Genomic DNA, 110,794 nt, shown 5'->3' with positions numbered 1-110,794 from the left:
AGGTCGCGATCCGCAACATCCGCCGCAAGGCGAAGGACGACCTGGACGCGCTCAAGGGCGAGGTCGGCGACGACGAGGTGGCCCGCGGCGAGAAGGAGCTCGAGGCGATCACGCGCACGAACGTCGACGCCGTCGACGAGGCCCTCAAGCGCAAGGAAGCCGAGCTCCTCGAGGTCTAGATGAGCGAGGGGAGCAGCCCCGGCGCGCCACGCACGCCGGCGTCGGGCAGACGGGGGAAGTCCGCGACGCGCGCTGAGCTGCGCGCGCAGGTGCAGGCGACCCGTGCCGACTTCGAGCGGCAGGTGCTCGCGCGCAAGGCGCAGCTGGACGCCACGAACGAGCGCATCGAGGCACGGACGGGCCGCAACCTGATCCTGGCCATCCTGATCGGCCTGGTGGCCGGCGCGCTCCTGGTGCTGAGCCTGATCTTCATCAAGGAGCTGTTCCTCGTCTTCGGCGCGGGAATGATCGGCTTCGCCGCCTTCGAGCTGACCCAGGCGTTCCGGCAGGCGGGGCGCCGGGTGCCGCGCGTTCCCACGCTGATCGCGGCGCTCGCGATCGTCCCCGCGACGTTCTGGTTCCACGCGGGCGGTCAGCTGGTCGCCCTGGCGGCCGGCATCCTCCTGGTCGTCGTCTGGCGGCTCGTGGAGGAGGCGGCGCTGCCGGCACGGCGCGCCGGGGGAGTGTCGCTCGCGCGCGACCTGGCGTGGGGCGTCCTCGTGCAGATGTACGTGACGCTGCTCGGCTCGTTCGCCATCCTGCTGCTGGCCGAGAACGGCGGCGAGTGGTGGGTGCTCGGGTTCCTCATCGTCGTGGTGGCGGTCGACACCGGCGCCTATGCGAGCGGGCTGTCCTGGGGACGGCACCCGATGGCTCCGACCATCAGCCCCAAGAAGACCTGGGAGGGCTTCGCCGGCGCCGCCGTGGCGGCGATCGTCGCAGGCGTCCTGATCTCGCTGTTCATGATCGGGCAGCCGTGGTGGTTCGGCGTCGTGTTCGGCGTCGTCGCCCTGCTGACCGCGACCGCGGGCGACCTGGTGGAGTCGCTGATCAAGCGCGACCTGGGCATCAAGGACATGAGCTCCTGGCTGCCGGGGCACGGCGGCTTCCTGGACCGGCTGGACTCGATCCTGCCCTCCGCGGCGGCCACCTACGTGCTGTTCCTCATCTTCTCCTGACACAATGGCCTGGTGAGCACCTTTCCCCGGAGCCCCAAGTCGAAGCCAGGTTACGACGTGGAGCAGGTCGACGAGTTCCTCGTGACCGCCCGTCGCGCGTACGACTCCGACCCGTCCACCCCCGGAACGCTGTCCGCCTCCGACATCCGCCACACGGCCTTCTCGATGACGAAGGGCGGTTACTCGACCTCGCATGTGGATGCGGCCCTGGAGCGCCTGGAGGACGCCTTCGCCGCCCGCGAGCGCGACGCCGCGCGCGGCGTCGGACGCGACTCGGCCTGGCTCGAGGACGCGCGCACGACGGCGCAGGCGATCCTCGACCGGCTGGAACGGCCCATCGGCCACCGCTTCCAGCGCGTCAGCGTCCTGACCCTGGGCTACAACCGCCAGGATGTCGACCGGTTCGCCGGAAGGCTCGTGAAGTACTTCCAGGACGGCCGGCCGATGAGTGTCGACGAAGTCCGCACGGTGACTTTCCGTGAGCAGCGAGGGGGGTACCGTGAGGCCCAGGTGGACCTCCTCCTGGACAGCGTCACGGACGTGATGCTGGCGGTCCGCTGACCCTGGCCGTTGCCTGACAACGGGTGTCCCGCCTTGGAAACTGGTGAAATCTTGGTTATGGTTCTGTGATCGTGGGTAGACAAGATGCAGCAGAGCTCGTTCCGCTGACCCCTGCCAACCCGGTCGGAGTCGCATTCCGTCGTTCGCGACGGCCGCATGTGCGGTCGCGAGCAGTCATCTGGGGGTTCGCCTTCACGGCGGCCGTCGGCTTCGCCTTGGTGAACGTCGTCGACCCGTACTCGGGCTCCGCGGCCACGCCGGCGTACGCCGAATCGCTGCAGAACATCCAGCAGACCTCCCGCTACGGCGCCGTCCCCGTGCAGAGCCTGACCGCTCCGGACGCGTCCGAGACCGCCGTCACGCGCGACGCGGTCGGCGTCAAGCTCAAGCCGACGCCCACGCCGACCCCGACGCCCACGCCGACCAAGTCGTCGTCGTCGTCCTCGGGCGGCGCGAGCGCCCCGTCGGCCCCGATCCCGGACCCGGGCACCGCCAAGGCGATCGCCTACCAGATGGTGCACGCCCGCGGCTGGGGCGACGACCAGTACAGCTGCCTGGTTTCGCTGTGGAACAAGGAGTCCGGCTGGCGCGTGAACGCGTCCAACCCGAGCGGCGCCTACGGCATCCCGCAGGCCCTCCCCGGCAGCAAGATGGGCCCGGGCTGGCAGACCGACGCGTCGGTGCAGATCTCGTGGGGCCTCGGCTACATCGCGGGCCGCTACACCAACCCGTGCGGCGCCTGGGCGCAGTCGCAGGCGCAGGGCTGGTACTGAGCCCGGGAGTCCCCGTACGCGCCGTGCGCGCGCCGAGCGCGGGTCCGCGGCCTGCATAGACTGGAGCGGTGCCCCGCAGCAATCGTCCCCGCCGCCGTCCCGGCGAGCAGCGCGACGAGGAGCAGGACGGCTTCGACCGCCTCCTCGCCGGCTGGCGCCGCGTCGAGGTCCGCAGGGGCGTCGAATGGAACGTCCAGCCGGTGTCGGCCGTGCAGGCGCAGAAGAGCTACGTGTGTCCCGGCTGCGGCCGTGAGATCGGGCCGGGCGTCGCCCACCTGGTCGCGTGGCGTGCGGACGGCGTGATGGGCGACGCGGCCGACCTGGCCGCGCGCAGGCACTGGCACACCTCTTGCTGGAGGATCGCGTGAGTGAAGGAGGCGGTCCGGTGACCGACGGTGGAGTGACGGACAGCGCAGTGACCCCAGGACCGGTCGAGATCCGCGGCGGCATCGAGCTGCCCGCGCGGCGCGAGGACATCGAGCTGCGCACGCGCGACGGTCTCACCCTCGTCGGCGAGCTTGCCTCCCCGCTCGACCGCGAGCCGGTCGCCACCCTGGTCACGCTGCACCCGCTGCCGACCGGCGGCGGGTTCATGGACTCGCACATCCTGCGCAAGGCCGCCGGCCGGCTGCCCGCGCTGGCGGACATCGCCGTGCTCCGGTTCAACACCCGCGGGACCGCGTCGCCGCGCGGGCGGAGCGAGGGCGAGTTCGGCCACGGCGTCGACGAGCGGTACGACGTGGAGGCGGCGATGGCGTTCGTCGCCGAGCGCGGCCTCCCGCACCCGTGGCTGCTGGGCTGGTCGTTCGGCACCGAGCTGGCGCTGATGTACGGCAGGGAGTGCCCGGTCGACGGCATCATCCTGCTGTCGCCGCCCCTGCACCGGGCCAAGCCGGAGCACCTGGCCGCCTGGGCGGGGGACCACCGGCCGATCGTCGCGCTCATCCCCGAGCACGACGATTACCTGCAGCCGGCCGAGGCGGCCGAGCGGTTCCGCCCGCTGCCGCAGATCGAACTGGTGGACGTCGAGGGCGGCAAGCACCTGTGGGTGGGGGAGAACCAGACCCGCCGGGTGCTGGACGAGATCGTCGAGCGCCTGAACCCCGCCGCGGCGCCGCTGCCGACGCAGTGGCCGCCCGCCTGAGCCGTCGACGTCGGCCGGGCAGTCAGGGTCGGCCGGGCACTCAGAGGCGGCCGGCCGCGCTCAGAGCTCGTTCTGCCGCGGGATGACGACCTGCTTGATGATGAGCAGGATCGCCGCGGCGAACGGGATGGCGACCAGCGCGCCGAGGATCCCGAGCAGCGTGCCGCCGGCGAGGGCCGCCACCACGACCAGCGCGCCCGGCACCGACACCGCGCGGTTCATGATGCGCGGGCTCAGCACGTAGGCCTCCACCTGCATGTAGACGATGTAGTAGATCGCGGCGGCGATCGCCGTCGGCGGCCCCGAGAAGAAGCAGACCGCGACGATGATGACCGAGCCGGTGATCGTGCCCACCAGCGGGATCAGCGAGAAGAAGAACGCGATCGACGCGAGCAGGATGGGGAACTTCGCGCCGATGATCGTCAGGAAGATCGCGGAGAGCACGCCGTTGACGAGCGCCAGCGACACCTGGCCGCCGACGTACTTGCCGACCGAGTCGGTGATCTGGTCGCCCAGGTCGGCGAAGCGGGAGCGCTTGGAGGCCGGCACCAGCTGGTAGGCCGCCCGCTTGATGCTCGGCAGCGACGCGGTGAAGTAGATCGTCAGGATCACGACGATGATCACGCCGAAGGCGCCCTGCACGATGCCGATGCCCGTCTGCAGGACCTTGGAGGTGATGTCCGGCAGGTTCTTCTGCAGCCACTGGGTGACCGCGTCGATGTTCTGCTGGTTGACGATCGTCGGGAACTGGTGCTGGAGGCTGAGGAACCACTTCTCGGCGCCGCCGTTGTTCACCCAGTTGATCGAGTTCTGGACCAGCTGCGTGGCCTGGCCGACCGCGACGGGCACGATGGCCCAGATCAGGCCGACGAAGGCGCCGATGATGACGACGAGCGTGACCACCAGGGCCGCCCAGCGCGGGAACTTGCGGCGCTCCAGGAAGGAGATGAGCGGCTCGATGCCGAGCGCGAGGAACAGCGCGGCGCCGATGTAGGTGATGATCGTGGCGAGGCTGACGATGGAGGTCAGGATCAGAACGCCGAGACCGACGCCGAGGGTGCCGATCAAGCCGACTCGGAACGCGTTCTGGATCTTCACTCAGTCCCCCTCCGGCGGTCCGCCCGTCGGGGCGGAGCTCAGTCGTCCGCTGAGACCGTATCGGCCTGCTGGAGCATTCCCCGCAGGTTCTCGAAGTATCCGGCCACAGCTTCGCGCTCAATCCTAATCTGGGACAGGCGGTCTTCCGCGTCGGCGACCAGGCGTTGCGTGCGCTCCTCGGCCTCCTCGACCAGGGCGTCCGCCCGCTCCTGCGCCTCGCGGACGATGTCGGCGGCGACCTTCTCGGCCTCCTTGCGCGCGGACTTGACCGTCTCGCGCGCCTCGGTGTCGAAGGTCTCGGCCTCGGTCCGCGCCTGCGCGGTGCGCTTGACGGCGTCCGCGAGCTGGAGGTTGGCCTCGTCCAGGTACTTCTGGGTCTGGGCCACGGCTTCCTGGTGGCGGGCCAGGTACTCCTTCTCCGCCTCGTCGCGGCGGGCGCGGAGCTCCACGTCGAGGTCGATGCGCGCCTGCTCGACTTCGCGGGTGCGCTTGTCGAGCTCCTCCAGGGTGGAGGTGCGCAGGGCGACCAGCTCGGCGTCCAGGGCGGCGCGCGCGGTCGCGGCCTCCTGGTCGAAGGCGGCCTGCCGCTCGGCGAGCTCGGCCTCGAGCGCCGCGGTGGCCTCCGCCGACTCGCGGGCGATCTCCGCGCGGGCCTTCGCGGTCTCGGCGTCGAGAGCGACCCGGGCGCGCTCCGTCTCCTCGGCCAGCGTCACCCGCGTCTGATCCGCCTCGCGCTGGAGCTCGAGGCGCTGCTGCTCGCGGTCGTTCTTGAGCTCCTGCGCCGTGCGGGCGCGCTGGTCCGCGAGGTCCGCCGTGGTGCGCTTCACATCGGCGGCGAGCGTGCTGCGGGTCTGCTCGGTCTCGTCCGCGAGCCGCGAGCGGGTCTCTTCGGCCTCGGCGGCGAGGGCGGACTTGGTCTGCTCGACCTCGGCGGCGAGCGCCGATTTCGTGGTGGTGACCTCGGTCTCCAGGGCGGACGTGGTCTGCTCGACCTCGGCGGCGAGCGCCGATTTCGTGGTGGTGACCTCGGTCTCCAGGGCGGACGTGGTCTGCTCCACCTCCGCGGCCAGCGCCGTCTTGGTCTGCTCGACCTCGGCGGCCAGGGCCGCCCTGGTGGTGACGACCTGGGTCTCCAGGGCGGAGATGGTCTGCTCCTTCTCCGCGGCGAGCTGCGCGGCGGTCCTGTCGACGTCGGCGGCGAGCTGGGCGCGCGTGCTGGTGACCTCGGCGGCGAGGGCGCTGCGCTCGCTCGCGAGCTCCTCGGTGAGGGCGGTGCGGGCCTCGCCGACCTCGGCGGCCAGCTCGGCGCGGAGCTCGGCGGCCTCGGCCTCCAGCTCGCGGCGCTGCCGCTCGGCGTCGGCAGCAAGGCCGGCGCGGGTGGTCTCGACCTCCGTGGCGAGGGCGGCCTGCGTCGTCGCGACCTCGTCCGCGAGCGCGGCCCGGGTGGTCTCGACCTCCTCGGCGAGGTCGGCCTTGGTGGTGTCGACCTCCTCGGCCAGGGCCGCCTTCGTGGAGTCGACCTCCTCGGCCAGCTCGGCGCGCGCGGTCTCGACCTCGGCGGCCAGCGCGGCCCGGGTGGTCTCGACCTCCTTGGCGAGGGCGGACTTGGTGGTCTCGACCTCCTTGGCGAGGGCGGACTTCGTGGAGTCGACCTCCTTGGCGAGGGCGGACTTCGTGGAGTCGACCTCCTTCGCCAGGGCGGACTTCGTGCTGGAGACCTCCTTCGCCAACTGGGCGCGGGTCGTGTCGACCTCGGTCGCCAGCTCGGCACGCGCGGTCTCCACCTCCGCTGCGAGGTCGGCGCGCGTGTTCGCGACCTCGGCGGCGAGCTCGGCCGCCGTCCGCTCGCGCAGGGCGGCGACGCGGGCGCGCGTGGTCTCGACCTCAGCGGCGAGCTCGTTCGCCGTGCGCTCGCGGTCGGCGGCGAGCTGGGCGGCGGTCGACGTGCGGTCGGCCTCGAGGGCGCTCCGGGTCTCCGTGGTCTCGCGCTCGAGGGTGGTGCGGGTCTGCAGGACCTCGTCCGCCAGCTCCTTCTTGGTCCGCTCGACCTCCTCGGCCAGCGCGGAGCGCGTGGTGGTGACGTCGGTCTCCAGCGCCGAGCGCGTGGTGGTGACCTCGGTCTCCAGCGCGGCCTTCGTGCTGGTGACCTCGTCGGCGAGTGCGGCCTTCGTCCTGGCGACCTCGTCGGCGAGCTCTGTCTTGGTCCGGGCGACCTCGTCCGCCAGCGCGGAGGTGGTCGAGGTGACCTCGTCCGCGAGCCTGGCCTTGGTCTGCTCGACCTCGGCGGCGAGGGCGCTTCTGGTCTGCTCGACCTCCGCGGCGAGGGAGGTCGTCGTCTGCTCGACGTCGGCGGCGAGCGCCTGCCGTGCCGTGGTGACTTCGTGGTCGAGGTCGGCGCGGGTCTGCGCGGCCAGGGCGGCGAGCGTCGCGCGCTGCTGCTCGACCTCGTCGGCGAGCTCGGCGCGCGCCTGCGCCAGCTCGGCGGCGAGGGCGTTGCGCGCCTCGGTCTCCTCGGCTGCCAGCCGGTTGGCGGTCTCGGCGACGCGCTTGTCGAGCTCCAGCCGGGTCTGCGCGGCCTCGCGCTCGAACGCGGCGCGGTCGTCGGCGAGCGCGTTCTCGAGCTCCGCGCGGCGCGCGGCGATGGTCCGGTCGAGCTCGGCGGCCTCGGTGCGGGCGGCCTCGGCCTCGCGCAGGGCGACGGCCTTGAGCTCCGCGGCCTCCCTGTCGGCCTCCGCGCGGACCGCCGACGCCTCGCGCTTGCTTGTCGCGCGCAGCTCCGCGGCCTCCGTCGCGACGGCGCCGCGGATGGCGGCGGCCTCGCGCATGGCGTCGGTGAGCAGGGTCTCCTTGTCGGCGCGGGTGCGGGCGAGCAGCTCGCTGGACTCGATCTGGGCGTCCTCGAGCGCGGTCGTCGCGCGCGCCTGGGCGTCGGCGAGGGTGCGCTCGGCCTGCTGCGCGGCCGTCCTCTTGATCTTCTCGACCTCGGCCGCGACCCCGGAGCGCAGCTTCTCCGCGTCGATGTCGGCCTGCGCGATGAGCCGGGTGGACTGCTCCTCCGCGACGCGGAGGGTGTTCTCGAGCTTGGTGCCGAGGCCGGAGTAGGTGGGGCTGCCGACCTCCTCGATCTCCGCGTTCAGCTCGTCGATGCGCAGCTGGAGGCGCTTGAGTTCCTTGGCCTGGTCCGCCGACTGGGTGTTGGACTTGATCAGCTCCCGGCGGAGCTCCTGGATGGCCTGGTCGACCTCGTCCTTGTCGTACCCGCGAAAGACCTGGGTGAAGTTGGAATCGTCGGTGGCCACCGTGTTACTCCTGGGGGATCGAGTGAGCGAGCAGCGCGCGCGCCGCATCGATCTTACATTTCGAGGGCCGTACCCGCATGGGGGACTGCGTGACCGTGCAGACAACGGTTAGATGCCTCTCAGGGTGCTCCATTATCGTTGTGTGACTGTGCCCGCCCCCCGTCCGGCACTGAGGAGTCTGTTTGCGTTTCGTACTGGCCATCGTCGCGTTCGTGGTCGCTGCCGTCATGATCGTCGCCGGCATCGCCCAGCGCACGATCTTCGCACCCCCGTCCCAGGTCACCGCCTCGGCGACCGTCCCCGGCGGCACCCACTACGTCGTGATCGACAGCGCGGTGCTGAACGCCCATCCCGGGCAGCAGACGCTGTCGGTCTCGGGATCGAAGGACGCCAAGACGCAGATGGTCGCCTACGGTCGCACGGCCGACGTGAAGGCGTGGCTCGACGACCAGCAGTACGTCACCGTCGGCTACCGCGCGGCCACCGGCGATGTGTCGGTGAAGACCGTGACGCCGAAGGCCGCCGACTCCGGCAGCGGCTCCGGCTCGACTGCGACGCCCGCTCCGACCGCGACGCCCGCGACTTCCGCGCCATCCGGCTCGGCGCCGGCGGCGACCGCCGGGCCCAACCCGGCCGGCTCCGACCTCTGGCTCGAGGAGTTCGACGGCCAGGACGCGCAGGTCACCAAGATGAACGTCCCGTCCGGCGTGAGCGTCATCGTCTCCGGCGACGGGACCACCCCCGCCCCCAACAAGATCCTCTTGACCTGGCCGGTCGACACCAGCACGCCGTGGGCGTTCCCGCTCATCATCGGCGGTCTCGTGCTCCTGGTGATCGGCATCGCGCTCTACCTGTGGGGGCTCTACACCCACCGCAAGTCGCGCGGGCCACGGCGCAAGAGCGGACCCAAGATGCCGAAGCTCCCCAAAGCCCCCAAGTACAAGCCCACCGCGTCGCTCGAGGCGACCCCGCGCGGCCGCCGCTCGACCAGGCGGACCCGGGTGATGGCCCCCGCGATCCTGGCCGGCGTGCTCGCCCTGACCGGGACCGGCGCCGGCGCGGCCTTCGCCGACACGTCGACCCCGACCCCGACGCCCACCGCGACCGGCGCCTCCAACACCGGCAACTCGCCGGCGCCCGCGGTGACGGTCCCGCAGCTGGAGCGCATCGTCAAGCGCATCTCGGTGGCGGCGGCCAACGCCGACGCGAAGAACGACGGCGACCTCGCCAAGCTCCGCTTCACCGGCCCCGCGCTGCAGCTGCGCGACGCCAACTACGCCATCCGGGTCAAGAAGGCCGACCAGCCCCCGCTCCCCGCCATCCCGGCCGGACCGCTCGAGCTGTCCCTCCCGCAGGCGACCGACAGCTGGCCGCGCACCGTGACCGCCGTCGTCAAGATGCCGAACGACGCCAACGGCAAGGCGCAGGCCCCGCTCGCGCTGGCCCTGGTGCAGAAGACTCCGCGCGACAACTACCTGGTGGAGTACGCGATCGCCCTCGAGCCGAACGTGAAGGTGCCGAACCTTGCGCCGGCGAGCATCGGCGCCGCGGCGGTCCCGCCCGACTCGAAGCTGCTCAAGGTCCAGCCGGACCAGGTGGCCGCCGCCTACGGCGACATCCTGCTGAACGGTGACAAGAGCAAGTGGTACCCGAGCTTCGACCTCACCGACGACAAGCTCGTCGCGCAGGTCGGCGCCTCGTGGAAGCAGCAGGAGCAGGCGCGCCTGGCGCAGCAGTTCGGCAACACCTCGTCGCTGACCTTCTCCAGCCGGGTCGGCGCCGGCCCCGTCCTCTCGATGGCGACCAACGACTCCGGCGCCATCGTCTGGGTGAACCCGGAGGAGGTGCAGCTCCACAAGGTCACCGAGGCGGGAGCCCAGGTGATCGCGGGCGCCACGACAGCGGCGCTGAGCGGCGTCGCGCAGTCGAACACGGGCCTGGAGTCGGTCTACGGCTACCAGCTCGCGTTCTACGTGCCGCCGGCCGGGTCGAACGAGAAGGTGCGCCTGCTCGGATTCGCCCAGGGTCTCGTCTCCGCCCGCGAAGTGCAGTAGGCCGCGCTCCGCGCCGGGCCGGGCAGTAGGCTGGAACCCATGAGTCAGCTTCCGCCGAACCCGACCAATCTCCGCGGCGCCGTGGACCTGAGCGGCCTCGTCAACCGGCCCCAGCCGGGTCAGGGCGAGCCGGCCGGTGCGGCCCAGGGCGAGCCGATCGAGCTGCCCAGCCTGTTCTTCCAGGGCACGGACGCCAACTTCAACGACTTCATCGACCTGTCGATGCGGATCCCCGTCGTGGTCGCGCTGACCGCCTCCTGGGCCGACCCCGACCGGCAGCTGGCCACAGTGCTCGACCGGGTGACCACCGACCTCGGCGGGCGGATCGTGCTCGTGCAGGTCGACGTCGACGCGAACCCGCAGCTCGTGCAGGCATTCCAGGCGCAGTCGGCGCCCGCGGTGGCGGGCATCGTCGCGGGCCGGCCCGTGCAGTTGTTCTCCGGCGCCCTTCCCGAGGAGCAGGTGCGCGACGTGTTCGCCCAGCTGCTGGAGCTCGCCGCGCAGAACGGCGTCACCGGATCGGCGCTCGTCGACGCCGCCGCTGGGGAGACCCCGGCGGGCGAGGGCGATGAGCCCGCGCCGGAGCCGCCGCTGCCTCCGCTGCATGCGGAGGCCTACGACGCGATCGACCGCGGCGACTATCCCGGCGCCATCACCGCCTACAAGACCGCGATCGCGCAGGACCCGCGCGACCAGATGGCGATCGCCGGCCTCGCGCAGGTCAGCCTGCTGGCCCGGCTGGCCGGCCGCACGCTGGACGAGATCCGCAACGCCGCGGCGTCGGCGCCCGGCGACCTCGACGCGCAGCTCGCGGTGGCCGACCTGGATCTGTCCGGCGGGCACGTGGACGACGCCTTCGACCGCCTGCTCTCGCTGTTCCCGACGCTGGACGCGGAGGGCAAGGAAGCCGTGCGCGCGCGCATCCTCGAGTACTTCGAGATCGTCGGCGTGGACGACCCCCGCGTCGTCAAGGCCAGGGCTAGGCTGGCGTCGCTGCTCTACTGACGCGGGTTCCCGGCCGTTCTCCGGAAGCGTCGGACCGGAGCGGCTGACACCCCCACTCCGCCCGGAAGGCTCACGCATGTCCCGTGTGCTCGTCGTCGGTGGGACCGGTCTCGCCGGTCGCGCCGTCACCGCTGAGGCCGTCTCGCGCGGCCACCAGGTCGTGGTCGCCGCGCGGCGCATCCCCGACGACGACGCCCCCGGCTACATCGAGGGCGCCGCCTACGTCACGGCCGACCTCGTGACCGGCGCCGGCCTGGAGGAGGCCGTCGACGGCGTCGACGTGCTCATCGACGCGAGCAACGCCGACGGCAGGCGTGCCTCGCACGTCTTCGCGCACGGCTCCCGCAACCTGCTGCACACCGCCGCCCGCTACGGCGTCGGCCGGGCGGTGCTGCTGTCCATCGCGGGCATCGACGGGTCGCGCTACCCGTACTACCGGTCGAAGCTGCTGCAGGAGGCCACCTATCTGGACTCGCCGCTGGAGGTCAGGGTCGTCCGCGCGACGCAGTTCCACGACTTCGTGACCTCCGTGTTCGAGCGCGGCCGCCGGGTCGGGATGCTGACGGCCCCGTCCGGCACCCGCTTCCAGCCGATCGACGTGACCGACGTCGCCCGCGTGCTGCTCGACGCGGCCGAGGGCGCGGGCGAGCCGGGCTCGATCCGTACGATCGGCGGTCCCCGGGTGGAGAGCGCCCGCTCGCTCGCCCGGCAGTGGAAGGACGCCAGCGGCACCCGCCGGCCGATCTTCTCGGTGCGGCTGACCGGCCCGCTCGGCTCGACGTGGCGAGCCGGCCATCACCTCGCTCCGGAGCACGCCGTCGACGGCACCGGCTACGCGGCGTGGCTCCGCGCGCTCTGACGCATTGCCGGCCGCTCGGTCAGCGTCGCGGCCGGAGGTACAGCGCCCCGAGCGGCGGCAGCGTCAGCACGGCGGAGGCCGGCCGGCCCATCCAGGGCTCGTCGAGCGCCTGCACCGCGCCGAAGTTGCCGACGCCCGAGCCGCCGAAGGTCTCGGCGTCGGTGTTGAGCAGTTCCTCCCACTCACCGGCGAACGGCAGCCCCACCCGGTAGCCGCTGTGCGGGTTGCCGGAGAAGTTGAGCAGCACAGCGAGGGGCGAGCCGTCGCGGTCCTTGCGCAGGAAGGCGAGCACGTTGCCCGCCGCGTCCGAGCCGTCCAGCCACTCGAAGCCGGCCGGGTCGTTGTCGAGCGCCCAGAGCTGCGGGTTGTCGCGGTATACCGCGTTCAGCTGGGCGACCAGGTTCCAGAGGCCGCGGTGGCTCGGCTGGTCGAGGATCCACCAGTCCAGGCCGCGCTCCTCGCTCCACTCCGAGTACTGCCCGAACTCCTGGCCCATGAACAGCAGCTGCTTGCCCGGGTGCGCCCACATGAAGGACAGGAACGCGCGCACGTTCGCCAGCTGCTGCCAGTGGTCGCCCGGCATCTTGCCGATCAGCGAGCCCTTGCCGTGGACGACCTCGTCGTGACTGATCGGCAGCAGGAAGTTCTCGCTCCAGGCGTAGACGAAGGAGAACGTGATCTCGCTGTGGTGGTAGCTGCGCCACATCGGGTTCTCCTGGATGTACTGGAGCGCGTCGTGCATCCAGCCCATGTTCCACTTGAGCCCGAAGCCGAGGCCGCCCGACGAGGTCGGCGCGGTGACGCCGGCGTAGCTTGTGGACTCCTCGGCGATCATCACCGTGCCGGGGTTGCGCTTGTAGGAGGTCGCGGTGACCTCCTGCAGGAAGCCGATCGCCTCCAGGTTCTCGCGGCCGCCGTGGATGTTCGGCTCCCACTCGCCCTCGTTGCGCGAGTAGTCGAGGTAGAGCATCGACGCCACCGCGTCGACCCGGAGGCCGTCGACGTGGAACTCCTCCAGCCAGTACAGGGCGTTGGCGACCAGGAAGTTGCGCACCTGCGAGTTGCCGTAGTCGAAGATGTAGGTGCCCCAGTCCTTGTGCTCGCCGCGGCGCGGGTCGGAGTGCTCGTAGAGCGCCTGGCCGTCGAAGCGGGCGAGCGCCCAGTCGTCCTTGGGGAAGTGGCCGGGCACCCAGTCGAGGATGACGCCGATCCCGGCCTGGTGCAGCCGGTCGATCAGGTACTTGAGGTCGTCCGGCGAGCCGAACCGGCTGGTCGGGGCGTAGTAGCCCGTCACCTGGTAGCCCCAGGAGCCGCCGAACGGGTGCTCGGCGAGCGGCAGGAACTCGACGTGGGTGTAGCCGAGCGCGCCGAGGTAGTCGATGAGCGGGTCGGCGGCCTCGCGGTAGCCGAGGCCGGGCCGCCAGCTGCCGAAGTGGAGCTCGTAGACGCTCATCGGGCCGGCGTGCGGGTCGGTGGCGGCGCGGCGGGTCATCCACTCGCCGTCCTCCCACTGGTGCCGGCTGACGGTGACGACGGAGGCGGTGTTCGGCGGCGTCTCGGCGGCCTGCGCCATCGGGTCGATCTTGCGGACCCATTCGCCGTTCGCGCCCAGCAGGTCGAACTTGTAGATGGCCCCCTGCCCAAGGCCGGGGACGAAGAGCTCCCACACGCCGGAGGCGCCCATGTTGCGCATCGCGTGCAGGGTGCCGTCCCAGCCGTTGAAGTCGCCGACGACGCGGACCGCGCGGGCGTGCGGCGCCCAGACCGTGAACGAGGTGCCGACGACGCCGCCCAGGTCGCGGACGTGCGCACCGAGCGCGGTCCAGAGCTGCTCGTGCCTGCCCTCCCGGATCAGGTGGAGGTCGAGCTCGCCGATGGTCGGCAGGAACCGGTACGGGTCGTCGGTGGTCCAGGTGCTGCCGCCGGTGTAGCGCGCCTCCAGCTCGTAGGCGCCGGGGCCGACGATGTCGACGCCCTGCCAGATGCCGTGGCCGAGGTGCGCGAGCTCGATGTGCGCGCCGGTCGGGAGGATGGCGAACACCGCCTCGGCGAGCGGCCGCAGGGCGCGGATGACCGTGATCGGGTCCTCCACCCCCGCTGCGGCGACCTGGTGCTGCCCGAGCACGGAGTGCGGGTCGTGGTAGCTGCCGGTGGCGACGGCGCGCAGGATGGCGTCGTCGAGTGCGGGCAGGTCGACGGCGGCGGCGCCCTCGGGGATCGGGGTCATCGTGCGGCCTCCAGCGGTTTGACGGTCAGGATGTGCACCGGCTCGGTGAACGCGTCGAGGCGGACGTACGCGTCGGCGCCCCAGGTCCAGCGCTGGCCGGTGACCAGGTCGCGGACCTCGAACTGCGCGCCTGGCTCGATGCCGAGCGCCGTCACGTCGAGGTGGACCATCGTCTCGCGCACCGAGTGCGGGTCGACGTTGGCGACGACGAGCACCGCGTCCGGCTTCCCGCTGCGGGTGAATTCGCCGCCGAGGTACTTGGAGTACACCAGCACCGCCTCGTCCTCGCTGCGGTGCACCCGCAGGTTGCGCAGCTGGCGCAGGGCGGGGTGCTCGGCGCGGGCGCGGTTGAGCATGGTCAGGTAGGGCGCGAGCGAGCGGCCGAGCGCCGCGGCCCTGGCGTAGTCGCGCGGCCGGTACTCGTACTTCTCGTTGTCGATGTACTCCTCCGCGCCGGGGCGGGCGACGTTCTCGTACAGCTCGTAGCCGGAGTAGACGCCCCAGGTCGGCGCGCCGGTCGCGGCGATCGCGGCGCGGATCTTGAAGGCCGCCGGGCCGCCGAATTGCAGGTACTCGGTGAGGATGTCCGGGGTGTTCACGAACAGGTTCGGCCGCAGGAAGTCGGCCGTCTCCGTCGCGAGCCCGGTCAGGAACTCCTCCAGCTCCTCCTTGGTGTTGCGCCAGGTGAAGTACGTGTACGACTGCTGGAACCCGGCCTTCGCGAGGGTGTGCAGCAGCGCGGGCCGGGTGAACGCCTCGGCGAGGAAGACCACGTCGGGGTCGGTCTCGTTGACCGTGTGGATCAGCCACTCCCAGAAGTGCAGCGGCTTGGTGTGCGGGTTGTCGACGCGGAAGATCCGCACGCCGAGCGACATCCAGTACCGGACGATCCGCAGCACCTCGGCGCGGAGGCCGTCGTAGTCGTTGTCGAAGTTGATCGGAAAGATGTCCTGATACTTCTTCGGCGGGTTCTCCGCGTAGGCGATCGTCCCGTCGGGAAGGGTGGTGAACCACTCCGGGTGCGTCGTGACCCAGGGGTGGTCGGGGGAGGCCTGTAGGGCGAGGTCAAGGGCGATCTCCAGCCCGGCCTGCTTGGCCTTGCCGAGGAAGAAGACGAAGTCCTTCTCGGTGCCGAGGTCGGGGTGGATCGCGTCGTGGCCGCCCTCCGGGCCGCCGATCGCCCACGGCGAGCCGGGGTCGTTCGGGCCGGCCTCCAGCGTGTTGTTCGGGCCCTTGCGGAAGGTGCGGCCGATCGGATGGATGGGCGGCAGGTAGACCACGTCGAAGCCCATCGCCGCCACCTCGGGCAGCCGCTTCGCCGCGGTGCGGAAGGTGCCGGACTGCCAGGAGCCGTCCGGCAGGCGCTTGGCGCCCTCCGAGCGGGGGAAGAACTCGTACCAGCTGCCGACCGCGGCGCGGGTGCGCTCCACCAGGATCGCGCGGGTGGCGGACAGGGACGGGAGCGCGACGATCGGCCGCTCGGTCAGGATGCGGCGGATCCGGTCGTCGACCGCGGCCTGGAAGCGCTCGTCCACGCCGCGGTCCGTGTCCGCGACGACGCGGGCGGCCTCGGAGAGGTGGCGGCGCTCGGCGGTGCTGCGGCGCTTGTCGGCGGCGGCCTTCTCCAGGAGCTCGCGGCCGATGGTCAGCATGAGCTCGACGTCGATCCCCGCGGGGACCTTGACCTCCGCGTTGTGCCGCCAGGTCGCGTACTCGTCGGCGTAGGCCTGCACGCGGTAGCGCCAGAGGCCCTCCTCCTGGAGCTGCACCTCGACGCCCCAGCGGTCGGTGCCCGGCGCGAGCGGCCGCATGTGGTGCTCGGTCTGCACGCCGGACGGGTCGAGCAGGATCAGGTCGACGCCGATCCGGTCGTGGCCTTCGCGGAAGGCCGTCGCCCGGAACGGGACGACCTCTCCGCTGAACGCCGACGCGGCCCAGTGGCCCTCGTCGACCTGGGGGGAGAGGCCGAGGATCGGGATGCGCGGAAGCAGCGGATCGTACTCGACGGGTGCCGGCGCTTCCGGCGCTTGCTGCGCCTCGGTCGCCGGGGGCGCCTCCGGTGCTGCGGCGGCTGATGATTTGGTCGCTGCGCTCTTTCCCACATGCCGACCGTACACTCATTCGCTCGCAGTCGACGGGTGGACTTTCGGCGACCCAGCGTGAGATATAAGGGAAGAGTGTGGGATGAAAGATACGCCATAGTCGCGGCGGAGTGTGCATGAAGGTCTCTTCGAGCCTGGGTGCCGCGCACGACGCAGTCTCGGGATTCACCAAGCTCCAGGGTGCCCCTGCTGGGCAGCACGTGGTCATCGACTCGAGCAACGTCTCCGGCATGTTGAACGGCGCGAGGGCCGCGAACGAAACGCTCAAGAACGTCACGGAGTTGATTTCCGGGGTGAAAAACGAGGCCACCAAGGTCACGGCGCTCGCCGCGGAGATCGAAGCTCGCGATGACCGGGACGCAGCCAGCTGGGGCGGGATGTCATGAACGGCCTCGGCGAGCGCCAGCGCGAGTACGGACAGCGTGACGATGAGGGCTACGCAGCATGGGGCTGATCTATGACTCGCGTGACTCGGACAGGTTGAAGGCGGGGCTGTCGGCGAACCTCACTGCTGCTCTGTCCATGCTCGATGACTCTCACAGTGCGAGCCGTGGTCTGCTGGCAGCGCTGGCGACGGGCGAATTGTCCGGGCAGGGCTACTCCGCGGTCGATGCGCTGTTCGCACAGGTCATCACGCCCGCCCTCTCCGACACCAGAACCGAGGTCGAGTCGATCCAGCGCGATCTCGACACGTACACGTGGGCGGACGCGAAGGTCAGCCGTTACGGCGTGCTGAAAGAGGACGAGCTGAACGCGCAGCTCGCGGCGACCCGGAGCCAGCGTGACGCGACCGAGCGCATCATCGACCTGAACACCGCTGTCGCCAGCGCGGTGTCCACGGTGCCGATGTTCGGCGAAGCGCTGCGTGCGCTGAACTCTCAGCTCGAGTTGGTGCTTGCCCACCTGGAGAAGCAGCTCCGCGAGCTGGAGGACATGCTGCGGGCGTTGAAGGAGTTCGACGCGGCAACCCGAGGGCTTTTCCGCAAGGGCCCGCCCGTCCGCACGGTCGCGTCGACCGTCGCCGCCTCCGCCGCGAAGCCGGATCCACTGAGAACGTGGACCGCCTCCGAGCTGATGAACCTCCTCGCTCTGCTCAGCCCGGCCGAGGTGCAACGGATTCTGACCAGCAACCCGGAGCTGGCTCAGCAGTTCTGGAACACCCCGCCACCGGCAGAAGCGGTGGCGACGTGGTGGAGGAGCCTCAGCCCCGAACAGCGGGAGCAATGGTCTCAGTCAGCCCCCTCGATCATCGGGAATCTGCCCGGTCTGGACGCGGACACCCGCATTCACGCGAACATGATCCAGTTCCAGCGGGATCTGTACGACCCGAGTATCGACCCGAATTCTCCTCGCGGAATCGTCATTCAGGACATCCTCACGGCGCTCAACGTGGGTGGGATCTCCGGTCCCGGGCTAAATTACGAAAGGCTGGCGAAGGAGCAGCTGCCGCCGCGCGGGTTGCTGGCGTACAACTCGACGCACGCGCCGCCCTTGGCAGCGGTCGCGATCGGGGACACCAGCGCGGAGAAGTCGGGCAAGGTGACGTGGATGGTGCCCGGGATGGACAGCGGGCTGGGCAAGAAGACCGACACTCTCTCCGGGTGGACCAACGCCGCGGTCAACGTCTGGAAAACGCAGGAGTATTTCGAGCGTGATGTACCGCACATGACGGTGGCGTGGATCGGGTACGCGCCCCCGACTCAGGACCCTACGGTGCTGCACGGAGATCATGCTCGGGCGGGCGCGGTCCGGTTGACCGCGGAGTTGGACGGGCAGTGGGCGGCGTCGGCGATCCTGGGCGGAAACCCGAGCCCGTTCACTGCGGTGGTCGGCCACTCGTATGGGACCACCGTCGTCACCAACGCGGTGAGCGCCGGCGGCGGTCTGTCGCACAACGCGCAGTCGGTGGTGCTGCTGGCTTCTGCCGGGGTTGAGAAGGACATCCCGACCGCGGATTCATTGCGAGTAGATGGCGGTGCCGGGCAGGTGTACGCGTCGCAGTCCTCGCAGGACCAGATCGCTGACTGGGGGCGCGCCGGGTCCGGGCGGGGTGATCCGCGGGATGAGTCGTTCGGTGCGAATGTGTTCTCGTCCGAAGGCGATCCCGCCAATCGGTTGAAGCCGACCGATGGGCATGACGTTCTCGGTTACGGATCCGACCGTGGTGGGTACTTCTCCCAGCATGCGACCGCGGGACAGGGATACCTCAACATGCACACGGAAGCCATCAACAACACCGCTGCCGCCGCGTTGGGGCTGGACAGCGAAATTAATGGTGGCACCCATGTGGGAAAAGACTGATGGCATCCATTCGTCGAACCATTGCGGCGACGGCCGTAACAATGCTGGCGCTCGTTGTGACCGGATGCGCCCCTTATGGAGGAACAATGAACGATTTCGGTGGCGCTATCGTCCCACCTGCCGAGTTCTCGACCAAGACCGACGTCCAGACGTTGGATGAGGCTTTGGCCCATGCGGACGATCTGGTTCGACTCCTGGGCGGCGAGTGGCTCAACGCTGGTGTGCCGCCCGGCGTGTTCGATCCCACCGACCGGTCGGGATGGTCCTCTGGGCCGTGTGGGGCGCACAACACCAACCAGTACGCCATCTTTCTTCAGCAGGTTGCCCCGGTTGCGGACCCGACGGCGAAGATCGAGCAGGTTCGGGAGCATTGGAAGCGTCTCGGTTACCAGGTCCGTCAGATCGGGCCGGCCGAAACCAGCAAAACGATGTTCACCGAAATCGTCGTTGACCTACCGTTCGGTGCTGGCCTGAGTTTCAACGCCAGCACCACGGGGATGGGCATCACAACGGAGGGCGAATGCGTCATCAAGCAGTAGCACCGGGTCGTGAAACGCTGAGAGATGGAATGGGCAAGCCAGATGACACGATGTCGCCGCACCGTCGCTGTGATCGTCGCGACCATGCTGGCGTTCGCCCTAGCCGGGTGCGCGCCGGTTGGTCGAACCAACGATTTCGGTGGCGCTGTCGTCCCACCTGCCGAGTTCTCGACCAAGACCGACATCCAGACGTTGGATGAGGCCTTGGCTCATGCGGACGACCTGGTTCGACTCCTGGGCGGCGAGTGGCTCGACGCTGGTGTGCCGCCCGGCGTGTTCGATCCCACCGACCGGTCGGGATGGTCCTCTGGGCCGTGTGGGGCGCACAACACCAACCAGTACGCCATCTTTCTTCAGCAGGTTGCCCCGGTTGCGGACCCGACGGCGAAGATCGAGCAGGTTCGGGAGCATTGGAAGGGACTCGGTTATCGGGTCCGTCAGATCGGGCCGGCCGAAACCAGCAAAACGATGTTCACCGAAATCGTCGTTGACCTGCCCTTCGGTGCTGGCCTGAGTTTCAACGCCAGCACCACGGGGATGGGCATCACAACGGAAGGCGAATGCGTCATCAAGCAGTAGCGCACGATTTCGCGGTCGTCGCGAACGCTCGATCCCAAGGTGTCGACCGCGCTTAACCTCCCACCGCTAAGGTGGGCCGAGTGAAGGCCATCCGTAGATTCACCGTCCGCGCCGTCCTCCCCGACACCCTCTCCGCTCTGGAGGAGATCGCCGGCAACCTCCGCTGGTCCTGGCACGAGCCGACCAAGGAGCTGTTCGCCCGCATCTCGCCGGAGCTCTGGAACGAGGTCGAACACGATCCGATCGCCCTGCTGGGCTCCGTCGATCCGGCCAGGCTCGCCGAGCTCGCCGCCGACCAGGGCTACGTCGACTGGGCGAACCACGTGCGCGAGGAGCTGCGCGCGTACCTCCGCGAACCGCGCTGGTACCAGTCGCTCGACGGCTCGGCGCCCAAGTCGATCGCCTACTTCTCGCCCGAGTTCGGCATCGCCTCCACACTGCCGCAGTACTCCGGCGGCCTCGGCATCCTGGCCGGCGACCACCTCAAGGCCGCGAGCGACCTGGGCGCCCCGCTCGTCGCGGTCGGCCTGTTCTACCGCTCCGGCTACTTCTCCCAGGCGATCACGCCGGACGGCTGGCAGCTGGAGAGCTACCCGGCGCTGGATCCCGACGGGCTCCCGCTGAGCGTCCTGCGCGATCCCGACGGCGCGCCGGTGCAGATCACGCTCGCGCTGCCGTCCGGCGTGCTGCGCGCCCGGGTCTGGCAGGCCGCGGTCGGCCGGGTCACCCTCCTGCTGCTGGACACCGACATCCCGGAGAACGACGACAGCCTGCGCTCGGTGACCGATCGGCTCTACGGCGGCGGCGGCGAGCACCGCCTGCTGCAGGAGCTCCTGCTCGGCATCGGCGGCGTGCGCGCCGTGAAGGCCTGGGCGGCGCTCACCGGGGCGCCGGCGGCGGAGGTGTTCCACACCAACGAGGGCCACGCCGGCTTCCTCGGGCTGGAGCGGATCTCGGACCTGATCGGCGAGGGGCTCACGTTCGACGAGGCCCTGCAGGTGGTGCGCGCCGGGACGGTGTTCACCACCCACACGCCCGTCCCGGCCGGCATCGACCGCTTCGACCGGCCGCTGGTCGAGCGCTACTTCTCGACCGCGCTGCTCCCGGGCGTCGAGCCGGCGGAGGTGCTCGCGCTCGGCGCCGAGGACTACCCCGGCGGCTCCGACGCGGTCTTCAACATGGCGGTCATGGGCCTCCGGCTCGGCCAGCACGCGAACGGCGTCTCGCGCCTGCACGGCGAGGTCAGCCGCCAGATGTTCGGCGGCCTGTTCCCCGGGTTCGACAGCCCGGAGGTGCCGATCGACTCGGTGACCAACGGCGTCCACGCGCAGACCTGGACCGACCCGATGCTGCGCGCGCTGGCGGTGGAGCGGCTCGGCACCGACGACACCACGCACGCCGACTGGGGCAACGCCGAGGCGGTGAGCGACCTCGACCTGTGGAGCGTGCGCACCCGGATGCGCGAGCAGCTCGTGAAGGACGCCAGGCACCGCGTCGCGGCGGCCTGGGAGGCGCAGAACCCGGGCGGGATCGCGCCGGTGTGGATCAGCGACCTCCTGGACCCGAACGTCCTCACGATCGGCTTCGCCCGGCGCGTGCCGACCTACAAGCGACTCACCCTGATGCTGCACGACCCGGAGCGGCTGAAGAACATCCTGCTGCACCCGGAGCGTCCCGTGCAGTTCGTGATCGCGGGCAAGTCGCACCCGGCCGACGACGAGGGCAAGCGCCTCATCCAGAAGCTGGTGCAGTTCGCGTCCGAGCCGGAGATCCGCTCGCGGATGGTGTTCCTGCCGGACTACGACATCGGCATGGCCCAGCTGCTCTACCCCGGCACTGACGTCTGGCTGAACAACCCGCTGCGGCCGCTGGAGGCGTGCGGCACGTCGGGGATGAAGGCGGCGCTGAACGGCGCGCTCAACCTGTCCATCCTCGACGGCTGGTGGAACGAGTTCTACGACGGCGAGAACGGCTGGGCCATCCCGTCCGCTGACGCCGCGGGCGACGGCGCCGAGCGCGACGCGCTGGAGGCCGAGGCGATGTACGACCTGATCGAGCACCAGATCGCGCCGCGGTTCTACGACCGCGACCGCGACGGCGTCCCGCAGACCTGGGTCGGGCAGATCCGGCACACCCTGGCGACGCTGTCCTCTCCGCTGAGCGCCGAGCGCATGGTGCGCGAGTACGTGGAGCGGCTTTACATGCCCGCGGCCGCGAACGAGAAGCGGCTGAGCGCCGACGACTACCTCGCCGCGCGCGAGCTGGCGGCCTGGAAGGCGCGGGTGCGTTCCGCGTGGCCCGGCGTGAACGTAGCGCACGTGGACGCCGGCGGCCTCGACGCGGTGCCGCAGGTCGGCGACCACCTGCGGGTGCGCGCGCTGGTCCACCTGAACGGCCTGCGACCGGAGGACGTGGAGGTGCAGCTGATCTACGGCCGCGCGCTCGACGGCGAGGACCTGAGCGGCGTGCACTACGAGCGTCTGGAGCTGGACCGGGCCGTGCCCGGCGCGGACCCGTCGGTCGCGCAGGAGTTCTCCGGCGGCGTCACCCTGACCTGGGCGGGCTCCTTCGGGTACACCGTCCGCGTCGTGCCGGTCAACGACCTGCTGCTCGGCGCGGCCGAGCTGGGGCTGGTCGCCGCGGCCTGAGCGACGGCCTTGCGGGACGTTTTCGCCTATTTGGCGATCGCCGCGTAGCTCGCGCCGGTCGCGGCCAGGAGGTCGCCCGGCGCGAGCTCGAGGTCGAGGCCGCGGCGGCCTCCGGAGACGAACACGGTGTCGTAGAGCTGTGCGGTCTCGTCCACGACGGTGACGTGGCGCGTCTTCTGCCCGATGGGGGAGATGCCGCCCACGACGTACCCGGTGCGCCGCTCGGCGACGGCCGGATCGGCCATGACCGCACGCTTCGCCCCGACGGCGGACGCGAGCGCCTTGAGGTCGAGCATCCCGGTCACCGGCACGACGCCGACCACGAGCCCGAGCTCGGTGTCGGCCAGCAGGGTCTTGAAGACCCGGTCCGGCTCCACACCGAGGGCGTCGGCGGCCTCCAAGCCGTAGGACGGCGCGGCGGGATCGTGGTCGTAGGCGTGCACGGAGAACGGGAGGGCCGCGGAGGCGAGCGCCGCCGTCGCCGGCGTGCCCGCGGAGGCGGGGCGCTTGGCCATCAGGCGCCGACCTGGGTGTCCGGCGCGGCGCTCGCCGTGGAGTCTGCCTCAGTGCCCGTTTCGGTTCCTGCTTCGGTGCCGGCCTCAGCCGTCGCCCCAGCGGGCACGTCGACGCGCGGGCCGTTCGCGCGGTAGAGCTGCATGGAGGTGCCGCCGACCAGCCGCGTGCTGCCCGGCGCGAGCTCGACGCCGTCCTCCAGGATGGGCACCTCGGTCGCGCTGTCCCAGAGCAGCTGGTACGACTCCACGCCCGGCGCGACCGGCAGGGAGACCTCCACGTCGTCCTCCACGCCGTGCACGATCAGCAGCACGCGGTTGAACTCCTCCTTGTCGGGCGTGGAGGCCGCCAGGTACTGCAGCGTCCGGTTCTCCGGCGAGTTCCAGTCCTCGTCGTCCATCAGCGCGCCGGTGGCGTCGTACCAGTCCATGTGGCTGGCGTTCGGCGTGGTCTGGCCGTAGACGGCGTACTTGCTCGGCCGCAGCGCCGGGTTCTCCCGCCGCAGTTCCAGGAGGCGGCGTGTGGTGTCGAGCATCTCGCGCTGCTCCCTGGTGCGCAGCCAGCTCATCCAGGTGAGCTCGCTGTCCTGGCAGTAGGCGTTGTTGTTGCCGCGCTGGCTGCGCCCGAACTCGTCGCCGGCCGTGATCATCGGCACGCCCGCGGAGAGCAGCAGCGTGCCCATCAGGTTGCGCATCGCCTTGTGCCGGTCGAGCAGCACCCGCTCGTCCAGGGTGGGGCCCTCGGTGCCGTGGTTGAACGAGCGGTTGTTGTCGGTGCCGTCCCGGTTGTCCTCGCCGTTGCCGAGGTTGTGCTTGACGTTGTAGGCGGTCAGGTCGGCCATCGTGAAGCCGTCGTGCGCGGTGATGAAGTTGATGGAGGCCAGCGGGCCGCGCTCGGGCGAGAACGTGTTGGACGAGCCGGCGAGCCGGGTGGCGAAGCCGCCGATGCCGATGGGGGCCTGGCCGTTGCGCCGGGCCTCGGCGATGTCGGCGAGCCAGAAGTTGCGGACGCGGTCGCGGTAGCGGTCGTTCCACTCCGACCAGCCGTCCCTGCCGTCCACGCCGCCGGGGAAGTTCCCGGTCTGCCAGCCGCCGATCCCGACGTCCCACGGCTCGGCGATCAGCTTGACGTCGGCGAGCGCCGGATCGTCCAGCATCGCGTTGATCAGCGGGTGCTCCCGGCTGTAGGACGCGTCCTCCCCGCGGCCGAGCGTCACGGCGAGGTCGAACCGGAAGCCGTCGATCTGCACTTCCGTGGCCCAATAGCGTAGCGAGTCCAGCACCAGGCGCTGCGGGGCGGGGTGCCCGAAATTCACCGTGTTGCCGACGCCGGTGACGTCGATGTAGACGCCGTTCGCGTCCTGCCGGTAGTAGGTGGCGTTGTCGATGCCGCGGAAGCTGGTGCGCGGGCCGCCGATGCCCTCCTCGGCGGTGTGGTTGTAGACTACATCGAGAATCACCTCGATGCCGGCCTCGTGGAGCAGCTTGACCATGCCCTTGAACTCCCGCAGCACCGCCTCCGGACCCGCGGCCTGCGCCGCGCGGGTGGCGTACGGGGCGTGCGGGCTGAAGAAGTTCAGGCTGTTGTAGCCCCAGTAGTTGGTCAGCCCCTCGCGGATGAGGCGCTGCTCGGAGGTGAACGCGTGCACCGGCAGCAGCTCGACGGCGGTGACGCCGAGGTGCTTCAGGTATCCGATCGTGGACTCGTGGGCGAGCCCGGCGTAGGTGCCGCGGAGGTCCTCCGGGACGTCCGGGTTCTGGTGGCTGATCCCCTTCACGTGCGCCTCATAGATGACCGTGTGGTCCAGCGGAGTGCCGGGCTTGCGCGAGGCCCCCCAGTCGAAGCCGTCCGAGACCACCGTGGACCGCCACTCCTCGGGGCCGACCCGGGTGAGACCCTTCGCGTACGGGTCCATCAGCAGCGTCTCCGGGTTGAACATGTTCTGCGGCCCGGCCGGCCCCGACACCAGGATCGCGTAGAGGCTGCCGACCTGCAGGCTGCGCGAGCGACCCAGCCAGACCCCGTTGGCGTCGCGGCGCATCGGCACGGTCTTGACCCGCCAGTCCGGGTCCTTCGGATCGAAGAGGCAGAACTCCATCGCGTCGGCGTTCTCGGAGAACACCCGGAGCTCGCCTCCGTGCGGACCGATGCGTACACCCAGGTTGCGCAGAGGATCGACGGACGTCATGCGATCTAGAGTAGTGACCACACCGCGCCGCACCCTGAGGAGGCCTCGGTGCCCGTCTACCTCGACCACGCCGCCACCACCCCCATGCGCCCGGAGGCGATCGCCGCCTTCACCGACGCCCTGGGGCTCGTCGGCAACCCGTCGAGCATCCACAGCCAGGGCCAGCAGGCGAAGCGGATGCTGGAGGAGGCGCGCGAGGCGGTCGCGTCCACCCTGGGCTGCGACCCGATCGAGGTGGTCTTCACCTCCGGCGGCACCGAGGCGATCAACCTCGCGGTGAAGGGCATGTACTGGGCCAGGGGAGGCGCAGCCCGCCCCCGCATCCTGGTGCCGGGCGGCGAGCACCACGCGACCATCGACGCGGTGGAGTGGCTGGAGCGGGCGGAGGGCGCACAGCCGGAGTGGCTGCCGCTCGACGGCGAGGGCCGGCTGCTCCCCACGGTGGTCGGCGACGCCCTGGCCTCGCCCGCGGAGGTCGCGCTGCTCACGTTCCTGGCGGTCAACAACGAAGTGGGGACGATCCAGCCGGTCGCCCCACTCGCGGGCCTCGCCCGCGACGCCGGAGTCCCCGTCCACGTCGACGCCGTCGCCGCCTACGGTCACCTGCCGCTCTCGTTCAACGCGCTGGGCGTGGACGCGCTCAGCGTCTCGGCCCACAAGATCGGGGGACCGGTCGGGATCGGCGCGCTCGTGCTCGGGCGGCGCTCGGCGGTGGTGCCCCTGATCCACGGCGGCGGCCAGCAGCGGCAGGTCCGCAGCGGCACCCAGGACGTCCCGGCGGCCGTCGCGTTCGCGGCGGCGGCGCTCGCCGCGGAGGCGGAGCGGGAGGTGGAGTCGCGACGGCTGGCCGGGCTGCGCGACCGGCTGATCCGCGGAGTGCGCGAGGCCGTGCCGGAGGCGGTGCTGAGCGGGCCGTCGCCGGATGGCGGCGAGCGGGTGGCGTCGAACGTCCACTTCGTGTTCCCCGGGGCGCAGGGCGACTCGCTGCTGTTCCTGCTCGACCTCGCTGGGCTCTCGGTCTCCACCGGCGCCGCCTGCACTGCGGGCATCCCGGAGCCGTCGCACGTCCTGCTCGCGATGGGGCGGACCGAGCAGGAGGCCCGCAGCGCCCTGCGCTTCACTCTGGGCCGCACCTCGACCGAGGCGGACGTGGACGCGCTGCTCGCGGCGCTGCCCGGCGCGTACGCCCAGGCGGCGCGGGCGGGACTGGCCGAGCGGGCGCCCGGCAGCCGCTCAGGCGGCACGGCGTAGAATCGCCCGGTGCGAGTTCTGGCAGCGATGAGCGGTGGCGTCGATTCCGCCGTGGCCGCGGCGCGCGCCGTGGAGGCCGGGCACGACGTCGTCGGTGTCCACCTGGCGCTCAGCCGGATGCCGGGCACGCTGCGCACCGGCAGCCGCGGCTGCTGCACCATCGAGGACTCGATGGACGCCCAGCGCGCCGCGAACATCATCGGCATCCCGTACTACGTCTGGGACTTCTCCGAGCGGTTCAAGCTCGACGTCGTGGACGACTTCATCGCCGAGTACTCGGCCGGCCGCACGCCCAACCCGTGCATGCGCTGCAACGAGCGGATCAAGTTCGCCGCGCTGCTGGAGAAGGCGCTCGACCTCGGCTTTGACGCCGTCTGCACCGGGCACTACGCCAGCATCGTCACCGACGCCGACGGCAACCGCGAGCTGCACCGCGCGAGCGCCTGGGCCAAGGACCAGTCCTACGTGCTGGGCGTGCTCACCGCCGACCAGCTCGCGCACTCCATGTTCCCGCTCGGCGCCACGCCCTCCAAGGCGGAGGTGCGCGCGGAGGCGGCCGCCCGCAAGCTGAGCGTGGCGAACAAGCCGGACTCGCACGACATCTGCTTCATCCCCGACGGCGACACCCGCGGCTGGCTGGCCGAGCATGTCGGCGCGGCGGAGGGTGACATCCTCGACCGCGAGGGCAACCGGCTCGGGTCGCACGAGGGCGCGCACGCCTACACGGTCGGCCAGCGCAAGGGTCTCAACATCGGCTACCCGTCGCCGGACGGCCGCCCGCGCTTCGTGCTGGAGGTCCGCCCGAAGGACAACACGGTGGTGGTCGGCCCGAAGGAGGCGCTCGACATCGCCGAGATCGCCGGCGCCCGCTTCACCTGGGCAGGCCAGGCTCCCGCATCCCCGGAGACCCCCTTCGCGTGCGAGGTGCAGATCCGCGCCCACGCCGACCCGGTTCCCGCCGTGGCCCAGGTGCGCGACGGCGAGCTCGTCATCCGCCCCGACGAGCCCCTGAACGGCGTCGCCCCCGGCCAGACCGCCGTCGTCTACGTCGGCACGCGCGTCCTCGGCCAGACCACCATCGACCGCACCGTCTCCGCCGTCCCCGTCTGACCGTCGGCAACGGAGGAGATCCGTTCCCGCGCCCGGCGTGTCGACAGCTACCGGAGGACATCCGGCCGGATGCGGGCCCGATCTCCTCCGTTGGCCGCCCGCGGGGCGCGTCGCTAACGGAGGAGATGCGCGCGGATCGGCGGCCGATGCCCTCCGGTGACCGACTTTCCCCGGCGTGTCGCGGCGGTACTCCTCCGTTGCCGTCACGGCGTCGGTGGGGGTGAATATGCTTGCTGGGTGGCGATCGAGACGACGAGCGACAGCGAGCAGGACGCGCAGGCACGCGCGGAGGCCCAGAACCTGACCACGCGCATCCTCGAGCTGCGTGACGCGTACTACGAGCGCGACACCGTGCTCGTCAGCGACGAGGAGTACGACCGCATGCTGCGGCGCCTCGAGGAGCTGGAGCGCCTCCACCCGGAACTGCAGAGCCAGGACAGCCCCACCCAGACCGTCGGCGGCCGTGCCCAGACCACCCTGTTCGCGCCGGTGCAGCACGCGGAGCGCATGCTGAGCCTCGACAACGTCTTCTCGCTGGAGGAGTTCGAGGCCTGGGCCGCGCGCGTCGAACGCGACGCCGGCCGCCGGGTCGACTACCTCTGCGAGCTCAAGATCGACGGCCTCGCGATCAACCTCCGCTACGAGAACGGCGTGCTCGTCAGCGCGGCCACCCGCGGCGACGGCGTGGTGGGGGAGGACGTCACCGAGAACATCCGCCAGATCCCCGCCATCCCGCAGCGGCTGGCCGGCGACGGCCCGTTCCCTCCGCTGGTGGAGGTGCGCGGCGAGGTGTTCTTCCCGGTCGCCCAGTTCGACGAGCTCAACGCCCACCAGCAGGAGGCCGGCGAGCGCGTCTTCGCGAACGCCCGCAACGCGGCCAGCGGCTCGCTGCGGCAGAAGGCCGAGGGCAAGAACCCGGCCCAGCTCGCCCTGATGCGCGACCGGCTGCGCCGCCTGCATATGCTGGTGCACGGCATCGGCGCCTGGGCGAACCCGCCGGTGGACGCCCAGTCGAAGGTCTACGAGCTGCTGCAGGCGTGGGGCCTGCCGACCTCCACCCACTACCGCGTGCTCGGCACGATCGCCGAGGTGGACGACTTCATCCGCTACTTCGGCGAGCACCGCGGCAGCGTCGAGCACGAGATCGACGGCATCGTCATCAAGGTGGACGAGCTGGCCCTGCACGACGAGCTGGGCGCGACCTCCCGCGCGCCGCGCTGGGCGATCGCGTACAAGTACCCGCCGGAGCAGGTCAACACCAAGCTGCTGGACATCGTCGTCAGCGTCGGCCGCACCGGCCGCGCCACGCCGTTCGCGGTGATGGAGAAGGTGCGCGTCGCCGGCTCGGAGGTGCGCCAGGCAACCCTGCACAACCAGGAGGTCGTGAAGGCCAAGGGCGTGCTGATCGGCGACACGGTCGTCCTGCGCAAGGCGGGCGACGTCATCCCTGAGGTGCTCGGCCCGGTCGTGGAGCTGCGCGACGGCACCGAGCGCGCGTTCGTCATGCCGGAGAACTGCCCCGAGTGCGGCACGAAGCTCGCACCCGCCAAGGAGGGCGACATCGACCTGCGCTGCCCGAACGCCGAGTTCTGCCCGGCGCAGGTGCGCGGCCGGGTGGAGCACATCGGCTCGCGCGGCGGCCTCGACATCGAGGCGCTCGGGGAGGTCGCTGCCGCCGCTCTCACTCAGCCGCGCTTCCCGGAGACGCCGCCGCTGCCGACCGAGGCCGGCCTGTTCGGGCTCACCGTGCGCGAGCTGTTCCCGATCGAGGTCGTCGTCCGCGATTCCGAGACCGGCCTGCCCAAGCTCACCGAGTCCGGGGCCGAGAAGGTGGACACACCGTTCCGCCGTCGTCGCCAGAAGAAGGACGGACCGTTCCGCCCCGACGCCGAGGAGTTCGACGGCGACGAGCTCTACGTCCCATCGAAGAATGCGCTGGAGCTGGTCGCCAACCTGGCCGCGGCGCGCACCAAGCCGCTCTGGCGCATCCTCGTCTCCCTGAACATCCGGCACGTCGGCCCGGTGGCGGCCCGCGCGCTGGCGGACCACTTCGGGTCGCTGGACGCGATCCGCGCCGCGTCGCGCGAGGAGCTCGCCGCGGTGGACGGCGTCGGCGGCATCATCGCCGACGCGGTGCTCGCCTGGTTCGAGGTCGACTGGCACCGCGAGATCATCGAGCGCTGGGCCGCGGACGGCGTGCAGTTCGCGACGCCCGGCCACGCCGGACCGGGGGCGCAGTCCGACGCCGGCGGCGTCCTCGCCGGGCTGACGGTGGTGGCGACCGGCTCGCTCGAGGGCTTCACCCGCGAGGGAGCGCAGGAGGCGATCATCGCCGCCGGCGGCAAGGCGGCGTCCAGCGTGTCCAAGAAGACGGACTTCGTCGCCGCGGGACCGGGCGCAGGGTCTAAGCTCGCCAAGGCGGAAGAACTGGGGGTCCGCGTCATCGACGCCGCGCAGTTCGCGATCCTTGTCGAAAAGGGCCCCTCGGCGCTGGAGGACTAGTCGGCCACTTTGTGGACAGACCACAAGTTATCCCCCTGAATCGGGGGTAGAACGTCCATCCGTCCACCCCCCGATTGCGGCTAGAGTCGTGGTGTGCGCTCGCCCGGTGCACGCAAGGGCTTAGCTCGCTCGCTCTCGGAGGGACCCGGACGGAGTGCTGGTCGGCTTTGCAGCAGCTTCACTCGTCACCTCGGTCGTCACAGGACTGACCGGGGCCTTCGTCATGCCCGCCGACAGCGCCGCCGCCACGGTCCAGGCGGCCCCCATCGTGTCGGTCGCACCGGCCGCGATCGGCGACGCGCCGGCCAGCTCAGGTCCTGCGGGAGCTGCCGTTCCCGCCCAGGCCGCCGCCGCCGTCTTCGGCTCGATCCGCACCGTCGACCCGGCGGCGCTGCCCGGCTATCTCGGCACGCACTCCACCGAGCTCGACCGCCTGCTGACCAGCCCGCCCGCCGCCGCCGACATCAGCCGGCTCTGGAAGCAGCTCGACCCCGCGCGCCAGGCCGCGCTGGTGAAGTCGGCCCCCCACGTGATCGGCAACCTGGAGGGCGTGCCGTACGACGTCCGCGGCAAGGCCAACGTGCTCGACCTCGACCGCACCATCGCCTCGGCCACGAGCACCCTGCACGGCGAGCGCGGCAAGACCGAGCGCATTGCGCTGAAGCGCCAGCTCACGACGCTGGGCAACGTCCGGACCGCGCTGAAGAAGAAGGACGGCGTCCAGCGCACGCTCGTCAGCCTGGACACCTCGGCGGACGCGCGGGCCGCGATCGTCGTCGGCGACCTCCGCACCGCCCGCTACGTGAGCGTCCTCGTCCCCGGGATGTACATGTCGGTGGGGGAGCAGGTGGAGGCCTGGGCCGGCGTCGCCCAGAACCTGTACACCGAGCAGACCGGCTTCCTGAAGCGTTTCCTCGGGTCCCGGTCGCACGGCGGCGCCCCGGGCGTCGCCGTCGTCGCGTGGATGGGGTACCAGACTCCGGTGCTCACCAACATCGGCGGCCTCGACCTCGCCCGCCAGGGCGCCGACAGCCTGGAGCGCACGCTGATCGGCCTGAAGTCGCTGCGCCAGGCGAACCCGCCGTACCTGAGCGTCCTCGCCCACTCCTACGGCTCGACCGCCGCCCTGCTCGCGCTGGAGAAGGGCACCGTCACGGTCGACGCGCTCGCCCTGATGGGCTCGCCCGGCTCGGACGCCCAGTCGGTCCACCAGCTCGGCGTCCGCGACGGCAACGTCTTCGTCGGCGAGGCGTCCATGGACCCGATCGTGAACAGCGCGTTCTTCGGCAGCGACCCCGGCTCGCCGGCGTACGGCGCGAAGCGGATGGGCGTCGGCGGGGCGACCGATCCGATCACGCACGCGAGCCTGTCCGGATCGAGCGGCCACAACGAGTACTTCACCGCCGGCACCGAGTGCATGCGCAACCTCGCGCTCATCGGGATCGACCAGGGCGGCAAGGTCCTCGGCTAGGGCTCGGGGCGGTCCTGCGCTGCAGCGTCCGGCGGCGGGCGCGCGCTGCCGCCGTCACCCTAGAATTGAGTCAGCCCACTGAAGAGAACAGCACGGAGACGCATGTCCGAAATCAGCGCAGAACAGGTCGCGCACCTGGCGAGTCTCGCCAGGATCGACGTCAGCCCGGAGGAGATTCAGAGCCTCACCAGCGAGCTCGGCCAGATCGTCGAGGCGGTCGCCAAGGTGCAGGAGGTCGCCGGTCCCGACGTCCCCGCGACCAGCCACCCGCTCCCGCTCACCAACGTGTTCCGGCCCGACGAGGTGCGCCCGTCGCTGACCGTCGAGCAGGCGCTGTCCGGCGCCCCCGAGCGCGAGGGCGACCGGTTCAAGGTCGCCACCATCCTGGACGAGGAGTAAGCATGACGGACCTGACCCGGCTCTCCGCCGCCGCCCTCGCCGACCTGCTCGCCGCGCGCGAGGTCTCCTCGGTGGAGGCCACCCGCGCCCACCTCGACCGCATCGAGTCGGTCGACGCCGATGTGCACGCCTTCCTGCACGTGGCGGGCGAGAACGCCGTGCGCACCGCCGCCGAGATCGACGGCCGCCGGGCCGCGGGCGACCCGCTCGGCCCGCTCGCCGGCGTCCCCGTCGCGATCAAGGACGTGCTCGCCACCCACGACATGCCGTCGACCTCCGGGTCGCGCATCCTCGAGGGCTGGATCCCGCCGTACGACGCCACGGTCGTCCGCAAGCTGCGCGAGGCCGACCTGGTGCCGCTCGGCAAGACCAACATGGACGAGTTCGCGATGGGCTCCTCCACCGAGCACTCGGCGTACGGCCCCACCCGCAACCCGTGGGACCTGGAGCGCATCCCCGGCGGCTCCGGCGGCGGTTCGGCCGCGGCCGTCGCGGCCTTCGAGGCGCCCTTCGCGCTCGGCTCCGACACCGGAGGCTCGATCCGCCAGCCTGCCGCCGTCACCGGCTCGGTGGGCGTCAAGCCGACCTACGGCGGCGTCAGCCGCTACGGCGCCATCGCGTTGGCGAGCTCGCTGGACCAGGTCGGCCCGGTCTCGCGTAGCGTGCTCGACGCGGGCCTGCTGCATGACGTCATCGCCGGGCACGACCCGTTCGACTCCACCTCGCTGACCGACACCTGGCCGTCGATGGCGGAGGCCGCGCGTGCGGGCTTGCGCGACGGCGCTCTGAAGGGCGTGCGCGTCGGCGTCGTCCGCGAGCTGAACGGCGAAGGCTTCCAGGCCGGCGTCAAGCAGCGCTTCGTCGAAGCCCTGGCCCTGCTGGAGGGCGCGGGCGCCGAGATCGTCGAGGTCGAGGCCCCGAGCTTCGAGTACGCGGTCGCCGCCTACTACCTGATCCTCCCCGCCGAGGCCTCCAGCAACCTGGCCCGCTTCGACTCGGTGCGCTTCGGCCTCCGGGTGAACCCCGAGGACGGCCCCGTCACCGTCGAGCGCGTGATGGCCGCGACCCGCGACGCCGGTTTCGGCCCCGAGGTCAAGCGCCGCATCATCCTCGGCACCTACGCGCTGAGCGCCGGCTACTACGACGCCTACTACGGCTCGGCCCAGAAGGTCCGCACCCTCATCCAGCGCGACTTCTCGGCCGCGTTCGAGAAGGTGGATGTGCTGGTCAGCCCCAGCGCGCCGACCACGGCGTTCAAGTTCGGCGAGAAGCTGGCCGACCCGATGGCGATGTACCTCAACGACATCACGACCATCCCGGCGAACCTCGCGGGCGTGCCCGGCATGGGCCTCCCGATCGGCCTCGCGCCGGAGGACGGCCTCCCCGTCGGCATCCAGCTGATGACGCCGGCCCGCGCCGACGCCCGGCTGTACACGATCGGCGCCGCCCTGGAGCGGCTCCTGGAGGAGCAGTGGGGCGGCAGCCTGCTGAGCCAGGCGCCCGATCTGAGCGCCACCGAGATGTTCGCGAGCGAGGAGGGAGCGGTCTGATGGCCAAGGCTGACCTGATGGATTACGACAAGGCCCTCGAGCTGTTCGAGCCGGTGCTCGGCTTCGAGGTGCACGTCGAGTTGAACACCGCCACCAAGATGTTCTGCGGCTGCGCGAACGAGTTCGGCTCCGGCGCGAACACGAACACCTGCCCGACCTGCCTCGGCCTCCCCGGCGGCCTCCCGCAGGTCAACGAGAAGGCGATCGAGTCGAGCATCCGCCTGGGCCTCGCGCTCGGCTGCGACATCGCCGAGTCGAGCCGGTTCGCGCGGAAGAACTATTTCTACCCGGACCTGGCGAAGGACTTCCAGACCTCGCAGTACGACGAGCCGATCGCGCACGACGGCGTCGTGACGATCGAGCTGGAGAACGGCCGCGAACTGCGCATCGAGATCGAGCGCGCGCACATGGAGGAGGACGCCGGCAAGCTGACGCACGTCGGCGGCGCCACCGGCCGCATCCAGGGCGCCGACTACTCGCTGGTCGACTTCAACCGCGGCGGTGTGCCCCTGGTCGAGATCGTCACCAAGATGATCGAGGGCGCGGAGGCCGACGCTCCGGAGGTCGGCCGCACCTACGTGCGCGCCATCCGCGACCTGGTGAAGGCGCTCGGCGTCTCCAACGCGCGCATGGAGGAGGGCAACGTCCGCTGCGACGCGAACGTCTCGCTCCGCCGTCGCGGCTCGTCCGAGCTCGGCACCCGCACCGAGACCAAGAACGTGAACTCGCTGCGCTCGATCGAGCGCGCGGTCCGCTACGAGATCCAGCGCCAGGCGGCGATCCTCGACGCCGGCGGCACGATCACGCAGGAGACCCGGCACTGGCACGAGGACACCGGCACCACCTCCGCCGGCCGCCCGAAGTCGGACGCCGACGACTACCGGTACTTCCCGGAGCCCGACCTCGTCCCCGTCGCGCCGAGCCGCGAGTGGGTCGAGGAGCTGCGCGGCACCCTCCCGGAGGCGCCCGCCGCCCGCCGTAAGCGCCTGACCGCCGAGTGGGGCTTCACCGCGTTGGAGTTCCAGGACGTCGACAACGCCGAGCTGCTGGACGAGCTGGAGGCGACCATCGCCGCAGGCGCGACTCCGGCCGCCGCCCGCAAGTGGTGGACCGGCGAGATCGCGCGTCTCGCGAACGCACAGGGCGTCCCGGCCAGCACGCTGGTCAGTCCGCAGCACGTCGCCGAGCTGGCCGGCCTGGTGGACGCCGGCACCCTCACCGACCGCCTGGCCCGCCAGGTGCTGGAGGGCGTCATCGCCGGCGAGGGCGCGCCGCAGGAGGTCGTGGACGCCCGCGGGCTCGCGGTCGTCTCCGACGACGGCGCGCTGATCGCGGCGATCGACGAGGCGCTGGCGGCGCAGCCGGACGTGCTGGAGAAGATCCGCGACGGCAAGGTCCAGGCCGCGGGCGCGGTCATCGGCGCCGTCATGAAGGCGATGAAGGGCCAGGCGGACGCCGCACGCGTGCGCGAGCTGGTGCTGGAGCGCGCCTCCCAGTGAGCGGCGCCGAGCGCACGACGTCGATCGAAAGGGTCACGGACGCGAGCGCCGCAGCCACGGCTGCGGCGCTCGCGCCCGTCCTGATCGACACCGTCGAGTCGGGTGCGAGCGTCGGCTGGATCGAGCCGCCCACGCCCGACGAGGCGCTGCGCTGGTGGGGCGCGTTCTTCGCCGACCCGGACACCGAGACGTGGGTCGCCCGCGACGGCGACCGCGCCCTCGGCACGATCACCCTCGTGCGCGCGGCCAAGCGCAACGGCCCGCACCGCGCCGAGGTGGTCAAGCTCATGGTGCACCGGGACGCCAGAGGCCGCGGCATCGCGCCCGCGCTGATGGCCGCGCTGGAGGAGCACGCCGCCGCGAACGGGATCACCCTGCTCGTCCTCGACACCGAGACCGGCAGCCTCGCCGAGTCGCTGTACACCCGCTGGGGCTGGCAGACCGTCGGCGGCATCCCGGACTACGCCGTGCGCCCCTCCGGCGCCCTCGGCGGCACCACCATCATGTACAAGCGCCTCGCCGCCGCGCGCGATTCGTGACGAATGTCGCGAATCCCAGCGCCAGAACGCATATTCGTCACGAATCGCGGAATCGCGATTCGTCACGAATGTGGCGTATCGCGCCGCCGGAGTCGACATTCGGCACGAATCGTCAAGCGCGCTAGCGTAGGCGCATGGGCGTCTTCACTCTCGGCGGGCTGACCACGGCCCCGGCCTCCTCCCGCACCGACCTGCTGGCCCCGGCCACCCTCGCGACGCTGACGGAGCTCGGCTGGCTCGACGAGGTCGGCGTCGTGGAGATCGACCCCGACGTGTCCGACACCGCCGCCACGCAGGAGCAGTTCGGCCTGGAGGCCGACACCCTCGCCAACTGCGTCGTCGTCGGCGGCAAGCGCGAGGGCGTCGAGCGCATCGCCGCCTGCGTCGTGCTCGCCACCACCCGCGCCGACGTCAACAACACCGTCAAGCGGCTGCTCGACGTCCGCAAGGCGTCGTTCCTGCCGATGGAGCGCGCCGTCGAACTGACCGGGATGGAGTACGGCGGCATCACGCCCATCGGGCTCCCCGCGGAGTGGCCGCTGCTGGTCGACTCCCGCGTCGTGGCCGACGGCGTCGTCGTCATCATCGGGTCCGGAGTGCGCCGGTCCAAGATCCTGCTGCCCGGCCGCCTGCTGGGCGACCTCCCGTCCGCGCAGGTGATCGACGGGCTGGGCCAGGAGCTGCCGCCGCGATGACCGGAGCCGGCGTCGACCGCCTTTTCGGACCGGTGCGCTCGCACCTGATCGAGACGCTGTCCGGGCGCTCCGACCGCGTCCCGAGCTGGGTGCTGCGGCTGGAGGACGGCGACGACGAGGGCTTCTTCCCGGCCGGCGGGGCGGCGTGGACGGTGCACGGTGGGATGCCGACGCTCGTCGCCGGCGTCCGCGCCCTGCTGCTCCAGGCCCTGCACCCCGGCGCCCTCGCGGGCGTGCGCGACCACTCGCGCTACCGCGAGGACCCGCTCGGCCGGCTGGCGGGCACCATCCAGTGGATCCACACGGTCACCTTCGGCAGCCGCGGGCAGGCGATCGCCGGCTCCGACCTGGTCAAGACGCTGCACGAGCGGGTGCGCGGCAGCTACGTCGACGGGCACGGCGTCACCCGGCCCTACACGGCGAACGACCCGGACCTCGCGGAGTGGGTACACCTGGCCTTCACCGACGCGTTCCTCACCGCGCACGAGCGCTGGGGGTCGCCCATCCCGGGCGGCGCGGACGGCTACGTCGGCGAGTGGGCGACCGCGGCGGAGCTGATGGGCGTCGGCGACCCGCCGCGCACGGCCGCGGAGCTGCGCGCCCGCATCGACGCGGTCACCGACGCGGGGGAATTGCGCGGCGGTCCGGAGGTGGAGGAGATCGTGCGCTTCATCCGGCGCGCCCCGCTGCGGAGCACGCTGCGGCCGTCGTACCGCGTGCTGTTCCGCGCGGCGGTCTCCACGCTGGAGCCGCGGCACCGCGCCCTGCTTGGACTGCCGGTGCGGGATCGGCTGCCGGTCGCCCGGGCGACCGCCCTGGTGCTCGGCGGCGCGCAGGTCCTGCTGGGGCCGCAGACGCAGGCGGAGCTCGCCGCCAGACGGCGGCTGGCGCGGCTCGCGGGGAACCCGGCGGCCTGACCGAACCCGCCTCGCCGGCGCGCCGTCTGAGAGAACGTGCAGTCACGCAACGCGTTCCGGGAGCTACGCTGTGGCCGGTGGCCCGCTCACCGGTGAGCGGACCCGAGTCACCGGAGGTTGCCATGACATCCACGAACTCATCCGCGACGGACGAAGCAGGCAGGAAGGGCCTCAAGAGCGGCGCGCTCGGGCTCGTGTCCGGCGTGGTCGTCGGCGTCGCGTCCACCGCGCCGGCCTACAGCCTCGCCGCCAGCCTCGGCTTCATCGTGGTCGGCGGGACGCTCGCCGCCGGCGTCAAAGCGCCCGGCATCGTGTTGCTCGCCTTCATCCCGATGTACTTCATCGCCGTCGCCTACCAGGAGCTGAACAAGGCCGAGCCGGACTGCGGCACGACCTTCACCTGGGCGGCGCGCGCGTTCGGCCCGATCACCGGGTGGATGGGCGGCTGGGGCATCATCATCGCCGACGTGATCGTGATGTCCAACCTGGCGCAGATCGCCGGCCAGTACTCCTACACGTTCGTCGGCGGCTTCGGGTTACCCGGTGTTGCGGCCCTCGCCAACAACAACGTCGCCGTGACCATCGCCGGCCTGGTCTGGATCGCCCTGATGACGTGGATCTGCTACCGCGGCATCGAGGTGTCCGCGCGGCTGCAGTACTTCCTGCTCGGCTTCGAGGTCGTCATCCTGATCTTCTTCGCCGTGTTCGCGCTGGTGAAGGTGTACACCGGCAACGCCGAGCCGTACTCGCTGATCCCGCAGTGGTCCTGGTTCAACCCGTTCACCCTCGATTTCGGACAGACCATCGCGCCGGCGCTGCTGACCGCGATCTTCATCTACTGGGGCTGGGACACCGCGGTCTCCATCAACGAGGAGACCAAGAACCCGGACAAGACCCCGGGCCGCGCCGCGATCATCAGCACGCTGCTGCTGCTCGGCACCTACGCGATCGTGACCGTCGCGACGGTCGCGTTCGCGGGCGTCGGCACGAAGGGCATCGGGCTGGCGAACCCGGCGAACTCCGGCGACGTCTTCTCGGCGATCGGGCCGACGCTGTTCGGCAGCGGGCCGATCGGGGCGATCCTGATGACGCTGCTCGGCTTCTCGATCCTGACCTCCGCGTCGGCGTCCACCCAGACCACCATCCTGCCGACCGCGCGCACGACGCTGTCGATGGCGGTCTACAAGGCGATCCCGGAGAAGTTCGCCCGCATCCACCCGAGGTTCCTGACGCCGACCTGGTCGACGATCGGCATGGGCCTGGTCTCGGCGGCCTTCTACCTGATCTTCACGGCGATCAACGTCACCCTCCTCACTGCGCTGATCGGCTCGATCGGCCTGATGATCGCGTTCTACTACGGGCTGACCGGGTTCGCGTGCGTCTGGTACTACCACCGGACGCTGTTCACGAGCTTCCGGCACGCGATCATGCGCGGGCTGTTCCCGCTGCTCGGCGGGCTGATGCTGCTGGCGGTGTTCATCTACGGCGTGATCCAGTTCGCGAGGGTGGACTGGCTGCAAGACGCCAACGGCAAGAACGTGACCATCTTCGGGATCGGCGCCGAGGCGGTCGTGGGCGTCGGCGGCATCCTGATCGGCGTCGTGCTGATGATCGTCTGGCGGATCATCCGGCCCGACTACTTCAAGGGCCGCACGCTGCCGCGGCAGAGCGACGACATCATCCTGGAGCCGGTCCTCGTCGGCGACGAGCTGCCGTTCGGGACGGCGGCGGCCCGCATCCCGGCGACGGTCATCGCGCCCGACTTCTCCAACCTGCCGGAGGGGCAGACGGCGATCAACGCGGAGACGCTCGAAGAGGTCGACGAGCCGTCGGACCTCCCGCCGGCCGACCCTGATCTCCCGCGGAAGGGGAGCGAGTGAACGACCGCAGCCGAACCGTCCACTGGCAGGACCCGGCGCCGGGCGTCGCCGCCATGCCGACGATGAGCGGCCTGGAGTACCTGCAGAAGATGATCGCGGGCGAGCTGCCGGCGCCGCCCATCGCGAACCTGATGGGCATGACGCTGACGGAGGCCGAGCTCGGCAGGGCGGTGTTCGTCTGCGAGCCCGACGAGTCGCACTACAACCCGATCGGGACGGTCCACGGCGGCCTGGTCTGCACGCTCCTCGACTCGGCGATCGGCTGCGCCGTGCATTCGACGCTCGCGCAGGGGCAGGGCTACACGTCCATCGAGATCAAGGTCAACTACCTGCGGCCGGTGTTCGCGAGCAGCGGCGCGCTCACCGCCAGCGCCACGGTGACCAAGCCGGGCAACCGGGTGGCGTTCGCGGACGGGGTGGTCACCGACGGGAGCGGGAAGACGGTCGCCACGGCGACGGGGTCGCTGCTCGTGTTTCCCATCGGCTGAATCGGCCCATCGGCTGACGCGCGTCAGGCGCCCGCAGCCTCCCGCTGCGCCACGAGCTGGTCGCGGACCTTGCGGCGGATGACCTTGCCGACGATGCTGCGCGGCAGCTCGTCCACCTGCACCACGTGCTTCGGCACCTTGTACGCCGTCAGGCAGTCCCGCCCGTAGGCGCGGATGGCCTCCTCGTCGAACGACGCGCCCGGCTCCATCACGACGGCGGCGACCACGTCCTCGCCGCCGCGGCGGTGCGGGAGGCCGACCACGGCGACGTCGGCGACCCCCTCGAAGCTGCGCAGCGCGTCCTCCACCTCGGTCGGGGAGACGTTGAAGCCGCCGGTGACGATGAGCTCCTTGATGCGGTCCACGATGCGGACGAAGCCGTCCTCGTCCATCGTGACGATGTCGCCGGTGCGGAACCAGCCGTCGGGGGTGAGCACCTTGGCCGACTCGTCGGCGTTGCGCCAGTAGCCCGAGAACACCTGCGGACCGCGGGCGAGCAGCTCGCCCTCCTCGCCGAACGGCCGGTCGGCCGTCGGGTCGTCCGGGTCGGCGACGCGCAGCTCGGTGCCCGGCAGCGCGAGGCCGACCGTGCCGGGCTTGCGGGTCGCGCCGACCGGGTTCGCCATCAGCACGGGGGCGCACTCGGAGAGGCCGTAGCCCTCCACCAGGTAGCCGCCGGTCTTGGACTCCCAGAGGTCGACGATGCTCTGCGGGAGGCTCATCGCGCCGGAGATCGCGATGTCGATGCCGGAGAGCGAGACCCGGCGCTTCTCCGCCGCCTGCACGAGACGCTCGTAGATCGGCGGGACGGCGGGCAGGAAGGTCGCCGGGCGCTTCTTCACGACGTCCAGCACCAGGTCGGGGTCGAACTTGGGGAACAGGACCAGCCGCGACCCCATGCTCATCGCGAAGGTCAGGCAGAGCGTGAGCCCGTAGGCGTGGAACAGCGGCAGCACCGCGTAGACGACCGAGCTGCCGCGCTCGATCGTCGGCACCCACGCCCGCGCCTGCGCCGCGTTGACGGCGAGGTTGAGGTGGCTGAGCATGACGCCCTTCGGACGCCCCGTCGTGCCGCTGGTGTACTGGATGAGCGCGAGGTCGTCGCGCTCCGGGCGTGGGACGGAGGCCTTCAGCCGGCGCGACGAGACGAGCGTCTCCCACGGGACGGTGCCGGACGCTTTGGCGGTGAGCTGCTCGCGGGCCTTGCGGGCGGCGGGGATCGGCAGGCGGAGGGCGAAGCGCTTGCTCGCGGGCATCCCGCGGGTGATGTCCACGGAGATGACCGTGGCGACGCCGAGGTCGGCGGGCAGCTCCTGCACCATCGGCGCGACCTTGTCCCAGACGATCGCCACGGTCGCGCCGTGGTCCTCGAACTGGTGGCGCAGCTCGCGCGGAGTGTAGAGCGGGTTGTGCTCGACGACGACGGCGCCGAGCCGGAGCGCCGCATAGAACGCCACCACGTGCTGCGGGCAGTTCGGCAGCACGAGCGCGACCCGGTCGCCCTTGCGGACGCCGCGCTTGCGCAGGCCCTCGGCGGCGCGCGCGATCTGGTCGCCGAGCTCCGCGTAGGTCGTCGTCGCGCCGAAGAACTCCAGCGCGACGTGCTTCCCGTAGGTCGCGACCGAGTCGTCGATCAGGTGGGCGAGGGAACCCTCCGGCAGCTCGATGTCGGCGGGGACGTCCGGCGCATAGGCGGAGACCCAGGGGCGATCGCTGTAACCAGTCACGGGACGAGCCTATTGGGCCGCCGTCAGCGCGTGCACGGCCTCCTCGATCGGGACGTCGCCGGAGATGACCTCCCAGGTGCGGCCGATCGTGGCGGGCTCGGTCAGGCAGACGGCGATCAGCCGCGCGACGTCCTCGCGCGGGATGGTGCCGCGCGGCACGCTCTCGCCGAGCTGGATCGCGCCGGTGCCCTCGTCGAAGGTCAGGCCGCCCGGACGGAGGATGGTCCAGTCGAGTCCCGAGGCGCGGAGCGCCTCGTCGGCCTCCCGCTTGGCCTCGACGTACGCGCGCCACTGCGGGTCGGCGTCCTCGGCCACCGGGGCGTCGACGCCCCAGGCGCTCACCTGGACGAAGCGCCGGATGCCCGCGGAGGCCGCCGCCTCGGCGGACTTCACGGAGCCCGCATAGTCGACGGTGCGCTTGCGTGCGACCCCGGAGCCCGCCCCGGCGCCCGCGGTGAAGACGACGGCGTCGCAGCCGACGATGGCCTTGGCGATGGCGCCGGAGTCGGCCTGCTCGATGTCGAGCACGTGCCCCTCTCCGCCCAGGCGGTAGACGTCCTCGGCGTGCTCGTCGCTGCGGACGATGCCGACGAACTCGTCCCCCCGGTCGTAGAGCACCCGCATGAGCTGCTGGGCGACTTTTCCGTGGGCACCGACGATCGCGATTCGACTCATGCCCCCATCTTGCTCCTGTTCGGGCCCGCTCCGCTCACGGCGAACGTGCGAGCGGCCCGGCGGGAGGATGCGTTACCGTCGTCCACATGGCCGGTCTGCTGGAGTTCGTGGCGCGTCTCTTCGCGCCCGGCACCGGCCTGTCGGTGCTCTGGCACACGGTGTCGCCCTCCGCCACCTGGTCCGGGGGCGCGTCCGGACTCGTCGCCCTCGCCGGTCTCGCCGGAGCGATCGGGCTCGTCGCGGTCGCCGCCGCGGCGGTCGTGCGCTCGGTCGCCGCGCTCGCGGCCTCCCTGCGGGCCCGCGCCGTCTGGTCGAGCCCGCTGCAGCCCGCCGCCGGCTGGCTCCTGCAGAGCCAGTCCGACCCGGACGCCGACGGCCGTCCGCGCCCGAGAGCTCCGGGCATTTCCCTGCCGGCCGCGTAGCCGGGCGTTTCCATCGCCCCCTGCGCGGCCAGACGACGTCTTCGTTCGTTTCCGACAGCAGGGACACCACCCATGGACTTCTTCTCGTGGCCGCCGATCGCGGCCGTCCTCGACGCGGCCTACGGCCTCGTCACCGCCCTCTCCGCCGCCGCAGAGCCCGTCGCGGGCGCGGCCGCCGGCATCGTGGCGATCGTCGTCTTGACGATGATCGTCCGCGCCCTCCTCCTCCCCGTCGGCGTCAGCCAGGTGCGCGCCGAGTACACCCGCCGCCGGCTCGCCCCGGCCCTCGCCGAACTGCAGCGGAGGCACGGGAAGGACCGCGAGCTCCTCACTCGCAAGACGATGGAGCTCTACCAGGCCGAGCGCACCTCCCCGTTCGCCGGGATGCTGCCGCTGCTGGCGCAGCTCCCCGTGATCTCGCTGGTATACGCGCTGTTCACGCACGCGACGATCGCCGGGCACGCCAACGCGCTGCTGGGGGAGCACGTGCTCGGCGCGCCGCTCGGCACCAGCTTCGTCGGCCTGGCCGGCGCCGCCCCGGTGTGGCCGGCCTTCCTGGTCTACGCGGGCGTCCTTGTGCTCATCGCGGCGGTGACCACCGTGTCGCGGCGCGTGCTGGCGTTGCCCCAGCCGGACGGCAGCCCAGCGCCCACCGGCGTGATCCGGGCGCTGTCGTTCCTGCCGTACGTCACCGTGGTCTTCGCCGCGTTCGTGCCGCTGGCCGCCGCCGTGTACATTCTGACCACGACGGCCTGGACCGTCGTCGAGCGCGCGACCCTGCGCCGCCTGCTCGACCCGAACCGGGGGAGGACCGAGCCATCGACATCGCACTGAAGCCCGTCCCGACGCTGACCACCGAGCGGCTGACGCTCGTCCCGCTCGGCCCCGGGCATTTCGAGGGCACCTGGGCATCCCTGCACGAGCCAGAGGTGATGCGCCTGACCGGGACGCACGCGACGTTCACCGAGGATCAGATCCGGGAGTGGCTGGCCGGGCTCGCGGCGCTGGACGGGCGGGCCGACTGGGCCATCCTGCGCACGGCCGACGGCGTCCACCTCGGCGAGGCCGTCCTCAACGACCTGGACGCGGACAACCGCTCGGTGGGCTTCCGGATCATGCTCGGTTCGCCGCAGTGGTTCGGCAGCGGGTACGGCACTGAGGCCACCCGGGCGGTGCTGGAGCACGCCTTCGGCACGGCCGGCCTGCACCGCGTCGAACTGGAGGTGTTCGCCTTCAACCCGCGCGCGCAGCGCGCCTACGAGAAGGCCGGGTTCGTCGTCGAAGGCCGCAGGCGCGAGGCGCTGCACTGGGACGGCGAGTGGGTGGACGCGATCGTGATGGGATGCTTGAGTCATGTGGAAGCGTGATCGTCCCCGTTCCCGGCCGCTGCGCGACCCGCGCGAGGCGATGCCGGGCCTCGGCGTCGGCGTGCAGGTGTACGTGGTGGAGCAGGAGCCGCCGTCGTCCGACGACTGGCCGGGCGAGCCGACCGGCGTCATCATCGCGTCCGGCGACCGCAGCCTGCGCCACGTGTCCCTGCCGAACGACGGCTTCACGACCTGGGTGGTGGCGTTCAGCGAGCCCCAGCTGCGCCGCGACGGGAGCGGGCCGTACGAGACCGCGGTCATCCCGTCCGCGCTCCTGGTGGCGGCCGAGCCGGCGGAGGCCTGAGCGGTGCTCGGGGTCGGCCTGATCCGCGGCATCAACGTGGGAGGCAACGCGCGCGTCGCGAAGGCCGACCTCGCCGCCGCGTTCGAGGCGGCCGGCTTCGAGGACGTGGTCACACTGCTGCAGAGCGGCAACGTCGTGTTCCGGTCGTCCGGCGCGCCGACCGCTGAACAGGCGCAAGCGGTCGCGGCCGCGCTGGCGCAGTCGTCCGCGGTCGACGCCGGCGTGGTCCTGCTCGCGGAGGAGCGCTTCCGCCGGATCGCCGCGGACAACCCGCTGCTCGACGTCTCGGACGACGACTCCCGGCTGGTCGTGACCTTCCTCGACCACGACCTGCCCGACGGCGTCCGCGCGCCGGACGACGCGGAGCTCGCCCCCGAGGTCGTCCGCCTGGGCGACCGCGCCGTCTACCAGTGGAGCCCCCTCGGCGTCTCGAAATCGGTGCTTCCCGCCGCGTTCTGGCGCAGCCTCGGCCCGGTCGCCACCGGCCGCAACCAGCGCACCGTCGCCCGCATCCTCGCCGAGCTCGACCGGCGCGGCTGAACCGCGTCCGCGGCCGCCGGGGCTGGGCCGAGAACGCACTCCTGCGTGTCACCCCCTGCTCTTACAATGACGGCATGTTCGTCGAGGGCACACTTCGATGGCAGGTCACCGAGGACTGTCCCTGGGACCTGCTCATCGCGCTCGCCCTCCGCGACCTGGCCGGCCTCGACAACGCGCTGGAGCCTGCGCTGCCGCGGGTCGCTCCCGCCGTGGCGCCCGTGCTGCGGGGCGCGCCGCAGCGGGGCGGGGGAGCCGCGACGCTCGCCGCCCGCGAGGTGCTGCAGACCCAGTGGCGCGCGCTCTTCGACCGGGCGGCCGACCGGGAGCGCCGTCCGATCGGCGGCCCGCTGCTGCAGCCTCCGCACTTCGCCGCGCTGGACCGCGCGCTGGAGCTGCAGGATGTCGTGCTCGCGCTGCACGACACGGCCGCCGAGTGGGCGCGCGAGCGCCGCGCGGAGTACGCCAGGGCGAGCATCGAGCACCACGCGGCGCGCGCCGCCGACATCGTGGACGTCGTCCACGAGCGGGAGCACGATCTGCGACGCCAGGCCGGCTACTTCCGGCTGGACATCGACGTGCTCCCGCTCGCGGAGCGCGGCGCCTGGATCGTCGGGCCGCACACGGTGGTGGTCAGCAGCTCGCTGCGCGACGACTCGGGAGCGTTCCGCGAGTGGTTCCGCCCGCTGGTCGCCGCGCTGGTCTGACGCGGCGGCTAGGCCACGCGGCTCGCGGGCGAGACGGTCTCCGCCGGGTCGGTCACCGCGACATCGCCGACGGCCTCGTCGATCCGGGCCAGGACATCGCCGCTCAGCCGCACGCCGGCCGCCGCCGCGTTGGAGGCCACCTGCTCCGGGCGCGAGGCGCCCACGATCGCGCCGGACACGTTCGGGTTCTGCAACACCCACGCGACCGCGAGCTGCGCCATGGTGAGGCCGAGCTCGTCGGCGATCGGCTTGAGGCGCTGCACGGAGCTGAGCACGTCGTCGCGCAGGAAGTCCTTGATCGCGTTCGCGCCGCCCTTCTCGTCGGCGGCACGGCTGCCCTCCGGCAGCGGCGCGCCGGGCAGGTACTTGCCGGTGAGCACGCCCTGCGCGACCGGCGACCAGACGATCTGCGAGATCCCGAGCTCCGCGGAGGCCGGGACGACCTGCTTCTCGATCACGCGCCACAGCATCGAGTACTGCGGCTGGTTCGAGATCAGCTGGAAGCCGAGCTGCTTCGCGAGCGCGTGGCCGGCGCGCAGCTGGTCGCCCGTCCACTCGCTGACGCCGATGTAGAGCGCCTTGCCCTGGCGGACGACGTCGGCGAACGCCTGCATCGTCTCCTCGAGCGGCGTCTCGTAGTCGAACCGGTGGGCCTGGTAGAGGTCGACGTAGTCGGTGCCGAGCCGGGTCAGCGAGCCCTCGATGGACTCGAGGATGTGCTTGCGCGAGAGCCCGGTGTCGTTGTGGCCCTTCGGGCCGGTCGGCCAGTAGACCTTGGTGAAGATCTCCAGGGACTGGCGGCGCTGGCCCTTCAGCGCGTCGCCGAGCACCTGCTCGGCGGCCGTGTTCGCGTACGCGTCCGCGGTGTCGAAGGTGCTGATGCCCGCGTCGAGGGCGGCGTGGACGCACTGCGTCGCCGTCTCGTTCTCCACCTGGGAGGCGTGGGTGAGCCAGTTGCCGTAGATGATCTCCGAGATCTTGAGACCGCTGTCGCCGAGGTATCTGAATTCCATGGCTCCACGCTAGTCCCGCACTCCGGCCGGCGCGGTCCGGATGTCGTGGCCGGATGGGAGGATTGGAGCATGGGCAGGGCGGACGGCAGCGACCGGCGGGTGACGACCGCCGACGTCGACGACGCCGACGCCACGATCCTGCACGTCGACATGGACGCCTTCTTCGCCTCCGTCGAGTTGCTCGACCGCCCGGACGCGCGCGGCAAGCCCGCGATCGTCGGCCACGCCGGCGGCCGCGGGGTCGTCACCAGCGCCACGTACGAGGCGCGCCGCTTCGGCGTGCGCAGCGCCATGCCGGTCTCCCAGGCGCTGCGGCTGTGCCCGACCGCGATCATCCTGCCGCCGCACTACGAGAAGTACACCGAGTACTCCGGCAAAGTGATGGACATCTTCCACGAGGTGACGCCGCTGGTGGAGCCGCTGAGCATCGACGAGGCGTTCCTCGACGTCGCCGGCGCCCGGCGGCTGCTCGGCTCGCCGCGCCGCATCGCCGAGCTGATCCGCTCGCGGGTGCGCGAGGAGACCGGCCTCACCTGCTCGGTCGGCGTCGCCGGCACGAAGTTCATGGCCAAACTCGCCTCCGGCCACGCCAAGCCCGACGGCCTGCTCGTCATCCCTCCCGCCGAGACGGTGGCCTACCTCCGGCCGCTGCCGGTCGGCGCGCTCTGGGGCGTCGGCGCCAGCACGCAGGCCTCCCTGGAGCGGATGGGCATGCGGACGGTCGCCGACCTCGCCGACGCACCGCTGACCGTCTTGCAGCGCGCGGTGGGCGACGCGACGGCGCACCGGCTGCACGAGCTCGCCAACGGGCGCGACCCGCGGCGCATCGTGACGGCGTCCCGTGAGAAGAGCATCGGGCACGAGAACACCTTCTCGGTCGACGTGGAGGACGCCGACACGCTGCGCCGCGAGCTGCTGCGGCTCTCCGGCCGGGTGGGCGAGCGCCTGCGCAAGCACGGGATGGTGGGCCGCACCATAGCGATCAAGGTGCGGTTCTCCGACTTCCGCACCATCACCCGCTCCCGCACCCTCGCGGAGCCGACCAACGTCGGCCGTCGGCTGTTCGAAGAGGCCTGGGACGTCTTCGAGGCGCTCGACCTCCACCTGAAGGACACCCCGATCCGCCTGATCGGCGTGCGGGCCGAGCAACTCGCCGACGCGGGCGGCGACGCGCTCGCGCTCTGGGACCCGGACGAGGAGTGGCGGGAGGCCGAGCGGACGCTCGACGCGGTGAGCGCGCGGTTCGGGCGCGGCACCATCGGGCCCGCCTCGCTGGTGAGGAGGTCGCGCGACGCCGAGCAGGCCGAGCGCGACGGACGCAACCCGCGCTGGCTGAGCGACTGACGCGCAGCCGCCCGAAGCGGAACCGCCCTGGTCACGGCAGGGACCGCCGGGTACGGTGAACCCATGACGAACCTCAGCCTCAAGCTCGCCGAGACGATGAGCTCCTCCGGAATCAAGTCGGTCTACGGCGAGCCGATCGTCGTCGACGGCACCACGATCGTCCCCGTCGCCGCGGTGCAGTTCGGCTTCGGCGCCGGCGAAGGCCCGGGCGAAGAGTCCGCGCCGGGCGGAGCGGGCGGCGGCGGCGTCGCCGTCCCGTTCGGGGCGTACATCAGCGACGAGACCGGCGTGCGGTTCCGGCCGAACCTGATCACGCTGCTCGCGGTGGCGATCCCGTTCGTCTGGGTGACCGGACACGCCTGGGCACGCGTCATCCGCGCCCTCAAGCGGTAACGCGGCAGCCGCGGACCTCGCAGTCGGTCTACAATGAACTCCTGAACACGGGAGTCCGGTGAGCCGGGCTGAGAGGAAGCTTCTCCAAGTTTCGACCGTCGAACCTGATCTGGGTCATGCCAGCGCAGGGAGGCCATCTCACATCCCGTGCCCTCATTTCTGAACAGAAAGGGCACGAACAGTGCACGCAACCATTTCGTCCGTCTCCGCGCCGTCCAAGCGCGTCCTCCGCTGGCGGGTCGTCGACATCGTCGTCGCCAGCGTCGTCGCCGTCGCCGCCGGCGTCGTCTTCTGGGTCTGGGGTCAGGCCTACAACCCGATCTCCGGGCCGGTGACCGCGGTCCTGCCCGGCTTCCAGGGCATCCTGAACGGCCCCTGGCTGTTCGCCGGGGTGCTCGTCGCGCTCATTGTCCGCAAGCCCGGCGCCGCGCTCTACGGCGAGGTCGTCGCGGCCGTCGTCTCCATGCTGATCGGCACCCAGTGGGGCTTCGCCACGCTGCTGTCCGGCGTGGTGCAGGGCCTCGGCGCCGAGATCGTCTTCGCGCTGTTCCTCTACGCCCGCTGGAACCTGGTGACCGCGCTGATCGCGGGCGCGGGCACCGGCATCGCCGAGTCGATCCTCGACCTGCTGTACTCCTACCCCGGCGCCAAGCCGGAGTTCGCGATCGTCTACACGATCACGACGACCGTCTCCGGCATCCTCGTCGCCGGCCTCGGCTCGTGGCTGCTGGTCAAGGCCCTGGCCCGCACCGGCGCACTCAACCGCTTCGCCGCGGGCCGCGAGGTGACGGGACGGGTCTAGGGGCGACCGGGTGGCTGTGATGCCCGAGTCGTCCTCGGCCGCCCCGCCGGCCCCGGTCGCCGTCCACGCGCGCGACTGGGGCTGGCGGCACGCCGGCCGCACGGCCTGGGCGGTCCGCGGACTGGACCTGCGGATCGAGCCGGGGGAGCGGGTGCTGCTGCTCGGCGCGTCGGGCGCGGGCAAGTCGACGCTGCTCGCCGGGCTCGCCGGCGTGCTCGGCGGGGACGACGACGGCGAGGCGGAGGGCGACCTCCGCGTCGACGGCCATGCCCCCGCGGAGGCCCGCGGCCGGTCCGGGCTGCTGCTGCAGGACCCGGACGCGCAGGTCATCCTCGCGCGCGTCGGGGACGATGTGGCGTTCGCCTGCGAGAACCTCGGCGTGCCGCGGGACGAGCTGTGGTCACGCGTGCGCTGGTCGCTGGACGCCGTGGGGCTCGACCTCCCGCTCGACCGGTCGACCGCTCAGCTCTCGGGCGGTCAGAAGCAGCGGCTCGCGCTGGCGGGGCTGCTCGCGATGCGCCCCGGCCTGCTGCTGCTGGACGAACCGACGGCGAACCTCGACCCCGACGGCGCCGCGGAGGTCCGCGACGCGGTCGGCGCCGTGCTCGCCCGCACGGGCGCGACCTTGATCGTCGTGGAGCACCGGATCGCCGTGTGGCGCGACCTCGTGGACCGGGTGATCGTGCTGGACGCCGCGGGCGGCGTGCTCGCCGACGGGGCTCCCGAGGCCGTGCTGGCCGACACGGCGGGACGCCTGCGGGAGGCGGGCGTCTGGCTTCCCGATGAGCCCGTCCCCGCCGGCCGTCCGGTCGCGCCGGGTGACCCGCTCCTGGAGGCGCGGTCGCTCGCGGTCGGGCGGGCGCCGCTCTTCTCCGGCCGCCGCGCACGCCGGCGCCGTGCACGCGGAGACGCGGAGGCCGACCTGCTCGCCCACGCCCTCCCGTTCCGTTCCGACGTCGCGATCGCGGAGGGCTCCGCTGTGGCCCTGACCGGGCCGAGCGGCGTCGGCAAGTCCACGCTCGCGCTGACGCTGGGCGGCCTGCTGCCGTCGCTGGGCGGGACCCTGACGGCAGAGCCCGCGCTCGCGCTGACGCTGGGCGGCCTGCTGCCGTCGCTGGGCGGGACCCTGACGGCAGAGCCCGCGCTCGCGCGCGGGGCGGCCCCTGATCCCGCAGCCTGGCGCTCCCGCGAGCTGCTGACCCGGATCGGCACCGTCTTCCAGAACCCCGAGCACCAGTTCCTCGCCTCCACCGTGCGCGACGAGCTCGCCGCCGGACCGCGCGCGCTCGGCCTCGCACAGGCGGAGATCGCCGCCCGCCTCGACCTGCTCATGGACGCGCTCGGCCTGTCGGCGCTCGCGGGGGCGAACCCGTTCACGCTGTCCGGCGGCCAGAAGCGCCGGCTCTCGGTCGCCACTGCGCTGGCGACCCGCCCGCGGCTGCTCGTGCTCGACGAGCCCACCTACGGCCAGGACGCCATCACCTGGCGCCGGCTGGTCGCGCTGATCGCCGGGCTCCGCGACGAGGGCCACGCCGTGGTCGCCGCCACCCACGACGCCGAGTTCGCCGCGGCGATCGGCGCGGACGAGCTGCGGCTCACGGCTCTGCGGGAGGCCGCGGCATGAGCATCGCGGAACCTGTGCGCAGCGGCCCGCTCGCCACCCTCAACCCGGTGTCCAAGCTCGGCGCCGCCCTGATCGTCACGGCGGTCCTCCTGGTCTCGATCGACCCGGTGTCGGCCGGCGTCGCGCTCGGCCTGGAGCTCGTGCTGCTGTGCTTCGCCGCCATCCCGGCTCGCGTGCTGCTCGCGCGCACCGCCCCCGTGCTGATCGCGGCGCCGCTCGCGGGCCTCACGACCGTGCTCTACGGCCGGACCAGCGGAACCGTCCACCTGCACTGGTGGGCGATCGAGGTCAGCGACGGCTCGCTGCAGCTCGGCCTCGCGACGCTGCTGCGCGTGCTCGCCATCGGCCTGCCCGCCGTCCTGCTGTTCGTCACCATCGACCCCACGGACCTCGCCGACGGGCTGGCCCAGCTCCTCCGGCTGCCCGCGCGGTTCGTCCTCGGCGGCCTCGCCGGGCTGCGGCTGGTGGGGCTGTTCATCGACGACTGGCGCGCCCTCACCCTGGCACGGCGAGCGCGCGGCGTGGCGGAGTCCGGGGCGCTGCGCCGCTTCCTCGGCCAGTCCTTCTCGCTGTTCGTCCTCTCGATCCGCCGCGGCTCGAAGCTCGCCACCGCGATGGAAGCCCGCGGCTTCGGCGCGCCGGTGGCCCGCACCTGGGCGCGGCCCTCGGTCTTCCGCGGCCGGGACTGGGCGGCGCTGGCCGTGGCGCTCCTGGTAGCAGGTACGGCCGCGGCCGTCGCGATCGCCGTGGGGAGCTGGAATGTCCTCGGCTCCTGAGACGCAGCCCGCGCTGCCCGGGCTGCCTGCGCTCCTGACCGCCGTCGCGCAGGCGGTGGACGCCGCGGGCACGCGCACCCCGGTCGTGCTGATCGACGGCCCGAGCGGCGCGGGAAAGAGCTCCCTCGCCGACCTGCTCGTCCGGCACTGGCCCGGGCCTGTCGCGCCGCGCCTGGTTCGGATGGACGACCTCTACCCGGGCTGGGACGGCCTCCTCAGCGCGAGCGCCGCACTGGCGCGCGACCTCCTCGAACCGCTCGCCACGACCGGCCGCGGGCGCTGGCGGCGCTGGGACTGGGCGCACGACCGCCCGGCGGAGTGGCACGAGCTCTCCGGTCCGGCGCCGCTGATCGTCGAGGGCTGCGGGACGCTGGCGGCGGCGAACGTCCGGCGCGCGCACCTCGCGGTCTGGCTCGACGCCGACGACACGCTCCGCAAGACGCGGGCGCTCGGCCGCGACGGCGCGACCTTCGCCTCGCACTGGGACCAGTGGCAGGCCGAGTTCGAGCAGTACCTCGCGCGCGAGACGCCGCGCGAGCGCGCCGATCTGGTCCTGGACGTCACCGACTGGCCGATCGGCTCTCCACCGCGGTATGCGTCGGGGGCTACGGTGGTGCCATGAGCGAGACACCCCACTCCGATCCGGAATACATCGTCGAATACGCCGACGGCCCCCTCGTCGGCACGGCGGAGCGGCGCTACCTGATCGGCGGGAAGGTCGACGAGCGGATCAGCGCGGTCGCCGCGGTCGAGGGCCTCGAGTCGCTGTTCTGGTACGTCGCAGGCGAGGAGCGCACCATCAACGGCGAGCGCTACGTCTCGTACCATTTCGACGCTCCGGACAGCGACCCGGTCGAGGCGGAGAAGGACGAGGAGTCGCTCTAGCGGCTCAGCACGGTGCCCCGGGAGTCGGCGACTCCCGGGGCACCGTGGTCAGGCGGTTCAGCCCTTCGTGCGGGCCGCCCGTCGCCGCGACGCGATGATCGCGATGCCGGTCCCGGCCAGGGCCAGCAGGCCGGCCAGCGGCGCGAGCCAGGTCAGGACGTCGCTCCCCGTGTAGGCCAGCGGATGGTTCGGCGCCGGCGGGTTGACGATGGCCAGGTGGATGGCCTCCACGACCGCGGTGGACTCCGCCGAGTGCACGGCGGCCCCGGCAGGGTCGGTCGCGTCGGCGGTGGCCGTGTTCCTGATGCTTCCGGAGGCGTAGTCGGCGTCGGTCGACCGGTAGTCGGCGGTGCAGGTCAGGGTCGCGCCCGCGGCCAGGGTGGCGTCGGCCGGGCACGTCACCGTCAGCGGGCCCCCGCTGCCGGAGAAGCTCTGCTCGGTGATCCCCACCGCGGTCAGGGTCACGTTGCCGGTGTTGGTCACCACGAAGGAGTACGTGATCGGCTGGCCGGCGCCGGTGATGGTGGCCGGGTCGGCCTTCTTGTCGAGCGTCAGGCTCGGCGACCGATCGGCGGTCACGTCCGCCGTCGCAGCCGGGCTCGTCACGGCTCCGGCCACCGCGTCCTGCCCGTCGGCCACGGCCGTGTTCGAGATGGTGCCCGCGTCGATGTCGGCCGCGGTCGCGTCGTAGGTCGCGGTGCACTGCACGCTGGCGGCCGGCGCCAGGGTCGTGGTCGGGCAGTCAGGCGTCGGGGCGGTCCCCGTCCCGGTGAAGGCCGTCTCGGTGACGCCGATCCCGGTCAGGGTCGTGTTGCCGGTGTTGGTCACGGTGTAGGTGTAGTGGACCGTGTCGCCCGTCTTCGCGATCGTCGCCGGACTCGCCGTCTTCGTCAGTGTCAGGGAGGCGGCCCGCGGTGCGTTCGTGAACGTGCAGATCACGGAAGGCGACTCGCCGGCGTAGGTCGCCAGCGCGAAGGAGACCGTCGTCCCGCTGCCCGTGATGGGGAACTGCGGGTTGCCCGGGTTCAGCGTGTCCACGCAGGTGTACGTCGAGACGTACTGCGCCAGGTTCGTCGTTCCCATCGCGGACTCGCTGGCCGTGTACGTGTCGCCGTACCGGGCGAGCGCCGGGCCGGCCTGCAGCACGCGACCGTCCGCGTCGTGCTGCAGCCCGGTCGCGGTGCCCGTGGTCACCGCCGCGGCGGGGAGGCTCACCGAGGGGCCGGTCACGTGCAGCGCGAACTGGTCGGTCGGGTTCACCCGCGCGACGACGTTCTTCTGCGCGCTGACGGCGGGTGGGAAGGCGCAGCTCGCCAGGTCGACGAGCCCGACTCCCGCCGGTCCCGTCAGCGCGGCGGGGAGCGGAGTCAGGTTCCCGTCCAGGGCGCCGGTGCCGGGGTCGATGGAGAAGACGCCGTTCGTCCCGCCCTGGCTCAGGTAGAGCGTGCCGTTGCCGTCGAAGGCGATCCCGTTGACGGCGGCCCCGCCGGGGACCGCGAAGGTGCTGAGGAGCGCCGGGGAGAGCGTCCCCGCCTGCGCGGAGGTCTGCGGGAGCGGAGCGCTGATCGCCTCCAGCGTCCCACCCGTGGTCGAGGAGGTGACGATGTAGAGGTTGCCTCCGCCGTCGAACGCGATGTCGCCGTTGAGCTGACCCGGGTTGGGTACGAACGTGACGAGCGGGTTCGGGCTGATCATCTGATCGGTCTTCGTGTCGAAGCCCCAGAGCTGGCCGGCGCCGACATCGCCGAAGTAGTAGATCCCGGTCGTGGGATCGACCGCCCCGGCCGTCACGGTCGAGCCGGGCGCCGGCTTGCCGGAGTAGACCGTCCAGGCGCCGGTCGCGGCGTCGTAGCCCTGCACGATGGTCCCGCTGTCCGAGGCCTGGAAGGCCGCGGTCCCGCCGATCGCGACGCCGAGTGCGTTCGGCAGGACGCCCGGGATCGTTGTCGTGGACTCCACCGCGGCGCTCAACTGCGCACCGCCCACGGAGGAGCCGTCGATGCTCACCAGGTCCGCGGAGCCGGGGACCCCGGACGCCGCAGGCACGACGCCGTAGAAGGTGGTGCCGGAGCAGTCGAGCGTCCCTGCGGCCGTCGCCGGGCCTGCCGGACCGGAGGTCGCGGCCAGCGACACCAGGACTCCGACGACCGTCGCGAGGATCAGTCCGGGGCGAGCCGCGCGTTTCGCGGCGTTCGCGGATGTGGGCATTGCCACCCTTTCGTTTCGTTGCGTCAGCGCGCATCGCGGGAGGCGAGTCGCGTGAGGGGTTTATAGCAACGAGGCGAGGGCGGCATGTCGAGGCCGTCGAGTGCGATATCCCGGGAAACAGGGAGATTCCGCGGGTGCCGGCCCCGGGATCCGGAGGAACCCCGGTCCGGCACCGCCAGGATTCACCCGCGGGTTAGCACGCCGAAGACGATATGAGCGCCGGAATGAACACCGGGATTCATGTGTTCCGGTATCCGCCGATCAGGCCCAGCCGAGCTCGTGCAGCCGGTCGTCGTCGATGCCGTAGTAATGCGCGATCTCGTGCACGAGCGTCACGTGGATCTCGTCGCGGAGCTCGTCCTCGTTCGCGCAGATCGCCAGCAGCGGCTCGCGATAGAGGATGATGCGGTCCGGCATCTCGCCGAAGCCGTAGGCGCCGCGCTCGGTCAGGGCGACGCCGTCGTACAGGCCGAGCAGGTCGAGGGAGCCGTCCTCCGGGCGGTCCTCGACGACGAAGACGACATTGTCCAGTCCGTCGACCATTTCATCGGGAAGCTCGTCGAGCTCGTCGGTCACCAGTCTCTCGAACGCCTCGGCGTCCAGGTGGAGCGGCATTGTCACCAGGCCCCGGCGACCGCGGCATGCAGGTCGAGCAGGCCGGCGGTCCGTTCGGAGGGCCCGCGGCCGAAGCCGCACTCGGTGGCGACGCCGAACCGTAGGCGCGCGGTCGCGGCCGCGGCGGCCCGGCGGAGCGCGCCGTCGACGCCGTCCTCGTGGTGGAGCAGGCCGAGGTAGAGCTCCGTCGTCTCCGGGAGGTCGAGCGGGGCCAGGGGCGCGAAGTACGCGGCGTCGTCGCGCTCGATCGGCACCGGGAGGTGGAAGAAGGCGATCGGTCGCGGCGCGTCGGCGAGGATGCCCGCGATGACCGCCGCGAGCCACCCGGCGTCCGCGGGCTGCACGAAGTGGTGCTCCTCCACGTCGCCGTAGCAGAGGTGGTAGCCGACCTCCACGTCGTCGGGCACGGCCGCGGCCTGGCGCACGGAGCGCGCCACGACGCCGTCCAGCACCGCGTCGGAGCCGGGGTCGGCGAACCACGGCTCGATCCGTCCCTCCAGCAGGGCGAACTCGACGGCGGTGTCCCACTGGATCGCCAGGTCGTCGTGCGGGATGCCGTCGAGGATCCGGTCCAGCTCGCCGAACAGCGCGCGCTCGTAGGCGGGCTCGAGCGCCGCCCGGTCCTCCGGGACCACGAAGGCGCCGATGACCGCGGCCGGCGTGGGGAGCGAGACCTGGAAACGCGTGCCGTCGGCGATGACGCCGGCCGCGCGCTGCCGCGCGAACTCCGCGTAGGACGCCAGCGCGGCCTCCGCGTAGCCGAGGTCGGGGAAGACCAGGTCGCTCGCGGCGACCCCGTCGTCGAGCCGGAACGGCCGGCCGTCGAAGACCTCGCGCAGGTAGTAGGGCTCGACCGGGATGCGGGAGAGCCCGGCCATCGTGTCGAACCGCTTGGTCTGGAACTGGATCCAGTAGAAGCGTTCGCCGACCTCGCCATCCGGGATGCGGCGCAGTCGGTCGCCGAGGTGCTCGCTCACGGTTCGGAACACGGTGGCCGCGTCGGGGAGATTGACGCTCCCGACGAGGTGCGCGCCGCGGATGGCGGGCGAGCCCCCTCCGCTGGGAATGGTCGCTCCGCTGGGAATGCCCTCTCCGTTGGGAACGGCAGAGGGGACGGGGGCCTGGCCGGTGCTCACCTGCGTGAGTCTACCGGCGCGGCCGCCGTCCCCTCTGTCTGTCCGAGCCGGAGCGGCTCAGTACCAGTTCATGGCCTCGGAGTGGCTCCACGCGCTGCACGGGGTGCCGTACGAGCCCTTGATGTAGGAGAGGCCCCACTTGATCTGGGTGGTCGCGTTGGTCGCCCAGTCGCTGCCGAACGTGGCCATCTTGCTGCCGGGCAGCGCCTGCGGGATGCCGGTGGCGCCGCTGCTGCCGTTGGAGGCCTGGTAGTCCCAGTGCGACTCCTTGGTCCAGAGGCTGTTCAGGCACTGGAACTGGTCGCCGCCCCAGCCGTAGGTGCTGGCCATGATGGACTGGGCTGCGGCACGGGCGCCGTCGGGTGTGTTGGCGTTCGCCTGCGCGGCGGCGGCCGCGGCGGCAGCGGCTGCAGCAGCGGCGGCGGCCTTCTGGTCGGAGGCGACACCGGCCGCGGCCAGAGCGGCGGTGGCGGCGTCGGTGGTATCGATCTGCTTGCGCAGCTGCGAGTCGTCCAGCTTCTTGTAGCCGTCGAGCCCGGCGATCGCCGTCTTCGCGGCGGAGGTGGCGGCGGCGACGTCGGCCTTCGCGCCGTTCGCCTGGACGGTGGACTCGGCCTTGGTCAGGCTCTGCTGGGCGACGCCCTCGAGGCGGTCGCGCCAGAGCTTGTCGTAGACGCCGAGCTGGTCGTGGTGGATGCCGGTCGACTGCGAGAGCTCCTGGGTGGCGCGCTCCGACTCCTGCTGCTGGGCGATCATCGGGGCGATGATGCTCGCCGACATGATGATGGCGGCGGCGCTGGAGATGACGCGCCCGACCGAGAGGTTGGACGAACGGACGGCGTGGCTGAGAGTGTTGAGCATAGATTTCCTGGATCGGGCTTCCCCGCCAGGCCGCGCGGCATCCCGGGCGGGAGGCGCGCACGGCGGAGAACGCTCGCGGGGGAGCGCTCTCGGACGGGCTGGCAACCGCGCCGGGATGCACGGAAGCGCCACGGGACCGGGCGGTCGGCGAGGCGCGGCGTTCGACGCGGGTGTGCCGCACCAGGTTTTCGGGGGTGACGTCCGGGGGTTCGGGGGGTTGGACGCACGGCGCAGCACGTGACGGCGATCTCTGCCGTCGTCCGACTACGCTAGACGCCTACTCTGGACGACTCGGGTACGAACCCTGGAAAAGTCGTGTGCACGCCCGCTCTCGGCGTCCTTCCGCGGGCGATCCCGCGGTGAATCCTGATAGCCCGGTGTGCGCGCCCGCCCGCCTCAGCGGCCGTAGGTCGCGTGGTCGCGCTCGTCGGCCTCCTCGGCCGCCGTCTCGGCCGCGGACATCCGCGCATCGGTGACCCAGATCATCCCGATCAGCATCGCCAGCGCGATCGCGCCCATGCTGAGAAACACCGCGGGGATGCCGAAGAACTGGGCGATGACGCCCGCCGCGGCGGCGCCGAGCGGCATGGTTCCCCAGGCCAGCAGGCGGTAGGCGGAGTTCAGCCGGCCGAGCAGCCGCTGCGGCGTGACCCGCTGCCGCAGCGACACGGTGATGACGTTCCAGATCGAGACGGTGATGCCGCCGAGGAGGAATCCGGCGCCGATGATGTACGGGTTCGTGGTGAACGCCGGAGTGGCGACCGTGAGGAGGGACCCGAAGACCGTGAGCAGCAGCGCCCGGGAGCGGCCGAACAGTCGCTCGGCGGGCTCGGCGAGGAAGGTGCCGGCCACGCTCCCGAGCGCCGAGGCGGTGAGCAGCAGGCCGTAGCCGGGGTCGGTGAGCTTCATCGCGGACCCGGGGCCGACCGCATAGAGCACGAACACGGTGAAGACGGCGCTGCTGGCGAAGTTGAAGCCGCCGACCATGATCGCCAGCGTGCGCAGCAGCGTGTTCCCGCGCAGGAAGCGCAGCCCCTCACCGATGTCGGCGCGGATGGTCGTGGTGCGCGGGTGGTCGGTCGTGAAGCGGCCGCGGACGAGGAGGAGCATCCCGATCGCGGCGACCCAGAGCAGCACGGGCGCGCCGAAGGCGACGCCGATGCCGGCCGCGACGAGGAACCCGCCGAGCGGCGGCCCGACGAACTGGTTGGTGGTGAGCTCGGCGGCGTAGAGCCGGCCGTTGGCCCGGGACAGCGACTGCTTGCTCACCAGTTGCGGGAGGATCGACTGCGACGAGGTGTCGTACACGGTCTCGGCGACGCCGATGCAGATGGCGGCGGCGTACAGCATCCAGATCGACCCGGCGCCGGCGACGGCGGCGATCGTGAGGAACCCGAGGAACGCGGCTCGGGCGATGTTGGCGGCGAGCATCAGCCGGCGCCGGTCGTACCGGTCGGCCAGAGCCCCGGCGAGCAGGGCGAACACGAGCCACGGCAGTGTGAAGGCGAACGTGAGGCCGGCGATCAGGGCGGGGGAGTCGGTGTACCGGATGGCGACCAGCGGCAGCGCGACCTTCATCACGCCGTCGGCGAGGTTGGAGAGGGCCGACGAGGTCCACAGCGTCCAGTAGCGCGCTCCGAGGGGTTCCGATGCCACGTGCTCCACCCTGGCACGCCGATTGAGAAATCTCAATCGATATCAGAGAACTCAATCGAGCGGGTATCCTCGGGGCTATGGCTGCTCCGACACCCGCCGAGGCCGCGCGCAACGTGCCCGGCCCGTCCGCCGACCCGGACGCCAAGCGACGCCCCGCCACCGCCCGGGAGATCAAGGCGTTGTCGCATCCGCTCCGGGTGCGCATCCTGCGGTTGTGCGGCGACCACGAGCTGACGAACAAGCAGCTCGCCGACCGGCTGGGGGAGGACGCCGGCACGGTCTACTATCACGTCCGCCAGCTCGTGGCGGCAGGCTTCCTGGAGCCGGCGGAGGTGCGGTCGGGGGAGAGCGGCGCTCTGGAGAAGCCGTACCGGTCGACCGGGCGGAGCTGGTGGCTGTCGATGGCGCTCGATGAGCAGGACACCGGCCGCACCGTGGCGCCGGTGGAGGCGTTTCAGCAGGAGCTCGCGGAGGCGGGGCCGTCCTCCATCGCGACGTTCGCGCGGTTCTCGCTGCACCTGTCGCCGGAAGATGTCGAGGAGCTGGATCGCCGCATCGTCGCGGTCATCGACTCGTATGTGGAGACCGACCACGAGCGCAGTCACCTGCCCGCGCACGGAGGCATCTTCGTCCTGCACCGCAGTGCGGAGTGAAACGCTGAAGGGCACGTCTTCCGACGTGCCCTTCAGTCCTTTGGGGTGAGTAACGGGGCTTGAACCCGCGACCTCCTGGACCACAACCAGGCGCTCTACCAGCTGAGCTATACCCACCATGTTCCGCGTCCGGTTCGGCAGCTGTGCTGGCCGTTCCGTTCGAGGCAACTCATCGATTCTAATACATCCGGGAGGCCCATTTTTCCACCACGCCCGCGGCGGCCGCCTGGGTCTCCTCGGTGGTGGGTCCCGGCTCGCCGACGAACGCGGCGGCGCGGTAGTAGTCGAGCTCGCGGATGGACTCGAGGATGTCGGCCAGGGCGCGGTGGCCGCCGTTCTTCTCGGGGGCGTTGAAGTAGATCCGCGGGTACCAGCGCCGGGCGAGCTCCTTGATCGAGGACACGTCGACGTTGCGGTAGTGCAGGTGGTTGTCGAGGCGCGGCATGTACTTGGCGAGGAACATGCGGTCGGTGCCGATGGTGTTGCCCGCGAGCGGCGCGCTGCGTGCGGTCGGCGCGAACTTGAGCACGTATTCGAGCACCTCGTACTCGGCCTCGGCGAGGCTCTTGCCGTGCGGGATCTCCTCGATGAGGCCGGACGTGGTGTGCATGTCGCGCACGAACTCGCTCATGTTGGCGAGCGCCGAGGCGTCCGGCTTGATGACGATGCTGATCCCCGGGTCGAGCACGTTGAGCTCGAAGTCGGTGATGACCACGGCGATCTCGACGAGTTCGTCGACCTCGAGGTCGAGTCCGGTCATTTCGCAGTCGATCCAGACCAGTCGATCACTTGAGGCAGCCATGCCCGCAAGTCTAGTGCGGGCCTCCGACCATCCGCGGCTGGCCGGCGAGCGGCTGGCTGCGCACCGGGAGCGCCTCCGGCAGTTTGGGGCTGAGCCCGTCGCCGGACGAGATCCCGCGCAGCCGCCGGGCGGCCCACGGGATGGCATGGACGCGCAGCCAGGTGCGCAGTGGGAGGTCCTCCGGCGGAGCGGGCGGCTCCTCCACGACACCGGCGGGCGCCTCCGTGCTCTCCGTCGACGTGGTCTCCGCGTACGGGACGCCGAGCGCGTGGGCGGCGTGCGCGGCGAGGAGGCGGTGGCCGCGCGAGCTGAGGTGCACGCGGTCGGCGCCCCACATCGTCGGGTCGCGGAACTCGCGGACGCCCCAGACGTCGAGGACGACCGCGTGGTGGTCGCGGGCGATGCTCCAGATGTTCGCATTGAAGACCGCGGCGCGGCCCCGGAACGGCTTGAGGAAGAACGCGAACTGCGGGTCGAAGAGGTTGGCGAGCAGCACGGTGGTGCCGTGGGCGCGCAGCATCCGCACGCCGTCGGAGAGCCGCTCGGCCAGGGCGTCGGGGTCGGCGGTGGGGCTCATCAGGTCGTTGGCGCCGACCAGGACCGAGACGAGGTCGGGTCGCAGCGCGAGGGCCCCGGGCACCTGCTCGCCGACGACGTCGGCGATGCGGCGGCCGCGGACGGCGAGGTTGGCGAATTCGACGGTCCGGCCGGACAGGCGGGCGTCGCCGTCCAGGATCCCCGCCAGCCGGTCGGCCCAGCCGAGCCAGGCCCCCGGTCGTGCGGGCGCGGGATCGCAGAGCCCCTCGGTGATCGAGTCGCCGAGGGCCACGTAACGCGTGTAGGTGGTCCTGCTCACGCCCCGATTGTCGGTCGCCGCGGTGACGTGCGGGTGACGCGGCGGGCTCCGTCGCGGGATGGTCGCCGGGAATTCGCCGGACGTACACTGGTCGTCGTGGATGCGACACCCGCCGTTGACCGTCCCGTCACCCGGGACGTCGCCCTGACCCTGTACACCTCCGCGTTCTGCGAGCCCTGCATGCAGACCAGGGCGGTGCTCGCCGAGGCCGCGCGCCTGGTGCCGGGCCTGCGCGTGACGGAGCGCGACGTCGCCCGCGACCCGGCCCGCGCGGAGTCCGACGGCATCCGCTCGACCCCGACCGTCATCGTCCTCGGCGACGACGGGTCGGAGGTGTTCCGCGCGGAGGGCGTGCCCACCCTCAACCAGGTCCTGGTCGCCGCCGCCCGCGCCCTCTGACCAGCCTCAGCACCGCGCGAGTACGCGCGAAATCAGGCCAAAACGGTCGAGTCCGCAGATAATCTGCGTACTCGGCGGTTGCGAGAGCTGCTCCGGCGCGGTGGTGCCCCCGGCAGGAATCGAACCTGCGACCAAGAGATGAGAAGCACCGCGAGAGCTGCTCCGGCGCGGTGGTGCCCCCGGCAGGAATCGAACCTGCGACCAAGAGATGAGAAGCACCGCGAGAGCTGCTCCGGCGCGGTGGTGCCCCCGGCAGGAATCGAACCTGCGACCAAGAGATGAGAAGCACCGCGAGAGCTGCTCCGGCGCGGTGGTGCCCCCGGCAGGAATCGAACCTGCGACCAAGAGATTAGAAGGCTCCTGCTCTATCCGCTGAGCTACGGGGGCGCGGCCTCCACGATACCGCAGCCGCTCGGCCCTACAGCGTCGCCCCGGCCTTGCCCGCCCGGTTGACGATCGCGATCACCGGCCGGCGTCCGCGCAGTCCGAACCGCAGGCGGAGGCTGGCGTGCCGGGCGATCATCCACGCGACCAGCACGGCCGCCGCGGCGGGCACGAGCCCCGAGATCATCATCGCGACGTGCGGGCCGGCGGCCTCCACCACCCAGCCCATCAGCGGGCCGCCGATCGCCTGGCCGCCGAGCAGCACCAGGATGTAGAACGAGATCACCCGGCCGCGGATCTGCACGTTGGACGACATCTGCACCAGCGAGTTCGCCGCCGTGATGAAGAGCAGGTTGCCCACCCCGATGCCGACCAGGAGCACGCTGAAGGCGATCTCGCCCGGCGCGAGGCCCGCGAGCGCCTGGACCACGCCGAGCGCGGCGGCGGTCCCCACCACCATCGACAGGCGCACCGAGGTGCGGCGGGTGGAGGCGAGCGCGCCGGCCAGCGCGCCTGCGGCGACGAGGGCGTTGAACATCCCGTAGCCCTGCGCTCCGACGTCGTACACGTCGTTGGCGTAGGCCGCGAGGAAGACCGGCATGTTGAACGCGAAGACCGCGAGCACCGCCACCATAACGACGGTCCAGAAGATCACCGGCTTACGCCGCACGTAGCGCATCCCCTCGGCGAGCTGGCCCTTCCCGCGGGGCGCCGCGGGGGAGTGGTGGAGCTCGTCGCGGCGGAGGCTGAACAGTGCGCCGACGACCGCCAGGCAGGCCGCCGAGTTGATCACGAACGACCAGCCGCCGCCGACCGCGGTGATCAGGATGCCGCCGAGCGCCGGGCCGATCAGGCCGCCGAGCTGGAAGATCGACGAGTTGAGACTGATCGCGTTGCGCAGGTAGCGGGGCCCGACGAGCTCGTTGACGAACACCTGGCGCGCCGGGTTGTCGACCACGGTGACGAGGCCGAGCACGAACGAGATCGCGTAGACGTGCCACACCTGCACCGCGCCGGTGAGTGTCAGCGCGGCGAGCAGCGCTGCCAGTGCGGCCGCCGCCGTCTGGGTGCAGATCAGCAGCCGCTGCTTCGAGTAGCGGTCGGCGATGACGCCGCCCCACAGCCCGAAGACCAGCATCGGCGTGAACTGCATGAAGACCGTCACGCCGACGGCTGCGACGCTGCCGGAGAGCTGCAGCACCAGCCAGTCCATCGCGATGCGCTGCATCCAGACGGCGGTGTTGGCGACGAGGTTGCCCGCGGCGAACCGGCGGTAGTTGGTGACGCGCAGCGAGACGAAGGTCTCGCGCCACGGCGGGCGTGCGCTGAGGACGGGCATGGGGCCGGTGGGCGGGGCTGCTGCTGCGGTGGAGTTCGCCACGGGTGTGTTCCTGCGTTCCTGGTTCCGTATGGGTGTTCGTCGGTTCCCTCTCCACGCTACGGATTCGGCGGTATTCTGTCAGCGAATTGAAGCTATAACTCCCATTGGCTTTCCGAATAGCACGCGAGCGGAGCACCACGACGATGTTCGACCCCGTCCTCCTGCGCACGTTCCTCGCCGTGGTCGACACGCGCTCCTTCACGCGCGCGGCCCAGCGGCTGGGCATCAGCCAGCCGACCGTCAGCCAGCACGTGCGGCGGCTGGAGCAGGCGGCCAAGCGGCAGCTCGTCGCCCGCGACACCCGCGAGGTGCGGCTGACCGACAACGGCGACGCGATGGCGGGGTTCGCCCGAACGATCCTGGCCGCGCACGCGGAGGCGGACAGCTACTTCAGCGGATCGGCGATGCGCGGGCGGCTCCGGTTCGGCGCGGCCGACGACCTCGCGATCACGACCCTGCCGCGCATCCTGCGGCATTTCCGGCAGCAGAACCCGCAGGTCAACCTGGAGCTCACCGTGGACCAGTCCGGCCCGCTGCACCGCCGGCTGAAGGCCGGCCAGCTGGACCTGATCTTCATCAAGCAGAACCCGGGGACGACGGACGGCACCGTGGTCGCGACCGACGAGCTGGTCTGGATCGGCCAGGAGAAGACCGCGCTCGATCCCGACCAGCCGGTGCCGCTGATCGCCTACCAGGGGCCGAGCCTCAGCCGGCAGATCACGATCGAGGCGCTGGAGTCCGCGGGCCGCACCTGGCGGATCACGTGCAACACCCGCGAGGTGAACGGCGTGCTGGCCGCGGTCCGCGCCGGTCTCGGGGTGGCGGTGTTCCCGCGCTCGCTCATCCCCTCGGACCTCATCAAGGTCACCAACCGGTTCAGCCTGCCGGAGCTCGGCCACGTGGACTTCACCCTGCTGTCGAACCCGTCGGCGGCGCGCGAGCCGGTGGAGGCGCTCACCACGGCGATCCTCGCCCGGGCGGTCACGCGCGTGCCGTGACCGGCGCTCAGCCCTCCACCGGGATCCGGTCCGGGTCGGGCGGCCGCACTCCGCCGTCCGCCGACCGCTGCCGCAGCAGCAGCGCCACGACCGGGAAGATCAGCACCGACAGCATCCCGGCCCCGACCAGGGCGGTCGCCGTCCCCGGGCTCAGGTCGTGGTCCTTCAGCCCGATGTTCGTCACCGCGACGATGATCGGCAGGCCGGTCGCGCTGAACAGCGTGAGGGACGCCCGGTCGGCGAACGTCGAGCCGCGCGGGGCGGCGAACGAGCCGGGGACGCCGCGCACGATCAGCAGGAGCACCAGGAAGATCGGGAGCAGGAGCAGCGCGTGCGGGTCGGCGAGGAGCCCGCGCAGATCGAAGGTGATCCCCGTCTCGATGAAGAACACCGGGACCAGCACGCCGAACGCCACGGCCTCCAGCTTGGTCTCGATGAGCCGTGCGTCGGGCTCCGCGGCGCCCGACAGCAGGACGCGGACCACGACGCCCGCGGCGAAGGCGCCCAGCAGCATGTCGAGGCCGAGCGCCAGGCTGAGCCCGACCAGCGCGGCGATGGCCAGCACGACGACGCGCACAGCGAACTGCCCGCTGGTGTGCAGCGTGGCCCGCACGAGCGCGTGGAACCGCGCGTGGCCGCCCCGCGCGGCGAACCACACTGCGGCGGCGGCGACCACGGCGAATCCGATCAGCACGAGCGCGGCGGCCAGAGGCCTGCGGCCGCTGAGGAACAGCGAGATCGCCAGCAGCGGGCCGAACTCGCCCACCGCGCCGACGGCCGTGGCCGCGAGGCCGAACGGCGTCCGCAGCTCTCCGGCGTCGCGCAGCATCGGCATGAGCGTGCCGAGCGCGGTGGAGCACAGGGCGATCCCGACGTAGACGCCGGCGATCGGCGTGGGCGCGAGGAGCACGCCCAGCAGCACGCCGACCGCCAGCGAGACGATCCAGCCGAGGGAGGCACGGCGCAGCGGGCGTCCGCGGATGGCGGAGAAGTCGATCTCGTTGCCCGCCATGAAGAACAGGAAGGCGAGGCCGAACTGCCCGACCGCGTGCAACGCGTCCGACGCCGGGATCCAGCCCAGCACGCTCGGCCCGGCCAGGATGCCGAGCAGGATCTCGAAGACGACGAGGGGGATCTTGGCCACCCTCCCGACCGCCGAGGCGACTAGGGCGGCGACCACCGCCAGCAGCGGCACGAGGACGATCGTTCCGACGAGCGGGTTCATGCGGCCGATGCTAGGGCGAGCGACGGTCGCGCGGGGAGTTCACACGCACGAAATCCGCGCGCACTATCGTTGCAGCATGCGTGAACTCCAGGCCAGGATCATCGACGAGCTGAACGTGACGCCGAGCGTCGACGCCGCGGAGGAGGTCGCCGAGCGCGTCGACTTCCTCGTGCAGTACCTGAGGGCGACCGGCGCCTCCGGCTTCGTGCTCGGCATCAGCGGCGGGCAGGATTCCTCGCTCGCCGGCCGGCTCTGCCAGCTCGCCGTCGAGCGGCTCGCGGAGGAGGGCGTCGCCGCCGAGTTCATCGCGGTCCGGCTGCCCTACGGCGTGCAGCACGACGAGGACGACGCTCAGCTCGCGCTCTCCTTCATCCGCCCGCAGCGCACGATCACCTTCAACATCAAGCCCGGCGTGGACGGGGTGGACGACGAGTTCGCCGTGGCCGTCGGCGAGACCCTGAGCGACTTCAACAAGGGCAACGTCAAGGCCAGGCTGCGGATGGTGGCCCAGTACGCCATCGCCGGCCAGCGCCGGCTGCTCGTGGTCGGCACCGACCACGCGGCGGAGGCCGTGACCGGGTTCTTCACCAAGTACGGCGACGGCGGCGCGGACGTGCTCCCGCTGAGCGGGCTGACCAAACGCCAGGGCCGTGCGCTGCTGGAGTACCTGGACGCCCCCGCGCGGCTGTACGAGAAGGCGCCGACCGCCGACCTGCTCGACCACGAGCCCGGCCAGACCGACGAGGCCAACCTCGGCATCCGGTACAGCGACATCGACGACTTCCTCGAGGGCAAGGAGGTGCCGGACGAGGTGGCGACGGCGATCGAGACGCGCTACCTCGCGACCGAGCACAAGCGCCGGGTGCCCGCCAGCAAGTTCGACGAGTGGTGGACCCTGCGCGGCGACTACAGCCGCTGAGCCGCTGAGCCGCTGAGGCGCGGGGCGGGCGCCGAGCCCGCGACCGGACGACCCGTGGCATGACGAAGGGCGCCGACCGGATGGTCGGCGCCCTTCGTGTTCCGTGGTGGGTGGCCCGGAGGGGTTCGGTGCGCCGGGGTCAGCCGACGGGCTGGCCGAAGCGCGGGTTCGGGGTGGTGTCGTTCTCGTCGCCGGCGGCGGCGAACGCGGACACGGGGAGCGGTGCGGCGTCGTTCGTTGCGGCCTCCGTGGGGTAGTTCACAGCGGCGAACGACGGCTCGGCGGCCGCGGGAGCGGCAGGGGCGCCGGTCTGCCGGGCGTACTGCGGGGCGGGGACGGCGGCCTCGGCGGCGGGTGCGGCCGCTTCGGGCGCGGCGGCCGGAGTAGCGTACTGCTCGTGGTGCTGCTGGGCGACCCACGCGTCCTGCTGGGCCACCAGCGAGGTGCTCGGGTCGGCGCTCTCGAAGCGCCAGCGCTCGAGGTCGCTCTGGAAGATGCGGCGCGCGCGGCCCGGCTTGTTCTGCCACTCGATCAGCCGGTCGCGGAACTCCGCGATGGCCGGGTCGAGCTGGTAGCCGAACGTCGCGGACGCGCGCTTCATCTCGGCGAGCTGGTGCCCCGCCCAGTTGGCGGCGACGCCGGCGCCCTTGATCGGCAGGAGCCGCACGAGGATGTCGGCCTGGCCGACGGCACGGTCGGAGAGCACCTGCTCGGCCGGGGTCAGGGAGTTCCAGACGGACGCCTCGGTCGCCGCGTCGACGAGCGCGGCGATCGCGCTGGCCTTCTGCTGACGGTCGGTGCGGGAGAGGAGTCCACGGAGGGCGCCGCGCGCGATCCACGCGGCGAGCAGACCGGAGACGATGACGGCGATCGCGAGGACCGCCGCGTTGAAGACCGCGGGCTGCGCGGCCGACGAGTTGAGCCAATCGACGAAGTCATTCCACCACTGCATGCGGTGATGGTAACGGGACGGACCGGTCGGTCCGGGCAGCGGCGGCGCTGTGTCGCGCATCCGGTCGGCGGACGTCGTGGTGCGCGTCGGGTGGAGAATGGACCGCAGATCGATCGAAGGGATGGACCGATGCAGACTTTCGTGCTCGCCGGCGGGTGCTTCTGGTGCCTGGACGCCGTCTACCGCGTGCTCCGCGGAGTGCAGGACGTGGTGTCCGGCTACACCGGCGGCGCCACCGTCGACCCGAGCTACGAGGAGGTCTGCACGGGCACGACCGGCCACGCCGAGGCGGTCGCCGTGACGTTCGACCCGGAGGTCATCCCGGCCGAGGTGATCCTCGATGTCTTCTTCACGCTCCACGACCCGCGGCAGCTCAACCGGCAGGGCGCCGACGTCGGCACCCAGTACCGGTCCGCGATGTTCTTCGACGGCGAGGACCAGCGCGCGCTGTTCGAGGACGCCCGCGACCGGGCGGCCGAGTACTGGGAGGGTGGCGTCGTGACGACGATCGAGCCGCTCGGGCCGTTCTACCGCGCCGAGGAGTACCACCAGGACTTCTTCGCGAAGAACCCGGGCCAGGGATACTGCCTGGCGGTCGCGCTGCCGAAGGTGAACAAGATCCGCGCGTCGTACGCGCCGTATGTGACCGCCGCCTGAGCGCTGCGGCGCCGGGCTCTTTCCGTGGCAGCCGGGTCTCCTTCCCAGCCGGGCGGATCGGCGGGTTCTCCACCGATCCGCGACGGGCCCGTCCCGTGGCCGGGGCCCCGCGGCACAGTGGACTCACGGCCTCGGGCGAGGCCGGGAGACGGGGGAGAGCATGAGCGAATCGGTGGCGGTACGGGGCACGGTGGCGACCAGCCCACGGCATGTGACGCCGGAGGCCGGGAGCGCGATCACGAGCTTCCGGCTCGTCACGGACGACCGCGCCGCGCGGCCGGCCGGCGCGCAGCAGCCCGCCGGGCCGGGGCAGGATCCCCGCCGGGGCGCCCGGCGCGACCCGGAGTCGAACTGGTTCACGGTGACGGCGTTCGGGGAGCTCGCCGTCAGCGCGGCGGCCTGCGTGGCGCGCGGCGACCCGCTCGTGGTCACCGGACGGCTGCGGGTGCGCGATTGGGCGGGTGAACAGCTCGGCGTGACGGTGGAGATCGAGGCGGAGGCCATCGGGCACGATCTGGCCAGGGGGCGCAGCAGATTCACCCGGTCCACGCGCGCGCTCGCCCTGACGGACGCGCCAGGAGGCCGGGGAGATCCCACAGGGAGCGACCCCTAGGGTGGACAGCATGAGAGCGCCCGTCCGACCCGCCGCCGTCCTCCTCGCGGGCGCGGCCGTCGCGGGGGCGCTCCTGCTCAGCGCCTGCACCGGCGTCGGGGAGGCGTCGCCGTCCGCAACTGCGCCGCACACCACGGCGTCCGGGACGCCGGCGCCGTCGCCGAAGCCGACCGCGAGCGCGCCTCCCGCGCTCGTTCCCGGCGGAACCGCGGAGCAGAACCTCGCGTTCTTCGACGCGGTCAACCGGGCCACCATCGCCGCCAAGCCGGGCGCCCAGGGCCGGGACTTCATCGACGGGCTCGTCGCGGCCGGGTTCACGAAGGCCGACATGCAGGTCACGCCGGACACGACCTCGATCGGGCTGAAGGCGGCCTCCATCCAGTTCTCGGTGAAGTTCGGGGACAGCTGCGTGATCGGCCAGTACGGCCCGGACGGCAGCGGCTACACGAGCCTCACCAGTCCCGCCCTTGCGACCGGAGGCTGCCTGATCGGCCGGACCCGGCCGATCGACTGGTAGTTCCCGGTATCCTCGTACAGGGCTTCGAGCCCGGCGAGTCCAAGACAGGGAGTTCAGGAAAAAGAGTGGCCGAATACATTTACTCGATGGTCAGGGCCCGCAAGGCCGTCGGCGACAAGGTGATCCTCGACGACGTGACGATGGCGTTCCTGCCCGGAGCCAAGATCGGCGTCGTCGGCCCGAACGGCGCCGGAAAGTCGACCATCCTGAAGATCATGGCGGGCCTCGACACCCCGTCGAACGGCGAGGCGAAGCTCTCGCCCGGCTACACGGTCGGCATCCTGATGCAGGAGCCGCTGCTCGACGAGAGCAAGACGGTCCTGGAGAACGTCCAGGAGGGCGTCGGCGAGATCAAGGACAAGGTCGACCGGTTCAACGAGATCTCCGGGCTGCTGGCCGACCCGGACGCCGACTTCGACACGCTGCTCGCCGAGATGGGCACGCTCCAGGAGCAGATCGACGCGGCCGACGCGTGGGACCTCGACTCCCAGCTCGAGCAGGCGATGGACGCCCTGCGCTGCCCGCCGGGCGACTGGCCGGTCAACACGCTCTCCGGCGGTGAGAAGCGACGCGTCGCGCTCTGCAAGCTGCTGCTGCAGAAGCCCGACCTGCTGCTCCTCGACGAGCCGACCAACCACCTCGACGCCGAGAGCGTGCTCTGGCTCGAGCAGCACCTCGCCAAGTACCACGGCGCCGTGCTCGCCGTCACCCACGACCGGTACTTCCTCGACCACGTGGCCGAGTGGATCGCCGAGGTCGACCGCGGCCACCTCTACCCGTACGAGGGCAACTACTCGACCTACCTGGAGAAGAAGCGCGAGCGCCTCGAGATCCAGGGCAAGAAGGACGCCAAGCTCGCCAAGCGGCTGTCCGACGAGCTCGACTGGGTGCGCAGCAACGCCAAGGGTCGCCAGGCCAAGTCCAAGGCCCGTCTGGCGCGCTACGAGGAGATGGCGGCCGAGGCGGAGCGCACCAGGAAGCTCGACTTCGAGGAGATCCAGATCCCGCCGGGGCCGCGCCTCGGCCAGATCGTGATCGACGCCAAGAACCTGCAGAAGGGCTTCGGCGACCGCGTCCTCATCGACGGCCTGAGCTTCACGCTGCCGCGCAACGGCATCGTCGGCGTCATCGGCCCGAACGGCGTCGGCAAGACGACCCTGTTCAAGACGATCGTCGGGCTGGAGCCGCTCGACGGCGGCGACCTGAAGGTCGGCGAGACGGTGCAGATCTCCTACGTCGACCAGACCCGCGGCGGCATCGACCCGAACAAGAACGTCTGGGAGGTCGTGTCCGACGGGCTCGACTACATCCAGGTCGGCAAGACCGAGGTCCCCTCGCGCGCCTACGTCTCCACATTCGGGTTCAAGGGACCGGACCAGCAGAAGAAGTCCGGCGTGCTCTCCGGCGGTGAGCGCAACCGCCTCAACCTGGCGCTGACGCTCAAGCAGGGCGGCAACCTGCTGCTGCTCGACGAGCCGACCAACGACCTCGACGTCGAGACGCTCTCCAGCCTGGAGAACGCGCTGCTCGAGTTCCCTGGCTGCGCGGTGGTCATCACCCACGACCGGTGGTTCCTCGACCGCATCGCGACGCACATCCTCGCCTACGAGGGCACGGAGGAGAACCCGTCCGACTGGTACTGGTTCGAGGGCAACTTCGAGGCCTACGAGGAGAACAAGGTCCAGCGCCTCGGTCCGGACGCCGCCAAGCCGCACCGCTCCGCGTACCGCAAGCTGACCCGCGACTGAGCCCGTCATGCGACTGCACGTCCCGATCAAGCTCCGCTGGAGCGACCTCGACGCGTACGGCCACGTGAACAACGCCGCGATGCTGCGCCTCCTGGAGGAGGCGCGCATCGAGGCGTTCTGGGCGAGCGACGAGCACGCGGTCGGCGGCTCCACCGCCGTGCTCGACGGACGGCCGGGCGCGGACACGCTCACGCTGATCGCGCGCCAGGAGATCGAGTATGTCGCGCCCATCCCGTACCTGCGCCAGCCGCTCGACGTGCAGCTCTGGCTCGGGAGGCTCGGCGGCGCCAGCCTGGAGGTCAACTACGAGGTCTGGTCGCCGGAGGGCGCGGAACCGCGCACGATGTTCTCCCGCGCCGCCACGACGATCGTGCTGGTCGACGCCGAGAGCCAGCGCCCGCGGCGGATCAACGACCGCGAGCGCGAGGCATGGACGCCCTACCTCGACGACCCGGTGCAGTTCACCAAGCGCTGACCCTGCGCCTCCCCCGTCGGCCGGGCGCTACTGGGTGACGGTGACCTTGTCGCCCGAGACGCTCGCCTTCAGCTTCGTGAGCGGCGTTCTCGCCGGGCCCTGGATGACGTCGCCCGTGGTCGCGTCGAAGCGCGACCCGTGGCACGGGCAGTCGAACTCCTTGCCCTGCGGCGCCACCGTGCAGCCCTGATGGGTGCAGACCGCGCTGAACGCCACCACGGTTCCGGCGGACGGCTGCGCGACGACGATCGGCGTGGAGCCGATCGACGCGGAGACGGCGCCGCCGACCGGGATGGACGAGAGCGAGACGGTGGCCACCCCGCTGTTGCCCGAGCCGTCGCCCGTCGACGCCCCGGAGCCCTGCGGCGTGCAGGCCGCCAGCAGGAGCACCCCCGCACCTGCCGCGGACACGCCGCCGAGCTGGACGAGGGTGCGGCGCGTGAGCGGCGCGGATTCGGTCATCGTGGATCCTCCCGGTCGGCAGAGCTTTCTCCTAGCGTAGGCACGAGAGGGAGCGCGGTCCGGTTCACTCGTGGAGTTCTGAACTTTTCGATCAGGGTTTCCGTGGTTAGGGCAGGAGGTGACCATGCCGGATGAGGACGCGCGCCTGCTGCGGGAGCTGCACGACCAGCACGCGCAGGCGGTATGGCGTTACGTCGTCCACCTCACCGGCGACCGAGCGATGGCCGACGACGTGGTGCAGGAGACGCTGCTGCGCGCCTGGCGCAAGCCGGCCGTGCTGGACCAGAGCCAGCAGTCGGCGCGCGCGTGGTTGTTCACCGTCGCCCGGAACATCGTCATCGACGACAAGCGCAGCGCGCACTCCCAGCACGAGTTCGGCACGGACACCCTCCCGGAGCGGCCGTCGCAGGACGACGGCGCCGACGCCGTTCTCGACGCCTGGCTGGTCTCCGACGCGCTGGCCGAGCTCTCCGACGAGCATCGCGCGGTGATCGTGCACGCGTACTACGGCGGCCGGTCGATCGCGGAGATCTCCCGCGAGCTGGACATCCCGGAGGGGACGGTGAAGTCGCGGCTGCACTACGGACTCCGGGCGATGCGGCTCGCGCTGCAGGAGAGAGGGGTGACCGAGCGATGAACCACGACGAGTTCGCCACCTGGGACGCCGCCTACGTGCTCGGCGCCCTCGCCCCGGCCGAGCGCAAGGAGTACGAGGAGCATCTGCGCGAGTGCGGACGCTGCTCGGCGGCGGTCGCCGAGCTGGCCGGCATGCCGGGGCTGCTCGGCCGGGTGTCCCGCGAGCAGGCGTTCGCCCTGCTCGACGAGGATGCGCCGCACGACGCCGGCCTCGGCGCGGAGGTGCTGCCGTCGCTGCTGGACGCCGCCCGGCGGCGGAGGCGGCGGTCGCGCTGGCTGGTGGGCGGTCTCGCCGCTGCGGCGGCGGCCGTGCTCGTGGGGGCCATCGCGATCGCCGTCCCCGCGCTGGAGCCGGGGACCCCGGCGGGGACCAGCGTGGCGATGGAGCAGGTGGAGCCGAGCGCGCTCTCCGCCGACCTGCACCTGACCGCGGAGCCGTGGGGCACGCGGATCGACTCGCGCTGCGCCTACGCGAAGGTCGGCGGCGACGACGGCGGCCGCACCTGGACCTACGCGATGGTCGTCACCGACAAGTCGGGCCACCAGACCCAGATCTCGACGTGGACGGCCGCGGAGGGCACGGTCGTCGAGCCGGCCGCGACGACGAGCGTCCCGCTCTCCGACATCGCCGCCATCGACATCCGCGCGGCCGACAACGGGACGGTGCTGCTGCGCAGCACGTTCGGCTGAGAGGCGGCGCCGGCCGCCGGGTCAGTCGCGGAGCTTCGCCGCGTCCGGCACCCGGATGGTCGCCTCCTGCGCGACGCTCGCGACCAGGCGGCCGTCGCGGCTGAAGATGCGGCCGAGCGCGAGCCCGCGGCCGCCGCTCGCGCTGGGCGACTCCTGCGTGTGGAGCAGCCACTCGTCGACGCGGGCGGGCCGGTGCCACCACATCGCGTGGTCGAGGCTGGCCGCCTTGAGGCCGGGCGTCGCCCAGGCGACGCCGTGCCGGCGCATGACCGACTCCATGATCGTGTAGTCGCTGGCGTAGGCAAGAGCCGCGCGGTGCAGCGCCGGGTCGTCCGGCAGGTCGCCGATCGAGCGGAACCAGACCGCCTGGTGGGCGACGTGCGCGCCCTCCACCGACAGGTAGATCGGGGACGGCACGTGCCGCATGTCGAACGGGCGCTTGCTCGCCCAGTACTGCGCGACGGGATGCTCAACGTCTTCGAGGGTGTCGGCCGAGTTCGGCAGCGACTCCGGGTCGGGCAGGCCCTCCGGCATGTCCACCTGGTGCTCGAGGCCCTCGTCCTCGTCCTGGAACGAGGCGATCATCGACAGGATCGGGAGGCCGTTCTGGTACGCCTGCGTGCGCCTGGTCGAGAACGACCGGCCGTCGTGGATGCGGTCGACCGAGAAGGTGATCGGATAGTTGACGTCGCCCGGGCGCAGGAAGTAGCCGTGCATCGAGTGGATGCTGCGGTCGTCGGCGACGGTGCGCGTCGCTGCGACGATCGACTGCGCGAGCACCTGGCCGCCGAACACGCGGCCCAGCGGCATCCACTGGGAGGGCCCGGTGAAGATGTCCTCGCTGGTGCGGGCACCGGTGTCGGTGAGGTCGAGCGCGGCGAGCAGCGATTCCAGGGGCTCTGTCACAGTGTCTCCGTCCGGGGTCTCTAGTAGCTTAGAGGTCAGATGAGCCAGTCGTTTTCCCTCCAGGACACCCTCGCCGCCGCCGATCTGCAGACCTACCTGTCTCGGGCCGCCCGCGTCGAGGAAGGGTCGGTGCGCCTGATCGCAGGATCGGGCGTGCTCGCCGTGTACACCGCCATCCTCTATCCGAGGGGCCTGCTCGACCAGACACCGACGGTGCTGGGCCTCCGCACGTTCCTGACGCGGCACGACGTGGAGTTCGACGTCGTCGTCCCGATCCGCTCGCTGCTCGACCGGCTCGCGCGCGTGCGCGAGGCGGCGGAGGCCGCGGCGGCCGCCTCCGAGACCGGAGCGGTCGAGGAGGAGGGCCGCGACGGCGACGAGTCCGGCGCTGTCGACGGCGCTGTGGAGAGCGCGCCGCTGGAGGTGCGGCTGCCGATGGAGGCGCCCTCCGTCACCTGGGCGGGCATCTCCCCGCCCCGCGGCGGCTGGCGCCAGGTCGGGGAGACCAGCGTCGAGCTCCTGCAGGCCACGGCGGCCGCCGGCATCGCCGAGGTCGCGGAGGCCGTCCCGACGGGCACCGGCGAGCAGCTCGTGCAGCGGGTCAGGGCCGAGGTCTGGGGCCGCCCGATCGAGCAGCTCGAGTACGTCCCCGCCGGTGCGGCGTTCGCGGCCGAGAGCCTCGGCTTCCTGGCCGCGGGCGAGCCCGTCGCCATCCTGGAGACCGGGCCGTGGACGCGGCTGACCACCCGCCGCGGGCACACGCTCATCCGCCGGCAGTCCTGGAGCCTGCGCGGCTGACGCGCGGGCTCAGGCGGTCCGCGCGATCGCGCGTCCGGCCTGCCGTCCGGAGAACATGCAGCCGCCGAGGAAGGTGCCCTCCAGCGCCCGGTAGCCGTGCACCCCGCCGCCGCCGAATCCGCTCGCCTCGCCCGCCGCGTACAGCCCGGGCACCGGTGCGCCGTCGGCGCCGAGCACGCGGCCGTCGAGGTCGGTCTCGATCCCGCCGAGACTCTTGCGGGTGAGGATGTGCAGCTTCACGGCGATCATCGGCCCCGCCTTGGGGTCGGTGAGCTTGTGCGGGGCCGCGACCCGGATGAGCTTGTCGCCGCGGTAGGCGCGCGCGCCGCGGACGGCGGCCAGCTGGAGGTCCTTGCCGAACCCGTTGTCGAGCTGCCGGTCGCGCTCCCGCACGTGCCGGGTCACCAGCTCGGTGTCCAGCGGCACCTCCGACAGCCGCTTCATCCCGGCGAGCAGCTGGTCGAGGGTGTCGGCCACGACGAAGTCGGCGCCCTTCTCCTTGAACGCCTCCACCGGCCCCGGCGCGCCCGGCCCGACGCGCTTGGCGAGCAGGCCGACGTCCTTGCCGGTCAGATCGGGGTTCTGCTCGCTGCCGGAGAGCGCGAACTCCTTCTCGATGATCTTCTGGGTGAGGATGAACCAGGAGTAGTCGGAGCCCGTCCGGCGCAGATGCTCCAGCGTCCCGAGCGTGTCGAAGCCCGGGAACAGCGGCGCGGGCAGCCGGTCGCCGTGCGCGTCCAGCCAGAGCGAGGACGGCCCGGGCAGGATGCGGATGCCGTGGCGCTGCCAGATCGGGTCCCAGTTCTGGATGCCCTCGGTGTAGTGCCACATCCGGTCGCCGTTGATCAGGTGCGCGCCCGCCGCCTCGGCGATGCCGAGCATCCGGCCGTCGACGTGCGCGGGCACACCGGAGAGCATGAAGTCCGGGGGAGTGCCGAGCCGTTCCGGCCAGGCCGCGCGGACCAGGTCGTGGTTGCCGCCGATGCCGCCGCTCGCGACGACGACCGCCGGCGCGCGCAGCTCGAAGTCCCCGATCCGCTCCCGGTTGCTGGGCGCTCCGCGCTTCGCGGCGTCCGGCTTCAGGATCTCGCCACGGACGCCGACGACCCGGCCGTCCTCCACGATGAGCTCGTCGACGCGGTGGCGGTGCAGCAGCCGCGCCTTCCCCGTCGCCGTCGCCGCCTGGACCTGGCGCACGAACGGCTCCACGACGCCCGGACCGGTGCCCCAGGTGATGTGGAAGCGCGGCACCGAGTTGCCGTGGCCTCCCGCCGTGCCGTCGCCGCGCTCGGCCCAGCCGACGACCGGGAAGAACCGCACGCCCTTCTCGTGCAGCCAGGCGCGCTTCTCACCCGCGGCGAACTGCAGGTACGCCTCCGCCCAGCGCTTCGGCCAGTGGTCCTCCGCGCGGTCGAAGCCCGCACTGCCGAACCAGTCCTGCCGCGCGAGCGCGAGCGAGTCGGTGACGCCCATCCTGCGCTGCTCCGGCGAGTCGATCAGGAACAGTCCGCCGAACGACCAGAACGCCTGGCCGCCGAGCGAGGCCGCCGGCTCCTGGTCGACGATCGTGACCGTCTTCCCCGCGTCGAGCAGCTCGCACGCGGCGACCAGCCCGGCGAGTCCGGCTCCCACCACGATGCAGTCGGGTTCTGGGGTCATGGGCGTGGCTCCTTCGGCACGACGGGAGGGACGAGGGTCGGGCTACTCCTCGAATGTGTTGACCATAGCGAACGCGGCGCGCTCCAGGTAGTTCCAGAGCGTCTCGTCCTGCAGCGGCGGCAGCCCGAGCTCGTCGACGGCCACGCGCATGTGGGCGAGCCACCGGTCGCGCGCGTCCGGGTTGACCGTGAAGGGGTTGTGCCGCATCCGCAGCCGCGGGTGGCCGCGCTGCTGGCTGTAGGTGGTCGGGCCGCCCCAGTACTGCTCCAGGAACAGCGTCAGGCGCTCCTTGGCCGGGCCGAGGTCCTCCTCCGGGTACATCGGCCGCAGCACCGGGTCGCCGGCGACGCCGCGGTAGAACGCGTCCACGAGGCGCACGAACGTCTCGTGACCGCCGAGCTGCTCGAAGAAGGACGGGCCGGAGGGCGGTCCGACCGGGATGGTGGTCATGTCACTCGGCCCCTTCCGAGCGGGCCGTGCCGTCTGCGGGAGTCTGGCCGTCCGCCGGAGTCTGGCCGGTCGCGGGCGGCTTCGTCGTGCGGGGCTTGGCCGGCGGCTTCGGCGAGGCGGCGTCCGGGAGGTCCGGGCTGGAGGGAGTGGACGGAGTGGTCGGCGTGGCGGGCTTCGCGGCGCTCGTCGGCTTCGCCGTTGCCGCGGGCTTCGCGGCGGGCTTCGCGTCCGGCCGGGTCTCGATCGCGGGCCGGATGCGGATCGCTCCGGGGTCGGGGACCCGGGTGGCCGTCCGCTTCGCCGCGGCGCGGGCCTTGCGTCCGGTGAGCGGACGGTCGGGGACGACCGGCGTCGGCCGGGTGCGCGGCGGCTTGGCGCCGTTGACGCTCCCCGCCCCGTCGAAGCCGGACAGCACCACTGCCGAGAGCGACGGCAGCGTCACGCCGAGCTCGTCGGTCGCCTGCTTGAGGCGCAGGCGCAGCTCGCGGGAGACGTCGTCCTTCGCCGTGGTGCGGGTCTTCAGCACGATGCGGATGACGATGGCGTCGGCCGAGATCGACTCCAGCCCCCACAGCTCCGGCTTGTCGAGGATGCGCGAGCGCCACTTGGGGCTGGTCGCCAGCGCCGTCGCGGCCTCCATCATCTTCGCCTGGACGGCCTCGATGTCGGTGTCGTAGGGCACGGCGAGGTCCACGATCACGCGCGACCAGCCCTGCGACATGTTGCCGACGCGCAGGATCTCGCCGTTGCGGACGAACCAGAGGGTGCCGTTGACGTCGCGCACCTGCGTGATCCGGATGCCGACCGCCTCCACGACACCGGTCGCCGGTCCCAGGTCGACCACGTCGCCGACGCCGAGCTGGTCCTCCATGACCATGAACAGCCCGTTGAGGACGTCCTTGACGATGTTCTGCGCGCCGAAACCGAGGCCGGCGCCGATCGCGGCGGTGAGGAGGGCGAAGGAGGTGAGCGCATCGGGAGCGAAGACCTGGATGACCAGGATGATCGTGATGATGCCGATCGTGACGTTGACGATGTTGCTCAGGACCGAACCGAGGGTCCGCGTCCGCTGGACGACGCGGACCGCTGCGAGCGGCGAGGCGACGAGGGCCTGCGTGTCGGTGACGCTCTGGCCCTTCTTGACCCCGCTCACGATCTGGCGAACGACGCGACGGATGATCACGCGCAGAATCCAGCTCAGCAGGATCGCGCCGAGGACGATGCCTGCGGCGTGCGCGAGGTTCCAGCCGGCGTCCACCATCCACGCGCCGAACGAGGTCCAGAAGTCCGCTCTCAGAATGCTCATCGCACGAAATCCTATCGAGAGCCGCCTTGGCGTCTTCTGGACCTTCCGGCGCGGTTCAGCTCTCCACGAGCCCGTTCTCGTAGGCGAAGATGACCGCGTGCACCCGGTCGCGCAGCTGCAGCTTGGCCAGCACCCGGCCGACGTGCGTCTTGACGGTCGACTCGGTGAGGTAGAACTTCGCGCCGATCTCGCCGTTCGTCAGGCCGTCCGCCATGGCGAGGAGGATCTCGCGCTCGCGCGGGGTCAGGACCGCCGTGGGGTCGGCCGCCTGCTGGGTCGCACCGCTCGCCGGGAGGCGGTCGGCGAACAGCTCGAGCATCGAGCGGGTGATCCGGCCCGTGATCGCCGCGTCTCCGGCCGCGACGGCGCGGATCGCCGCCGTCAGCTCCGCGGGGCGCGCGTCCTTGAGCAGGAAGCCGCTCGCACCCGCGCGGAGGCCGCCGAACGCGTACTCGTCCAGGTCGAACGTCGTCAGGATGATGATGCGCGCCGCCGGGTTGGCCGCGACGATCCTCCGGGTGGCTTCGATGCCGTCGAGGTTCGGCATGCGCACGTCCATCAGGATGACGTCGGGCCGGGTCTCCACCGCGAGCCGCACCGCCTCGACACCGTCGGCCGCCTCGCCGACCACGTGGAGGTCGGGCTCGGCTTCCAGCACCATCCGGAAGCCCAGGCGGACGAGCGCCTGGTCGTCGACGAGCAGCACGCGCAGGCGCTGCTGCGGCAGCCCGGGGTCGGTCATTCGGTCCTCCTGGTCGGTTCGTCCGCCGCGGTCGGTCGGTCCGTCGTCGGTCTGTCCGCTGTGGTCGGTTGATCGGCGGGGCTCTGCACGGTCGCGAACTCGGCGGCGAGCCGCCAGCCGCCGCCGCGGCGCGGCCCCGCCTCCAGCGTGCCACCGTACAGCGCGACGCGCTCGCGCAGGCCGAGCAGCCCGCTGCCCGCGCCCTGCACCGAGCCGGTGTGCACGGTGGCGTCGTCCTCGACCGCGATGCGGATGCTGCGGTCGCCGAACTCGATGGTCACCGCGACCACGGTCGCGAGCGCGGCGTGCCGGAGCGTGTTGGTCAGCGCCTCCTGCACCACCCGGAACACGGTGAGCTGCTGCCCGACGTCCGTCGGCGGCGTGCCGGAGACGGTGATCCGCACCGGCAGCCCGGCCGCCCGGAACCGCTCGATCAGCTCGCCGAGGTCCCCGAGCCCGGGCTGCGGGGCGTGCGCCGCGGCCTCCTCCTCGCCGGAGCGCAGCACGCCCAGCAGGCGGCGCATGTCGCCGAGGGCGCCGCGGCCGGTCTCGGCCACCAGCCGCATCGTCTCGGCCGAACGCTCCGGGTCCGACGCGACCAGCCCCGCCGACCCGTCCGCCAGCGCGATCATCACCGTCAGGCTGTGCGAGACGATGTCGTGCATCTCCCGGGCGACGCGGCTGCGCTCCGCAGCGGTGGCGAGCTCGGCCTGCTGGTCGCGCTCGCGGGCGAGCTGCCTGGCGCGGTCGATGAGCGCGTTCAGGTACCGGCGGCGGTTGCCCACGTTGCTGCCGATGAGGACCGCGACGATGCAGAACGCCAGCGCGGCGAAGCCCGACGGCACGGCCTCGGTCGACAGCGGCGCGAAGGCGGGCACCGCGGCGACGATGGTGGCGATGGCGAGCGTCACGATTGTCGCAACAGCCATGATCCCGTAGCCGATCCACGCCGACCGCGCCGACCGGTAGACGGCCAGGGCGTAGAGCGCGAAGACCGCGGGGACGAAGTCGAGGTTGCGGCCGACGAAGACGCTCACGACGAGCACCACGACCGCGATCGCGAACACGGCCCGCGGGTTCTGCCGCCGCGCGAACAGCGCCGCTCCCGCGATGACCGCGAGCACCACCTGGAGGGCCGTCGCCCAGCTCGTGCTGGTGACCAGGTGGAAGACGCCCTCCGCGAGCGCCGGCACGAGGTAGACGGCCACGACGATCGTGTCCACCACCCGCGGGTGGGCGCCGAAGTAGCGCCGCACCGCCCCGGGCGGCCTCGGAAGCTCGAGGTCGGCCGGGGCGGCGTCGGCTGCGGTCGTCGTGTCGGTCACGCGTCCCGTCGCTGCAGCAGGATCGCTCCCGCGATGAAGGAGACGGCGGTCCAGATCACCACGCTGAGGACGTTCTGCCACGGCTCGAGCGAGCCGTTCGTCAGGCCGGCCATCCCATCCCCGTTGTTGCTGATCAGGTAGTGCGACCAATCCGCGAGCCACGTCGCCTTCGGCAGGAGGCCGACGGCGATGCTCACCAGGATCGGGAGCAGGAACAGGACCCCGACAACGGCGGAGATGCCACCGGCGCTCGCCTTGATGATGGTGCCGATGCCGAGCGCGAAGACCGCGACCAGCCCCAGGTAGAGCGCGGCGCCGAGGATGGCCCAGACCGTGTTCTGATCGAACTCGCGGTGGTAGCCCTTGCCGCTCATGACGCTGATGGCGATGCCCCACGACGCGGCGAGGCTCACCAGGCCCACGACGAACGACACGACGAACAGCATGATCGCCTTGGCCGCCAGCACCGGGAAGCGGTGCGGGACGGCGGCGAACGAGGAGCGGATCATCCCGGTCGAGAACTCGCCGCTGATCACGAGCACCCCGAGGACGGCGACGACGAGCTGCGCGAAGCGGAGCCCGAAGGTGGCGGCCGTCGCCACGATGTTGTTGAGGTCGAGCGTCGCGCCGCGCGGCCCGGACTCGCTGACCAGGGTGGAGGCCGACGGGATCGAGAAGCTCAGCAGGGCGGCGAAGCCGACGACCAGCACGATCACGCTGACCAGCGTCCAGAACGTCGAGCGGAGCGAGCGCAGCTTGATCCACTCCGAGCGCAGCACGCGGACGAAGCTGAGCCGGCCGACCTCGGAGTGGGCGTGCGCGGTGGCGGGTGCGGTTGCGGTGCTCATCGGGTGACCTCCGAGTGGTATTCGACCTCGTCCTGCGTGAGTTCGAGGTAGGCCTCCTCCAGGGAGGCGCTGAGCGGGGTGAGCTCGTGCAGGGCGATGCCCGCAGCGGCCGCTGCGTCGCCGATCTGCGCGGCGCTGAGGCCGGTGACCTCGATGAGCTGGGCCTCCACGCCGGTGATGGTGACGTCGCCGCCTTGGATGGCGTTCGCGAGCCGCTCCACCTCGGGCGTGCGTACGCGGACGGCGCTGCGCGTCGCGCCGGCGAGGATCTGGTCCACGGGGGCGTCGGCGAGGATGCGGCCGCGGCCGAGGACGATGATGTGGTCGGCGGTCTGCGACATCTCGCTCATCAGGTGCGAGGAGAGGAAGACCGTGCGGCCCTGGCCGGCGAGGTGCCGGGCGAACTGGCGCACCCAGAGGACGCCCTCCGGGTCGAGGCCGTTGACCGGCTCGTCCAGGATGAGGGTCTGCGGGTCGCCGAGCATGGCGGCGGCGATCCCCAGCCGCTGGCCCATGCCGAGCGAGAAGCCGCCGACCCGCTTGCTCGCGACGGACTCCAGGCCGGTGAGGCCGATGACCTCGTGCACGCGGCGCTTGGAGATGCCGTGCGTTGCGGCCATCGCCAGCAGGTGGTTGTACGCGGTGCGGCCGGTGTGGACGGCCTTCGCGTCGAGCAGCGCGCCGACCTCGCCGAGCGGCGAGCGCAGTTCGGCGTAGCGCTTGCCGTTGATGGTCGCGGTGCCGCCGGTGGGCCGGTCCAGCCCCATGATCATGCGCATGGTCGTGGACTTGCCCGCGCCGTTCGGCCCCAGGAAGCCGGTGACCTTGCCCGGCTGGATGGTCGCCGTGATGTCGTCGACAGCGGTCTTGCTGCCGAACCTCTTGGTGAGGTGTTCGAGTTGGATCATGGCTCCGAGAGTAGGGCCGCGGCCGCCGCCGCGTCATCGAACCTGAGTACCACCTGCGTGTCGCACGGGTCGGGCGGAGGCATGAAGGAGGCCCCGGCTCGATCGAACCGGGGCCTCCATCAGGCGGTCGAGCTATTACGCCTGCGCGTCGCGCTCCTGGGCGGCGAGCGCCCGCTCGACGCCCGCCAGGTTCTCCACCACGAGCCGGCGCAGCGCGGCCGGCTCCGGGTTCGCGTCGAGCCACGCGCGCGTCGCGTCGCGCAGCTCGGCGTTCGCGAGCGGCGCCGGGTACATGCCGGCGACGAGGTACTCCGCGATCTTGTACGTGCGCGACGCCCAGACGTCCTGCAGCGCCGCGAAGTACGGAGCGACGAACTCCTTCAGCACGTCCTTGTCGGCCGCGCGCTGGAAGCCCAGCCCGGTGAACCGGACGATGGTGTTCGGCAGCGCGTCCGAGCCGAACACCGAGTCCCAGGCCGCCTGCTTGCCGGCGAGGGTCGGGATGGCGGCGCGGGCCTGCGCGGCGAACTGCGCGCCGTTGGCGGTGTTGTCCGCCGCGAGTGCGGCATCCACCTCGGCGTTGCCCGCGGCGCCGCCGGCGACGAGCGCGATGAGCAGCTCCCAGCCGAGGTCGGTGTCCACGGTGAGCCCCGGCAGCGTCAGCGTGCCGTCGCGCAGGGCGGCTACGTTCGCGAGCTGCTCCGGGGTGGAGGCCAGCGCGGCGAAGAACTTGACGAACTGGAACTGGGCGTCGCTGCCGGCCTCGGCCTGCTGCGCGAGCTCCCAGAGGGCGGTCGCCGCCTCCTCGCTCGTCTGCTTCTGACGCTCTGGCGCGACGTAGCTGCCGGCCGCAAGCACGAGCTGGTTGAGCGTGGTGCGCAGCGTCGTGGACTCGGTCTCGGACGCGATGTTGCCGAGCACGAGGCGCACGTAGTCGCTCGCCGGGGTCTCGGCGTCGCGGGTGGCGTCCCAGACCGCGCCCCAGACCAGCGAGCGCGCGAGCGGGCTCTCGATCGAGGACAGGTGCTCGAGCGCGACGCGGTGCGAGTCCTCGTCGAGGCGGATCTTCGCGTAGGCGAGGTCGTCGTCGTTGAGCAGGATGAGCGCCGGGCGCTTCTGCCCGACGAGCTCGGCGACCTCGGTCCGCTCGCCGTCGACATCGAGCTCCACGCGCGAGGTGCGGACCAGACGGCCCTCCACCAGGTCGTAGAAGCCGACCGCGAGGCGGTGCGGGCGGATCGTCGAGTAGTCCGCGGCCGCGGTCTGGAGGATCGCGAAGGCCGTGATCGTGCCGTCCGCGTCGACCGTCAGCTCGGGACGGAGGGTGTTGACGCCCGCCGTCTCCAGCCACTTCTTCGACCACTCGGTGAGGTCGCGGCCGCTGGTGGCCTCCAGCTCGACCAGAAGGTCGGTCAGCTCGGTGTTGCCGTGCTGGTGCTTCTTGAAGTACTGCGCCACACCGGCGAGGAAGTCGTCCTGGCCGACCCAGGCGACGAGCTGCTTGAGCACCGAGGCGCCCTTGGCGTAGGTGATGCCGTCGAAGTTGACCTGGACGTCCTCCAGGTCGTTGATCGTGGCGACGATCGGGTGGGTGGAGGGCAGCTGGTCCTGGCGGTACGCCCAGCTCTTCTCCATCGCGGCGAAGGTGGTCCACGCCTCGGTCCACTCGGTGGCCTCGGCCGTGGCGAGGGTGGAGGCGTACTCGGCGAACGACTCGTTCAGCCAGAGGTCGTTCCACCACTTCATGGTGACCAGGTCGCCGAACCACATGTGCGCGAGCTCGTGCAGGATCGTCACGACCCGGCGCTCCTTGATCGCGTCGGTGACCTTGGAGCGGAAGACGTAGGTCTCGGTGAAGGTCACCGCTCCGGCGTTCTCCATCGCGCCCGCGTTGAACTCGGGCACGAACAGCTGGTCGTACTTCTCGAACGGGTACGCGTAGTCGAACTTCTCCTCGTAGAACGCGAAGCCCTCCCGGGTCTTCTCGAAGATGTAGTCGGCGTCGAGGTACTCGGCGAGGCTCTTGCGCGCGTACACGCCGAGCGGGATGGTGCGGCCGTCGCGGCTGGTCAGCTCGCTGTGCACCGACTCGTACGGACCCGCGATGAGCGCGGTGATGTAGGAGGAGATCACCGGGGTGGGAGCGAAGGACCAGGTCTTGGCGCCCTCTCCGGCGTCGACGGGCTCCGGGGTGGGGGAGTTGCTCACGACCGCCCAGTGCGCGGGAGCGGTGACGGTGAAGGTGAACTCGGCCTTGAGGTCGGGCTGCTCGAACACCGCGAACATGCGGCGGGAGTCCGGCACCTCGAACTGCGAGTAGAGGTACACCTCGCCGTCGACCGGGTCGACGAAGCGGTGCAGGCCCTCACCGGTGTTGGTGTAGATGGCGTCGGCGTCGACGGTCAGCGTGTTCTCCGCCTGCAGGCCGTCGAGCTGGATGCGCACGCCGTCCGCGACCGCCGCCGGGTCCAACTCGACGCCGTTCAGCACGACCGAGTGGACGGTGCGCGTGATCGCGTCGATGAACGTCGAGGCGCCCTCCGTCGCGGAGAAGCGCACGGTCGTCGTGCTGCGGAAGGTCTCCGGCCCGGTCGTCAGGTCGAGGGCGACGTCGTAGCTGTGGGTGCGGACGAGCGACGCGCGCTCCTGGGCTTCGATGCGGGTGAGGTTTTCTCCGGGCAACGCTGACTCCTTGAAAAGCGGGATCGGGGGTGTGGATCGTGACCACCGGATCCACCTTACTGACGCGGCGACGGCGGCGTCGGCGGCCTTCCCTAGACTGTTCGCATGCGCATCCACATCGCCACCGATCACGCCGGTCTCGAGTTCAGCACGCACCTGCAGGCGCACCTCGCCGAGGCCGGCCACGAGGTCGTCGACCACGGTCCGACCGCATACGACCCGATCGACGACTACCCGGCGTTCTGCATCAACGCGGCCAAGGCGGTCGTGCGCGACCAGCAGGCCGGCGTCGAGGCGCTGGGCGTGGTGTTCGGCGGCTCGGGCAACGGCGAGCAGATCGCGGCCAACAAGGTGCTGGGCGTCCGCGCGGCGCTGGTCTGGAACGAGAGCACCGCGGAGCTCGCCCGCCAGCACAACGACGCCAACGTGATCTCGATCGGCGCCCGCCAGCACACCGTCGAGGAGGCCACCCGCTTCATCGACCTCTTCATCGCCACGCCGTTCTCGCTGGAGGAGCGCCACGTGCGCCGCATCGCCCAGCTCGCGGAGTACGAGGCCACCGGCGACATCGCGGGCAAGAACGTGGACCGCTGATGCCCGAGGGCCACTCCGTACACCGGATCGCGAAGCAGTTCGCGGTCAACTTCGTCGGGCACCGCGTCGCGGTGTCGTCCCCGCAGGGCCGCTTCGCCGAGGACGCGAAGCGGATCGACGGGCACACCATGATCGCCGCGAAAGCGGTCGGCAAGCAGATGTTCCTGGAGTTCGACAACGAGCTCTGGCTCCGCATCCACCTCGGCATCTACGGCGCCTGGGACTTCGCGGGCGACATCAGCATCGACCCGACCATCGCCAGCGCGAACGGGCGGATGGGCCAGACCAACCAGCAGGGCACCGTTCTGGATGAGGCCGGTGAGAACTCCCTCCACTCCATCGGCGCTCCGCGCCGCACCCGGCTGCGCATGTCGGAGTCCGAGAAGGTGGAGGCCGACATCGACGTCTTCCCGCCGGAGCCGATCGGCCAGGTGCGCGTGCGGCTGCTGACGGACACCGCCGTCGCCGACCTCCGCGGCCCGACCGCGTGCGAGGTCCTCGACCCCGCCGAGGTGGACGCCGTGATCGCCAAGCTCGGTCCCGACCCGCAGGTGGACGACGGCCCGGAGGCCGAGGAGGCGTTCGTCGCGAAGGTCCGCAAGAAGCCGACCGCCATCGCCCTGCTGCTGATGGACCAGAGCGTCGTCAGCGGCATCGGCAACGTCTACCGCGCCGAGCTGCTGTTCCGCGCCCGGCAGAACCCGCACACGCCGGGCAAGCTCGTGGCGGAGGACACCGTCCGGGAGCTGTGGCGCGACTGGGTGCACCTGCTGAAGATCGGCGTCGAGACCGGCCAGATGATGACGATGGACGACCTCGACGAGGAGTCGTACCGCAAGGCGATGGCCAAGCGCGAGGACCGGCACTGGGTCTACAAGCGCGAGGGCCTGCCGTGCCGGGTGTGCGGGACGCACATCGTCATGGAGGAGCTGGGCGGCCGCAAGCTGTACTGGTGCCCGAAGGACCAGGCCTGACGGCCGGACGAGACACGAGGAGCCGCGCGTGCGCCAGAATCCCAGCTTCACCCTGACCGACCGGGCCGAGATCGAGCGGATCATCCGCGAGAACCCGTGGGGGACGTTCGTGAGCAACGCCTCCACCGGGCTGGTCGCCTCGCACTACCCGGTCATCCTCGACGACACCCGCGAGGAGCTGACGATCGTGAGCCACGTCGGCCGACCCGACGAGCAGCTGCACGAGCTGGGCGAGCACGAGCTGCTGGTATCCTGCAGGGCCCGCACGGCTACATCTCGTCGTCCTGGTACGACGCCGACCCGGCCGTGCCGACCTGGAACTTCGTCGCCGTGCACCTCTCCGGAGTGCCGGAGCTGCTGAGCCCGGAGGAGAACCTCCAGGTGCTCGAGAAGCTGGTCGACCACTTCGAGCGCGAGCTGCCGGAGCCCCGGCAGATGCGCGGGACGCTGGAGGACGAGCGCTACGCCGAGCGCATCTCCTCCGGAACGGTCGGTGTGCGGCTGACCCCGACGAAGATCGTGGCCAAGCAGAAGATGAGCCAGAACCGGCCCGACCACATCGTCGACTCGATCATGTCCGAGCTCGGCGGCGACTCGCCGTACGCCAGCCCGGCGCTGCTGCGCGAGATGCAGCTGGTGCACGACCGGCGCCGCGCCGCGCGATGACGCTCGTCCTCGCGGGGGCGCGGCTGCCCGGGTCGCCCGCGGTGGTGGACGTGACCGTCCGCGGCGGGCTGATCGCGGGGATCGCGCCGAGCGGCCGCCCGTTCCCTCCGGACGCAGAGCGCATCGACCTCGACGGTCGCTGGCTCCTCCCCGGGCTCTGGGATCAGCACGTGCACTTCACGCAGTGGGCGCAGACCGCGCGCCGGCTGGACGTCTCGCATGCCGCCTCGGCCGCGGAGGCCGCCGCCCTGGTGCGTTCGCGCGCGGAGGCGGACCCGGGCACGGACGTGCTGGTCGGCTTCGGCTTCCACGACGCGCTCTGGCGCGCTCACCCGACCCGCGAGCTGCTCGACGTGGCGGCGGGGGACCGGCCGGTGGTCCTGATCGCGGGCGACCTGCACTGCTCGTGGCTGAACACCGCCGCCTTCGAGCGCTTCGCGCCCGGGGCCGAGGGCGCACTGCTGCGCGAGGACGAGAGCTTCGCGCTGACGAGCCGGCTCACCCCTTCCGACGCGGCGACGCTCGACAGGTGGGCGGCCGAGGCCGCCGAGGGTGCGGCCGAGCGCGGCGTGGTCGGGATCGTGGACCTGGAGTACGGCTGGAACCTGGACGTCTGGACCCGGCGGATGGCGTCCGGCGCGCGTTCGCTCCGCGTCGAGTTCGGCGTGTACCGCGACCGGATCGCCGACGCGGTCGCCCTCGGCCTCCGCACGGGCGGCGCCGTGGACGGCACGGACGGCCTCCTCACGATGGGCCCGTTCAAGGTCATCTCCGACGGCTCGCTCAACACGCGCACGGCGCTCTGCCGTCACCCGTACCCGGACGGCGGCCACGGCGTCGCCAACCTGACGCCGGCCGAACTGCTGGCCGACCTCCGGTTCGCCGTGGACAACGGGATCGAGCCGGCCGTGCACGCGATCGGCGACGAGGCCAACCGGCTCGCGCTGGACGCGTTCGAAGCGGTCGGCGCGGGAGGCCGCATCGAGCACGCGCAGCTCATCGATCCCGCCGACATCCCGCGCTTCGCCGCGCTCGGCGTCGTCGCCAGCGTCCAGCCCGAGCACGCCATGGACGACCGCGACGTCGCCGACCGGCTCTGGGCCGGCCGGACCGGGGACGCATTCCCGCTCGCGTCCCTGCTGGCCGCCGGCGCCCGGCTCGCCTTCGGCTCCGACGCTCCGGTCGCCCCGCTCGACCCGTGGGCGGCGATCGCGTCCGCGCTCGGGCGCACCCGCGACGGCCGGGAGCCGTGGCATCCCGAGCAGCGCATCCCGGTGGAGGCCGCGCTGACGGCGTCGACGCGCTCGCGGGTCGCCGTCGGCGAGCCCGCCGACCTCGCGGTCCTGGAGGCCGATCCCCTGGCGGCGTCGCCGGACGAGTTGCGCGGCATGCGCGTCGCCGCGACCCTGCTCCAGGGGCGGCTCACCCACAACGCGCTGAGCTGATCCGCCGGGCCGTGGAACGCCGGAGGCCGCCCACCTCCCGGTGGACGGCCTCCTGACGGGCGCGCTCTACTCGCTGATGTGCGCGAAGAGGAACCAGCGGTCCTTGTCCAAGCCGCGGGCGATCTCGATCGCGACGTCCTGGCTGGTCTGGTCGAGCTCGTCCAGCTCCGCGACGGCGGTGTTGACGCTGGCGAGGGCGGCGTCGATCTGGGCGATCACCTCGGCGATGGTCTCGTTCGAGGGGCGGAAGCCGGCCGTCAGCTCGCCCGTGGTGGTCTTGGCCGCCACGGTGCCGAGGCGCGCGTCGACGGGGAGGCCGAGCGCGACGATCCGCTCGGCGGCGAGGTCCGCCCAGCCCTGGGCGTGGGGGACGATGGTGTCGAGCAGCTCGTGGACGCCGATGAAGTTGGCGCCGCGCACATGCCAGTGCGCCTGCTTGCCGTTGACGACGAGTGCGGTGAGGTCGATGACCACGGGGGTCAGGAACTGGGCGACCCCGGCGGCGACGTCCGGGTTGGAGACGCTCTGGGTCGCGGCGATGTCCGTCATGGTGATGATCCCTTCTTCTGGCTGTGCACAACGCTACTCAGCGGGGAGAATTCCGCAACGAAGCGCAGGCTGCCCTCACGAGGAGAATTGTGCCGGCCGCAGCGTCGGCGGGTTAACCCCCGTACCGTTCGGGAGGCTCGCGGGATGGGCGCGGCGCCCGCCCTCCGGGAGGCTGGAGCCATGAACGAACAGAGCACCGTCCCTCTCGCAGAGGGCGCCGTCACCGGCCCGGCCGGCACGTCTGCCAGGCTGGACGCCGTGAGCGCATCCACCGTCCCTTCCCGCGCCGCCGAGCCCACCGGCTACGGTTCGCTGTGGCGCGGGGTCCCGCGCGAGCTGGGCTTCCTGCTGCTCACCATGCCGATCGCGATCGTCGGGCTGTCGGTGCTGGCGTCGCTGTTCTGGACCGGCCTCGGCACCATCGTCATCTACGTCGGCTTCTTCATCGTCGTCGCCACCTTCTACACGGCCCGCGCCTTCGGCATCGTGGAGCTGACCCGGCTGGACTGGGCCGGCCGGCCCGCCATCCCGCGCCCGGTCTGGGAGCCGGCGGACCAGCCGCGCACCTTCTGGAGGATCCTGTTCGGGCCGTGGGCGAACGGTCACTACTGGCTGTACCTGCTGCACGGCATGATCGTGAACCCGATCGTCAGCATCGTCAGCTGGAGCATCACGATCACCTGGACCGCGACGGCGCTCGGCGGCCTGACCGGCTGGCTCTGGCTCGGGTTCATCCCGACCGGGAACCGCGACTTCTTCCTGTCCCGGGTGGTCGTGGACTCCATCTTCGGCATCCACTCGACCTTCGACCCGGTGGCGGGCGACCGCATCCTGTACCTGATCGCCGGGATCCTCTTCGCCGTGACGCTGCCGTTCGTGACGCGCGGGCTGACCCTGCTGCACCACGCCGTCGCCCGCGGCCTGCTCGGCGCGTGGCCGTCGGAGGCGCTGCAGCGCGAGGTCGCGGACCTGTCCGCCCAGCGCGGCGCCGCCGTCGCCGCGGAGGACCAGTCGCTGCGCCGGCTGGAGCGCGACCTGCACGACGGCCCGCAGCAGCGGCTGATCCGGTTGCAGATGGACATCGCCGCCGCCGAGCGCAAACTCACCGACGACCCGGAGGCCGCGGCATCCCTGCTGGCCGAGGCCCGGAAGCAGGCCGGCGACACGCTGGAGGAGCTGCGCGCCCTGTCCCGCGGCTTCGCCCCGCCCATCCTGCAGGACCGCGGCCTGGGCGCGGCGGTCGACTCGCTCGCCGCGCGCAGCACGGTGCCTGTGACGGTGGAGTCGTCGCTGCAGCCGGGGGAGCGGTTCAGCCCGGAGGTGGAGCGGAACGCCTACTACGTGCTGGCGGAGCTGTCCGCGAACCTCGCCAAGCACTCCGGCGCGACCGCCGGCCGCCTGGTCCTGGATCGAACGGTCGACAGCGCGGGTCGCCCGTGGCTGTCGGTGTGGCTGAACGACAATGGCCGCGGCGGCGCGACGATGGTGCCGGGCCACGGGCTGAGCGGCCTGGCCGAGCGGGTGCACGGCCTGCGCGGCGAGCTGGTGCTGGACAGCCCGGTCGGCGGGCCGAGCGTGCTGGGGGCCCGGCTGCCGCTGGCGTAGCGGCGGGGGCGCGGTGCCTGCCGGGCTTCGGCCCCTAGGGTGGAGGGGTGCCTGCTGCTGCGCCCCTCCGCCTCGTCGTCGCCGACGACTCCGTCCTGCTCCGCGAAGGCCTGGTGCGCCTCTTCGACGAGGCCGGCTTCGAGACCGTCGGCGCGTTCGGCGACGCGGAGTCGCTGCTCGAGGCCCTCCCCGACCTGGCGCCGGATGTGGCGGTCCTGGACGTCCGGATGCCGCCCACCTTCCGCGACGAGGGCGTCCGCGCGGCCCTCGCCCTCCGGTCGGCGTTCCCGACGATCGGCGTGCTGCTGCTCAGCCAGTACGTGGAGGGCACCTACGCCCAGGAGCTGCTGGCGAGTGGCCGCGGCGGCACCGGCTACCTGCTGAAGGACCGCATCGCCTCCCTGGAGGAGCTGCGCGACGCCGTCACCCGCATCGCCGCCGGCGGCACGGTGCTCGACCCGGAGGTGGTGCGCGAACTGCTGGTGCGCCGAACCGACCCGCTGGCCGCGTTGACCCCGCGCGAGCGCGACGTCCTGACGCTGATGGCGGAGGGCCGCACGAACGCCGCGATCGGCGCACGCCTCGTCATCGGGGTCGGCGCGGTGGAGAAGAACGTGACATCGATCTTCCAGAAGCTGGGGCTGGAGGACTCGGGGGACGACCACCGGCGGGTGCTGGCGGTGCTGGCGTACTTGCAGCGGTGAGGGCGCGGGTCACTTGTACCAGACGGCGACGCCGCCGTGGTGGGAGCAGGTGCCCTGGTGATGGGCCGAATAGGACAGCGTGCCGTCGTTGCACTTCGCTGTCGGTCCGCCCGCCGGCACCGGCTGCTCGGAGCCGGAGCCGGAGCCGGAGCCGGAGCCGGAACCTGAGCCGGACCCGCTGTCGACTGGTGGAGCGGGCGGAGGGGGCGGGCTGAGGATCAGCTGGACCGTCGACCCGGCGCGCACGGAGGCTCCTGCGGCCGGGCTCTGCCCGACCACGGACCAGCCCTGCTCGCTCGGCAGGACATTTCCCGAGGCATCCGCGAAGGACACGAGCAGCCCCTGCTGGGTGAGCTCGGCGATCGCCTGGTCGGAGGTCTCTCCGACGTGGTCGGTCGCCACGACAGGCGGGCTGAGGACGAGGTGGACGATCGATCCGGGCGCCAGGGAGACTCCGGCGGGCGGCTGGACGTCGACGACGGACCAGCCCTGCTCGCTCGGAAGGACGTGACCCGTCGCATCCACGAAGGCGACCAGCAGCCCCTGGCGAGTGAGTTCGGCGCTCGCCTGCTCGGAGCTCTCTCCGACATGCGCGGCGACGACTACGGGCGGCGCGGTCGTGGGAGACGGCGTCGCGTCGGCGGACGCGGGCGCAGCCGCGCTCGAGCTGACCGGGGTGCTGCCCGCTCCCGGCGGACCATCCGCCGAGCACGCGCTCAAACCCCCGACCGCCACGAGGAGCGCTACGGCTCCCGTCGTCAGCCCACTCCACAGCTGTTTCGCGTGCGTCATCGCAAGCACCCCCTCGACGCCTGCAGGCTAGAACCCGCGAACATGAGAATGCTTCACCCAATACGGGGGACATGAGCGGAGGGGTTCGAAAAAACGGAGGGGATGACGGGAATCGAACCCGCGTAATCAGTTTGGAAGACTGAGGCTCTACCATTGAGCTACATCCCCGAAGGCCGTCCTCTGCGGACGGCCGACGACCATCGTAGTACACGCGGGGGATGCCCGCGTGCAGTAGACTTGCGCACGGTCTTTCGCACCGCTTGAAGCCGGGGCGTAGCTCAGCTTGGCTAGAGCGCCCGCTTTGGGAGCGGGAGGTCGCAGGTTCGAATCCTGTCGCCCCGACGAGGACCTCGTTCCTTGCGAGTAGACCATCGTTCGAACATCAGGAGAACCCAGACATCGTGAAGACCACGGTCGAGAAGCTCAGCCCCACGCGCACCAAGCTCATCATCTCGGTGACGCCGGAGGAACTGAAGCCGTCCATCAAGCACGCCTACGAGCACATCGCGGAGCAGGTGAGCATCCCCGGTTTCCGCAAGGGCAAGGTGCCGCCGCCCATCATCGACCAGCGGGTCGGCAAGGCCGCCGTCCTGGAGCACGCGGTCAACGAGGGGCTCGACTCCTTCTACCGCCAGGCGGTCGAGGAGAACGACGTGCGTCCGCTCGGCCGTCCGGAGGCGGACATCACCGAGTGGCCCAGCGAGAGCGACTTCTCGGGTGACCTTCTGCTCACCATCGAGGTCGACACCCGTCCCGAGGTCACCCTGCCCGACTTCAGCGACATCACCCTCACCGTCGACGCCGCCGAGGTGTCCGTCGACGACGTCGAGGAGGAGCTGGACCGCCTGCGCAGCCGCTTCGGCACGCTCGTGACCGTCGACCGCCCGGCCAAGTCCGGCGACTTCGCGCAGATCGACCTGGTCGCCGTCATCGGCGGCGAGGAGGTCGACACCGCCGCGAACATCTCCTACGAGATCGGGTCCGGCGAGCTCATCGACGGCATCGACGAGGCGCTCGACACCCTCACCGCCGGCGAGACCACCACCTTCGAGGCTCCGCTCATGGGCGGCGACCACGAGGGCGAGAACGCGCAGATCACCGTCACTCTGAACGCCGTCAAGGAGCGCGAGCTCCCGGAGGCCGACGACGACTTCGCGCAGATCGCCAGCGAGTTCGACACCATCGGCGAGCTCCGCACGAGCCTGCGCAGCCAGGTCGAGCGGGCCAAGGCGTTCGGTCAGGGCACCGCGGCGCGCGACCAGCTGGTCGACAAGCTGCTCGAGCTGGTCGAAATCCCCGTCCCGGCCGCGCTGGTCGAGGACGAGGTGCACCGCCACCTCGAGCAGGAGAACCGCCTCGAGGACGACGTGCACCGCGCCGAGGTCACCGAGTCCAGCGAGAAGACCTTCCGCACGCAGATCCTCCTCGACGAGGTCGCGCAGGCGGAGAACGTCAAGGTCAGCCAGGACGAGCTCACCCAGTACCTCGTGCAGGGCGCCGCCCAGTACGGCATGGACCCGAACGAGTTCGTCAAGATCCTCAGCGAGAACGGCCAGATCCCGTCGATGGTCGGCGAGGTCGCCCGCAACAAGGCGCTCGCGATCATCCTCGGCAAGACCGAGGTCGTCGACACCAACGGCAAGAAGGTCGACCTCACCGAGTTCGTCGCCCTCCCGGAGGACGCCGCCGACGAGGACGCCGAGACCGCCGCCGACGAGGCCGCCGAGGCCCCGGCCGAGGAGCCGGCCGCCGAGGAGAAGCCGAAGAAGCGCGCCGCCAAGAAGAAGGCCGCCGACGCCGAGTAGTCCTCGCCGAGTAGTCCTCACCGACACTCACACCGAAGAGCCGGGCACCGCGAGGTGCCCGGCTCTTCGCCGTTCCGCGACCCGTCGCCCGGCTACCCGCGCGCCTCGGCCGCCGCCATCACGCGCCCGGTCGTGGTGACGAGCAGCCTCCGGCTGAGCAGCCGTGACAGCGCCGCGCTCACCCGGTTGCCTGTTCCCGAGATGACGCTCGGCGGGGCGTTGCGCCGGTCGAGGGTCGTGAGGGCGAGGTCCACGACCTGCTGCGCCGTCTGGAAGCGGCCGACGCGAGCGTTCTCGGAGCCGACCACGTCGAAGAACTCGGTGCGCGTGGCTCCGGGGGACAGGGCGAGCACGCGGAGCCCGCTCGCACGCGTCTCGTGCCAGAGCGCCTCCGTGAAGCTGAGCACGAAGGCCTTCGTCGCGCTGTAGACCGCCATCGACGGCACCGGCTGGTAGGCGGCCGTGCTGGCGACGTTGACGAGGGCGCCGTCGCCGTGGCGGACCAGGTCCGGGATGTAGGCGCGGGAGAGCGCGACGAGCGTCGCGACGTTGAGGGCGACCTCGCTCCGGATGCGGTCGGGGTCGGACTCCTCGAAGAGCCCGTGGGTCGCGAACCCGGCGTTGTTGACGAGCGTGTGGACGTCGAGGCCGAGCCGATCGGTCTCCGCGCGGAGGGCGGCCGCGGCGTCGGGCGCGGCGAGGCCGAGCGGGATCGTGCTGACGGCGACCCCGTGCTCGGCGCGCAGCCGGGCGGCCAGCGCGTCCAGCCGGTCCGCGCGCCGCGCGACCAGGGCGAGGTCGGCTCCGCGGGCGGCGAGCCGGCGGGCGAACTCCTCGCCGAGGCCGGAGCTCGCGCCGGTGATCAGGGCGACTCCACGGCGGTAGTCGACAGGGGACATGATTCCTCCAAGAGTGCGCCGGACGGCGCGTGAGAAAGTGGATGAACGGGTGTTCACTGATGTAGCTTTACACCTGTACACCGATTTGTCCAGTTCGTTCGAGCGTGTTCGTCTGAGAGGGAGGCGCCGTGACCAAGCGAGAGGCGAACGCGCGCGGAGACGGCGATCGGCTGCGGGAGCAGCTCGTCGCCGCGGCCAGTGAGCTGCTCCTGGCGCCCCAGCCGCTCGCAGCGCCGTCGCTGCGAGCGGTGGCCCGGGCGTGCTCGGTGTCGCCTGCGGCGGTCTACTTGCACTTCGCCTCGCAGCAGGATTTGATCCGTGCGGTCGTCGCGGCGCAGCTGGATGCGCTCCGGGCCGACCTTCCCCGGCTCGACGACCCGGCCCTCCCGCTGCGAGAGCGCCTGGAGGAGTACGCGGTGCGCTACGCCGAATGGGGCGTCGCCCATCCCGGCGCCTACCAGCTGATCTTCGAGAGCGCGGACCGCCTGGGCCTCGACGACCACGACGACCGGCCCGGCTGGGACATGATCGACGCCGTCGCCGCAGCTCTCGACGGCGACCCGAATGCAGGCGCCCCCGCGGCCCTCCAGGCCACCCGGCTGTGGGTGGCCCTGCACGGCCTGACCTCGCTGCGCATCCACAAGCCCGGGTCGATCTGGACGACCGGCCTGGCCGAGGATGCCCGGGCGATCGTCGCCCTCCATCTCGCAGCGGCGGGCGTCGAGCGGGCGTAGCCGCGTCCAGCGCGTCGCGGCACGATAGGGAACGGCGGGTCGCGCCTGTCTGCGGACGGGGCGAGGGAGGAGGAACGATGGACGACTGGCGGCAGCGGGTGGACGCGGTGTGGGCCACAGCGGACGACCTGGGGGAGCAGGGCACGGTGGACGCGATCGACGCGCTCGTCGCCGAGCGGCCGGCCGGCGACCCGGTCGCGCTGTTCGAGGCAGCCGGCGCGCGGGACTTCGCCGGACGCGAGGCCGAGGCGGAGCCGCTCTACCGGGCGGCGCTCGCGAACGGGCTCACCGAGCCGGAGCGCGGGCAGGCGATCGTCCAGCTGGCCAGCACGCTGCGCAACCTCGGCCGGCCCGGCGAGGCGCTGGCGTTGCTGCGCGACCTGCTGGAGGTGGAGCCGGAGCATCCGCTCGCCGGCGCCGCCCACGCCTTCGCGGCGCTGGCCCTGTTCGACGACGGCCTCCCGGCCGACGCGCTGCGGGAGGCGCTGCGCGCGCTCGTCCCGCACCTGCCGCGGTACGGCCGCGCCGTGGAGGCGTACGCCGCCGCGCTCGACGACGACTGACGCCCCGTCCCGCACCCCCGCGACACCCGCTCTGCCCAGGGCGAACAGCGCGGCAATGCGTTCCCCGCTCCGATAGATTCGATGCCAAGCGACAAAGGAAATGGAGCGAACATGGCCGACATGGGTATCCAGCCCAGTGTTTTCGACAGACTGCTGAAGGACCGCATCATCTGGCTCGGTTCCGAGGTGCGCGACGAGAACGCCAACGAGATCGCCGCGAAGCTGCTGCTCCTGGCCGCAGAGGACCCCAAGCGCGACATCTACCTCTACATCAACTCGCCCGGCGGCTCGATCACCGCGGGCATGGCGATCTACGACACCATGCAGTTCGTGCCGAACGACATCGTCACCGTCGGCATCGGCATGGCCGCCTCGATGGGTCAGCTCCTCCTGACGGCCGGCACCAAGGGCAAGCGGTACATCACCCCGAACGCCCGCGTGCTGCTGCACCAGCCGCACGGCGGCTTCGGCGGCACCGCCAGCGACATCCAGACCCAGGCCCAGCTCATCCTCGACATGAAGAAGCGCCTGGCCGAGATCACCGCGGCGGCGACCGGCAAGTCGACGGAGCAGATCAACGCCGACGGCGACCGCGACCGCTGGTTCACCGCCCAGGAGGCCCTGGACTACGGCTTCGTCGACCACATCCGGGAGTCCGCGCTGGACGTCTCCGGCGGCGGCGGCACCGACCAGGACTCCAAGTAGCAGACCGCCGGAAGGACTAAGGACATCACAATGAACACCCCCATGCTCGGCGGGTCGGCCTTCGGCGGCCTGCAGGCGCCCGGCTCCCGCTACATCCTGCCCTCGTTCGAGGAGCGCACGGCCTACGGCTACAAGCGCCAGGACCCGTACGCGAAGCTGTTCGAGGACCGCATCATCTTCCTCGGCGTGCAGGTCGACGACGCGTCCGCGGACGACATCATGGCCCAGCTCCTCGTGCTCGAGAGCCAGGACCCGGACCGCGACATCGTCATGTACATCAACTCGCCCGGCGGCTCGTTCACGGCCATGACGGCGATCTACGACACGATGCAGTACATCCGCCCGCAGATCCAGACCGTGGTGCTCGGCCAGGCGGCCTCCGCCGCGGCCGTGCTCACCGCCGCCGGCACCCCCGGCAAGCGCCTGGCCCTGCCGAACGCGCGCATCCTCATCCACCAGCCCGCCGTCGGCGAGGCCGGTCAGGGGCAGGCGTCCGACATCGAGATCCAGGCCAACGAGATCATGCGCATGCGCACCTGGCTGGAGGAGACGCTCGCCAAGCACTCCAACCGCTCGGTCGCGCAGGTCAACAAGGACATCGACCGCGACAAGATCCTCTCGGCCGAGGAGGCGATGGAGTACGGCCTCATCGACCAGGTGCTGACCAGCCGCAAGACGCTGCCGGCGCTCGTCAAGTAACCCCGCGTCACCGAACGCCCCCGTCCCACCGGACGGGGGCGTTCCGCATGTCCGCGAGCACGTCTGCCACGCGCCACATTCGTCACGAATGTCGCGTTTGGCGCCGCGAGTGTCGCGATTCGTCACGAATCGCGATTCGCACACTCGGCACGAATGTCGCGTTTGGGAGCGCTAGAGGCGACATTCGTGCCGAATCGCGTTACTTCGGGCGAATGCGGTGTCTGCTACGGGCATAAGGGGCCCCGCGTGTCGAATCGTGTCCGGTGCGCCCCAATGTCGCCGTCTCGGGTTAGGCTCGACGGAGAGACCCGAAGAAGGAGGGGGAGACGGATGGCACGCATCGGGGAGAGCGCCGATCTGCTCAAGTGTTCCTTCTGTGGCAAGAGCCAGAAGCAGGTTCAGCAGCTGATCGCCGGTCCTGGCGTGTACATCTGCGACGAGTGCGTCGAACTCTGCAACGAGATCATCGAGGAACGACTCGCCGAGGCGGGCGAGGAGGCCTCCGGCGAGTTCGACCTCCCGAAACCGAAGGAGATCTTCGGCTTCCTCGAGGAGTACGTCATCGGCCAGGAGCAGGCGAAGCGCGCCCTGGCCGTCGCCGTCTACAACCACTACAAGCGGGTGCGGGCCAAGCAGACCCTCACCTCGGCCGACGCCATCGACGACGTCGAGATCGCCAAGTCGAACATCCTGCTGATCGGCCCGACCGGCTGCGGCAAGACCTACCTGGCCCAGACCCTCGCGCGCCGGCTCAACGTGCCGTTCGCGGTCGCCGACGCCACCGCGCTGACGGAGGCCGGCTACGTCGGCGAGGATGTCGAGAACATCCTGCTCAAGCTCATCCAGGCCGCCGACTACGACGTCAAGCGCGCCGAGACCGGCATCATCTACATCGACGAGGTCGACAAGATCGCCCGCAAGGCCGAGAACCCGTCGATCACGCGCGACGTCTCCGGCGAGGGCGTGCAGCAGGCGCTGCTGAAGATCCTCGAGGGCACGGTCGCCTCCGTCCCGCCGCAGGGCGGCCGCAAGCACCCGCACCAGGAGTTCATCCAGATCGACACGACGAACGTCCTGTTCATCGTCGCCGGCGCCTTCGCCGGGCTGGAGGACATCATCTCCTCGCGCGCAGGCAAGAAGGGCATCGGCTTCGGCGCCCCGCTGCACTCCAAGGGCGACGACATCAACCTCTTCTCGGAGGTGCTGCCGGAGGACCTGCACAAGTTCGGGCTCATCCCCGAGTTCATCGGCCGCCTCCCCGTCGTCACCACGGTCACGCCGCTGGACCAGGACGCGCTCATGCAGATCCTGACCGAGCCGAAGAACGCGCTGGTCCGGCAGTATCAGCGCATGTTCGAGCTCGACGGCGTGCAGCTCGAGTTCGAGCACTCCGCCCTGGAGGCCATCGCCGACCTCGCGGTGCTCCGCAAGACCGGCGCCCGCGGCCTCCGCGCGATCATGGAGGAGGTGCTCGGCCCGATCATGTTCGAGGTGCCGTCCAGCTCCGAGGTCGCCCGGGTCGTGGTCACCAAGGAGGCCGTGCTCGAGAACGCCGCTCCGACTATCGTCCCGCACCGCCCGCGGCGCGAGGAGAAGTCGGCGTAACAGTCGCCGGCTTGATCAGGAACTCCGGCGCCTTCGTCACCATCAGCCACGCCGGGAGCACGGCGAGCGACAGGATCGGCAGCACCAGGAGGTTCTGGGTGACGGCCACGCCGACGAAGATGGCGATCCAGCCGTCCCGGGTGACCGCCAGCGTGATCCCGAGCACTCCCGCCGCCACCGCGACGGGGAGCGGCACGGCAGGCACGAGCGCCGCGGCCAGCGTGCCGACGGCGGCGCCGATGAACACCGCGGGGAACACCCGCCCGCCGCGGAACCCCGCGCCCGCGGCCACGAGCAGCGCGACCAGCTTGACGAGGATGATCAGCACGAGCTGGCCCACGGAGTAGTCGGCACGGTTCACGACGAGCGTGCCCATCTGCTCCAGCCCCTTGAACAGGGTGATCGGTCCGCCGAGCGCACCGAGCAGGCCGAGGACCACGCCGCCCGCGAGCGTGACGAGCAGCGGGTGCCGCAGGGCGTGGAAGACGCGGTGGACCAGCGGGAACAGCACAGCGCCGGCCAGGCCGAGCGCCGTCGACACCACGCCGATGATCAGCGCGGCGAGCACGTCCCAGCCGGTCACGTGCGTGTACGCGGGCATCGGGATGCCGAAGTGCGGATGCGCGAGCAGCGTCATCGTGAGCGAGCCCGCGGCGGCGGCGACCAGGGGCAGGAAAAGCTTGTCCCACAGCGCGCCGCCGCCCTTCACTGCGGCGACGATCCCGGTGAAGACCAGGGCGGCTGCCACCGGCGTCCCGAACAGGGCGCCGATGGTCCCGGAGGCCGCCATCAGCATGACCAGCCGTGGCGGCACCGCCTTCCACAGCCGCCCGACCAGCGTCACCAGGACGCTGACGTTGATCGCGATGATCGGGTTCTCCGGCCCGAGGCTCACTCCGCCCGCCAGGCCGAGGATCGCGGCCAGCGCGAGCGACGGCACCACGCCGACCCTCAGCGGGGCCGCCACGAGGTCGGTGGTCGCGGAGTCGGGTCCGCCGTGACCCGGAACCAGCCACACCGTCAGGCCGACCGCGAAGCCCGTGACCGTGAGGATGAGGAAGATCCACCAGCCGGACGACGGGTCGACGCCGAGCGTCTTCGGGAGCGCGGTCCAGACGCCGTCGTCGATCAAGGCGGCGACTTCTTCGACCAGCCAGAGCGTGAGCGCGCTGACCACGCCGATGAGGACGGCGGGGATCGAGAGCAGGACGAGCTGGCGGACGGACGGAGCGGCGAGCTCCGGCTCGGTGGTGGTCATGGCGCCCCCTTCCCGCGCGGTTGGGCTCAGGCTAGAGCTTCGCGCGGGAAGGGGGCTAGGGCTCAGCCGCGAACGGCTCAGCCGCGAACGGCTCGGTCGCGAACCCTCAGCCGCGAACCGTCAGCTGTCGAGGCCGCGGCGCTTCAGCAACGGCTCGATGACGGCGTCGCGGCCGCGGAAGTCGCGGTAGGCCTCCAGCGGGTCCTTCGACCCGCCGACCCCGAGCAGGCGGTCGCGGAAGCGGTCGCCGTTCGCCCGGGTCAGGCCGCCGTTCTCCTTGAACCACTCGACCGTGTCCGCGTCCAGCACCTCGCTCCAGATGTAGGAGTAGTACCCGGCGTCGTAGCCGCCCGAGAAGGTGTGCGCGAAGTAGGTGCTCGCATACCGCGGCGGCACCGCCGGGTTGTCGAGGCCGACCGCCGCGAGCGCCTCCGCCTCGAACGCGGCGACGTCGGTCACGGTGTCGTCCGCCGTGATCCGGTGCCAGGCCTGGTCGAGCAGCGCCGCCGCGAGGTACTCGCTGGTGGCGAAGCCCTCGTTGAACGACTCGGAGGCGTGCAGCTTGTCGATGAGCTCCTGCGGCATCCGCTCGCCGGTCTCGTGGTGCACCGCGTAGTTCGCGACGACCTCCGGCCAGAGCATCCACATCTCGTTGACCTGGCTGGGGAACTCGACGAAGTCGCGGAAAACGTTGGTGCCGGCGAACTTCGGGTAGGTCACCCGCGCGAACAGGCCGTGCAGCGCGTGGCCGAACTCGTGGAACAGCGTGTTCGTCTCGTCGTACGTGAGCAGGGTCGGCTCCCCGGCGGCCGGCTTCGGGACGTTGAGGTTGTTGACCACGACGGTCGGGTAGTCCAGGAGCTCCGACTGCGAGATGAGCGGGTTCATCCAGGCGCCGCCGCGCTTGGAGTCGCGCGTGTAGAGGTCGAGGATGTAGAGGCCGAGCCCGGAGCCGTCCTCGTTGCGGACCTCGAAGACGCGCGCCTCGGGGTGGTAGGCGACAAGGTCCGGCCGCTCCTCGAAGGTGATGCCGTACAGCTTCGTGGCCGCGTAGAACACGCCGTCGCGCAGCACGCGCTCGGCCTCGAAGTACGGGCGCATCGCCGCGAAGTCGACGTCGTACGTCGCCTGGCGCACGGCGTCGGTGAGCTTCGCCCAGTCCCAGCTCTCGACCGTCTCGCCGTCGCCCAGCTGCTGCTGGAGGGCGGCCTGCTCCGCACGCGCGTTGCGGGCGGCGGGCGGTGCGAGGCGGCCGAGCATGTCGGCCACGGCCTCCGGAGTCCGCGCCGTCTCGTCCGCCGTGACGAAGGCGGCGTGCGTGTCGAAGCCGAGCAGACGGGCGCGCTCGGCGCGCAAGCGCGTGATCTCCAGGACCAACTCGCGGTTGTCGTGCTCGCCGCCGCGGATGCCGCGCGAGCGGGACGCGGCCATGATCCGCTCGCGCGACCGGCGGTCGGTGAGGTTCGCGAGCCACGGGTGGCCGGTCGGCAGCACCAGCGTCACGACGTACTTGCCGTCCAGGCCGCGCTCGCGGGCCGCCTCGGCGGCGGCGGACAGCTCGCCCTCGCCCAGCCCGTCCAGCTCATCGGCCGAGTCGAAGACGACCGCGAGCTCGTTGGTGTCGGCGAGTAGGTTCTTCTCGAACCGGGTGGTCAGCGTCGAGAGACGCTGGTTGTAGTCCCGCAGGCGTTCCTTCTGCTCGTCGTCGAGCCCGGCGCCGGCGAGGGTGAACTCGGTGTAGTAGCGCTCGATCAGGTACACGCCCTCGGGGGCGAGCCCGAGGTCGTGGCGCCGCTCGTGCAGGCGCTGGATGCGCGCGTAGAGCGCGGGGTTCAGCCGGATGGCGTCCTGGTGGGCGGAGAGCAGCGGGGCGATCTCCTCCTCCAGGGCGTTGGTGAAGTCCGTGCTGTCCGATGAGCTCTTGTTGAAGAAGACCTCGGCGACGCGCTGGAGCACCTGCCCGGATCGCTCGAGCGCGAGCATGGTGTTCTCGAAGGTCGGCTCGTCGGGGGAGTCCGCGATCGCCTGCACCTCCGCCAGCTGCTCCTGGAACCCGCGGTCGAACGCGGGCCGGTAGTGCTCGTCGCGGATCTCGGCGAACGGCGGGAGCTGATAGGGGAGCGGGCTCGGTGTGAGGAAGGGGTTCGCGGTGTCTGCCATGCCCTCAGCCTAGGGGCAGCCCGCACTGTCGCAAAGGTTCCGCTGCAAAGAGAGCGTTGCAAACGAACTGATGCAAAGAAGTACTTGCAAAGAAAGCTTTGCATGAGTACTCTGATCGCATGTCCACCGATGACGCCACCCCGGCGAACGCCGGCTCCACCCCGGCCGACGAGTACGAACCGCACTTCGAGTCCCTCGGCATGCCGGCGCTGCGCGCCCTCGCGCACCCGCTGCGCGTGGAGATCATGAACGAGCTGTCCGACTTCGGCCCGGCGACCGCGTCGATGCTGGCCGAGCGGCTGGGGGAGTCCAGCGGGGCCACCAGCTACCACCTGCGGCAGCTCGCCCGGCACGAGATCATCCAGGAGGACACCGAGCGCGGCAGCGGCCGGGAGCGCTGGTGGAAGATGGCGCCGGGCGGCGTCACCATCGGCGGCGCTGAGACGCTGGAGACCCCGGCCGGCCGGGAGGTCACCGAGCAGATCTCGCTCAGCTGGCAGCAGAACAACGAGCGCCGGCTGAACGCCTACCTGCGCCGCGGGCTGGACACCTTCGGCCCGGAGTGGGTGGAGGCCTCCGCGCTGTCCACGTCGCACCTGGAGGTCACCCGCGACCAGCTCGCCGAGCTCGCCACCGAGTACTACAAGCTGCTCAACCGGCTCAAGGAGAAGTGGAAGACCGAGCCCACCGGCGACCGCAAGCGCATCCAGGCCCAGTTCAACGCGTTCCCGCTCGTGGAGCAGGACCAGCGCGCAGAGGCGACCAAGACGGTGGACCGCAGGGCGGTGGACCGGCCATGAGCGCCCCGGCGACGGCGAAGGCCGGGCTCGGCGGCGGCTTCGGCCGGCTGTGGTCGGCCGCCATCGCGAGCAACCTCGCCGACGGCATCGGCCGCACCGCGGTCCCGCTGATCGCCACGACCCTGACCCACGACCCCGCGCTGATCGCCGGGCTGACGGCCGTCACCTTCCTGCCGTGGCTGCTGTTCGGCATCCCGGCCGGGATGCTGCTCGACCGCGTGGACCGGCGCGTGGCGATGGCCGTCGCCAACGGCCTGCGGTTCGCCGTCGCCGCGCTCGTGGCGCTGCTGATCGCGACGGACGCACTGACGATCTGGAGCCTGTACGGCTGCGCGCTGCTGTTCGGTCTCGGCGAGACGGTGTTCGACAACGCCACCACGACGGTCACGCCGAGCCTCGTGCCGCGTTCCCAGCTGGACCGCGCGAACGGCCGGATGCAGTCCGCGGAGATCGTGGTGCAGAACTTCATCGCCACGCCGATCGCCGGCTTCCTGTTCGCGGCCGCGATCGCGCTGCCGCTCTGGCTGACCGGCGCCGGGTTCCTGATCTCCGTGCTGCTCGTCCTCACCATCCCGGTGGCGGCGGCGCGCGCCCACCAGCTGGGCGCGGAGGGCGGGGAGGCGGCGGCCCGGCCGCGCCTCGGCGCTGTCGTGCGGTTCCTCTGGGACGACCGCTTCCTGCGGAAGATGATCGTCCTCACCTCGATCACGGCGTCCGCGCTCGCGTTCGCGCAGGGCAGCGTCGTGCTGCTGCTCCTGCAGACGTACGCGCTGCCGCCGTCCCTCGTCGGCGTCGTGACCGCGGTGATCGGCACCGGCGCGCTCGTCGGCGCGCTGATCGCGAGCGGGCTGGTTGCCCGCTTCGGCCGCGGCCGGGTGATGTACGTCGCCATCCTGGTCAGCGGCGCCGGAATCCTCGGTGTCGGGCTCACCGGCAACGCGGTGGCCGGCATCCTCGCCTACGCGTTCGGCGCCTTCGGCGTCGCGGTGTGGAACGTCCCGTGGGGCGCCCTGCGCCAGGCGATCGTCCCCGGCGCCATGCTCGGCCGGGCGATGGGGATCGTCCGCACCATCGGCTGGGGCCTGACCCCGATCGCCACCGTGCTCGGCGGCTTCGTCGCCCGCATCGACCTGCGGCTGCCGTTCGTCATCGGCGGCGGCATCGTGGTGGCGCTCGCGCTGATCGCGACGCGCCTCCTGCTCAGCGCCGGGAGCTACGGCCAGGCGGCCGCCTCCGACGACGCCGATCCGTCACCAGAAGTCCAGACCATCCCGGAAGGAACCGCATCATGACCGCCATCTCCGTGCCCGTGCACCGGCCGTTCAGCCACCGCGCAGCACTCCGGCTCGGTCGCGCCCTCACCGCGTGGGGGATGCGCCAGCCGGTCCACCGGACCCGTCACGCCGAACTGGTCGCCACCGTCGAGCTGACCCGCGACCGCGCCGCGCGCACGCTCCCGCAGCTGCCGCGCTGAGACGGGCGCCGGCCCGCTACGCCTCGTCCCAGTCCGAAGACTCGGTCTCGATCTGCTGAGTGATCGTGGCCGAGTCCTCGTGCGCGTTGTAGCGGATGACCGTGCCGTCGTCGAGCTCGACGACCGGGTTGCCCTCGAGCCAGGTCAGCGTCCAGCGCCAGCCCTCGGTGGCGATGTCGGTCGCGGTGAGCTCCTCCTCGACGGTGGAGACGGCGTAGGTCACGACCTCGGGGAGGTTCGCGGGCGGGGTCTCGCCGACGGCCCAGCGGGTTCCGAGCTGCATCAGGCGGATTCCGCGTTCTGGGCGGAGGCGAGGTCGATCTCGTAGGTGACCCAGCCGGTCTTGTTCGCGACGGAGTCGTAGACGCGCTGCGCGTCCGCGTTGTCGGTCGCGGTGATCCACTGCACGACGCCGAGGCGGCGCTCCTCGGCGAGGGATCGCACGGCGGCGATCAGCTGGTGGCCCACGCCCTTGCCGCGCTGGTCGTCCACCACGAACAGGTCGTCGAGGTACAGGCCGCGGTCGCCCTCGAGCGGCCGGGCGAACTCGCGCACGTTGGCGAGCCCGACGATGCGGTCGCCGTCGACGGCGACGTAGCCCTCCTCCTCGTGGTCGGGGTCGGTGAGCCACGACCACAGGACGAGCGCCCGCTGGTCGGTGAGCTCGGTGTGATAGAACTCCGCGTACTTCGCGTAGAGATCCAACCAGGCGAAGAAGTCGCCATCCTTGACCGGCCGAACTACCGTCGACATCAGCCCCTCCGTTCGCCTCGCTCCCCGGCTCAGGAGTCCGGGAGTCGTATCGACCCTATCGCGGACCCGTTCAGGGAACGAGGTCGTAGGTCACCCACTTCGTCTTCTCGGCCACGCGATCGTACAGGCGCCGGGCCTCCTGGTTGTCCTTCGCGGTGATCCAGCGGACCACCGAGAGGCCGCGCTCCTTCGCGAGCCTCCGCAGCTGCTCCAGCAGCGCCGTGCCCGCGCCCTCGCCGCGCGCGTCCGGGAGGACGAAGAGGTCGTCGAGGTAGAGGCCGGTGCTGCCGTCGAGCGGCCGCGCGAACTCGCGCACGTGCGCGAGGCCGATCGGGGTGCCCTCCGCGTCGACGGCGAAGTACGCCTCGAGGCTGTTCTCGGGGTCGGTGATCCAGCTCCACACGAGGAGGGCCTTCTCGTCCGTCACGGGCGTCTCGTAGAACTCCCCGTAGCCCGCGTAGAGGTCGAGCCAGGTGAAGAACTCGTTGTCCTCCACGCGCCGGACGTCAGCCGTCATCGTTCCTCCTCGCTCAGCGTCTGCGCAAGGAGGATATCGGTCACTTCGAGCGTGTCGGCCGGTACGAAACGCAGTTCTGCGATTCTGCCCACCGAGGCGAGGTCCGCGGCGGCCGATTCGATGGCCGCCAGCTCGTCGGCGGGGGCGCCGATGACGGCCGAGTCGACGGGGGTCCGCTGGGAGGCCTTGGCGGCCGTCTTGGCGCCGCGGATGCCGGTCAGGGCGCGGCCGACGACGGTGAGGACGGAGCGGGTGTCGTCCCAGTCCGCGGCGGCGACCTCCGCCGGCTGCGGCCAGGCCGCGAGGTGCACGGACCCCGTCTCCGACCAGCTCCACGCCTCCTCGGACGCGAACGGCAGCACCGGGGCGAACAGTCGCAGGAACGCCGACAGCGCGGTGCGGAGGGCGACCACGGCCGAGACCTGGGCGGCGTCGTGCTCTCCGTAGGCGCGCTCCTTGACCAGCTCGAGGTAGTCGTCGCAGAACGTCCAGAAGAACGTCTCGGCCGTCTCCAGCGCGCGGGCGTGGTCGTAGCCCTCCAGCGCGGTGGTCGCGTCGGCGACGACGTCGGCGAGCTGCTGCAGCATGCTGCGGTCCAGCGGTGCGGTCACCTGGTCGAGGTCCAGCGACTCCGGGGCGTCGAAGCCGTGGATGAACTTCGCCGCGTTGAGCAGCTTGATCGCCAGGCGGCGGCCGATCTTGATCTGGGTCGGGTTCTGCGGGTCGAACGACGCGTCGGTGCCGAGCCGGGAGGACGCCGCCCAGTAGCGCACGGCGTCGGAGCCGTGCCGCTCCAGGATGTCGGCGGGCGTGACCACGTTGCCCTTTGACTTCGACATCTTCTTGCGGTCGGGGTCGACGATGAAGCCGGAGATGGCCGCGTTCGTCCACGGTGCGACGCCGTGCTCGAGCTGCGAGCGCAGCATCGTCGAGAACAGCCAGGTGCGGATGATGTCCTGGCCCTGCGGGCGCAGGTCGAACGGGTACACCGTCTGGAACAGCTCCGGGTCGTCCACCCAGCCGCCTGCGAGCTGCGGGGTGAGCGAGGAAGTCATCCAGGTGTCCATCACGTCGTGCTCGCCGACGAAGCCGCCGGCCTGGCCGCGCTGCGACTCCGCGAACCCGGGCGCCGGGTCGGAGGACGGGTCGACGGGGAGGCTGTCCTCCGACGGCAGGATGGGCTGGTCGAACAGCGGGTTGCCCACGCCGTCCAGCGGGTACCAGACCGGGATCGGCACACCGAAGAAGCGCTGGCGCGAGATCAGCCAGTCGCCGGTGAGGCCGTTCACCCAGTTCTCGTAGCGCACCCGCATGAAGTCGGGGTGCCAGTCGAGGCCGCGGCCCAGCTCGATGAGCCGCTCGCGCAGCTTCTCGTCGCGGGCGCCGTTCTTGACGTACCACTGCCGGGTGGAGACGATCTCGAGCGGCTTGTCGCCCTTCTCGAAGAACTTGACCGGGTGCTGGATGGGCTTCGGGTCGCCGACCAGGTCGCCGGAGGCGCGCAGCAGCTCCACGACGGCCTGCTTCGCCGAGAACACGGTCTTGCCGGCGAGCTGCGCGTACGCCTCGCGGCCCTCGTGGCTCTCGATCGCCGCGGGTGGCTCGGTCTGGATGCGGCCGTCGAAGCCGATGATCGCGCGGTTCGGCAGGTCGAGCTCGCGCCACCAGGTGACGTCGGTGATGTCGCCGAAGGTGCAGATCATCGCGATGCCGGTGCCCTTGTCGGGCTGGGCGAGGTGGTGGGCGACCACGGGCACCTCGACGCCGAAGACGGGAGTGCGCACGGTCGTGCCGAACAGCGGCTGGTAGCGCTCGTCGTCCGGGTGCGCCACGAGCGCCACGCAGGCGGGGAGCAGCTCAGGCCGGGTGGTCTCGATGAAGACGGGGCCGTCCGCGCCGTGGAAGCCGACGCGGTGGTAGGCGCTCGGCTGGTCGCGGTCCTCCAGCTCGGCCTGCGCGACCGCGGTGCGGAACGTGATGTCCCACAGCGTGGGCGCGAGCGCCTGGTAGGCCTCGCCGCGGGCGACGTTGCGGATGAAGGCGAGCTGCGAGGTCTGCAGCGCCTCCCGGCCGATGGTCCGGTAGGTCTGGGACCAGTCCACGGACAGGCCGAGCGTGCGCCAGAGCGCCTCGAACTGCTTCTCGTCCTCCACCGTCAGCCGCTCGCACAGCTCGATGAAGTTGCGGCGCGAGATGGGCTTCTGGTCGGCCGCTTTGGAGCTCTTGTTGTCGCCGCCCTCGAACGGCGGGACGAAGTCGGGCTCGTAGGGGAGCGACGGGTCGCAGCGGACGCCGTAGTAGTTCTGCACGCGGCGTTCGGTGGGCAGGCCGTTGTCGTCCCAGCCCATCGGGTAGAAGACGCGCTTGCCGCGCATGCGCTGGAAGCGGGCGGCGATGTCGGTGTGCGTGTAGCTGAACACGTGCCCGATGTGCAGCGAGCCGGAGGCCGTGGGCGGCGGGGTGTCGATGGAGTAGATCGCGTCGCGGCCGGCGGCGATGGCGCCGTCGCGGTCGAATTCGAAGGTGCCGTCTTGCTGCCAGCGGGTGCCCCAGGCGGCCTCCAGGCCTTCGAGTGCTGGCTTGTCTGGCACGGGGTTCGCGGCGGTCATGGCTCTCCGATTCGATATGTGCGGCACCGTGTCAACGAGGTGCCTGAGTGTGGTTAACGCGTTAAAGCGTACCGGAGAGCCGTGACCGCCGCGGTGTCAGGCCTGTGCGACCGCCTCCGCGTCCAGGGCGGAGTCCACGTCCTCGTCGAGCACCGGCCGTCGCCGCGCCGCCGCCCACGCCGCCACCAGCGTGATGATCGACATGACCGCGAGCACGACGCCCGGGTGCCACCACGCGTTGTGGACCGCCTGGCCGAAGATCAGCGTGAGGGCGGGGACGAACGAGGTGAGCAGCGCCGCGACGCTGTAGGCGACCGAGAGGGCGCTGTAGCGGATCGGGCTCGGGAACAGGTCCGACATCAGGCCGCCGAGGCCGGCCCAGGACAGCGTGGGCAGGATGCCGCCGATGATCATGCTCGCCACCAGCACGCCGAACGACGCGCTCTGCAGCAGGAAGTACATCGGGAAGGCGACGACCAGCGTGCCGATCGCGCCGATGGCGACCACGCGCGCCGAGCCGATCTTCGCGGCCCACAGGCCGAACAGCGGGATCGTCACCAGCTGCAGGAGGCCGCCGATCGTGGTGGCGACCAGCAGGTCCTGGAACTTGAAGCCCAGCACGCTGGTGCCGTAGTCGACCATGTAGGTGTTCATCAGGGAGTAGGAGCCGATGCCGAGGACGGCGGCGCCGATCGCGATCACGAACGCCGTCGGCGCCTTGGTGAAGACGTCGAGGACCGGGAAGCGGTCGCGGCGCCCGGTCTCCACGAGCTTGCGGAACACCGGCGTCTCGTCGATCGACCAGCGCAGGTAGAGCGACACCAGCAGCAGCGGGAACGCCGTCAGGAACGGGATGCGCCAGCCCCACGACGCGATGTCGGCCGGCGACATGGTCAGCGTCAGGACGATGAAGACCACGGCGCTCAGGATCGAGCCGACCGGCGAGCCGAGCTGGGGGAGTGCGGCGTAGAAGCCGCGGCGCTTCGGGTTGGCGTACTCGGTCGCCAGCAGGATCGAGCCGCCCCACTCGCCGCCGAGCGACAGGCCCTGCACCAGGCGCAGGACCACGAGCGCCACGCCGCCGAACCAGCCGGCGGCCGCGTAGGTCGGCAGCAGGCCGACGAGGCCGGTGCTGATCCCCATCAGCAGGATCGTCATGAGCAGCACGGGACGGCGGCCGATGCGGTCGCCCAAGTGGCCGAACACCACCGCGCCGACCGGGCGGATGACGAACCCGGCCGCGATCGCCAGGAACCCGGCGAGGACGCCGCCGAACGCGCCCAGCGGCGTGAAGAACAGCGGGCCGACGAAGAACGCGGCGAAGTACGCATAGAGGTAGAAGTCGTACGATTCGAGGGAGGTCCCGACGAACGATGCGATGGCGACGCGGCGAGCGGTGCCCGGGGTGATGCCCGGGCGATCGGTCTCGCTGACCGCGAGCGTGGGGGTGGAGGTCACTGGTGTCCTTCTGACGGGGGTATTTGAACCGGGTCCAATATTAGGCGTGAGGAGACAACGCAGCGTGACACCGCGCCATTCCGAGCAGGCCGCACAGGCCGAGCAGGCGGCACAGACCGAGCAGGCGGCACAGCCCAAGCAGCCGGCACAGTCCAGGCATGCGGCGCAGTCCGACGTGCGGGCGGGACGGCCGCGGGCCTCGTCCCGCGGCATGCTCGCCGAGGCCGCGGGCGAGCTGTTCCTGGAGCAGACCTACGCCGGCACCACCGTGGACGACATCGCCCGCCGGGCCGGGGTCAGCCGCGCGACCTTCTTCAACTACTTCGGCGCCAAGAGCGACCTGCTCTGGCTGGAGGTCGACGAGTCGCTGGCGGCGTTCCCGGCGATGCTGGCCGCGGCCGACGACGACGTGGAGCCGATGGCCGCGGTCCTGGAGGCGGTCGTCCGGCTCGCCGAGGGCTTCGGGCCGGAGCGCCTCCCGCTCGCGGTGACCCAGGTGGAGCTGATGGGCACCGACGCCGAGCTCCAGGCCTCCGCGCTGCCGCGCTTCCTCTCCGTGGTCCGGCTGGTCGCCGCGGCGATCGCACGGAGGGCCGGGGAGGACCCGGACGGGCTGCTCCCGCGCGCCGCCGCGACCGCTGTGGTCGGGGCCGGCGTCGCGGCCGCGGGCGTCTGGGCGCGGGCGGGCGTGCGACGCGGCCCGCTGGCGCCGCTGGTGCGCGCGGCGGTCGAGCCGGTCTGCGCCGGCTACGCGAGCGCGTTCCGGTCCGGATAGCGCCGATCACCCGATAGAATGGTGCGAACGACGTCGACCCGGCCATCACCGGTGAGTCTTCGGAAGAACGGCGGGCTCTCGCCCGCCCACTAGAACCGAACGGGGCAGGCCCGTCACAGCCGCAGAACGAGAGGCCTCATCCGGCGCCGCAGGCGGACGGGGCAAGCGGGGTGGTACCGCGACGGACGTGCGAGCGTCCGGCGTCCTCGTGCAGATCACGACTGCCAGGAGAGAGATGC

Annotated in this window: 106 protein-coding genes, 4 tRNA genes, 1 pseudogene and 1 riboswitch (2 of these 112 cut by a window edge); of the genes and pseudogenes, 69 read left to right on the top strand and 42 right to left on the bottom strand. The window is 71.5% G+C overall.

Going from position 1 to position 110,794, the window contains the following annotated elements:
• From frr to HNR13_RS13050, 6 genes are all read left to right on the top strand, one after another.
• Nucleotides 1–179 carry the 3' portion of a ribosome recycling factor gene (gene frr, locus HNR13_RS13075; RefSeq protein ID WP_179606387.1) on the top strand. Its footprint begins 376 nt before the window's first position, so 179 of the gene's 555 nt are visible here — the last part of the coding sequence; the start codon falls outside the window, past its left edge; its stop codon occupies nucleotides 177–179.
• Nucleotides 180–1,178 (top strand): phosphatidate cytidylyltransferase, encoded by a 999-nt coding sequence (locus HNR13_RS13070; RefSeq protein WP_179606385.1) that lies wholly within the window; start codon nucleotides 180–182, stop codon nucleotides 1,176–1,178.
• Between the two features lie 12 nt (nucleotides 1,179–1,190).
• Complete coding sequence (locus tag HNR13_RS13065; protein ID WP_179606383.1) at nucleotides 1,191–1,739, top strand: DivIVA domain-containing protein; 549 nt, start codon at nucleotides 1,191–1,193, stop codon at nucleotides 1,737–1,739.
• A gap of 158 nt (nucleotides 1,740–1,897) precedes the next feature.
• The gene (locus HNR13_RS13060) at nucleotides 1,898–2,512 is read left to right on the top strand and encodes an aggregation-promoting factor C-terminal-like domain-containing protein (protein ID WP_343063547.1); all 615 of its coding nucleotides are present in this window, start codon (nucleotides 1,898–1,900) and stop codon (nucleotides 2,510–2,512) included.
• 68 nt (nucleotides 2,513–2,580) lie between these two features.
• Nucleotides 2,581–2,880, top strand: a complete 300-nt coding sequence (locus HNR13_RS13055; RefSeq protein WP_179606379.1) for a hypothetical protein — start codon at nucleotides 2,581–2,583, stop codon at nucleotides 2,878–2,880.
• Between the two features lie 17 nt (nucleotides 2,881–2,897).
• Nucleotides 2,898–3,656, top strand: coding sequence for an alpha/beta hydrolase (locus tag HNR13_RS13050; RefSeq protein ID WP_382312725.1), 759 nt, complete (start codon nucleotides 2,898–2,900; stop codon nucleotides 3,654–3,656).
• A 60-nt stretch (nucleotides 3,657–3,716) separates the two neighbouring features.
• Here the strand turns inward: HNR13_RS13050 and HNR13_RS13045 are convergent, their stop codons facing one another.
• Together HNR13_RS13045 and HNR13_RS13040 are read right to left on the bottom strand one after the other, a co-directional pair.
• Entirely contained in the window at nucleotides 3,717–4,754 is a 1,038-nt protein-coding gene (locus tag HNR13_RS13045) for an AI-2E family transporter (protein WP_179606377.1), read from the bottom strand.
• 38 nt (nucleotides 4,755–4,792) lie between these two features.
• Nucleotides 4,793–8,053, bottom strand: a complete 3,261-nt coding sequence (locus HNR13_RS13040; RefSeq protein ID WP_179606375.1) for an apolipoprotein A-IV repeat region-like domain-containing protein — start codon at nucleotides 8,051–8,053, stop codon at nucleotides 4,793–4,795.
• Nucleotides 8,054–8,235: 182 nt separating this feature from the next.
• Between HNR13_RS13040 and HNR13_RS13035 the strand changes: the two genes are divergently transcribed.
• From HNR13_RS13035 to HNR13_RS13025, 3 genes are all read left to right on the top strand, one after another.
• The gene (locus HNR13_RS13035; RefSeq protein WP_179606373.1) at nucleotides 8,236–10,107 is read left to right on the top strand and encodes a DUF8094 domain-containing protein; all 1,872 of its coding nucleotides are present in this window, start codon (nucleotides 8,236–8,238) and stop codon (nucleotides 10,105–10,107) included.
• A gap of 39 nt (nucleotides 10,108–10,146) precedes the next feature.
• Complete coding sequence (locus HNR13_RS13030; protein ID WP_179606371.1) at nucleotides 10,147–11,112, top strand: tetratricopeptide repeat protein; 966 nt, start codon at nucleotides 10,147–10,149, stop codon at nucleotides 11,110–11,112.
• Nucleotides 11,113–11,188: 76 nt separating this feature from the next.
• Nucleotides 11,189–11,971 (top strand): SDR family oxidoreductase, encoded by a 783-nt coding sequence (locus HNR13_RS13025; RefSeq protein ID WP_179606370.1) that lies wholly within the window; start codon nucleotides 11,189–11,191, stop codon nucleotides 11,969–11,971.
• A 19-nt stretch (nucleotides 11,972–11,990) separates the two neighbouring features.
• Here HNR13_RS13025 and glgB read toward each other — a convergent pair whose 3' ends face one another.
• Together glgB and HNR13_RS13015 are read right to left on the bottom strand one after the other, a co-directional pair.
• Complete coding sequence (gene glgB, locus HNR13_RS13020) at nucleotides 11,991–14,198, bottom strand: 1,4-alpha-glucan branching protein GlgB (RefSeq protein WP_179606368.1); 2,208 nt, start codon at nucleotides 14,196–14,198, stop codon at nucleotides 11,991–11,993.
• Nucleotides 14,195–16,171: an alpha-1,4-glucan--maltose-1-phosphate maltosyltransferase gene (locus HNR13_RS13015; protein WP_343063667.1), complete on the bottom strand. Its 1,977-nt coding sequence runs from the start codon at nucleotides 16,169–16,171 to the stop codon at nucleotides 14,195–14,197. Before HNR13_RS13015 ends, glgB begins: the two co-directional genes overlap by 4 nt.
• A 245-nt stretch (nucleotides 16,172–16,416) precedes the next feature.
• Between HNR13_RS13015 and HNR13_RS13010 the strand changes: the two genes are divergently transcribed.
• The 5 genes from HNR13_RS13010 to glgP all read left to right on the top strand — a co-directional run bounded on the left by HNR13_RS13010 (nucleotide 16,417) and on the right by glgP (nucleotide 22,367).
• A complete protein-coding gene (locus HNR13_RS13010) occupies nucleotides 16,417–16,686 on the top strand; it encodes a hypothetical protein (RefSeq protein ID WP_179606365.1) in 270 nt (89 codons plus the stop codon).
• A gap of 58 nt (nucleotides 16,687–16,744) precedes the next feature.
• Entirely contained in the window at nucleotides 16,745–18,601 is a 1,857-nt protein-coding gene (locus tag HNR13_RS13005; protein WP_179606363.1) for an alpha/beta hydrolase, read from the top strand.
• Nucleotides 18,601–19,140, top strand: coding sequence for a hypothetical protein (locus tag HNR13_RS13000; RefSeq protein ID WP_179606361.1), 540 nt, complete (start codon nucleotides 18,601–18,603; stop codon nucleotides 19,138–19,140). The genes HNR13_RS13005 and HNR13_RS13000 overlap by 1 nt, the downstream gene beginning before the upstream one ends.
• 24 nt (nucleotides 19,141–19,164) lie before the next feature.
• Nucleotides 19,165–19,719 (top strand): hypothetical protein, encoded by a 555-nt coding sequence (locus HNR13_RS12995; protein WP_179606359.1) that lies wholly within the window; start codon nucleotides 19,165–19,167, stop codon nucleotides 19,717–19,719.
• Nucleotides 19,720–19,799: 80 nt separating this feature from the next.
• Nucleotides 19,800–22,367, top strand: a complete 2,568-nt coding sequence (gene glgP, locus HNR13_RS12990) for an alpha-glucan family phosphorylase (RefSeq protein WP_179606357.1) — start codon at nucleotides 19,800–19,802, stop codon at nucleotides 22,365–22,367.
• Between the two features lie 26 nt (nucleotides 22,368–22,393).
• Here the strand turns inward: glgP and ybaK are convergent, their stop codons facing one another.
• Both ybaK and glgX read right to left on the bottom strand, forming a co-directional pair.
• Nucleotides 22,394–22,882 (bottom strand): Cys-tRNA(Pro) deacylase, encoded by a 489-nt coding sequence (gene ybaK / locus HNR13_RS12985; RefSeq protein ID WP_179606355.1) that lies wholly within the window; start codon nucleotides 22,880–22,882, stop codon nucleotides 22,394–22,396.
• Complete coding sequence (gene glgX, locus HNR13_RS12980; protein WP_179606354.1) at nucleotides 22,882–25,068, bottom strand: glycogen debranching protein GlgX; 2,187 nt, start codon at nucleotides 25,066–25,068, stop codon at nucleotides 22,882–22,884. The genes ybaK and glgX overlap by 1 nt, the downstream gene beginning before the upstream one ends.
• A gap of 48 nt (nucleotides 25,069–25,116) precedes the next feature.
• Between glgX and HNR13_RS12975 the strand changes: the two genes are divergently transcribed.
• The 12 genes from HNR13_RS12975 to HNR13_RS12920 all read left to right on the top strand — a co-directional run bounded on the left by HNR13_RS12975 (nucleotide 25,117) and on the right by HNR13_RS12920 (nucleotide 39,369).
• Entirely contained in the window at nucleotides 25,117–26,319 is a 1,203-nt protein-coding gene (locus tag HNR13_RS12975) for an aminotransferase class V-fold PLP-dependent enzyme (RefSeq protein ID WP_179606352.1), read from the top strand.
• Between the two features lie 9 nt (nucleotides 26,320–26,328).
• Nucleotides 26,329–27,429, top strand: a complete 1,101-nt coding sequence (gene mnmA, locus HNR13_RS12970) for a tRNA 2-thiouridine(34) synthase MnmA (protein WP_179606349.1) — start codon at nucleotides 26,329–26,331, stop codon at nucleotides 27,427–27,429.
• Nucleotides 27,430–27,666: 237 nt separating this feature from the next.
• The gene (gene ligA / locus HNR13_RS12965; RefSeq protein ID WP_179606347.1) at nucleotides 27,667–29,931 is read left to right on the top strand and encodes an NAD-dependent DNA ligase LigA; all 2,265 of its coding nucleotides are present in this window, start codon (nucleotides 27,667–27,669) and stop codon (nucleotides 29,929–29,931) included.
• Between the two features lie 223 nt (nucleotides 29,932–30,154).
• The gene (locus tag HNR13_RS12960; RefSeq protein WP_179606346.1) at nucleotides 30,155–31,402 is read left to right on the top strand and encodes an alpha/beta hydrolase; all 1,248 of its coding nucleotides are present in this window, start codon (nucleotides 30,155–30,157) and stop codon (nucleotides 31,400–31,402) included.
• Between the two features lie 102 nt (nucleotides 31,403–31,504).
• Entirely contained in the window at nucleotides 31,505–31,801 is a 297-nt protein-coding gene (gatC, locus tag HNR13_RS12955; protein ID WP_179606344.1) for an Asp-tRNA(Asn)/Glu-tRNA(Gln) amidotransferase subunit GatC, read from the top strand.
• Nucleotides 31,802–31,803: 2 nt separating this feature from the next.
• Nucleotides 31,804–33,351, top strand: a complete 1,548-nt coding sequence (gene gatA / locus HNR13_RS12950) for an Asp-tRNA(Asn)/Glu-tRNA(Gln) amidotransferase subunit GatA (RefSeq protein ID WP_179606342.1) — start codon at nucleotides 31,804–31,806, stop codon at nucleotides 33,349–33,351.
• Nucleotides 33,351–34,850, top strand: a complete 1,500-nt coding sequence (gatB, locus tag HNR13_RS12945) for an Asp-tRNA(Asn)/Glu-tRNA(Gln) amidotransferase subunit GatB (RefSeq protein WP_179606340.1) — start codon at nucleotides 33,351–33,353, stop codon at nucleotides 34,848–34,850. Before gatA ends, gatB begins: the two co-directional genes overlap by 1 nt.
• Nucleotides 34,847–35,389 (top strand): GNAT family N-acetyltransferase, encoded by a 543-nt coding sequence (locus tag HNR13_RS12940; RefSeq protein WP_343063546.1) that lies wholly within the window; start codon nucleotides 34,847–34,849, stop codon nucleotides 35,387–35,389. The genes gatB and HNR13_RS12940 overlap by 4 nt, the downstream gene beginning before the upstream one ends.
• Nucleotides 35,390–35,523: 134 nt before the next feature.
• Nucleotides 35,524–36,084: a YbaK/EbsC family protein gene (locus HNR13_RS12935; protein WP_179606338.1), complete on the top strand. Its 561-nt coding sequence runs from the start codon at nucleotides 35,524–35,526 to the stop codon at nucleotides 36,082–36,084.
• Nucleotides 36,081–37,001 carry an oxygenase MpaB family protein gene (locus tag HNR13_RS12930; protein WP_179606336.1) on the top strand — a complete coding sequence of 307 codons (921 nt, stop codon included), beginning with the start codon at nucleotides 36,081–36,083 and terminating at the stop codon, nucleotides 36,999–37,001. The genes HNR13_RS12935 and HNR13_RS12930 overlap by 4 nt, the downstream gene beginning before the upstream one ends.
• 122 nt (nucleotides 37,002–37,123) lie before the next feature.
• Entirely contained in the window at nucleotides 37,124–38,881 is a 1,758-nt protein-coding gene (locus tag HNR13_RS12925) for an APC family permease (protein WP_179606334.1), read from the top strand.
• A 53-nt stretch (nucleotides 38,882–38,934) separates the two neighbouring features.
• Nucleotides 38,935–39,369, top strand: a complete 435-nt coding sequence (locus HNR13_RS12920; protein ID WP_179609449.1) for a PaaI family thioesterase — start codon at nucleotides 38,935–38,937, stop codon at nucleotides 39,367–39,369.
• 23 nt (nucleotides 39,370–39,392) lie between these two features.
• Here HNR13_RS12920 and HNR13_RS12915 read toward each other — a convergent pair whose 3' ends face one another.
• Both HNR13_RS12915 and HNR13_RS12910 read right to left on the bottom strand, forming a co-directional pair.
• A complete protein-coding gene (locus tag HNR13_RS12915; protein ID WP_179606332.1) occupies nucleotides 39,393–41,096 on the bottom strand; it encodes a long-chain-fatty-acid--CoA ligase in 1,704 nt (567 codons plus the stop codon).
• Between the two features lie 9 nt (nucleotides 41,097–41,105).
• Nucleotides 41,106–41,771, bottom strand: a complete 666-nt coding sequence (locus HNR13_RS12910; protein ID WP_179606330.1) for an SDR family oxidoreductase — start codon at nucleotides 41,769–41,771, stop codon at nucleotides 41,106–41,108.
• An 86-nt stretch (nucleotides 41,772–41,857) separates the two neighbouring features.
• Here HNR13_RS12910 and HNR13_RS12905 point away from each other — a divergent pair, with 86 nt between their 5' ends.
• From HNR13_RS12905 to HNR13_RS12880, 6 genes are all read left to right on the top strand, one after another.
• Nucleotides 41,858–42,193, top strand: coding sequence for a DUF6412 domain-containing protein (locus tag HNR13_RS12905; RefSeq protein WP_179606328.1), 336 nt, complete (start codon nucleotides 41,858–41,860; stop codon nucleotides 42,191–42,193).
• Nucleotides 42,194–42,265: 72 nt separating this feature from the next.
• On the top strand, nucleotides 42,266–43,027 hold the full coding sequence (locus HNR13_RS12900) for a YidC/Oxa1 family membrane protein insertase (RefSeq protein WP_179606326.1): 762 nt from the start codon (nucleotides 42,266–42,268) through the stop codon (nucleotides 43,025–43,027).
• On the top strand, nucleotides 43,012–43,560 hold the full coding sequence (locus HNR13_RS12895; RefSeq protein ID WP_179609447.1) for a GNAT family N-acetyltransferase: 549 nt from the start codon (nucleotides 43,012–43,014) through the stop codon (nucleotides 43,558–43,560). The genes HNR13_RS12900 and HNR13_RS12895 overlap by 16 nt, the downstream gene beginning before the upstream one ends.
• The gene (locus HNR13_RS12890; protein WP_246312758.1) at nucleotides 43,547–43,864 is read left to right on the top strand and encodes a hypothetical protein; all 318 of its coding nucleotides are present in this window, start codon (nucleotides 43,547–43,549) and stop codon (nucleotides 43,862–43,864) included. The genes HNR13_RS12895 and HNR13_RS12890 overlap by 14 nt, the downstream gene beginning before the upstream one ends.
• 3 nt (nucleotides 43,865–43,867) lie before the next feature.
• Nucleotides 43,868–44,404, top strand: coding sequence for a DUF1697 domain-containing protein (locus HNR13_RS12885; RefSeq protein ID WP_179606324.1), 537 nt, complete (start codon nucleotides 43,868–43,870; stop codon nucleotides 44,402–44,404).
• Nucleotides 44,405–44,478: 74 nt separating this feature from the next.
• A complete protein-coding gene (locus HNR13_RS12880) occupies nucleotides 44,479–45,108 on the top strand; it encodes a hypothetical protein (protein ID WP_179606322.1) in 630 nt (209 codons plus the stop codon).
• Nucleotides 45,109–45,116: 8 nt separating this feature from the next.
• Here the strand turns inward: HNR13_RS12880 and HNR13_RS12875 are convergent, their stop codons facing one another.
• Complete coding sequence (locus HNR13_RS12875) at nucleotides 45,117–46,121, bottom strand: aldo/keto reductase family protein (RefSeq protein ID WP_179606320.1); 1,005 nt, start codon at nucleotides 46,119–46,121, stop codon at nucleotides 45,117–45,119.
• Between the two features lie 69 nt (nucleotides 46,122–46,190).
• On the opposite strand from HNR13_RS12875, the gene HNR13_RS12870 reads away from it, so the two are divergent.
• The 7 genes from HNR13_RS12870 to HNR13_RS12840 all read left to right on the top strand — a co-directional run bounded on the left by HNR13_RS12870 (nucleotide 46,191) and on the right by HNR13_RS12840 (nucleotide 51,945).
• A complete protein-coding gene (locus HNR13_RS12870; protein ID WP_179606318.1) occupies nucleotides 46,191–47,465 on the top strand; it encodes a DNA polymerase IV in 1,275 nt (424 codons plus the stop codon).
• Nucleotides 47,466–47,528: 63 nt separating this feature from the next.
• On the top strand, nucleotides 47,529–47,858 hold the full coding sequence (locus HNR13_RS12865; RefSeq protein WP_179606316.1) for a GerW family sporulation protein: 330 nt from the start codon (nucleotides 47,529–47,531) through the stop codon (nucleotides 47,856–47,858).
• A gap of 37 nt (nucleotides 47,859–47,895) precedes the next feature.
• Nucleotides 47,896–48,006: riboswitch (TPP riboswitch) on the top strand.
• A gap of 33 nt (nucleotides 48,007–48,039) precedes the next feature.
• Entirely contained in the window at nucleotides 48,040–48,660 is a 621-nt protein-coding gene (locus tag HNR13_RS12860) for an ECF transporter S component (protein ID WP_179606314.1), read from the top strand.
• Between the two features lie 19 nt (nucleotides 48,661–48,679).
• Nucleotides 48,680–50,284 (top strand): ABC transporter ATP-binding protein, encoded by a 1,605-nt coding sequence (locus HNR13_RS12855; protein WP_179609443.1) that lies wholly within the window; start codon nucleotides 48,680–48,682, stop codon nucleotides 50,282–50,284.
• Nucleotides 50,281–51,060: an energy-coupling factor transporter transmembrane component T family protein gene (locus HNR13_RS12850; RefSeq protein ID WP_179606312.1), complete on the top strand. Its 780-nt coding sequence runs from the start codon at nucleotides 50,281–50,283 to the stop codon at nucleotides 51,058–51,060. The genes HNR13_RS12855 and HNR13_RS12850 overlap by 4 nt, the downstream gene beginning before the upstream one ends.
• Entirely contained in the window at nucleotides 51,044–51,682 is a 639-nt protein-coding gene (locus HNR13_RS12845; protein WP_179606310.1) for a nucleoside/nucleotide kinase family protein, read from the top strand. Before HNR13_RS12850 ends, HNR13_RS12845 begins: the two co-directional genes overlap by 17 nt.
• The gene (locus HNR13_RS12840; RefSeq protein ID WP_179606308.1) at nucleotides 51,679–51,945 is read left to right on the top strand and encodes a hypothetical protein; all 267 of its coding nucleotides are present in this window, start codon (nucleotides 51,679–51,681) and stop codon (nucleotides 51,943–51,945) included. Before HNR13_RS12845 ends, HNR13_RS12840 begins: the two co-directional genes overlap by 4 nt.
• A 57-nt stretch (nucleotides 51,946–52,002) precedes the next feature.
• Here the strand turns inward: HNR13_RS12840 and HNR13_RS12835 are convergent, their stop codons facing one another.
• From HNR13_RS12835 to HNR13_RS12815, 5 genes are all read right to left on the bottom strand, one after another.
• On the bottom strand, nucleotides 52,003–54,153 hold the full coding sequence (locus HNR13_RS12835; protein ID WP_179606306.1) for a DUF7507 domain-containing protein: 2,151 nt from the start codon (nucleotides 54,151–54,153) through the stop codon (nucleotides 52,003–52,005).
• 261 nt (nucleotides 54,154–54,414) lie between these two features.
• Nucleotides 54,415–54,768, bottom strand: coding sequence for a metallopeptidase family protein (locus HNR13_RS12830; RefSeq protein WP_179609439.1), 354 nt, complete (start codon nucleotides 54,766–54,768; stop codon nucleotides 54,415–54,417).
• 2 nt (nucleotides 54,769–54,770) lie between these two features.
• Nucleotides 54,771–55,904 (bottom strand): hypothetical protein, encoded by a 1,134-nt coding sequence (locus tag HNR13_RS12825; RefSeq protein ID WP_343063544.1) that lies wholly within the window; start codon nucleotides 55,902–55,904, stop codon nucleotides 54,771–54,773.
• 57 nt (nucleotides 55,905–55,961) lie between these two features.
• On the bottom strand, nucleotides 55,962–56,765 hold the full coding sequence (locus HNR13_RS12820; protein WP_179606304.1) for an aggregation-promoting factor C-terminal-like domain-containing protein: 804 nt from the start codon (nucleotides 56,763–56,765) through the stop codon (nucleotides 55,962–55,964).
• A 396-nt stretch (nucleotides 56,766–57,161) separates the two neighbouring features.
• Nucleotides 57,162–58,421 (bottom strand): MFS transporter, encoded by a 1,260-nt coding sequence (locus tag HNR13_RS12815; RefSeq protein WP_179606302.1) that lies wholly within the window; start codon nucleotides 58,419–58,421, stop codon nucleotides 57,162–57,164.
• A gap of 77 nt (nucleotides 58,422–58,498) precedes the next feature.
• Between HNR13_RS12815 and HNR13_RS12810 the strand changes: the two genes are divergently transcribed.
• Entirely contained in the window at nucleotides 58,499–59,074 is a 576-nt protein-coding gene (locus tag HNR13_RS12810; RefSeq protein ID WP_179606300.1) for an ArsR/SmtB family transcription factor, read from the top strand.
• 41 nt (nucleotides 59,075–59,115) lie between these two features.
• Here the strand turns inward: HNR13_RS12810 and HNR13_RS12805 are convergent.
• The 3 genes from HNR13_RS12805 to HNR13_RS12795 all read right to left on the bottom strand — a co-directional run bounded on the left by HNR13_RS12805 (nucleotide 59,116) and on the right by HNR13_RS12795 (nucleotide 60,732).
• Nucleotides 59,116–59,191, bottom strand: a tRNA-His gene (locus HNR13_RS12805).
• Nucleotides 59,192–59,252: 61 nt separating this feature from the next.
• Nucleotides 59,253–59,876 (bottom strand): oligoribonuclease, encoded by a 624-nt coding sequence (gene orn, locus HNR13_RS12800; protein ID WP_179606298.1) that lies wholly within the window; start codon nucleotides 59,874–59,876, stop codon nucleotides 59,253–59,255.
• Between the two features lie 10 nt (nucleotides 59,877–59,886).
• Nucleotides 59,887–60,732: a GDSL-type esterase/lipase family protein gene (locus tag HNR13_RS12795; RefSeq protein ID WP_179606296.1), complete on the bottom strand. Its 846-nt coding sequence runs from the start codon at nucleotides 60,730–60,732 to the stop codon at nucleotides 59,887–59,889.
• A gap of 96 nt (nucleotides 60,733–60,828) precedes the next feature.
• Between HNR13_RS12795 and HNR13_RS12790 the strand changes: the two genes are divergently transcribed.
• Nucleotides 60,829–61,131 (top strand): thioredoxin family protein, encoded by a 303-nt coding sequence (locus HNR13_RS12790; protein ID WP_179606294.1) that lies wholly within the window; start codon nucleotides 60,829–60,831, stop codon nucleotides 61,129–61,131.
• A 311-nt stretch (nucleotides 61,132–61,442) separates the two neighbouring features.
• Here HNR13_RS12790 and HNR13_RS12785 read toward each other — a convergent pair.
• Together HNR13_RS12785 and HNR13_RS12780 are read right to left on the bottom strand one after the other, a co-directional pair.
• Nucleotides 61,443–61,518: transfer RNA gene (locus HNR13_RS12785), tRNA-Arg, on the bottom strand.
• A gap of 31 nt (nucleotides 61,519–61,549) precedes the next feature.
• Nucleotides 61,550–62,854 carry an MFS transporter gene (locus HNR13_RS12780; RefSeq protein ID WP_179609437.1) on the bottom strand — a complete coding sequence of 435 codons (1,305 nt, stop codon included), beginning with the start codon at nucleotides 62,852–62,854 and terminating at the stop codon, nucleotides 61,550–61,552.
• A gap of 185 nt (nucleotides 62,855–63,039) precedes the next feature.
• Between HNR13_RS12780 and HNR13_RS12775 the strand changes: the two genes are divergently transcribed.
• A complete protein-coding gene (locus tag HNR13_RS12775) occupies nucleotides 63,040–63,894 on the top strand; it encodes a LysR substrate-binding domain-containing protein (RefSeq protein WP_179606292.1) in 855 nt (284 codons plus the stop codon).
• A 7-nt stretch (nucleotides 63,895–63,901) separates the two neighbouring features.
• Here the strand turns inward: HNR13_RS12775 and HNR13_RS12770 are convergent, their stop codons facing one another.
• Nucleotides 63,902–65,119 (bottom strand): cation:proton antiporter, encoded by a 1,218-nt coding sequence (locus HNR13_RS12770; protein WP_179606290.1) that lies wholly within the window; start codon nucleotides 65,117–65,119, stop codon nucleotides 63,902–63,904.
• A gap of 76 nt (nucleotides 65,120–65,195) precedes the next feature.
• On the opposite strand from HNR13_RS12770, the gene nadE reads away from it, so the two are divergent.
• Nucleotides 65,196–66,038, top strand: coding sequence for an ammonia-dependent NAD(+) synthetase (gene nadE / locus HNR13_RS12765; RefSeq protein ID WP_179606288.1), 843 nt, complete (start codon nucleotides 65,196–65,198; stop codon nucleotides 66,036–66,038).
• A 139-nt stretch (nucleotides 66,039–66,177) separates the two neighbouring features.
• Here the strand turns inward: nadE and HNR13_RS12760 are convergent, their stop codons facing one another.
• Nucleotides 66,178–66,990 carry a hypothetical protein gene (locus HNR13_RS12760; RefSeq protein ID WP_246312757.1) on the bottom strand — a complete coding sequence of 271 codons (813 nt, stop codon included), beginning with the start codon at nucleotides 66,988–66,990 and terminating at the stop codon, nucleotides 66,178–66,180.
• Between the two features lie 129 nt (nucleotides 66,991–67,119).
• On the opposite strand from HNR13_RS12760, the gene msrA reads away from it, so the two are divergent.
• The 5 genes from msrA to HNR13_RS12735 all read left to right on the top strand — a co-directional run bounded on the left by msrA (nucleotide 67,120) and on the right by HNR13_RS12735 (nucleotide 71,000).
• Nucleotides 67,120–67,647 carry a peptide-methionine (S)-S-oxide reductase MsrA gene (gene msrA, locus HNR13_RS12755; RefSeq protein WP_179606286.1) on the top strand — a complete coding sequence of 176 codons (528 nt, stop codon included), beginning with the start codon at nucleotides 67,120–67,122 and terminating at the stop codon, nucleotides 67,645–67,647.
• 160 nt (nucleotides 67,648–67,807) lie between these two features.
• Entirely contained in the window at nucleotides 67,808–68,260 is a 453-nt protein-coding gene (locus HNR13_RS12750) for a single-stranded DNA-binding protein (RefSeq protein ID WP_179606284.1), read from the top strand.
• Between the two features lie 10 nt (nucleotides 68,261–68,270).
• On the top strand, nucleotides 68,271–68,777 hold the full coding sequence (locus tag HNR13_RS12745; protein ID WP_179606282.1) for a DUF6993 domain-containing protein: 507 nt from the start codon (nucleotides 68,271–68,273) through the stop codon (nucleotides 68,775–68,777).
• 65 nt (nucleotides 68,778–68,842) lie between these two features.
• A complete protein-coding gene (gene ettA / locus HNR13_RS12740; protein WP_179606280.1) occupies nucleotides 68,843–70,525 on the top strand; it encodes an energy-dependent translational throttle protein EttA in 1,683 nt (560 codons plus the stop codon).
• A gap of 7 nt (nucleotides 70,526–70,532) precedes the next feature.
• On the top strand, nucleotides 70,533–71,000 hold the full coding sequence (locus HNR13_RS12735) for an acyl-CoA thioesterase (RefSeq protein ID WP_179606278.1): 468 nt from the start codon (nucleotides 70,533–70,535) through the stop codon (nucleotides 70,998–71,000).
• A 27-nt stretch (nucleotides 71,001–71,027) separates the two neighbouring features.
• On the opposite strand, the gene HNR13_RS12730 is transcribed toward HNR13_RS12735, so the two are convergent.
• Nucleotides 71,028–71,462, bottom strand: coding sequence for a QcrA and Rieske domain-containing protein (locus HNR13_RS12730; protein ID WP_179606276.1), 435 nt, complete (start codon nucleotides 71,460–71,462; stop codon nucleotides 71,028–71,030).
• 124 nt (nucleotides 71,463–71,586) lie between these two features.
• On the opposite strand from HNR13_RS12730, the gene HNR13_RS12725 reads away from it, so the two are divergent.
• Both HNR13_RS12725 and HNR13_RS12720 read left to right on the top strand, forming a co-directional pair.
• On the top strand, nucleotides 71,587–72,099 hold the full coding sequence (locus HNR13_RS12725; protein WP_179606274.1) for a sigma-70 family RNA polymerase sigma factor: 513 nt from the start codon (nucleotides 71,587–71,589) through the stop codon (nucleotides 72,097–72,099).
• Nucleotides 72,096–72,788 carry an anti-sigma factor family protein gene (locus HNR13_RS12720; RefSeq protein WP_179606273.1) on the top strand — a complete coding sequence of 231 codons (693 nt, stop codon included), beginning with the start codon at nucleotides 72,096–72,098 and terminating at the stop codon, nucleotides 72,786–72,788. The genes HNR13_RS12725 and HNR13_RS12720 overlap by 4 nt, the downstream gene beginning before the upstream one ends.
• A 21-nt stretch (nucleotides 72,789–72,809) precedes the next feature.
• On the opposite strand, the gene HNR13_RS12715 is transcribed toward HNR13_RS12720, so the two are convergent.
• Complete coding sequence (locus HNR13_RS12715) at nucleotides 72,810–73,694, bottom strand: acyl-CoA thioesterase domain-containing protein (RefSeq protein ID WP_179606271.1); 885 nt, start codon at nucleotides 73,692–73,694, stop codon at nucleotides 72,810–72,812.
• Between the two features lie 39 nt (nucleotides 73,695–73,733).
• Here HNR13_RS12715 and HNR13_RS12710 point away from each other — a divergent pair, with 39 nt between their 5' ends.
• Nucleotides 73,734–74,492, top strand: a complete 759-nt coding sequence (locus tag HNR13_RS12710; RefSeq protein WP_179606269.1) for a DUF8185 domain-containing protein — start codon at nucleotides 73,734–73,736, stop codon at nucleotides 74,490–74,492.
• 9 nt (nucleotides 74,493–74,501) lie between these two features.
• Here the strand turns inward: HNR13_RS12710 and HNR13_RS12705 are convergent, their stop codons facing one another.
• From HNR13_RS12705 to pepN, 8 genes are all read right to left on the bottom strand, one after another.
• On the bottom strand, nucleotides 74,502–76,151 hold the full coding sequence (locus HNR13_RS12705; RefSeq protein WP_179606267.1) for an FAD-binding dehydrogenase: 1,650 nt from the start codon (nucleotides 76,149–76,151) through the stop codon (nucleotides 74,502–74,504).
• Nucleotides 76,152–76,193: 42 nt separating this feature from the next.
• On the bottom strand, nucleotides 76,194–76,601 hold the full coding sequence (locus HNR13_RS12700; protein ID WP_179606265.1) for a globin: 408 nt from the start codon (nucleotides 76,599–76,601) through the stop codon (nucleotides 76,194–76,196).
• Between the two features lies 1 nt (nucleotide 76,602).
• Complete coding sequence (locus HNR13_RS12695) at nucleotides 76,603–77,907, bottom strand: mechanosensitive ion channel family protein (RefSeq protein ID WP_179606263.1); 1,305 nt, start codon at nucleotides 77,905–77,907, stop codon at nucleotides 76,603–76,605.
• Between the two features lie 55 nt (nucleotides 77,908–77,962).
• Nucleotides 77,963–78,649: a response regulator gene (locus HNR13_RS12690; RefSeq protein WP_179606261.1), complete on the bottom strand. Its 687-nt coding sequence runs from the start codon at nucleotides 78,647–78,649 to the stop codon at nucleotides 77,963–77,965.
• Nucleotides 78,646–79,974, bottom strand: coding sequence for a histidine kinase (locus HNR13_RS12685; RefSeq protein WP_179606259.1), 1,329 nt, complete (start codon nucleotides 79,972–79,974; stop codon nucleotides 78,646–78,648). Before HNR13_RS12685 ends, HNR13_RS12690 begins: the two co-directional genes overlap by 4 nt.
• Complete coding sequence (locus HNR13_RS12680; RefSeq protein ID WP_179606257.1) at nucleotides 79,971–80,822, bottom strand: ABC transporter permease subunit; 852 nt, start codon at nucleotides 80,820–80,822, stop codon at nucleotides 79,971–79,973. The genes HNR13_RS12685 and HNR13_RS12680 overlap by 4 nt, the downstream gene beginning before the upstream one ends.
• Complete coding sequence (locus tag HNR13_RS12675) at nucleotides 80,819–81,730, bottom strand: ATP-binding cassette domain-containing protein (protein WP_179606255.1); 912 nt, start codon at nucleotides 81,728–81,730, stop codon at nucleotides 80,819–80,821. Before HNR13_RS12675 ends, HNR13_RS12680 begins: the two co-directional genes overlap by 4 nt.
• 135 nt (nucleotides 81,731–81,865) lie before the next feature.
• Nucleotides 81,866–84,412: an aminopeptidase N gene (gene pepN, locus HNR13_RS12670; RefSeq protein ID WP_179606253.1), complete on the bottom strand. Its 2,547-nt coding sequence runs from the start codon at nucleotides 84,410–84,412 to the stop codon at nucleotides 81,866–81,868.
• A 105-nt stretch (nucleotides 84,413–84,517) separates the two neighbouring features.
• Here pepN and HNR13_RS12665 point away from each other — a divergent pair, with 105 nt between their 5' ends.
• From HNR13_RS12665 to HNR13_RS12650, 4 genes and pseudogenes are all read left to right on the top strand, one after another.
• Nucleotides 84,518–85,006: a ribose-5-phosphate isomerase gene (locus HNR13_RS12665; protein WP_179606251.1), complete on the top strand. Its 489-nt coding sequence runs from the start codon at nucleotides 84,518–84,520 to the stop codon at nucleotides 85,004–85,006.
• Nucleotides 85,006–85,980 carry an Fpg/Nei family DNA glycosylase gene (locus HNR13_RS12660; RefSeq protein ID WP_179606249.1) on the top strand — a complete coding sequence of 325 codons (975 nt, stop codon included), beginning with the start codon at nucleotides 85,006–85,008 and terminating at the stop codon, nucleotides 85,978–85,980. Before HNR13_RS12665 ends, HNR13_RS12660 begins: the two co-directional genes overlap by 1 nt.
• 28 nt (nucleotides 85,981–86,008) lie before the next feature.
• Nucleotides 86,009–86,646, top strand: a pseudogene (locus tag HNR13_RS12655) (FMN-binding negative transcriptional regulator).
• On the top strand, nucleotides 86,643–88,091 hold the full coding sequence (locus HNR13_RS12650) for an amidohydrolase (RefSeq protein WP_179606247.1): 1,449 nt from the start codon (nucleotides 86,643–86,645) through the stop codon (nucleotides 88,089–88,091). The pseudogene HNR13_RS12655 and the gene HNR13_RS12650 overlap by 4 nt, the downstream one beginning before the upstream one ends.
• A 66-nt stretch (nucleotides 88,092–88,157) precedes the next feature.
• On the opposite strand, the gene HNR13_RS12645 is transcribed toward HNR13_RS12650, so the two are convergent.
• A complete protein-coding gene (locus HNR13_RS12645) occupies nucleotides 88,158–88,640 on the bottom strand; it encodes a Dps family protein (RefSeq protein ID WP_179606245.1) in 483 nt (160 codons plus the stop codon).
• A 180-nt stretch (nucleotides 88,641–88,820) separates the two neighbouring features.
• Here HNR13_RS12645 and HNR13_RS12640 point away from each other — a divergent pair, with 180 nt between their 5' ends.
• The gene (locus tag HNR13_RS12640; RefSeq protein WP_179606243.1) at nucleotides 88,821–90,245 is read left to right on the top strand and encodes a sensor histidine kinase; all 1,425 of its coding nucleotides are present in this window, start codon (nucleotides 88,821–88,823) and stop codon (nucleotides 90,243–90,245) included.
• A gap of 47 nt (nucleotides 90,246–90,292) precedes the next feature.
• A complete protein-coding gene (locus HNR13_RS12635) occupies nucleotides 90,293–90,949 on the top strand; it encodes a response regulator (RefSeq protein ID WP_179606241.1) in 657 nt (218 codons plus the stop codon).
• Between the two features lie 9 nt (nucleotides 90,950–90,958).
• Here HNR13_RS12635 and HNR13_RS12630 read toward each other — a convergent pair whose 3' ends face one another.
• Nucleotides 90,959–91,741, bottom strand: coding sequence for a PASTA domain-containing protein (locus HNR13_RS12630; RefSeq protein WP_179606239.1), 783 nt, complete (start codon nucleotides 91,739–91,741; stop codon nucleotides 90,959–90,961).
• A gap of 97 nt (nucleotides 91,742–91,838) precedes the next feature.
• Nucleotides 91,839–91,909: transfer RNA gene (locus HNR13_RS12625), tRNA-Gly, on the bottom strand.
• A 99-nt stretch (nucleotides 91,910–92,008) separates the two neighbouring features.
• On the opposite strand from HNR13_RS12625, the gene HNR13_RS12620 reads away from it, so the two are divergent.
• Together HNR13_RS12620 and tig are read left to right on the top strand one after the other, a co-directional pair.
• Nucleotides 92,009–92,083 (top strand) — tRNA-Pro (locus HNR13_RS12620).
• A gap of 59 nt (nucleotides 92,084–92,142) precedes the next feature.
• Entirely contained in the window at nucleotides 92,143–93,546 is a 1,404-nt protein-coding gene (gene tig / locus HNR13_RS12615; RefSeq protein ID WP_179606237.1) for a trigger factor, read from the top strand.
• A 92-nt stretch (nucleotides 93,547–93,638) separates the two neighbouring features.
• Here tig and HNR13_RS12610 read toward each other — a convergent pair whose 3' ends face one another.
• Nucleotides 93,639–94,445 (bottom strand): SDR family NAD(P)-dependent oxidoreductase, encoded by an 807-nt coding sequence (locus tag HNR13_RS12610; protein WP_179606235.1) that lies wholly within the window; start codon nucleotides 94,443–94,445, stop codon nucleotides 93,639–93,641.
• A gap of 128 nt (nucleotides 94,446–94,573) precedes the next feature.
• Here HNR13_RS12610 and HNR13_RS12605 point away from each other — a divergent pair, with 128 nt between their 5' ends.
• The 5 genes from HNR13_RS12605 to clpX all read left to right on the top strand — a co-directional run bounded on the left by HNR13_RS12605 (nucleotide 94,574) and on the right by clpX (nucleotide 98,751).
• The gene (locus HNR13_RS12605) at nucleotides 94,574–95,179 is read left to right on the top strand and encodes a WHG domain-containing protein (RefSeq protein WP_179606233.1); all 606 of its coding nucleotides are present in this window, start codon (nucleotides 94,574–94,576) and stop codon (nucleotides 95,177–95,179) included.
• A 77-nt stretch (nucleotides 95,180–95,256) separates the two neighbouring features.
• Complete coding sequence (locus tag HNR13_RS12600) at nucleotides 95,257–95,742, top strand: tetratricopeptide repeat protein (protein ID WP_179606231.1); 486 nt, start codon at nucleotides 95,257–95,259, stop codon at nucleotides 95,740–95,742.
• Between the two features lie 111 nt (nucleotides 95,743–95,853).
• The gene (locus HNR13_RS12595; RefSeq protein ID WP_179606229.1) at nucleotides 95,854–96,447 is read left to right on the top strand and encodes an ATP-dependent Clp protease proteolytic subunit; all 594 of its coding nucleotides are present in this window, start codon (nucleotides 95,854–95,856) and stop codon (nucleotides 96,445–96,447) included.
• A 30-nt stretch (nucleotides 96,448–96,477) separates the two neighbouring features.
• Entirely contained in the window at nucleotides 96,478–97,146 is a 669-nt protein-coding gene (locus HNR13_RS12590; RefSeq protein WP_246312756.1) for an ATP-dependent Clp protease proteolytic subunit, read from the top strand.
• A gap of 330 nt (nucleotides 97,147–97,476) precedes the next feature.
• Nucleotides 97,477–98,751 (top strand): ATP-dependent Clp protease ATP-binding subunit ClpX, encoded by a 1,275-nt coding sequence (clpX, locus tag HNR13_RS12585; protein ID WP_179606227.1) that lies wholly within the window; start codon nucleotides 97,477–97,479, stop codon nucleotides 98,749–98,751.
• Here clpX and HNR13_RS12580 read toward each other — a convergent pair.
• Together HNR13_RS12580 and HNR13_RS12575 are read right to left on the bottom strand one after the other, a co-directional pair.
• Complete coding sequence (locus HNR13_RS12580) at nucleotides 98,708–100,009, bottom strand: ion channel protein (protein WP_179606225.1); 1,302 nt, start codon at nucleotides 100,007–100,009, stop codon at nucleotides 98,708–98,710. The two genes, clpX and HNR13_RS12580, sit on opposite strands and share 44 nt — an antisense overlap.
• Nucleotides 100,010–100,129: 120 nt before the next feature.
• Complete coding sequence (locus HNR13_RS12575) at nucleotides 100,130–102,169, bottom strand: M3 family metallopeptidase (protein ID WP_179606223.1); 2,040 nt, start codon at nucleotides 102,167–102,169, stop codon at nucleotides 100,130–100,132.
• A gap of 119 nt (nucleotides 102,170–102,288) precedes the next feature.
• On the opposite strand from HNR13_RS12575, the gene HNR13_RS12570 reads away from it, so the two are divergent.
• Genes HNR13_RS12570 through HNR13_RS12560 form a run of 3 tightly spaced genes read left to right on the top strand, consistent with a single transcriptional unit; the run spans nucleotide 102,289 to nucleotide 104,443 of the window.
• On the top strand, nucleotides 102,289–102,969 hold the full coding sequence (locus HNR13_RS12570; RefSeq protein WP_179606221.1) for a winged helix-turn-helix domain-containing protein: 681 nt from the start codon (nucleotides 102,289–102,291) through the stop codon (nucleotides 102,967–102,969).
• On the top strand, nucleotides 102,966–104,261 hold the full coding sequence (locus HNR13_RS12565; RefSeq protein ID WP_179606219.1) for an MFS transporter: 1,296 nt from the start codon (nucleotides 102,966–102,968) through the stop codon (nucleotides 104,259–104,261). The genes HNR13_RS12570 and HNR13_RS12565 overlap by 4 nt, the downstream gene beginning before the upstream one ends.
• On the top strand, nucleotides 104,258–104,443 hold the full coding sequence (locus tag HNR13_RS12560; protein WP_179606217.1) for a hypothetical protein: 186 nt from the start codon (nucleotides 104,258–104,260) through the stop codon (nucleotides 104,441–104,443). The genes HNR13_RS12565 and HNR13_RS12560 overlap by 4 nt, the downstream gene beginning before the upstream one ends.
• A 16-nt stretch (nucleotides 104,444–104,459) precedes the next feature.
• Here HNR13_RS12560 and HNR13_RS12555 read toward each other — a convergent pair whose 3' ends face one another.
• The 5 genes from HNR13_RS12555 to HNR13_RS12535 form a co-directional block, all read right to left on the bottom strand.
• Nucleotides 104,460–104,726 carry a hypothetical protein gene (locus tag HNR13_RS12555; protein WP_179606215.1) on the bottom strand — a complete coding sequence of 89 codons (267 nt, stop codon included), beginning with the start codon at nucleotides 104,724–104,726 and terminating at the stop codon, nucleotides 104,460–104,462.
• A complete protein-coding gene (locus HNR13_RS12550; protein ID WP_179606213.1) occupies nucleotides 104,726–105,196 on the bottom strand; it encodes a GNAT family N-acetyltransferase in 471 nt (156 codons plus the stop codon). Before HNR13_RS12550 ends, HNR13_RS12555 begins: the two co-directional genes overlap by 1 nt.
• A gap of 70 nt (nucleotides 105,197–105,266) precedes the next feature.
• A complete protein-coding gene (locus tag HNR13_RS12545; protein ID WP_179606211.1) occupies nucleotides 105,267–105,713 on the bottom strand; it encodes a GNAT family N-acetyltransferase in 447 nt (148 codons plus the stop codon).
• Nucleotides 105,710–108,322 carry a valine--tRNA ligase gene (valS, locus tag HNR13_RS12540; protein ID WP_179606209.1) on the bottom strand — a complete coding sequence of 871 codons (2,613 nt, stop codon included), beginning with the start codon at nucleotides 108,320–108,322 and terminating at the stop codon, nucleotides 105,710–105,712. The genes HNR13_RS12545 and valS overlap by 4 nt, the downstream gene beginning before the upstream one ends.
• Before the next feature lie 96 nt (nucleotides 108,323–108,418).
• Nucleotides 108,419–109,780, bottom strand: a complete 1,362-nt coding sequence (locus HNR13_RS12535; protein WP_179606207.1) for an MFS transporter — start codon at nucleotides 109,778–109,780, stop codon at nucleotides 108,419–108,421.
• 64 nt (nucleotides 109,781–109,844) lie between these two features.
• On the opposite strand from HNR13_RS12535, the gene HNR13_RS12530 reads away from it, so the two are divergent.
• Both HNR13_RS12530 and ileS read left to right on the top strand, forming a co-directional pair.
• Nucleotides 109,845–110,555 (top strand): TetR/AcrR family transcriptional regulator, encoded by a 711-nt coding sequence (locus HNR13_RS12530; RefSeq protein ID WP_343063543.1) that lies wholly within the window; start codon nucleotides 109,845–109,847, stop codon nucleotides 110,553–110,555.
• A gap of 235 nt (nucleotides 110,556–110,790) precedes the next feature.
• Nucleotides 110,791–110,794 carry the beginning of an isoleucine--tRNA ligase gene (gene ileS / locus HNR13_RS12525; RefSeq protein ID WP_179606205.1) on the top strand. Its footprint extends 3,377 nt past the window's final position, so the window shows 4 of its 3,381 coding nt (coding positions 1–4); its start codon is at nucleotides 110,791–110,793; its stop codon lies beyond the right edge, outside the window.

Origin of the sequence: Leifsonia shinshuensis (assembly GCF_013410375.1) — a bacterium.
Classification (GTDB): Bacteria; Actinomycetota; Actinomycetes; order Actinomycetales; family Microbacteriaceae; genus Leifsonia; species Leifsonia shinshuensis.
Note: the sequence above shows the minus strand (reverse complement) of the source record. Positions and strands in the feature narration are given on the sequence as shown.

What these genes read in the sequence shown, in the direction of transcription:
- HNR13_RS12865 (WP_179606316.1), top strand. Translation starts at nt 47,529, where the DNA reads ATGACGAACCTCAGCCTCAAGCTCGCCGAGACGATGAGCTCCTCCGGA.
- HNR13_RS12745 (WP_179606282.1), top strand. Translation starts at nt 68,271, where the DNA reads ATGAGAGCGCCCGTCCGACCCGCCGCCGTCCTCCTCGCGGGCGCGGCC.
- clpX (WP_179606227.1), top strand. Translation starts at nt 97,477, where the DNA reads ATGGCACGCATCGGGGAGAGCGCCGATCTGCTCAAGTGTTCCTTCTGT.
- HNR13_RS12565 (WP_179606219.1), top strand. Translation starts at nt 102,966, where the DNA reads ATGAGCGCCCCGGCGACGGCGAAGGCCGGGCTCGGCGGCGGCTTCGGC.
- HNR13_RS12925 (WP_179606334.1), top strand. Translation starts at nt 37,124, where the DNA reads ATGACATCCACGAACTCATCCGCGACGGACGAAGCAGGCAGGAAGGGC.
- HNR13_RS12600 (WP_179606231.1), top strand. Translation starts at nt 95,257, where the DNA reads ATGGACGACTGGCGGCAGCGGGTGGACGCGGTGTGGGCCACAGCGGAC.
- HNR13_RS12590 (WP_246312756.1), top strand. Translation starts at nt 96,478, where the DNA reads ATGAACACCCCCATGCTCGGCGGGTCGGCCTTCGGCGGCCTGCAGGCG.
- HNR13_RS12660 (WP_179606249.1), top strand. Translation starts at nt 85,006, where the DNA reads ATGCCCGAGGGCCACTCCGTACACCGGATCGCGAAGCAGTTCGCGGTC.
- HNR13_RS12840 (WP_179606308.1), top strand. Translation starts at nt 51,679, where the DNA reads ATGAGCGAGACACCCCACTCCGATCCGGAATACATCGTCGAATACGCC.
- HNR13_RS12910 (WP_179606330.1), bottom strand. Translation starts at nt 41,771, where the DNA reads ATGAGTCGAATCGCGATCGTCGGTGCCCACGGAAAAGTCGCCCAGCAG.
- HNR13_RS12855 (WP_179609443.1), top strand. Translation starts at nt 48,680, where the DNA reads ATGCCCGAGTCGTCCTCGGCCGCCCCGCCGGCCCCGGTCGCCGTCCAC.
- HNR13_RS12595 (WP_179606229.1), top strand. Translation starts at nt 95,854, where the DNA reads ATGGCCGACATGGGTATCCAGCCCAGTGTTTTCGACAGACTGCTGAAG.
- HNR13_RS12770 (WP_179606290.1), bottom strand. Translation starts at nt 65,119, where the DNA reads ATGAACCCGCTCGTCGGAACGATCGTCCTCGTGCCGCTGCTGGCGGTG.
- HNR13_RS12935 (WP_179606338.1), top strand. Translation starts at nt 35,524, where the DNA reads ATGGGCGTCTTCACTCTCGGCGGGCTGACCACGGCCCCGGCCTCCTCC.
- HNR13_RS12705 (WP_179606267.1), bottom strand. Translation starts at nt 76,151, where the DNA reads ATGACCCCAGAACCCGACTGCATCGTGGTGGGAGCCGGACTCGCCGGG.
- HNR13_RS12550 (WP_179606213.1), bottom strand. Translation starts at nt 105,196, where the DNA reads ATGTCGACGGTAGTTCGGCCGGTCAAGGATGGCGACTTCTTCGCCTGG.
- HNR13_RS12645 (WP_179606245.1), bottom strand. Translation starts at nt 88,640, where the DNA reads ATGACGGACATCGCCGCGACCCAGAGCGTCTCCAACCCGGACGTCGCC.
- HNR13_RS12835 (WP_179606306.1), bottom strand. Translation starts at nt 54,153, where the DNA reads ATGCCCACATCCGCGAACGCCGCGAAACGCGCGGCTCGCCCCGGACTG.
- HNR13_RS12720 (WP_179606273.1), top strand. Translation starts at nt 72,096, where the DNA reads ATGAACCACGACGAGTTCGCCACCTGGGACGCCGCCTACGTGCTCGGC.
- HNR13_RS12700 (WP_179606265.1), bottom strand. Translation starts at nt 76,601, where the DNA reads ATGACCACCATCCCGGTCGGACCGCCCTCCGGCCCGTCCTTCTTCGAG.
- HNR13_RS12610 (WP_179606235.1), bottom strand. Translation starts at nt 94,445, where the DNA reads ATGTCCCCTGTCGACTACCGCCGTGGAGTCGCCCTGATCACCGGCGCG.
- HNR13_RS12730 (WP_179606276.1), bottom strand. Translation starts at nt 71,462, where the DNA reads ATGACCGAATCCGCGCCGCTCACGCGCCGCACCCTCGTCCAGCTCGGC.
- HNR13_RS12995 (WP_179606359.1), top strand. Translation starts at nt 19,165, where the DNA reads ATGGAATGGGCAAGCCAGATGACACGATGTCGCCGCACCGTCGCTGTG.
- valS (WP_179606209.1), bottom strand. Translation starts at nt 108,322, where the DNA reads ATGACCGCCGCGAACCCCGTGCCAGACAAGCCAGCACTCGAAGGCCTG.
- HNR13_RS12630 (WP_179606239.1), bottom strand. Translation starts at nt 91,741, where the DNA reads ATGACGCACGCGAAACAGCTGTGGAGTGGGCTGACGACGGGAGCCGTA.
- HNR13_RS13005 (WP_179606363.1), top strand. Translation starts at nt 16,745, where the DNA reads ATGGGGCTGATCTATGACTCGCGTGACTCGGACAGGTTGAAGGCGGGG.
- HNR13_RS12650 (WP_179606247.1), top strand. Translation starts at nt 86,643, where the DNA reads ATGACGCTCGTCCTCGCGGGGGCGCGGCTGCCCGGGTCGCCCGCGGTG.
- glgB (WP_179606368.1), bottom strand. Translation starts at nt 14,198, where the DNA reads ATGACCCCGATCCCCGAGGGCGCCGCCGCCGTCGACCTGCCCGCACTC.
- HNR13_RS12575 (WP_179606223.1), bottom strand. Translation starts at nt 102,169, where the DNA reads ATGGCAGACACCGCGAACCCCTTCCTCACACCGAGCCCGCTCCCCTAT.
- HNR13_RS12695 (WP_179606263.1), bottom strand. Translation starts at nt 77,907, where the DNA reads ATGAGCATTCTGAGAGCGGACTTCTGGACCTCGTTCGGCGCGTGGATG.
- nadE (WP_179606288.1), top strand. Translation starts at nt 65,196, where the DNA reads ATGCGTGAACTCCAGGCCAGGATCATCGACGAGCTGAACGTGACGCCG.
- HNR13_RS12580 (WP_179606225.1), bottom strand. Translation starts at nt 100,009, where the DNA reads ATGACCACCACCGAGCCGGAGCTCGCCGCTCCGTCCGTCCGCCAGCTC.
- HNR13_RS12820 (WP_179606304.1), bottom strand. Translation starts at nt 56,765, where the DNA reads ATGCTCAACACTCTCAGCCACGCCGTCCGTTCGTCCAACCTCTCGGTC.
- HNR13_RS12880 (WP_179606322.1), top strand. Translation starts at nt 44,479, where the DNA reads ATGTTCGTCGAGGGCACACTTCGATGGCAGGTCACCGAGGACTGTCCC.
- HNR13_RS12960 (WP_179606346.1), top strand. Translation starts at nt 30,155, where the DNA reads ATGCCCGCCGACAGCGCCGCCGCCACGGTCCAGGCGGCCCCCATCGTG.
- HNR13_RS13070 (WP_179606385.1), top strand. Translation starts at nt 180, where the DNA reads ATGAGCGAGGGGAGCAGCCCCGGCGCGCCACGCACGCCGGCGTCGGGC.
- orn (WP_179606298.1), bottom strand. Translation starts at nt 59,876, where the DNA reads ATGGCTGCCTCAAGTGATCGACTGGTCTGGATCGACTGCGAAATGACC.
- HNR13_RS12930 (WP_179606336.1), top strand. Translation starts at nt 36,081, where the DNA reads ATGACCGGAGCCGGCGTCGACCGCCTTTTCGGACCGGTGCGCTCGCAC.
- HNR13_RS12900 (WP_179606326.1), top strand. Translation starts at nt 42,266, where the DNA reads ATGGACTTCTTCTCGTGGCCGCCGATCGCGGCCGTCCTCGACGCGGCC.
- HNR13_RS12560 (WP_179606217.1), top strand. Translation starts at nt 104,258, where the DNA reads ATGACCGCCATCTCCGTGCCCGTGCACCGGCCGTTCAGCCACCGCGCA.
- HNR13_RS12920 (WP_179609449.1), top strand. Translation starts at nt 38,935, where the DNA reads ATGCCGACGATGAGCGGCCTGGAGTACCTGCAGAAGATGATCGCGGGC.
- HNR13_RS12750 (WP_179606284.1), top strand. Translation starts at nt 67,808, where the DNA reads ATGAGCGAATCGGTGGCGGTACGGGGCACGGTGGCGACCAGCCCACGG.
- HNR13_RS12710 (WP_179606269.1), top strand. Translation starts at nt 73,734, where the DNA reads ATGAGCCAGTCGTTTTCCCTCCAGGACACCCTCGCCGCCGCCGATCTG.
- HNR13_RS12570 (WP_179606221.1), top strand. Translation starts at nt 102,289, where the DNA reads ATGTCCACCGATGACGCCACCCCGGCGAACGCCGGCTCCACCCCGGCC.
- ybaK (WP_179606355.1), bottom strand. Translation starts at nt 22,882, where the DNA reads ATGGCCAAGCGCCCCGCCTCCGCGGGCACGCCGGCGACGGCGGCGCTC.
- HNR13_RS12780 (WP_179609437.1), bottom strand. Translation starts at nt 62,854, where the DNA reads ATGCCCGTCCTCAGCGCACGCCCGCCGTGGCGCGAGACCTTCGTCTCG.
- HNR13_RS12680 (WP_179606257.1), bottom strand. Translation starts at nt 80,822, where the DNA reads ATGAGCACCGCAACCGCACCCGCCACCGCGCACGCCCACTCCGAGGTC.
- gatC (WP_179606344.1), top strand. Translation starts at nt 31,505, where the DNA reads ATGTCCGAAATCAGCGCAGAACAGGTCGCGCACCTGGCGAGTCTCGCC.
- glgX (WP_179606354.1), bottom strand. Translation starts at nt 25,068, where the DNA reads ATGACGTCCGTCGATCCTCTGCGCAACCTGGGTGTACGCATCGGTCCG.
- HNR13_RS13030 (WP_179606371.1), top strand. Translation starts at nt 10,147, where the DNA reads ATGAGTCAGCTTCCGCCGAACCCGACCAATCTCCGCGGCGCCGTGGAC.
- HNR13_RS12905 (WP_179606328.1), top strand. Translation starts at nt 41,858, where the DNA reads ATGGCCGGTCTGCTGGAGTTCGTGGCGCGTCTCTTCGCGCCCGGCACC.
- HNR13_RS12830 (WP_179609439.1), bottom strand. Translation starts at nt 54,768, where the DNA reads ATGCCGCTCCACCTGGACGCCGAGGCGTTCGAGAGACTGGTGACCGAC.
- HNR13_RS13000 (WP_179606361.1), top strand. Translation starts at nt 18,601, where the DNA reads ATGGCATCCATTCGTCGAACCATTGCGGCGACGGCCGTAACAATGCTG.
- HNR13_RS12775 (WP_179606292.1), top strand. Translation starts at nt 63,040, where the DNA reads ATGTTCGACCCCGTCCTCCTGCGCACGTTCCTCGCCGTGGTCGACACG.
- HNR13_RS12555 (WP_179606215.1), bottom strand. Translation starts at nt 104,726, where the DNA reads ATGCAGCTCGGAACCCGCTGGGCCGTCGGCGAGACCCCGCCCGCGAAC.
- gatA (WP_179606342.1), top strand. Translation starts at nt 31,804, where the DNA reads ATGACGGACCTGACCCGGCTCTCCGCCGCCGCCCTCGCCGACCTGCTC.
- HNR13_RS13025 (WP_179606370.1), top strand. Translation starts at nt 11,189, where the DNA reads ATGTCCCGTGTGCTCGTCGTCGGTGGGACCGGTCTCGCCGGTCGCGCC.
- HNR13_RS12850 (WP_179606312.1), top strand. Translation starts at nt 50,281, where the DNA reads ATGAGCATCGCGGAACCTGTGCGCAGCGGCCCGCTCGCCACCCTCAAC.
- HNR13_RS12725 (WP_179606274.1), top strand. Translation starts at nt 71,587, where the DNA reads ATGCCGGATGAGGACGCGCGCCTGCTGCGGGAGCTGCACGACCAGCAC.
- HNR13_RS12545 (WP_179606211.1), bottom strand. Translation starts at nt 105,713, where the DNA reads ATGACGGCTGACGTCCGGCGCGTGGAGGACAACGAGTTCTTCACCTGG.
- HNR13_RS12665 (WP_179606251.1), top strand. Translation starts at nt 84,518, where the DNA reads ATGCGCATCCACATCGCCACCGATCACGCCGGTCTCGAGTTCAGCACG.
- HNR13_RS12760 (WP_246312757.1), bottom strand. Translation starts at nt 66,990, where the DNA reads ATGCAGTGGTGGAATGACTTCGTCGATTGGCTCAACTCGTCGGCCGCG.
- HNR13_RS12735 (WP_179606278.1), top strand. Translation starts at nt 70,533, where the DNA reads ATGCGACTGCACGTCCCGATCAAGCTCCGCTGGAGCGACCTCGACGCG.
- gatB (WP_179606340.1), top strand. Translation starts at nt 33,351, where the DNA reads ATGGCCAAGGCTGACCTGATGGATTACGACAAGGCCCTCGAGCTGTTC.
- HNR13_RS12675 (WP_179606255.1), bottom strand. Translation starts at nt 81,730, where the DNA reads ATGATCCAACTCGAACACCTCACCAAGAGGTTCGGCAGCAAGACCGCT.
- HNR13_RS12640 (WP_179606243.1), top strand. Translation starts at nt 88,821, where the DNA reads ATGAACGAACAGAGCACCGTCCCTCTCGCAGAGGGCGCCGTCACCGGC.
- HNR13_RS12845 (WP_179606310.1), top strand. Translation starts at nt 51,044, where the DNA reads ATGTCCTCGGCTCCTGAGACGCAGCCCGCGCTGCCCGGGCTGCCTGCG.
- HNR13_RS12690 (WP_179606261.1), bottom strand. Translation starts at nt 78,649, where the DNA reads ATGACCGACCCCGGGCTGCCGCAGCAGCGCCTGCGCGTGCTGCTCGTC.
- HNR13_RS13010 (WP_179606365.1), top strand. Translation starts at nt 16,417, where the DNA reads ATGAAGGTCTCTTCGAGCCTGGGTGCCGCGCACGACGCAGTCTCGGGA.
- HNR13_RS12875 (WP_179606320.1), bottom strand. Translation starts at nt 46,121, where the DNA reads ATGGAATTCAGATACCTCGGCGACAGCGGTCTCAAGATCTCGGAGATC.
- HNR13_RS12810 (WP_179606300.1), top strand. Translation starts at nt 58,499, where the DNA reads ATGGCTGCTCCGACACCCGCCGAGGCCGCGCGCAACGTGCCCGGCCCG.
- HNR13_RS12890 (WP_246312758.1), top strand. Translation starts at nt 43,547, where the DNA reads ATGTGGAAGCGTGATCGTCCCCGTTCCCGGCCGCTGCGCGACCCGCGC.
- msrA (WP_179606286.1), top strand. Translation starts at nt 67,120, where the DNA reads ATGCAGACTTTCGTGCTCGCCGGCGGGTGCTTCTGGTGCCTGGACGCC.
- HNR13_RS12870 (WP_179606318.1), top strand. Translation starts at nt 46,191, where the DNA reads ATGGGCAGGGCGGACGGCAGCGACCGGCGGGTGACGACCGCCGACGTC.